The organism is Arthrobacter sp. 10T419 (assembly GCF_056394105.1).
The window spans coordinates 459,596-574,049 of sequence record NZ_JBFTHF010000002.1 but is presented as its reverse complement, the minus strand read 5'-3'; the positions used below and the strand labels follow the sequence as shown (position 1 = coordinate 574,049).

Annotated in this window: 101 protein-coding genes, 2 tRNA genes and 1 pseudogene (2 of these 104 cut by a window edge); 53 read left to right on the top strand and 51 right to left on the bottom strand. The window is 67.5% G+C overall.

Annotated features, from left to right (window positions below; all coding sequences use genetic code 11):
• On the top strand, positions 1-727 hold the 3' portion of the coding sequence (locus AC1DBD_RS06235; protein ID WP_476908824.1) for a M20/M25/M40 family metallo-hydrolase. 578 nt of this gene lie to the left of the window's left edge; only the last 727 of its 1,305 coding nucleotides appear in the window; its start codon lies beyond the left edge, outside the window; its stop codon occupies positions 725-727.
• A 31-nt stretch (positions 728-758) separates the two neighbouring features.
• Entirely contained in the window at positions 759-1,919 is a 1,161-nt protein-coding gene (locus tag AC1DBD_RS06230) for an acyl-CoA dehydrogenase family protein (RefSeq protein ID WP_476981644.1), read from the top strand.
• A gap of 17 nt (positions 1,920-1,936) precedes the next feature.
• On the opposite strand, the gene AC1DBD_RS06225 is transcribed toward AC1DBD_RS06230, so the two are convergent.
• Positions 1,937-2,170 carry a DUF5703 family protein gene (locus AC1DBD_RS06225; protein ID WP_175323664.1) on the bottom strand — a complete coding sequence of 78 codons (234 nt, stop codon included), beginning with the start codon at positions 2,168-2,170 and terminating at the stop codon, positions 1,937-1,939.
• A gap of 39 nt (positions 2,171-2,209) precedes the next feature.
• Here AC1DBD_RS06225 and AC1DBD_RS06220 point away from each other — a divergent pair, with 39 nt between their 5' ends.
• The 3 genes from AC1DBD_RS06220 to AC1DBD_RS06210 all read left to right on the top strand — a co-directional run bounded on the left by AC1DBD_RS06220 (position 2,210) and on the right by AC1DBD_RS06210 (position 8,214).
• Positions 2,210-2,479: a hypothetical protein gene (locus tag AC1DBD_RS06220; protein WP_175323663.1), complete on the top strand. Its 270-nt coding sequence runs from the start codon at positions 2,210-2,212 to the stop codon at positions 2,477-2,479.
• Between the two features lie 215 nt (positions 2,480-2,694).
• Complete coding sequence (locus AC1DBD_RS06215; RefSeq protein WP_476925712.1) at positions 2,695-5,319, top strand: bifunctional lysylphosphatidylglycerol flippase/synthetase MprF; 2,625 nt, start codon at positions 2,695-2,697, stop codon at positions 5,317-5,319.
• A gap of 555 nt (positions 5,320-5,874) precedes the next feature.
• Positions 5,875-8,214 (top strand): bifunctional lysylphosphatidylglycerol flippase/synthetase MprF, encoded by a 2,340-nt coding sequence (locus AC1DBD_RS06210; protein WP_476981643.1) that lies wholly within the window; start codon positions 5,875-5,877, stop codon positions 8,212-8,214.
• A gap of 26 nt (positions 8,215-8,240) precedes the next feature.
• Here AC1DBD_RS06210 and AC1DBD_RS06205 read toward each other — a convergent pair whose 3' ends face one another.
• Positions 8,241-9,566: an alpha/beta hydrolase gene (locus AC1DBD_RS06205; protein ID WP_476981642.1), complete on the bottom strand. Its 1,326-nt coding sequence runs from the start codon at positions 9,564-9,566 to the stop codon at positions 8,241-8,243.
• Between the two features lie 62 nt (positions 9,567-9,628).
• Positions 9,629-10,564 carry an aldo/keto reductase gene (locus AC1DBD_RS06200; RefSeq protein WP_476916740.1) on the bottom strand — a complete coding sequence of 312 codons (936 nt, stop codon included), beginning with the start codon at positions 10,562-10,564 and terminating at the stop codon, positions 9,629-9,631.
• Positions 10,565-10,615: 51 nt separating this feature from the next.
• On the opposite strand from AC1DBD_RS06200, the gene AC1DBD_RS06195 reads away from it, so the two are divergent.
• Both AC1DBD_RS06195 and mshC read left to right on the top strand, forming a co-directional pair.
• On the top strand, positions 10,616-11,449 hold the full coding sequence (locus AC1DBD_RS06195) for an undecaprenyl-diphosphate phosphatase (RefSeq protein ID WP_441417797.1): 834 nt from the start codon (positions 10,616-10,618) through the stop codon (positions 11,447-11,449).
• Between the two features lie 15 nt (positions 11,450-11,464).
• The gene (gene mshC / locus AC1DBD_RS06190) at positions 11,465-12,748 is read left to right on the top strand and encodes a cysteine--1-D-myo-inosityl 2-amino-2-deoxy-alpha-D-glucopyranoside ligase (protein WP_476981641.1); all 1,284 of its coding nucleotides are present in this window, start codon (positions 11,465-11,467) and stop codon (positions 12,746-12,748) included.
• A 114-nt stretch (positions 12,749-12,862) separates the two neighbouring features.
• Here mshC and AC1DBD_RS06185 read toward each other — a convergent pair whose 3' ends face one another.
• Positions 12,863-13,768 (bottom strand): PAC2 family protein, encoded by a 906-nt coding sequence (locus tag AC1DBD_RS06185; RefSeq protein ID WP_175323659.1) that lies wholly within the window; start codon positions 13,766-13,768, stop codon positions 12,863-12,865.
• 121 nt (positions 13,769-13,889) lie between these two features.
• Here AC1DBD_RS06185 and AC1DBD_RS06180 point away from each other — a divergent pair, with 121 nt between their 5' ends.
• From AC1DBD_RS06180 to AC1DBD_RS06095, 18 genes are all read left to right on the top strand, one after another.
• Complete coding sequence (locus AC1DBD_RS06180; protein WP_476925707.1) at positions 13,890-14,669, top strand: HAD family hydrolase; 780 nt, start codon at positions 13,890-13,892, stop codon at positions 14,667-14,669.
• Positions 14,662-15,882, top strand: a complete 1,221-nt coding sequence (locus AC1DBD_RS06175; protein ID WP_476916742.1) for a site-2 protease family protein — start codon at positions 14,662-14,664, stop codon at positions 15,880-15,882. The genes AC1DBD_RS06180 and AC1DBD_RS06175 overlap by 8 nt, the downstream gene beginning before the upstream one ends.
• 99 nt (positions 15,883-15,981) lie before the next feature.
• Positions 15,982-17,097 (top strand): tRNA (adenine-N1)-methyltransferase, encoded by a 1,116-nt coding sequence (locus AC1DBD_RS06170; protein WP_476925706.1) that lies wholly within the window; start codon positions 15,982-15,984, stop codon positions 17,095-17,097.
• An 81-nt stretch (positions 17,098-17,178) separates the two neighbouring features.
• Positions 17,179-18,993, top strand: a complete 1,815-nt coding sequence (gene arc / locus AC1DBD_RS06165) for a proteasome ATPase (RefSeq protein ID WP_441417886.1) — start codon at positions 17,179-17,181, stop codon at positions 18,991-18,993.
• Between the two features lie 47 nt (positions 18,994-19,040).
• Positions 19,041-20,651, top strand: coding sequence for a depupylase/deamidase Dop (gene dop / locus AC1DBD_RS06160; RefSeq protein ID WP_476908852.1), 1,611 nt, complete (start codon positions 19,041-19,043; stop codon positions 20,649-20,651).
• A 111-nt stretch (positions 20,652-20,762) separates the two neighbouring features.
• Positions 20,763-20,963, top strand: a complete 201-nt coding sequence (locus AC1DBD_RS06155) for a ubiquitin-like protein Pup (protein WP_146337557.1) — start codon at positions 20,763-20,765, stop codon at positions 20,961-20,963.
• Between the two features lie 110 nt (positions 20,964-21,073).
• Entirely contained in the window at positions 21,074-21,901 is an 828-nt protein-coding gene (gene prcB / locus AC1DBD_RS06150; RefSeq protein WP_441417792.1) for a proteasome subunit beta, read from the top strand.
• Position 21,902: 1 nt separating this feature from the next.
• The gene (prcA, locus tag AC1DBD_RS06145) at positions 21,903-22,610 is read left to right on the top strand and encodes a proteasome subunit alpha (RefSeq protein WP_476981640.1); all 708 of its coding nucleotides are present in this window, start codon (positions 21,903-21,905) and stop codon (positions 22,608-22,610) included.
• 1 nt (position 22,611) lies between these two features.
• Positions 22,612-23,976 carry a Pup--protein ligase gene (gene pafA / locus AC1DBD_RS06140; RefSeq protein ID WP_441417791.1) on the top strand — a complete coding sequence of 455 codons (1,365 nt, stop codon included), beginning with the start codon at positions 22,612-22,614 and terminating at the stop codon, positions 23,974-23,976.
• Positions 23,977-24,088: 112 nt separating this feature from the next.
• Positions 24,089-25,024 (top strand): FKBP-type peptidyl-prolyl cis-trans isomerase, encoded by a 936-nt coding sequence (locus tag AC1DBD_RS06135; protein WP_476908819.1) that lies wholly within the window; start codon positions 24,089-24,091, stop codon positions 25,022-25,024.
• A gap of 39 nt (positions 25,025-25,063) precedes the next feature.
• Positions 25,064-25,459, top strand: coding sequence for an FKBP-type peptidyl-prolyl cis-trans isomerase (locus tag AC1DBD_RS06130; RefSeq protein ID WP_441417789.1), 396 nt, complete (start codon positions 25,064-25,066; stop codon positions 25,457-25,459).
• 217 nt (positions 25,460-25,676) lie between these two features.
• The gene (locus AC1DBD_RS06125; RefSeq protein WP_476981639.1) at positions 25,677-27,704 is read left to right on the top strand and encodes a helix-turn-helix transcriptional regulator; all 2,028 of its coding nucleotides are present in this window, start codon (positions 25,677-25,679) and stop codon (positions 27,702-27,704) included.
• A 5-nt stretch (positions 27,705-27,709) separates the two neighbouring features.
• A complete protein-coding gene (locus tag AC1DBD_RS06120; RefSeq protein WP_476981638.1) occupies positions 27,710-28,108 on the top strand; it encodes a hypothetical protein in 399 nt (132 codons plus the stop codon).
• 35 nt (positions 28,109-28,143) lie between these two features.
• Positions 28,144-28,413 carry a Sec-independent protein translocase subunit TatA gene (tatA, locus tag AC1DBD_RS06115; RefSeq protein ID WP_441417786.1) on the top strand — a complete coding sequence of 90 codons (270 nt, stop codon included), beginning with the start codon at positions 28,144-28,146 and terminating at the stop codon, positions 28,411-28,413.
• A gap of 48 nt (positions 28,414-28,461) precedes the next feature.
• The gene (tatC, locus tag AC1DBD_RS06110; protein ID WP_441417884.1) at positions 28,462-29,256 is read left to right on the top strand and encodes a twin-arginine translocase subunit TatC; all 795 of its coding nucleotides are present in this window, start codon (positions 28,462-28,464) and stop codon (positions 29,254-29,256) included.
• A 24-nt stretch (positions 29,257-29,280) separates the two neighbouring features.
• Entirely contained in the window at positions 29,281-32,181 is a 2,901-nt protein-coding gene (locus tag AC1DBD_RS06105) for a DEAD/DEAH box helicase (RefSeq protein ID WP_441417785.1), read from the top strand.
• Between the two features lie 97 nt (positions 32,182-32,278).
• A complete protein-coding gene (locus tag AC1DBD_RS06100) occupies positions 32,279-33,952 on the top strand; it encodes an amidohydrolase (RefSeq protein WP_476981637.1) in 1,674 nt (557 codons plus the stop codon).
• Between the two features lie 179 nt (positions 33,953-34,131).
• Entirely contained in the window at positions 34,132-34,869 is a 738-nt protein-coding gene (locus AC1DBD_RS06095) for a polyprenol monophosphomannose synthase (protein ID WP_441417783.1), read from the top strand.
• A gap of 74 nt (positions 34,870-34,943) precedes the next feature.
• On the opposite strand, the gene AC1DBD_RS06090 is transcribed toward AC1DBD_RS06095, so the two are convergent.
• The 4 genes from AC1DBD_RS06090 to AC1DBD_RS06075 form a co-directional block, all read right to left on the bottom strand.
• A complete protein-coding gene (locus AC1DBD_RS06090; protein ID WP_026266329.1) occupies positions 34,944-35,291 on the bottom strand; it encodes an RNA polymerase-binding protein RbpA in 348 nt (115 codons plus the stop codon).
• A gap of 332 nt (positions 35,292-35,623) precedes the next feature.
• Positions 35,624-36,595, bottom strand: coding sequence for an SPFH domain-containing protein (locus AC1DBD_RS06085; RefSeq protein WP_441417782.1), 972 nt, complete (start codon positions 36,593-36,595; stop codon positions 35,624-35,626).
• Positions 36,596-36,719: 124 nt separating this feature from the next.
• Positions 36,720-37,205: an NfeD family protein gene (locus AC1DBD_RS06080; RefSeq protein WP_441417883.1), complete on the bottom strand. Its 486-nt coding sequence runs from the start codon at positions 37,203-37,205 to the stop codon at positions 36,720-36,722.
• 125 nt (positions 37,206-37,330) lie between these two features.
• Positions 37,331-38,200: a methyltransferase domain-containing protein gene (locus AC1DBD_RS06075; protein WP_476981636.1), complete on the bottom strand. Its 870-nt coding sequence runs from the start codon at positions 38,198-38,200 to the stop codon at positions 37,331-37,333.
• 110 nt (positions 38,201-38,310) lie between these two features.
• Here AC1DBD_RS06075 and AC1DBD_RS06070 point away from each other — a divergent pair, with 110 nt between their 5' ends.
• Positions 38,311-40,392, top strand: coding sequence for a S9 family peptidase (locus AC1DBD_RS06070; protein WP_476981635.1), 2,082 nt, complete (start codon positions 38,311-38,313; stop codon positions 40,390-40,392).
• On the opposite strand, the gene AC1DBD_RS06065 is transcribed toward AC1DBD_RS06070, so the two are convergent.
• A complete protein-coding gene (locus AC1DBD_RS06065) occupies positions 40,389-41,084 on the bottom strand; it encodes a peptide deformylase (RefSeq protein WP_476981634.1) in 696 nt (231 codons plus the stop codon). The two genes, AC1DBD_RS06070 and AC1DBD_RS06065, sit on opposite strands and share 4 nt — an antisense overlap.
• Positions 41,085-41,093: 9 nt before the next feature.
• The gene (locus tag AC1DBD_RS06060; protein ID WP_476981633.1) at positions 41,094-42,014 is read right to left on the bottom strand and encodes a hypothetical protein; all 921 of its coding nucleotides are present in this window, start codon (positions 42,012-42,014) and stop codon (positions 41,094-41,096) included.
• Between the two features lie 66 nt (positions 42,015-42,080).
• On the opposite strand from AC1DBD_RS06060, the gene AC1DBD_RS06055 reads away from it, so the two are divergent.
• The gene (locus AC1DBD_RS06055) at positions 42,081-42,482 is read left to right on the top strand and encodes a nuclear transport factor 2 family protein (RefSeq protein WP_476981632.1); all 402 of its coding nucleotides are present in this window, start codon (positions 42,081-42,083) and stop codon (positions 42,480-42,482) included.
• A 15-nt stretch (positions 42,483-42,497) separates the two neighbouring features.
• Here AC1DBD_RS06055 and AC1DBD_RS06050 read toward each other — a convergent pair whose 3' ends face one another.
• From AC1DBD_RS06050 to AC1DBD_RS06040, 3 genes are read right to left on the bottom strand one after another with little or no spacing between them, the layout of a single operon-like run.
• A complete protein-coding gene (locus tag AC1DBD_RS06050) occupies positions 42,498-43,649 on the bottom strand; it encodes an FAD-dependent oxidoreductase (RefSeq protein ID WP_476981631.1) in 1,152 nt (383 codons plus the stop codon).
• On the bottom strand, positions 43,646-44,362 hold the full coding sequence (locus AC1DBD_RS06045; RefSeq protein ID WP_441417775.1) for a class I SAM-dependent methyltransferase: 717 nt from the start codon (positions 44,360-44,362) through the stop codon (positions 43,646-43,648). Before AC1DBD_RS06045 ends, AC1DBD_RS06050 begins: the two co-directional genes overlap by 4 nt.
• An 11-nt stretch (positions 44,363-44,373) precedes the next feature.
• Positions 44,374-45,624 carry a type III polyketide synthase gene (locus AC1DBD_RS06040; protein ID WP_441417774.1) on the bottom strand — a complete coding sequence of 417 codons (1,251 nt, stop codon included), beginning with the start codon at positions 45,622-45,624 and terminating at the stop codon, positions 44,374-44,376.
• Positions 45,625-45,785: 161 nt separating this feature from the next.
• Between AC1DBD_RS06040 and AC1DBD_RS06035 the strand changes: the two genes are divergently transcribed.
• Together AC1DBD_RS06035 and AC1DBD_RS06030 are read left to right on the top strand one after the other, a co-directional pair.
• Positions 45,786-48,194 carry an ATP-binding cassette domain-containing protein gene (locus tag AC1DBD_RS06035; RefSeq protein ID WP_441417773.1) on the top strand — a complete coding sequence of 803 codons (2,409 nt, stop codon included), beginning with the start codon at positions 45,786-45,788 and terminating at the stop codon, positions 48,192-48,194.
• An 850-nt stretch (positions 48,195-49,044) separates the two neighbouring features.
• On the top strand, positions 49,045-49,503 hold the full coding sequence (locus tag AC1DBD_RS06030) for a T6SS immunity protein Tdi1 domain-containing protein (protein WP_476981630.1): 459 nt from the start codon (positions 49,045-49,047) through the stop codon (positions 49,501-49,503).
• A gap of 6 nt (positions 49,504-49,509) precedes the next feature.
• Here AC1DBD_RS06030 and AC1DBD_RS06025 read toward each other — a convergent pair whose 3' ends face one another.
• The 6 genes from AC1DBD_RS06025 to AC1DBD_RS06000 all read right to left on the bottom strand — a co-directional run bounded on the left by AC1DBD_RS06025 (position 49,510) and on the right by AC1DBD_RS06000 (position 54,642).
• The gene (locus AC1DBD_RS06025; protein WP_476981629.1) at positions 49,510-50,520 is read right to left on the bottom strand and encodes a hypothetical protein; all 1,011 of its coding nucleotides are present in this window, start codon (positions 50,518-50,520) and stop codon (positions 49,510-49,512) included.
• Between the two features lie 43 nt (positions 50,521-50,563).
• Positions 50,564-50,977, bottom strand: a complete 414-nt coding sequence (locus tag AC1DBD_RS06020) for a hypothetical protein (protein ID WP_476981628.1) — start codon at positions 50,975-50,977, stop codon at positions 50,564-50,566.
• 616 nt (positions 50,978-51,593) lie between these two features.
• The gene (locus tag AC1DBD_RS06015) at positions 51,594-52,439 is read right to left on the bottom strand and encodes a methyltransferase family protein (protein ID WP_476981627.1); all 846 of its coding nucleotides are present in this window, start codon (positions 52,437-52,439) and stop codon (positions 51,594-51,596) included.
• A 190-nt stretch (positions 52,440-52,629) separates the two neighbouring features.
• On the bottom strand, positions 52,630-52,917 hold the full coding sequence (locus AC1DBD_RS06010) for a hypothetical protein (RefSeq protein WP_441417771.1): 288 nt from the start codon (positions 52,915-52,917) through the stop codon (positions 52,630-52,632).
• A 608-nt stretch (positions 52,918-53,525) separates the two neighbouring features.
• The gene (locus AC1DBD_RS06005) at positions 53,526-54,068 is read right to left on the bottom strand and encodes a GNAT family N-acetyltransferase (protein WP_476981626.1); all 543 of its coding nucleotides are present in this window, start codon (positions 54,066-54,068) and stop codon (positions 53,526-53,528) included.
• A gap of 22 nt (positions 54,069-54,090) precedes the next feature.
• Positions 54,091-54,642 carry a cysteine hydrolase family protein gene (locus AC1DBD_RS06000; RefSeq protein ID WP_476892503.1) on the bottom strand — a complete coding sequence of 184 codons (552 nt, stop codon included), beginning with the start codon at positions 54,640-54,642 and terminating at the stop codon, positions 54,091-54,093.
• 89 nt (positions 54,643-54,731) lie between these two features.
• On the opposite strand from AC1DBD_RS06000, the gene AC1DBD_RS05995 reads away from it, so the two are divergent.
• Entirely contained in the window at positions 54,732-55,148 is a 417-nt protein-coding gene (locus AC1DBD_RS05995; protein ID WP_476981625.1) for a DUF3054 domain-containing protein, read from the top strand.
• Between the two features lie 87 nt (positions 55,149-55,235).
• Positions 55,236-55,517, top strand: coding sequence for an Lrp/AsnC family transcriptional regulator (locus AC1DBD_RS05990; protein ID WP_146337532.1), 282 nt, complete (start codon positions 55,236-55,238; stop codon positions 55,515-55,517).
• Positions 55,518-55,557: 40 nt separating this feature from the next.
• Here the strand turns inward: AC1DBD_RS05990 and trpD are convergent, their stop codons facing one another.
• A complete protein-coding gene (gene trpD, locus AC1DBD_RS05985; protein WP_476892501.1) occupies positions 55,558-56,616 on the bottom strand; it encodes an anthranilate phosphoribosyltransferase in 1,059 nt (352 codons plus the stop codon).
• Between the two features lie 112 nt (positions 56,617-56,728).
• Between trpD and ctaE the strand changes: the two genes are divergently transcribed.
• The 4 genes from ctaE to qcrB all read left to right on the top strand — a co-directional run bounded on the left by ctaE (position 56,729) and on the right by qcrB (position 61,107).
• Positions 56,729-57,403, top strand: a complete 675-nt coding sequence (gene ctaE, locus AC1DBD_RS05980) for an aa3-type cytochrome oxidase subunit III (RefSeq protein ID WP_217500973.1) — start codon at positions 56,729-56,731, stop codon at positions 57,401-57,403.
• 86 nt (positions 57,404-57,489) lie between these two features.
• Positions 57,490-58,278 (top strand): cytochrome bc1 complex diheme cytochrome c subunit, encoded by a 789-nt coding sequence (gene qcrC, locus AC1DBD_RS05975; protein ID WP_138769290.1) that lies wholly within the window; start codon positions 57,490-57,492, stop codon positions 58,276-58,278.
• Between the two features lie 101 nt (positions 58,279-58,379).
• A complete protein-coding gene (gene qcrA, locus AC1DBD_RS05970) occupies positions 58,380-59,450 on the top strand; it encodes a cytochrome bc1 complex Rieske iron-sulfur subunit (RefSeq protein ID WP_441417765.1) in 1,071 nt (356 codons plus the stop codon).
• A complete protein-coding gene (qcrB, locus tag AC1DBD_RS05965; RefSeq protein ID WP_441417764.1) occupies positions 59,428-61,107 on the top strand; it encodes a cytochrome bc1 complex cytochrome b subunit in 1,680 nt (559 codons plus the stop codon). Before qcrA ends, qcrB begins: the two co-directional genes overlap by 23 nt.
• A 79-nt stretch (positions 61,108-61,186) precedes the next feature.
• On the opposite strand, the gene AC1DBD_RS05960 is transcribed toward qcrB, so the two are convergent.
• Positions 61,187-61,954 (bottom strand): GntR family transcriptional regulator, encoded by a 768-nt coding sequence (locus tag AC1DBD_RS05960; protein ID WP_441417882.1) that lies wholly within the window; start codon positions 61,952-61,954, stop codon positions 61,187-61,189.
• Between the two features lie 230 nt (positions 61,955-62,184).
• Between AC1DBD_RS05960 and AC1DBD_RS05955 the strand changes: the two genes are divergently transcribed.
• The gene (locus tag AC1DBD_RS05955) at positions 62,185-62,475 is read left to right on the top strand and encodes an HPr family phosphocarrier protein (RefSeq protein WP_441417763.1); all 291 of its coding nucleotides are present in this window, start codon (positions 62,185-62,187) and stop codon (positions 62,473-62,475) included.
• Positions 62,476-62,565: 90 nt separating this feature from the next.
• Here AC1DBD_RS05955 and AC1DBD_RS05950 read toward each other — a convergent pair whose 3' ends face one another.
• From AC1DBD_RS05950 to AC1DBD_RS05935, 4 genes are all read right to left on the bottom strand, one after another.
• Positions 62,566-62,967 carry a cytochrome c oxidase subunit 4 gene (locus AC1DBD_RS05950; RefSeq protein WP_441417762.1) on the bottom strand — a complete coding sequence of 134 codons (402 nt, stop codon included), beginning with the start codon at positions 62,965-62,967 and terminating at the stop codon, positions 62,566-62,568.
• Positions 62,964-64,688: an aa3-type cytochrome oxidase subunit I gene (gene ctaD / locus AC1DBD_RS05945; RefSeq protein WP_441417761.1), complete on the bottom strand. Its 1,725-nt coding sequence runs from the start codon at positions 64,686-64,688 to the stop codon at positions 62,964-62,966. Before ctaD ends, AC1DBD_RS05950 begins: the two co-directional genes overlap by 4 nt.
• Positions 64,689-64,700: 12 nt before the next feature.
• Positions 64,701-65,573, bottom strand: coding sequence for an aa3-type cytochrome oxidase subunit II (gene ctaC / locus AC1DBD_RS05940; RefSeq protein WP_476892498.1), 873 nt, complete (start codon positions 65,571-65,573; stop codon positions 64,701-64,703).
• Between the two features lie 205 nt (positions 65,574-65,778).
• Positions 65,779-66,168: a HesB/IscA family protein gene (locus tag AC1DBD_RS05935; protein ID WP_138769282.1), complete on the bottom strand. Its 390-nt coding sequence runs from the start codon at positions 66,166-66,168 to the stop codon at positions 65,779-65,781.
• Between the two features lie 139 nt (positions 66,169-66,307).
• Here AC1DBD_RS05935 and AC1DBD_RS05930 point away from each other — a divergent pair, with 139 nt between their 5' ends.
• A complete protein-coding gene (locus tag AC1DBD_RS05930) occupies positions 66,308-66,562 on the top strand; it encodes a hypothetical protein (protein ID WP_476892497.1) in 255 nt (84 codons plus the stop codon).
• On the opposite strand, the gene AC1DBD_RS05925 is transcribed toward AC1DBD_RS05930, so the two are convergent.
• Positions 66,544-66,623: transfer RNA gene (locus AC1DBD_RS05925), tRNA-OTHER, on the bottom strand. The two genes, AC1DBD_RS05930 and AC1DBD_RS05925, sit on opposite strands and share 19 nt — an antisense overlap.
• A 140-nt stretch (positions 66,624-66,763) precedes the next feature.
• Positions 66,764-67,108, bottom strand: a pseudogene (locus tag AC1DBD_RS05920) (peptidase dimerization domain-containing protein); the annotation flags it as partial.
• Positions 67,109-67,348: 240 nt separating this feature from the next.
• On the opposite strand from AC1DBD_RS05920, the gene AC1DBD_RS05915 reads away from it, so the two are divergent.
• Positions 67,349-67,768 (top strand): hypothetical protein, encoded by a 420-nt coding sequence (locus AC1DBD_RS05915; RefSeq protein ID WP_476981624.1) that lies wholly within the window; start codon positions 67,349-67,351, stop codon positions 67,766-67,768.
• Positions 67,769-67,988: 220 nt separating this feature from the next.
• Complete coding sequence (locus AC1DBD_RS05910; protein WP_476981623.1) at positions 67,989-68,588, top strand: DUF3043 domain-containing protein; 600 nt, start codon at positions 67,989-67,991, stop codon at positions 68,586-68,588.
• A 111-nt stretch (positions 68,589-68,699) separates the two neighbouring features.
• On the opposite strand, the gene AC1DBD_RS05905 is transcribed toward AC1DBD_RS05910, so the two are convergent.
• Positions 68,700-69,773: a quinone-dependent dihydroorotate dehydrogenase gene (locus AC1DBD_RS05905; protein WP_441417757.1), complete on the bottom strand. Its 1,074-nt coding sequence runs from the start codon at positions 69,771-69,773 to the stop codon at positions 68,700-68,702.
• A 78-nt stretch (positions 69,774-69,851) separates the two neighbouring features.
• Here AC1DBD_RS05905 and AC1DBD_RS05900 point away from each other — a divergent pair, with 78 nt between their 5' ends.
• Genes AC1DBD_RS05900 through AC1DBD_RS05890 form a run of 3 tightly spaced genes read left to right on the top strand, consistent with a single transcriptional unit; the run spans position 69,852 to position 73,576 of the window.
• Positions 69,852-71,546 carry an FAD-binding dehydrogenase gene (locus tag AC1DBD_RS05900; RefSeq protein WP_476981622.1) on the top strand — a complete coding sequence of 565 codons (1,695 nt, stop codon included), beginning with the start codon at positions 69,852-69,854 and terminating at the stop codon, positions 71,544-71,546.
• Between the two features lie 21 nt (positions 71,547-71,567).
• Positions 71,568-72,554, top strand: a complete 987-nt coding sequence (locus tag AC1DBD_RS05895; protein ID WP_476981621.1) for an alpha/beta hydrolase — start codon at positions 71,568-71,570, stop codon at positions 72,552-72,554.
• A 59-nt stretch (positions 72,555-72,613) separates the two neighbouring features.
• Positions 72,614-73,576, top strand: a complete 963-nt coding sequence (locus tag AC1DBD_RS05890) for an alpha/beta hydrolase (protein WP_476981620.1) — start codon at positions 72,614-72,616, stop codon at positions 73,574-73,576.
• A gap of 85 nt (positions 73,577-73,661) precedes the next feature.
• On the opposite strand, the gene AC1DBD_RS05885 is transcribed toward AC1DBD_RS05890, so the two are convergent.
• From AC1DBD_RS05885 to leuA, 3 genes are all read right to left on the bottom strand, one after another.
• Complete coding sequence (locus AC1DBD_RS05885; RefSeq protein WP_476981619.1) at positions 73,662-74,507, bottom strand: isoprenyl transferase; 846 nt, start codon at positions 74,505-74,507, stop codon at positions 73,662-73,664.
• 2 nt (positions 74,508-74,509) lie between these two features.
• Positions 74,510-75,265 carry a DNA repair protein RecO gene (gene recO / locus AC1DBD_RS05880; protein ID WP_441417752.1) on the bottom strand — a complete coding sequence of 252 codons (756 nt, stop codon included), beginning with the start codon at positions 75,263-75,265 and terminating at the stop codon, positions 74,510-74,512.
• Positions 75,266-75,362: 97 nt separating this feature from the next.
• Entirely contained in the window at positions 75,363-77,102 is a 1,740-nt protein-coding gene (gene leuA, locus AC1DBD_RS05875) for a 2-isopropylmalate synthase (RefSeq protein ID WP_476981618.1), read from the bottom strand.
• A 252-nt stretch (positions 77,103-77,354) separates the two neighbouring features.
• On the opposite strand from leuA, the gene AC1DBD_RS05870 reads away from it, so the two are divergent.
• Positions 77,355-79,307 (top strand): M13 family metallopeptidase, encoded by a 1,953-nt coding sequence (locus tag AC1DBD_RS05870; protein WP_476981617.1) that lies wholly within the window; start codon positions 77,355-77,357, stop codon positions 79,305-79,307.
• A gap of 111 nt (positions 79,308-79,418) precedes the next feature.
• Here the strand turns inward: AC1DBD_RS05870 and AC1DBD_RS05865 are convergent, their stop codons facing one another.
• The 5 genes from AC1DBD_RS05865 to AC1DBD_RS05845 all read right to left on the bottom strand — a co-directional run bounded on the left by AC1DBD_RS05865 (position 79,419) and on the right by AC1DBD_RS05845 (position 84,978).
• A complete protein-coding gene (locus AC1DBD_RS05865) occupies positions 79,419-81,005 on the bottom strand; it encodes an LCP family protein (RefSeq protein ID WP_476981616.1) in 1,587 nt (528 codons plus the stop codon).
• 143 nt (positions 81,006-81,148) lie between these two features.
• On the bottom strand, positions 81,149-82,108 hold the full coding sequence (gene era / locus AC1DBD_RS05860) for a GTPase Era (RefSeq protein ID WP_175321064.1): 960 nt from the start codon (positions 82,106-82,108) through the stop codon (positions 81,149-81,151).
• Positions 82,092-83,423: a hemolysin family protein gene (locus tag AC1DBD_RS05855; RefSeq protein ID WP_476981615.1), complete on the bottom strand. Its 1,332-nt coding sequence runs from the start codon at positions 83,421-83,423 to the stop codon at positions 82,092-82,094. The genes era and AC1DBD_RS05855 overlap by 17 nt, the downstream gene beginning before the upstream one ends.
• Positions 83,420-83,893 (bottom strand): rRNA maturation RNase YbeY, encoded by a 474-nt coding sequence (gene ybeY / locus AC1DBD_RS05850; RefSeq protein WP_175321062.1) that lies wholly within the window; start codon positions 83,891-83,893, stop codon positions 83,420-83,422. Before ybeY ends, AC1DBD_RS05855 begins: the two co-directional genes overlap by 4 nt.
• Positions 83,890-84,978 carry a PhoH family protein gene (locus AC1DBD_RS05845; RefSeq protein WP_476892487.1) on the bottom strand — a complete coding sequence of 363 codons (1,089 nt, stop codon included), beginning with the start codon at positions 84,976-84,978 and terminating at the stop codon, positions 83,890-83,892. The genes ybeY and AC1DBD_RS05845 overlap by 4 nt, the downstream gene beginning before the upstream one ends.
• A gap of 317 nt (positions 84,979-85,295) precedes the next feature.
• Here AC1DBD_RS05845 and AC1DBD_RS05840 point away from each other — a divergent pair, with 317 nt between their 5' ends.
• Entirely contained in the window at positions 85,296-86,231 is a 936-nt protein-coding gene (locus tag AC1DBD_RS05840) for a GerMN domain-containing protein (protein ID WP_476981614.1), read from the top strand.
• 74 nt (positions 86,232-86,305) lie between these two features.
• On the opposite strand, the gene AC1DBD_RS05835 is transcribed toward AC1DBD_RS05840, so the two are convergent.
• The 3 genes from AC1DBD_RS05835 to hrcA form a co-directional block, all read right to left on the bottom strand.
• Positions 86,306-87,076, bottom strand: a complete 771-nt coding sequence (locus AC1DBD_RS05835) for a 16S rRNA (uracil(1498)-N(3))-methyltransferase (protein ID WP_476892485.1) — start codon at positions 87,074-87,076, stop codon at positions 86,306-86,308.
• A 2-nt stretch (positions 87,077-87,078) separates the two neighbouring features.
• Positions 87,079-88,206 carry a molecular chaperone DnaJ gene (gene dnaJ / locus AC1DBD_RS05830; RefSeq protein WP_441417743.1) on the bottom strand — a complete coding sequence of 376 codons (1,128 nt, stop codon included), beginning with the start codon at positions 88,204-88,206 and terminating at the stop codon, positions 87,079-87,081.
• 80 nt (positions 88,207-88,286) lie between these two features.
• Positions 88,287-89,300 (bottom strand): heat-inducible transcriptional repressor HrcA, encoded by a 1,014-nt coding sequence (gene hrcA, locus AC1DBD_RS05825; protein ID WP_476892484.1) that lies wholly within the window; start codon positions 89,298-89,300, stop codon positions 88,287-88,289.
• A gap of 232 nt (positions 89,301-89,532) precedes the next feature.
• Between hrcA and AC1DBD_RS05820 the strand changes: the two genes are divergently transcribed.
• Complete coding sequence (locus tag AC1DBD_RS05820) at positions 89,533-90,387, top strand: DUF3097 domain-containing protein (protein ID WP_441417741.1); 855 nt, start codon at positions 89,533-89,535, stop codon at positions 90,385-90,387.
• A 122-nt stretch (positions 90,388-90,509) separates the two neighbouring features.
• Positions 90,510-90,929, top strand: coding sequence for a DUF4870 domain-containing protein (locus AC1DBD_RS05815; RefSeq protein ID WP_441417740.1), 420 nt, complete (start codon positions 90,510-90,512; stop codon positions 90,927-90,929).
• Between the two features lie 67 nt (positions 90,930-90,996).
• On the opposite strand, the gene hemW is transcribed toward AC1DBD_RS05815, so the two are convergent.
• A complete protein-coding gene (gene hemW, locus AC1DBD_RS05810; RefSeq protein ID WP_476925687.1) occupies positions 90,997-92,235 on the bottom strand; it encodes a radical SAM family heme chaperone HemW in 1,239 nt (412 codons plus the stop codon).
• 2 nt (positions 92,236-92,237) lie between these two features.
• Positions 92,238-94,091: a translation elongation factor 4 gene (gene lepA, locus AC1DBD_RS05805; protein ID WP_476908796.1), complete on the bottom strand. Its 1,854-nt coding sequence runs from the start codon at positions 94,089-94,091 to the stop codon at positions 92,238-92,240.
• Between the two features lie 245 nt (positions 94,092-94,336).
• Here lepA and AC1DBD_RS05800 point away from each other — a divergent pair, with 245 nt between their 5' ends.
• Both AC1DBD_RS05800 and rpsT read left to right on the top strand, forming a co-directional pair.
• Complete coding sequence (locus AC1DBD_RS05800; protein WP_476981613.1) at positions 94,337-94,888, top strand: type II toxin-antitoxin system PemK/MazF family toxin; 552 nt, start codon at positions 94,337-94,339, stop codon at positions 94,886-94,888.
• A gap of 221 nt (positions 94,889-95,109) precedes the next feature.
• Complete coding sequence (rpsT, locus tag AC1DBD_RS05795) at positions 95,110-95,370, top strand: 30S ribosomal protein S20 (RefSeq protein WP_056739236.1); 261 nt, start codon at positions 95,110-95,112, stop codon at positions 95,368-95,370.
• Between the two features lie 177 nt (positions 95,371-95,547).
• Here the strand turns inward: rpsT and holA are convergent, their stop codons facing one another.
• Together holA and AC1DBD_RS05785 are read right to left on the bottom strand one after the other, a co-directional pair.
• Positions 95,548-96,561 (bottom strand): DNA polymerase III subunit delta, encoded by a 1,014-nt coding sequence (gene holA, locus AC1DBD_RS05790; protein WP_175321051.1) that lies wholly within the window; start codon positions 96,559-96,561, stop codon positions 95,548-95,550.
• Positions 96,495-97,853: a ComEC/Rec2 family competence protein gene (locus AC1DBD_RS05785; protein ID WP_476981612.1), complete on the bottom strand. Its 1,359-nt coding sequence runs from the start codon at positions 97,851-97,853 to the stop codon at positions 96,495-96,497. Before AC1DBD_RS05785 ends, holA begins: the two co-directional genes overlap by 67 nt.
• On the opposite strand from AC1DBD_RS05785, the gene AC1DBD_RS05780 reads away from it, so the two are divergent.
• A tRNA-Val gene (locus AC1DBD_RS05780) sits at positions 97,838-97,939 on the top strand. The genes AC1DBD_RS05785 and AC1DBD_RS05780 overlap by 16 nt on opposite strands.
• Positions 97,940-98,514: 575 nt before the next feature.
• On the opposite strand, the gene AC1DBD_RS05775 is transcribed toward AC1DBD_RS05780, so the two are convergent.
• From AC1DBD_RS05775 to AC1DBD_RS05750, 6 genes are all read right to left on the bottom strand, one after another.
• Positions 98,515-99,381 carry a ComEA family DNA-binding protein gene (locus AC1DBD_RS05775; RefSeq protein ID WP_441417734.1) on the bottom strand — a complete coding sequence of 289 codons (867 nt, stop codon included), beginning with the start codon at positions 99,379-99,381 and terminating at the stop codon, positions 98,515-98,517.
• A 106-nt stretch (positions 99,382-99,487) separates the two neighbouring features.
• The gene (locus tag AC1DBD_RS05770; RefSeq protein ID WP_441417733.1) at positions 99,488-100,531 is read right to left on the bottom strand and encodes a DegV family protein; all 1,044 of its coding nucleotides are present in this window, start codon (positions 100,529-100,531) and stop codon (positions 99,488-99,490) included.
• A 71-nt stretch (positions 100,532-100,602) separates the two neighbouring features.
• Positions 100,603-103,131 carry a leucine--tRNA ligase gene (leuS, locus tag AC1DBD_RS05765; protein WP_476981611.1) on the bottom strand — a complete coding sequence of 843 codons (2,529 nt, stop codon included), beginning with the start codon at positions 103,129-103,131 and terminating at the stop codon, positions 100,603-100,605.
• 352 nt (positions 103,132-103,483) lie between these two features.
• Positions 103,484-104,998, bottom strand: coding sequence for a glycerol kinase GlpK (glpK, locus tag AC1DBD_RS05760; RefSeq protein WP_476916765.1), 1,515 nt, complete (start codon positions 104,996-104,998; stop codon positions 103,484-103,486).
• 81 nt (positions 104,999-105,079) lie between these two features.
• Positions 105,080-105,829 (bottom strand): MIP/aquaporin family protein, encoded by a 750-nt coding sequence (locus tag AC1DBD_RS05755; RefSeq protein ID WP_441417730.1) that lies wholly within the window; start codon positions 105,827-105,829, stop codon positions 105,080-105,082.
• Positions 105,830-105,987: 158 nt separating this feature from the next.
• Entirely contained in the window at positions 105,988-107,802 is a 1,815-nt protein-coding gene (locus AC1DBD_RS05750; RefSeq protein ID WP_476981610.1) for a glycerol-3-phosphate dehydrogenase/oxidase, read from the bottom strand.
• 125 nt (positions 107,803-107,927) lie between these two features.
• Here AC1DBD_RS05750 and AC1DBD_RS05745 point away from each other — a divergent pair, with 125 nt between their 5' ends.
• From AC1DBD_RS05745 to AC1DBD_RS05730, 4 genes are read left to right on the top strand one after another with little or no spacing between them, the layout of a single operon-like run.
• Positions 107,928-108,890: a sugar-binding transcriptional regulator gene (locus tag AC1DBD_RS05745; protein ID WP_441417728.1), complete on the top strand. Its 963-nt coding sequence runs from the start codon at positions 107,928-107,930 to the stop codon at positions 108,888-108,890.
• Between the two features lie 48 nt (positions 108,891-108,938).
• Entirely contained in the window at positions 108,939-109,808 is an 870-nt protein-coding gene (locus AC1DBD_RS05740; protein WP_441417727.1) for an aldo/keto reductase, read from the top strand.
• 11 nt (positions 109,809-109,819) lie between these two features.
• Positions 109,820-110,749: an alpha/beta fold hydrolase gene (locus tag AC1DBD_RS05735; protein ID WP_476892480.1), complete on the top strand. Its 930-nt coding sequence runs from the start codon at positions 109,820-109,822 to the stop codon at positions 110,747-110,749.
• Positions 110,746-111,831 carry a glycosyltransferase family 4 protein gene (locus AC1DBD_RS05730; RefSeq protein WP_476916768.1) on the top strand — a complete coding sequence of 362 codons (1,086 nt, stop codon included), beginning with the start codon at positions 110,746-110,748 and terminating at the stop codon, positions 111,829-111,831. Before AC1DBD_RS05735 ends, AC1DBD_RS05730 begins: the two co-directional genes overlap by 4 nt.
• Positions 111,832-111,930: 99 nt before the next feature.
• Here AC1DBD_RS05730 and AC1DBD_RS05725 read toward each other — a convergent pair whose 3' ends face one another.
• On the bottom strand, positions 111,931-114,084 hold the full coding sequence (locus tag AC1DBD_RS05725) for a primosomal protein N' (protein WP_476981609.1): 2,154 nt from the start codon (positions 114,082-114,084) through the stop codon (positions 111,931-111,933).
• A gap of 192 nt (positions 114,085-114,276) precedes the next feature.
• Positions 114,277-114,454: the 3' portion of a methionine adenosyltransferase gene (gene metK, locus AC1DBD_RS05720; RefSeq protein WP_441417723.1), read on the bottom strand. Its footprint extends 1,058 nt past the window's final position; the window shows 178 of its 1,236 coding nt (coding positions 1,059-1,236); its start codon lies beyond the right edge, outside the window; its stop codon occupies positions 114,277-114,279.

Sequence of the window (114,454 nt, the reverse complement as noted above, 5' to 3'; positions counted from 1 at the left end):
GACCGCGGAGAAGGGCCTCTCCTGGCTGCGGCTGGTGGCCCACGGCCGCGCCGGCCACGGCTCCCAGATCAACACCGACAACGCGGTGACCCGGCTCGCCAGCGCCGTTTCACGGATCGGCGAGTACCGGTGGCCGGTGGAGCTGACACCCACCACCCGGCAGTTCCTCGACGGTGTGACGGAACTCACCGGCGTCGAATTCGACCCCCACGACCCGGACAAGATCCTCAAGGAGCTCGGCACCGTTGCCCGCTTTGTCGGCGCCACCCTGCAGAACACCACCAACCCCACCCTGCTCAAGGGCGGCTACAAGCACAATGTCATCCCTGAATCGGCCGAAGCCCTGGTGGACTGCCGAACGCTGCCCGGCCAGCAGGAACAGGTCCTCGAGATCGTCCGCGAACTGGCGGGCACCGGCGTGGACGTCAGCTACGTCCACCAGGACGTCTCGCTCGAAGTCCCGTTCGCCGGCAACCTGGTGGACTCTATGATCGACGCGCTGCACTCCGAGGACCCCGGCGCGAAGGTCCTGCCGTACACGCTCTCCGGCGGCACTGACAACAAGGCCCTGAGCCGGCTCGGCATCACCGGGTACGGCTTCGCGCCGCTTATGCTCCCGGACGAGCTGGACTTTACCGGCATGTTCCACGGAGTGGACGAGCGGGTTCCGGCCGACTCGCTGAAGTTCGGCTCCCGCGTGCTGAACACCCTCCTGAGCAACTACTGAGAGGCACCTCAAAGGAATGGCCCACACAGACATGACGCCCGAAGACATCCTCCCCGACGCCCTGCTGGAGCGGATCCGCGCCCGCGCGGCCGGCTATGACCGGGACAACGCGTTCTTCACTGAGGACCTCCGCGAGCTTGCGGACGTCGGCTACCTGAAGATCTTCGTCCCCGTGTCCGACGGCGGCCTGGGCCTGGGGCTCGCCGGGGCAGCACAGCTGCAGCGGCGGCTGGCCACTGCCGCCCCGGCCACCGCGCTGGCGATTAATATGCACTTGGTGTGGACCGGCGTCGCGTACGTCCTGGCCGCACGGGGCGACTCCTCGATGGACTTCGTCCTGCAGGAGGCGGCGGAGGGCGAGATCTTCGCGTTCGGCAATTCCGAAGCGGGCAACGATTCCGTGCTCTTCGACTCGAGGACCGAGGCGACGCCGCTGCCGGACGGAAGCTACGGCTTTACCGGGCGGAAGATCTTCACCAGCCTCTCTCCGGCTTGGACCCGGCTGGGGATTTTCGGCAAGGACGCTGCGGCGCGCGGCGGCGAGGGCGAACTGGTGCACGGCTTCATTGACCGTGAGACCCCGGGCTACCAAATCCTGCCCGACTGGGACACCCTGGGAATGCGGGCCAGCCAGTCCAACACCACGGTGCTGGAGGGCGCCGTGGTGCCGCCGGAGCGGGTCTTCCGCAAGCTCCCCGTAGGCCCGAACGCAGATCCGCTGATCTTCGCCATTTTCGCCTGCTTCGAGACCCTCCTGGCGGCGGTCTATACGGGGATCGGGGAGCGGGCGCTGCAACTCGGCGTCGAGGCGGTCAAGCGCCGCACCTCATTCAAGAACGGGGGCCGCAGCTACGCCCAGGATCCCGACATCCGTTGGAAGGTCGCGGAAGCGGCGATGGCGATGGACGCGCTCTACCCGCAACTCGCCACCGTGGCGTCCGACGTCGATGCCCTCGCGGACCACGGCCACCAGTGGTTCCCGAAGCTCGTCGGGGTTAAGGTGCGCGCCACCGAGACCGCGCGCACCGTCGTGGATCTGGCGATCAGGGTTTCCGGCGGCTCGAGCTATTTCCGTGGTTCCGAGCTTGAACGGCTCTACCGGGACGTGCTGGCCGGAATGTTCCATCCGTCCGACGACGAGTCCGCGCACAATACCGTGGCCAACGCCTGGCTTGGCCCGCTGGAGCCCTAGACGATCGCCAGCGCGGCCTACACGGTCCGCTGTACCTGGATGACCTTCCGGCGGAGCCAGAAGCGGCGTCCGCCGCCGACATAGAGGACGCTGCGCTCGAGTTCCCATTTGCCGTACTCGGAGTGTGCGGCGAGGATACGGCGGGCCTCGGGCAGCGAATCCTCAGGGCTGACCGTCAGCACGAGGTACTCGTACTGACGTGCGTAGTCCCGCTCCCGACGGACCGAGCTGCTCAGAAAATGTTCCTTCATTGCTCTCCATTTTCGTCTTTTTCGGGCTAACGTGAAGTCATGAGCATCGATCCGCGTGTCGCGCTTCAGTCCCTAACCGCCGCCCTCGAAGAACACCTGGCCGCTGCCGCGGCGCGGCGGGGAGACGGGGATCCCGCGGTCGAAGCGGCCTTCTTCGCCGTCGCCGATGCTTTTGAAGTCTACGACGACTCCCTCTATGAAGCGTATGGCGAAGTGACGCCCCTTGAGGTCATCGACGAAGAAGATGACGAGGACGAAAGCGAAGACGTCGACGACGAGGAAGACCTCGAACTCCTGCAGGACAACTAGCAGCCAAGCCACGTTCGGAACGACGCCGGCACTCCCTCCCGCTCCCTGGCGGCCGCGCGGAGCCATAGCATCCCTAGAGCTGCAATTCCCGGGATCTCCCCAGCTTGCGGGCGTACTCTGTGGACAGTCCTACGGGACGCTGTTCGAGTCCGCAAAGGCTCGGAACGCCCTAAGACGTTCTATGTCCCGGGTTGGCCCGATGTCGGAGGTTGTTGTTGCCTGCACCACGGCGCAGCGTCGGCCTGTCGGAGGCCGGCGTTGACGAAGTCCCCTCGGCCGACCGCGCTGCCGCAGACGCCCCGGCCCGTTCCCCTGCGCGCTGGTCGACCGTCTGGCGGAGCCTCCCGGGCCGGTTGCTAAGGCGGCTCGGCCGGAGCATCATCAGGATCCCCTTGGCGCTGGCCATGGCTGTGCTGTTGTGGACGGTCGGACTTGTCACAGGCTCGGTGTCGTCAGGGCCACCGGCGCCGCTGGGCGCGGCCGTCTCGGCAGGTCCGGACCAGCTGATGGGCGGCCAGTGGTTGTCCATGTTCACCTCCGTGTTCTTCCCCGGCCCTTTTGCTTCCTACGTATTGGCGACCGCCGTCGTCCTGGGGTGCGTCGGTCTGGCCGAAGTAACGATTGGCGTTGGCCGGACCGCCGTGGCGTTCGTCGTCGGGCACCTCGGCGCACTGCTGTTGTACTTTGCGGTGGTCGAACTCGGAACGGCCATGGGCAGCGAATGGCTGTCCACGCTCCGCCATCCGGGCCCAATGGGGCCGTTTGCCGGGTCGCTGGCCGCCGTCCTGGCGGCGAGTCCGCGGATCAGCGCCCTCTGGCGCCGGAGGATCCGATCCGTCAGCATCGCCGTAACCGTAATGCTCCTGCTATATATCGGGCATCCGCAAAACCTGGACAGCGTGCTCGGTGTGGCATGCGGACTCGGGATCGGCGCCCTGATTGGCGGCCGGCACGGCTCCGCCCACTACATCCGCTCCACGAGCCGCGAAGTCAGGGCACTGCTGTCAATGGTCGTCGCGGTCTTCGCGGCCGGCCCGGTCCTTGCCAGCCTGGCGAAGGCACCCTCGGGGCCGCTCGCTGTGCTCAGGAACCTGATTGTCAACCCGATCCCCACCATCAACGATCTCCAGGCGAGCTGCTCGGCCGCCGTCGACCTTTCCTGCCTCCAGATCATCCACAGCCCCGGGTTGCGCGGCCCTGGCGGTGAGGCCCTGTCCCTGGTGCCCCTCGTGCTGCTGCTGGTGTGCGCGGAAGGGCTGCGCCGGGGAAACCGGGCTGCCCTCTGGGTGGCAATTTCCGTCCATCTGGTGATCGGCGTCCTTTCGGCCATCTACCTGCAGCTCTTCGCCCAGTTCGGGACATCCGTGCGGAGCGGGTCGCGGGTGCTCTCGGTGGACTCGGGGATCGCGGAGGTCCTCCCGGTTGTGCTGGTGCCTCTGCTCATAGCCGCCGCGCTGTTTGCGGCGCGGCGGCACTTCAACGTCGACGCCGATCCGGTTCTGGGGCGTCGGTCACTTATCCTGCTGGCCGGCGTCTTCGCGGTTTTCGTCACGGGCTATGTGGTGGCATGGTTTGCCGAGGATAACTACCACCACCGGGCCGGCCTGCTGGCCCTTCTGGCCACCCTGCCGAGGATGTTCCTTCCCTACCCTTTTTCCTTCCGGTATTCCGTGTCGGTGTACCCGCACGGCGTATGGTCGCCGCTGATCTTCAGCTACGGCGGCGCCGTGTTCTGGCTCGTCTGCCTGATGAGCATCCTCGCCATGTTCGTCAGCCGCAAGCTCCGGGACCTCCGCGCAGACAGCGGGATCTCGCTGGCCCGACGGCTGGTGCGCCAGGGCGGGGGATCACTGTCCTGGATGGCACTCTGGCCCAACAACCGGTACTGGTTCAACGAGGCGGAGACCGTCGGTGTCGCCTACCAGCTCCACTACAACGTGGCCTTGACGGTGGGCGGACCATTCGGCGCGTCCGCCGACTTCGAGAGGGCCGTTGAGGGATTCACCGCCTTCTGCGCCGAGCAGTCGCTTTCACCGTGCTGGTATTCCGTCACTGATGAACACTGGAACCTGCTGCGCGGGCTCGGATTCAGCCGCGTGCGGGTGGCCGAGGAGACCCTGCTGCCGCTGGGCAACATTGAGTTCAAGGGCAAGGAATGGCAGGGGGTCCGCACCGCCCTCAACAAAGCCCGGAGGCTCTCCGTCGAGGCCCGGTGGAGTACCTACGGCGAGCTGTCCGGACCACTGCGGACTCAGGTCCACGAAATCTCGGAAGAGTGGGTTTCCGAGAAGACGTTGCCGGAAATGGGATTCACGCTGGGCGGCGTTGAGGAACTCAAGGACGAAAACGTGTTGCTGTGCCTGGCCGTGGATGACGCCGGCAAGGTCCACGGCGTCACCAGCTGGCTTCCGGTGTTCACAGCCGGCGTCGTCACCGGCCGGACGCTCGATTTCATGCGGCGGAGTCCGGACGGCTTCAAGGGCGTGATGGAATTCCTGATTGCCTCGGCCGTACTGCATTTTGACGGAACGATGGAGGAAATTTCCCTGTCCGGGTCGCCTCTGGCGCCGGTACCACGTGGTGATCCGGCGCGCGAGCCGTCCGACGGCGCCGCGGTCGGCCGCTTCCTGGACTGGCTGGGCGGGGCCCTGGAACCGGCGTACGGTTTCCGGTCGCTCGCTGCCTTCAAACAGCGCTTCCACCCGCGGCACCGCACGCTGTACATGATGTATCACGACCCCCTGGCGTTGCCGGTAATTGGACGCGCGCTGACCGAGGCCTACATGCCCACCATGTCCATCCGGCACACGGCCAGGCTGCTGCGGGGCGTCATCGGATGAGCGCCGCGGCCGAAGCAGCCGCCGGAGCGTAGCATCCACGTAGCACCTGAGTGGCGCCCTGTACATCCGCCCCAAAAAAGCGAGTATTGCCTACTCCCGAAGTGCCGCCCGAAGGGGAATATGCTTCAGGCGTGCCGTAGCCGTGCCGCTGAGCCGGGCTACGCTGCCGCACTGGAAGTGACGGGTGACATGAAGCCTACGAGCAGCACACCGGTCCGCCCCGACGGACGTGTGAAGCGGCAGGCAGGAGCACATCGGGCCCAGCCGCTGCCGCGGTACGGCTTGCGTCGAATACCGCTGACCTGGCTGCTTATCGTTCTCTTGTGGTCCGCCGGAGCCGCCACGGGATCCCTGGTTTCCGGCCCCCCGCAGGCCCTCGGTCCGTTCGTTGCCATCGGCCCCGACACCCTGACACGGGGTGAATGGGGACCCGCTCTTGCCAGCCTGCTGTTTCCCGGCGGCGTTGCGTCCTATGTCCTGGCCACTGTGGTGCTTCTCCTGTGTGTCGGGTTTGCCGAAACCACGCTGGGAAGCGGCCGGGCTTTGGCCGCCGTAATGGCCGGCCACCTTGCAGCCGTCTTCCTGTTCGTAGGGAGTGTGGCGGCCGGCGACGAGCTCGGCAGCAGCTGGCTGAGCTCCATGCAGCACCCGGCCCTGGCGGGTCCGTTCGCCGGCTCCCTGGCTGCCGTAATGGCTGCGAGTCCCGGAATCAGTCCCTTGTGGCGTCGCCGCCTGCGGTCACTCGGCCTTGCCGTGACCATCATGCTCCTGCTGTACGTAGGTCACCCCCAGAACGTGCTCGCATTTTTGGGGGTGCTCAGCGGCCTGGCAAGCGGCTGGGCCGCTGCCACAGCCAGGTCCAGGGCCGCCGCCAAGGCCACCACCCGACGTGCCGCGAACGGCGCCGCTTCGCGCGCGAACGTTGTATACCCGCCGGGCGCGGTGTGGACCGGCCGCGACGTTCGCTCGACGCTGGCCATGACCGTGGCAGTATTCGCCGCCGGCCCGGTGCTGGCCGGGCTGTCCCAGGCGCCTATCGGCCCCCTTGCCGCTCTCCGGAACCTGATTGTCAATCCGGTGCCCACCCTGGGCGAGCTCCAGAGCGACTGCGCCGCAGCCGTGAATGCGGGCTGCTCCCAGATCATGCACAGTCCCGGCTTGCACGGCCCCGGCGGCGCCGCCCTCTCCGTGGTTCCCTTGCTCCTGCTGCTGGCATGTGCGGAGGGGCTGCGCCGGGGGAGCCGGGTAGCGTTGTGGATAGCCACGGTTGCCCATCTCGCCGTCGGCGTGCTCTCTGCTATCTACCTACAGCTATTTGCCCACTTTGGCGTCTACGTCAGGAACGGGAGCCGCAGGATTCCTGTCGACTCGGGCATCGTGGAGATCCTGCCGGTGGTACTGGTGCCACTGCTGATCGCCACCGCGCTGTTTTTCAACCGGCGCCATTTTCCCGTGGACACGGATCCCGCGCTCGGACGCCGCGCACTGGTCTTGGTGCCCGGCATCTTTGCCGCATTTGTCGCCCTCTACGTCCTCGCGTGGTTCGCAGAGGGAAACAACCGGCACCGCGCCGGTCTCCTGTCGTTGGGAACAACCCTGCCTCGGATGTTCCTGCCGTATCCCTTTTCCTTCAAGTATTCCGTCTCGGTGCACCCTCGCGGCTATTGGTCGTCGTTGATTTTCAGTTACGGCGGAGCAGCTTTTTGGCTGATCTGCCTGGTCGCCGTCCTGGTCATCTTTACCAAGCGGCGTCTCTGGGACCACCGGGTAGACGATAACCGCTCCCTGGCCCGGCGCCTGGTGTTCCAGGGCGGCGGCTCGCTGTCCTGGATGGCGTTGTGGCCCAACAACAGCTACTGGTTTAACCGTGCGGGAACGGTGGGAATCGCCTACCAACTGCATCACGGCATCGCCCTGACGGCAGGAGGTCCGTTCGGGAGGGAGTGCGACTTCGCCGACGCCGTCCGCGAATTCACGGGGTACTGTGCCGAGCAGTCCCTGACGCCGTGTTGGTACTCCGTCGCCGACGCCCACTGGGCAGAACTCAGGTCGCTGGGCTTCAGGGGCATGGAGGTAGCCCAGGAGACAGTGCTTCCCTTGACTGGAATCGATTTCCACGGCAAGGAGTGGCAAAGCGTCCGCACCGCCATGAATAAAGCCCGAAGGCTCGGAATTACTGCCCACTGGGGCGTCTACAGCGGGCTCCCTGACGGACTGCGGAGCCAGGTCCACGATATTTCGGAGCGGTGGGCCTGCTCCCGGGCACTCCCGGAAATGGGTTTCACCCTCGGGGGTGTGGAGCAACTCAAGGACGACCATGTGCTGCTCTGCCTCGCCGTAGATCCTGAGGGCGCGGTCCTCGGTGTCACCAGCTGGCTGCCGGTCTTCCGCAACGGGGAAGTGGTCAGCCGCACCCTTGATTTCATGAGGCGCCGCGAGGACTGTTTTAACGGTGTCATGGAGTTCCTGATCGCATCGGCGGTGCTCCACTTTAAGGACAGCATGGCCGAGATTTCGTTGTCCGGTTCACCCTTAGTTCCCGCGACGGCGCTGGTGCCCCGCCAGGCGGAAGTCTTTCCCTCTGCGGGGGCCGGGCTGCCCGGCAAAGGCGCCACAGTGGCGGACGACGGCGGGACGGCGGGCCGCGTCCTGCGCTGGCTCGGCGACGTGCTTGAGCCGGTCTACGGATTCCGGTCCTTGGCGGCCTTCAAGCAACGCTTCCAGCCCCAGCACCGGACCCTCTTCATCCTGTACCAGGATCCGTTGGCGCTGCCGCTGATCGGCCGCGCCCTTGCCGAGGCGTACCTGCCTAACTGGTCTGTGCGCCATACGGCGCGGCTGATCCGTGATGTCACCACCGGCCCTCAGCCTGCGAGCAGGCCCGGCCGCCGGTAGCCGAATCCCGCCGCCCTGCAGACGGCTCAGCCCGTAACCCCAAGGCGGCCCATCAGCCAGTCCATGTTGTTCTCCACCCCGTACTTCCAGGCCGTCCAGGCGTGTCCGCCGGGCGCCTCCTGGAACTGGACATTGATGCCGGCTTTCTTCATCGCCTGGTAGACCTGGACTCCCTGGGCCCGGAAGAACGGATCGCCAGCGCCGACGGTGACGATGCCGGCGGTGTCCGGGTACTTGCGTGTCTTGATGACGTCGAGCGCGTTCTGCTTCTTGAACTCGGCTGCGCTGCCGCCGAAGTACTGCTGCAGGAGCACTTGGTGGCCCTGCCGAATCGTCGGCTGGTTCTCACCCGAGCTGTCGATGAACGTGGGATAGACCTCTGGGTAGTTCATGGCCAGCTGCATGGCGCAGGTCCCGCCGTAGGAGAACCCTCCGATGGCCCACTGGCGGCTGGAGTGCTTGCCGGCCCCAAAAGTGGCCTTGACCCAGTTCGGTACGTCCTCGCTCAGGTACCGTCCGGCCTGGCCCTGTTTGGTGTTCATACACAGCGGCGGGTAGTTGGCCCACTTTGCCCCGGCGTCGGGAAGCACGATGATCGGCGCCAGCCCCTTGTGTTCGGATGCGTACTCGTCCATGAACTCGGCAATCCTGCCGTTCCGAAGCCAATCCACCGGTTCGCCCGGGACCCCGTGGATCAGAACCAGCACCGGGAGATCCGCCCGCGGTGCGGCGAGATACGCCGGGGGAAGGTATACAAAGGCCGTTGAGGACACCTCGTGGGAGATCGGAGCCGGGATGAAGGCCCGGACGACTGTTCCCTGATCCGGCATATTCTCCGGCGGCGTCCAGTCGGCCAGCGTGGTGGGCGGCTCGCTCGGCTTGACGTCCGGCACCGGGTCTCCTCGTTCCTGGCTCTTGAACTGATCCAGGGTTTCCATCTTCACGCCGGTGTCTCCGAAGACCGATCCCAGGGTGGGGTAGTACTCGAAGTTCTGGTTGATCAGCGATCCCGACGCCAGGACAACGACCAGCGCCGCCGGCAACACGGCAATGCGCGCCGGCAGCCGACGGAGGTCCCGGATCTTGGGCACCACAAGGAGCAAGGCGAGGATACCGAGGCCCGCGTAGGCATAGACACGCTTAGGCAGCGGGGACCCCCACAAGTTCCACACCGGCTCGCACAACACCCAAATAATGGCGCTCAGGAGGCCGGCGGCCAGTACTGCGGCCGGCACCCAGCGGGACAGATGGCGCCGCCGACCCCAAATAAGCCAGATGAGGGCCGCGGCGGCCAGAATGTAGAGAACCACGGGCACGACGCCAGTAGTAATAGCGAGGTTCTGCAGGTTCATGGCCTAAGACTAAAGCTCAAAACAGGGAATCCGCCCGGAAACAACCGAAAAGCTACCCCGGATCAGGCCGGGCTGGAGACATCCTCCAACGCTGCGGCAATCTCCGGCGGCAACGGCGTCAGCACCGCATCCATGATCTCCTTCAACTGGACCGGCGTCCGGGCACCCACCAACGCGGTGGCCACGCCGTGCTGGGAGAGCAACCAGCTCAGGGACACGTCCAGCGCGGTCCGGCCCAGACCCTTGGCCGCCATCGCCACGGCCTCTACGACGCTGGAGGCGGTCCCTTCAAGGTAGGGCTCCACGTAGCCGGCCAGCTTGTGGTGTGCGGCCCGCGAATCGGAGGGAATATGACCGCGGTACTTGCCGGTCAGCACCCCGCGCCCCAGCGCGCCCCACGCCATCAGGCCGAGCCCGGCGTCTTCGATTGCCGGGATCAGCTCGGCTTCGGGCTTTCGCTGCAGCAGCGAGTACTCGGCCTGGCAGGCAACCAGCGGGAAGTCAGCCACCGCGGCGGCCTTGGCGGTCTGCCAGCCGTTGAAGTTGGAGACACCGGCGTAGCGTGCCCGGCCGGAGCGGACTGCGAATTCCAAGGCGGAAAGGGTCTCCTCCAGCGGAACGTTCGGATCCCAGGCCTGGGCGAACCAGATATCCACATAGTCGGTGCCGAGTCGGGCCAGGCTCGCGTCAAGGCCGGACAGCATGCCGTTGCGGGAGGTGTCCACGCTGCGCCGGCCGCCCGAGGTCGTCAACCCGGCTTTGGTGGAGATCACCACTTCGGAGCGGGCCACGACGTCGCCCAGCATGCCGCCCAGCAGGACCTCGGCCGCGCCGCCGGCGTAGGACGCGGCCGTGTCGATCAGCGTGCCGCCGCCGTCGACGAAAGCACGAAGCAGACCGGCGGCATCCTGTTCATCGGTCTCACCGGCCCACGACATGGTGCCAAGGGAAAGGGACGAGACACGCAACCCACTGTTGCCGACATAACGCTGCTGCATGCCTGCAAGCTTACGATGCTTCGGAACCTCCATAACGTAGGGTCTATAAACGTGAACTGGTTAGAAGCGGCCTTTCTGGGCCTTGTGCAGGGACTGACAGAATTCCTCCCGATTTCCTCGAGCGCCCATCTGCGGATCGTGGGGGCGTTCCTGCCCAACGCCGCGGACCCTGGCGCGGCTTTCACCGCCATCACCCAGCTGGGTACCGAGACGGCGGTGATCGTCTACTTCTGGCGGGACATTGTGCGGATCGTCAAGGCCTGGTTCGGCTCGCTGACTGGCAAGGTCTCACGGCAGGATCCGGACGCACGGATGGGCTGGCTCGTGATTCTGGGCAGCCTGCCGATCATCGTCCTTGGCTTGCTCTTCCAGGACCAGATCGAATCGGTGCTCCGCAGCCTGTGGATCGTCGCCACCACCCTGATCGTCTTCGGCATGATCCTCGCCGTGGCGGACGCCGTCGGCCGCCAGGAACGTGACCTCACCAAGCTCAGCTACAAGCACGGCATTTTCTACGGCCTCGCTCAGGCGATGGCTCTGATCCCCGGGGTGTCACGCTCCGGCGGCACGATCACGGCCGGCCTGCTCATGGGGTACACCCGTGAGGCCGCCGCCCGCTACTCCTTCCTGCTCGCAATCCCCGCCGTCTTCGGCAGCGGCCTGTACCAGCTCTACAAGGTGGTCTCGAAGGACGGCATCACCGGCCCTTACGGCCTGCCCGAAACCGCCCTCGCCACCGCGATCGCCTTCGTGGTGGGCTACGTGATCATCGGCTGGTTCCTCAGGTACGTCTCCACCCGCAGCTACCGGCTCTTCGTCTGGTACCGCATTTTGCTGGGCCTCGCGCTGTACCTGTTGCTCGGTTTCAATGTCATCAGCGCCTAGCACTAGGCTTGGGGTGTGAAATCCTGGATCTCCCGCCCTGTTCCCCAGCTGCCGGGCAGCATGCCCGCGCTGCGTCTTTTCGATACCGCCAAGGGCGGCCTCGCCACCCTTGAAGCGACGGGGGAGCAGTCCATGTACGTCTGCGGGATCACCCCGTATGACGCCACCCACATGGGCCACGCGGCGAGTTATGTGGCCTTTGACCTGCTCAACCGGGCGTGGCGCGACGGCCGCCAGCAGGTCGCCTATGTCCAGAACGTGACCGACGTCGACGACCCCTTGCTGGAGCGCGCGACTGCCACCGGGGTGGACTGGCGGGAACTCGCCGCCAGCCAGATTGAGCTGTTCCAGACCGACATGGAAGCCCTGAACGTGCTGGCGCCGGATAACTACGTGGGCGCCGTGGAGGCCATCCCGCTGATCGTCCCGGCTATCGAGTCGCTCGTGCAGCGCGGCCTGGCCTACCGGGTGTCCGGCACCCCCGGCGAGCCCGACGGAGATGTCTACTACGACGTCGAGGCGGCCGGAAAGCACTCGGCCGAAGCGCAGGACGCGTGGACGCTGGGATCCATCTCGGGCCTGTCCGATGCCGAGATGCTTGAACTCTTCGCCGAGCGCGGCGGCGACCCCGGCCGGGCCGGGAAACGCCAGGCGCTTGATCCGCTGCTCTGGCGCGTGGCCCGTGACGGCGAACCCAGCTGGCCCGGCGGCGATCTGGGGGAGGGGCGCCCCGGCTGGCACATCGAATGTACCGTCATTGCGCAGAAATACCTGCCCGCTCCGTTCACCGTGCAGGGCGGCGGGTCCGACCTGGTCTTCCCGCACCACGAAATGGGAGCCGGCCATGCCTACTCCCTGACCGGGGTGCCGCTGGCCAAGCACTTCGCGCACGCCGGCATGGTGGGACTCGACGGCGAAAAGATGAGCAAGTCCAAGGGCAACCTCGTACTCGTCTCCAAGCTGCGCGCCGCCGGCGAAGACCCTGCCGCCATCCGGCTGGCAATCCTGGCCCACCACTACCGCAGCGACTGGTCCTGGACGGATGAGGGCTTTACCGAGGCCAAGGACCGGCTCCGGACCTGGCGTGCCGCCGTCGAACTCGCACCGGCGGGTTCTGCCGGGCCGCTCATCGCAGAGATGCGGGCCGCGCTCTCTGACGACCTCAACGCCCCGCGCGCCCTCGAGGCCGTGGACGCATGGGCGTCTGCAGCGCTGGCAGCCGGAGCGGGTACTGGTTCCGCGGCTGACGCTGCACTGGTGGGCGACGCCGTCGACGCGCTGCTCGGCGTCGAACTCTAGACCTCACGAACCGCCAAAAGGCCGGCGACGCAAAAAAGCGCTGGCGACACCCGGATTCCGGTGTCGCCAGCGCTTTTGCGTAGCGCCGGGAAGCAAGCGCGTCGGCCCCGAGGTCTAGGGCTTGTCCTTGCCGCGGCGCTTGAGGTAGCGCTCGAATTCCCGCGCGATGGACTCGCCGCTGGCCTCGGGTAGGTCTGCGGTGTCTTTCGCCTCCTCCAGCTGGCGGACGTAGGCGGCGATCTCCGGATCCTCTGTTGCGAGTTCGTCCACGCCGCGTTCCCACGCGTCCGAGTCCTCCACCAGCTCCTGCGTGTCGAGTGGGACCTGCAGCAGTTCCTCGATCCGGTGCAGCAGCGCCAGCTGGGCCTTCGGTGAGGGCGCCTGCGCCACGTAGTGCGGCACGGCCGCCCAGAGCGAGACGGTGGGAAGCCCGGCCAGCAGTGCCACCTCGGCGAGCACCCCGACGATCCCTACCGGACCCTCGTACTGGGATGCCTCAAGGTCCATCCGTTCCCGCAGTGCCGCGTCGTCGGTTGAGGCGCTGACCGGGATGGGGCGGCTGTGCGGCACGTCCGCGAGCAGCGCCCCGACCAGGATGACGTAGTCCACCTTCAGCGCCTCGGCGTGCACCAACAGCTCTGCCGTGTAAGCGCGCCATTTGTAAGACGGCTCGGTGCCCTGGACAAAGATGACGTCCACGTTGGAGTCCGGGACGCTGGCTTTGAAGATCCGGGTGGCAGGCCACTTGATTTTCCGTTCGCCGGACGCCGTGCGCCGGATGGTGGGGCGGGTGAACTGGAAGTCGTAGTACTCGTCGGCATCAATCGAGCCCACCTTCTTGCCGCCCCAGAGCTTGTTGAGGTAGCGCAGCGCATCGCTCGCCGCTTCACCGGCATCGTTCCAGCCTTCGAAGGCTGCAAGCATCACGGTGACACGCTGGCCCTCGGGCACGGGCTGCAGCAGCCGCTCCGGCTCGGGCGTGACGCCCGTTTCCGTGGTGTCTGGCTCGAAGCTATTCATGTGTTCACCCTACGTCCAAGTCGCAGGCGCGCGCATGGAGGAAAACGCCCCGGGTGCCCTGAAATTCGCCATCGGCGTAGCCTTGGGCGCCCCACACGGCCTGCACCGTAGACTGGAGGGCATGCGATCCCCAGCCTCCCAGCCCCTGCTCAAAGCCGCTTTATGGGACATGGACGGCACGATCGTGGACACCGAACGGTACTGGATTGAAGCCGAACACGCCCTGGTAGCCGCCCACGGCGGACAGTGGTCGCACGAGAAGGCCATGCAGCTCGTAGGCCAGTCGCTGGTCTATTCGGCCGGCATCCTGCAGGAAGCCGGCGTGGCGCTGGAAGTGCGCGAAATCATCGACACCCTCACCGGGCATGTCGTCAGCCTGGTCCGGGAGTCTGTGCCGTGGCGCCCCGGCGCACGCGAACTGCTGGAGGAACTGCACACGGCGGGCGTCCGCTGCGCCCTCGTGACCATGTCCGAGGCGCCCCTGGCCCGCGAAATCGTGGCCAGCCTGCCCAAACCCTATTTCGAGTTCCTGGTCACCGGGGACACCGTCACGCAGGGCAAGCCGCATCCCGAGGCGTACCTGAAAGCCGTGGAACTCCTGCAGCAGCACGACCCCGAGCTGGACCACCGTCACTGCGTGGCCCTTGAAGACTCGGGGCCGGGGGTCGCGGCGGCCGTGGCTTCCGGCGTCGTCACGGTGGCGATTCCGCACATCGTCCCGCTCCCGCACGATCCGCGGCGCGCGACCTGGGACACCCTGGCCGGACGCACGGTCGCCGACCTGGAGGAGCTGCTCGGCCTCCGGCACGAATTTACCGGAGCCGGTCTGCGGCTGTCCGCTGGCGAACTGGAGAACTCCGGGCTGGAAAGCGCGGCAAGCGGAGGCCGTCGCCTTGACTGAGCCGTCGCCGCAGAAGCCGCCGGAGACCGGGGACCGCCCCTTTTCGCTCCGTGGCGGAATCCCGCTGGGCCGGATCGCCGGCATTCCCTTGGTGCTTGCCTACTCTTGGTTCGCCATCGCCGCTTTCACCGTGATCGCCTACGGACCCGTGCTCGAGCACAACGACCCCCGCCTTGGCATCACCGCCTATCTCGTGGCGTTCGCCTACTCAGTGCTGTTGCTGATCTCGGTGCTCGTCCACGAACTGGCCCATGCGCTCACCGCCCGGCTCTACCACTGGCCCACCCGCAAGATCGTCCTCAACCTCTGGGGCGGCCACACCCAGTTCGAAGAGTTCACCGCCTCGCCGGGCAGATCCGTGCTGGTCGCCCTGGCCGGACCAGCCGCGAACCTGGTGCTCGCCGCCGGCGGCTGGCTGTTGCTCTCCGGCGGGCAGCTGGACGGCGTCGCGGACACCCTGGCGAACATCTTTGTCTGGGCCAACCTGCTGATCGGCATCTTCAATGTGCTGCCCGGCCTGCCGCTGGACGGGGGCCGGCTGGTGGAATCCGCGGTCTGGAAGGTCACCGGCAGCCACGAGAAGGGCACCATTGCGGCCGGCTGGGCCGGCCGCATCATCGTGATCGCACTGGCAGTCTGGTTTGTTGCACTCCCGCTCCTAAGCGGCAACCGCCCGGATACCTCCCTCATGCTCATCACCCTGCTGGTTGGCAGCTTCCTCTGGATGGGTGCCACCGCCTCCATCCAGCAAGCCCGGTACCGGAGCCGGCTGCACCTGGTGGACGCCGCGGCCCTCGCCGAGCCGGCGCTCGGGCTGCCCGACACCGCCACCGTCCTGGACGTGCTGCGGCACTCGCCGCAGGGTGTCCCCGCCGTCGTGCTCTTCGGCCAGGACGCGCGCCCGTCGGCCGTCGTCGACGAAACGGCAGCAGCGGCCGTTCCGCCCGCGCTGGCCGCCACGACCCCGGCAACCGCCGCCGCCTATCCGCTCGCCGCGGGTGCGTACGTCAAGGAAACCGACCGGGGAGCCGAACTGCTGGCATACCTTGCCCAGATCGAAGGTTCGGACTATGCGGTGGTCAACGACGCCGGCACCGTCACCGGACTGTTGCGCCAGCTGACCGTGCTCAACGCCCTGACCGGGAAGCAGCCGAGCGGCACCCCCGGCTCACAGACCGGGGGCGAAGGCCGGAATCAGGACCAGACCCGGTAGAGTTACCTGCCGGTCGTGAATTCTCCGGCCCACGAACACGGGCCGGTGCCCGCCGCCCATCCGCGGCCACCGCAGCTTTACAGGAGCGAGGAACATCTCATGAGCAGCGACACTGCCGCCAACGCCACCCCCAGCGGGGACAGCACAGCCGCCGACAGCATTTCGGCGCCAGCCGCCGAAACTGCCAATGTAACAGCCACCGAAACAGCACCCGGCACTGCGCCGGTCGGCGCCAACCGGCGCCGCGGTCCGTTCCGCGAGGGCGAGCGGGTGCAGCTCACGGACGAACGCGGCCGGATGAACACCATCAGCCTCGAGGCCGGCGGGGCCTTCCACACGCACCGCGGCTTCCTCAACCACGACGAGATCATCGGCAAGCCGGACGGCTCGGTCGTGGTGAACAACGTCGGCCAGCAGTACCAGACCTTGCGCCCGCTGCTCTCGGACTTCGTGCTCTCGATGCCGCGCGGCGCGGCCGTGGTGTATCCCAAGGACGCCGGCCAGATCGTCACCATGGCCGACATTTTCCCGGGCGCACGCGTGGTTGAGGCCGGCGTCGGCTCCGGCGCACTGTCCATCTCGCTGCTGCGCGCGGTGGGGGACAACGGCTACCTGCACTCCTTCGAACGCCGTGCGGAATTCGCCGACATCGCCCGCGGCAACGTCGAAACGATCTTCGGCGGCCCGCACCCGGCGTGGCAGATCACCCTGGGCGACTTCCAGGAGGAAGTTGTGCGGACCGAGGCGCCGGGATCCGTGGACCGGGTGGTCCTGGATATGCTGGCGCCCTGGGAATGCCTCGACGCCGTGGCCACCGTGCTGGCTCCCGGCGGCGTGTGGATCAACTATGTCGCGACTGTTACGCAGCTGTCACGGACCGCCGAGGCCATCCGCGCCGACGGCCGCTTCACCGAGCCGGATGCCTGGGAATCCATGGTCCGCGGCTGGCACCTCGAGGGCCTCGCCGTGCGCCCGGACCACCGGATGGTAGCCCACACCGGCTTCCTGCTGGTCACCCGCCGGCTGGCCGACGGCGTCACCGGCATCTCCGTGAAGCGCCGGCCGTCCAAGACCGAGTTCGACGCCGAGGATGTCAACGCCTGGACCCCCGGGGCAGTCGGCGAACGCGCGGTCTCGGACAAGAAGCTGCGCCGGGCCGCCCGCGACGCGATCGCCGGAACTAACGTCAAGGACACCCCCGAGGTTACGAACTAGTCCGTATTTCGGAAGTCTTCAGCAGCACCCGCCGAGTTGGGGCTATGGTCTTAATAGAAGTACGGAAGGGGCTGATGCATGATGGAGACTCCCAACAACGACCACGGCCGGACGCCGGCGGAGGACGAGGCCCAGGCGGCTGCCGCTGCCGGAGGGACTGAACCGGCGGGGGCATCCGACGTCGACCGGTATGCAGCCAATGAGCTATCGGTTGCCGAACGCCAGGTCAATATCCTGCGGGACAAGCTCCGCCACATCGACCGCCAGCTCGCGGCCGCCACGCAGAACAACTCCAAGCTCGTGGGCATGCTGGAAACGGCCAAGGCCGAGATCCTGCGGTTGAAGAACGCCCTGGACCAGGAGGGCCAGCCGCCCTACAGCTTCGGCACCGTCCTGCAGCTAAACCCGAAGCGACGCCCCGAACCCGGCAGCAGCGGGCAGGCCGACACGGAGGAGTCCGTGGACATCTTCAACGCCGGCCGCAAGATGCGGGTGGGCATCAGCCCGCTTGTGAACATCAACCAACTCGCCGTCGGGCAGGAAGTCCTGCTCAACGAGGCGCTGCTGGTGGTAGCCGGGCTTGGCTACGAGCGGGCCGGAGACCTGGTCACGCTCAAGGAACTGCTGGGATCGGACCGCGCCCTCGTTGTGGGCCGCGCGGACGAGGAACGGGTCATCCGGCTCTCCGGCGCCCTGCTGGCGCAGAAGCTCCGGGTCGGCGACGCCCTCTCGATCGACAGCCGCACCGGCTACGCCCTGGAGAAGATTCCCCGTTCCGAAGTGGAAAACCTCGTCCTCGAAGAAGTCCCGGACATCACCTACCAGGACATCGGCGGACTGGGCCCGCAGATCGAACAGATCCGCGACGCCGTCGAACTGCCGTTCCTGCACCCGGACCTGTACCGAGAGCACGGGCTCAAGGCGCCCAAGGGCATCCTGCTCTACGGGCCGCCGGGCTGCGGCAAGACCCTCATCGCCAAGGCCGTGGCCAACTCGCTGGCCGCCCGGGCCGCCGAACGCGCCGGCAAGACGGACATGAAGAGCTACTTCCTGAACATCAAGGGACCGGAGCTGCTGGACAAGTACGTCGGTGAGACCGAACGGCACATCCGGCTGATCTTCGCCCGGGCCCGCGAGAAGGCCTCCGAGGGCAGCCCCGTGGTGGTGTTCTTCGACGAGATGGATTCGCTGTTCCGCACCCGTGGCACCGGCATCTCCTCGGACGTCGAGACGACCATCGTGCCGCAGCTGCTCAGCGAGATCGACGGCGTGGAGCGGCTGGACAACGTGATCGTGATCGGCGCCTCCAACCGCGAGGACATGATCGATCCGGCGATCCTGCGCCCGGGCAGGCTGGACGTGAAGGTCAAGATCCAGCGTCCCGATGCCGAGGCCGCCGCGGACATCTTCAACAAATACATCACCACGGACCTGCCCTTCCACGAGCAGGACCTCGCCGAGCACAACGGCGACGTGCAGGCGACGGTGGATGCCATGATCCAGCGCACGGTAGAGGCCATGTACTCCACCGAGAAGTCCAACGAGTACCTCGAGGTGACCTACGCCAACGGGGACACCGAAATGCTGTACTTCAAGGACTTCAACTCCGGCGCCGTGGTGCAGAACGTCGTGGACCGCGCCAAGAAGTCCGCGATCAAGGACCTGCTCACCTCCGGGCAGAAGGGCCTGCGCATCGACCACCTGCTCCGCGCCGTCATTGATGAGTTCCGCGAGCATGAGGACATGCCCAACACCACCAACCCGGACGACTGGGCCAGGATTTCCGGCAAGAAGGGCGAACGCATCACATACATCCGCACCATCGTCCAAGGCAAGGCCGGCCAGGAACCCGGCAAATCCATCGAGACGATGCCGAGCACGGGCCAATACCTGTGACCGCCGGACCTTCAGCGGTTTCAGGGGGGCTGCCCGCCGGCGGCGCCATGCGGGTGATGGGCTCCGAGACCGAATACGGTATCCACGCGCCCTCCGCCCCGGGGGCCAACGCCACTATGATGTCCGCCCGGGTCATCCAGGCCTACGCCCAGGTGACCCGGCAACGCGCAGCCGGCGGCGCCGAAACCCGCTGGGACTACACCGACGAAGAGCCGCTGCACGACGCCCGGGGCTGGACCCTGGAGCGCAGCGAGGCGGAACCGGAACAACTCACCGACCGGCCACCGGCCCTGGACGCGGAGGCGATCGCGCTTGCCTACGGCCGCGCGGAACTGGACCACGACGGCGAGGACGAGTCAGGTTCGCTGCTCATGAACATGGTGCTGGGCAACGGCGCGCGGCTCTACGTGGACCACGCCCACCCGGAATACTCGAGCCCGGAAGTCACCAACCCGCGCGACGCCGTCACCTGGGACGCCGCCGGGGACCTCGTGGCTCTGGCCGCGGTCCGCCGGCTGGCCGCGGACCCGGAACTGCCGCCGATCAACCTGTACAAGAACAACACGGACAACAAATCCGTATCGTACGGCTCGCACGAAAACTACCTGATGCCCCGCTCGGTCCCGTTCGGCGAAATAGCCCGGGGGCTGACACCGTTCTTTGTCACCCGGCAGATCATGTGCGGCGCCGGCCGCGTCGGCCTGGGCCAGGACAGCTCCCGGCCCGGCTACCAAATCAGCCAGCGGGCGGACTTTTTCGAGACCGAGGTCGGCCTCGAAACCACCATCCGGCGACCCATCATCAACACCCGGGATGAACCGCACGCGACCGCGGACAAATACCGCCGGCTGCACGTCATCATCGGCGATGCGAACCTCAGCCAGGGAGCCAACTTCCTGAAGTTCGGCAGCACCGCCATGGTCCTGAGCCTCATCGAGGCCGGCCTGGCGCCCCGCATCGAGGTCCACGAACCGGTGGCGGCCCTGCAGGCCGTCAGCCACGACACCTCCCTGACCGCGACCCTGCGCCTACTCGACGGACGCCGCGTCACTGCCCTGGACCTGCAGTGGATGTACTTCGAGGCTGCCGCCAAGCTCGCCCAGGATACCGGTGTGGCGGACGCCGTCGACGGCGACGGCCACACCCACGCCGTGCTCGAGCGCTGGTCGGCGACCCTTACCGCACTGGACAGCGACCGGGCCGCCGCCGCGTCGACAGTCGAATGGCTGGCCAAGCTCTCGCTGCTGGAGGGCTACCGCCAGCGCGACGGGCTGGAATGGTCGGACGCCCGGCTGGGGCTCGTGGACCTACAGTGGGCGGACATCCGCCCCGAGAAGGGGCTCTACCACCGGCTGCTGGCCCGCGACCGGATGCAGCGGATCGTCGACGACGAAGCAATCGCCCGTGCGGTGACGGAGCCGCCGTCGGACACCCGGGCTTTCTTCCGCGGCCGCTGCGTCAGCCGCTTCGGCACCGACCTGGTTGGCGCCAGCTGGGACTCGGTGATCTTCGACCTGCCGGGGCGCGGCAAGCTGCAGCGGGTCCCCACCCGCGAACCGCTGCGCGGCACGGAGGCCCTGACCGGAGGACTCTTCGCCCGGCACCGCGAGGCCGCGCCGTTCCTTGCGGAGTTGCTCGGGTTGCCCCCGGGTTCGTAGGCCCAAAGACCCCCCGCAGGGGACCAGGGCGTGGCAAGATTGCTTACAGGATGTCCTGTGCAGGATGGGGCAGCCGGTGGGATTAAACAGTGGGATCAGAAGGAGAAAACGATGGCAGGCCAGGAGCAGCAGCAGCCGCAGTCCCGCGACACTGAGGTCGAGGAGGACATCCCCGCACCTCCCGCGGCACCGGAGGCCCAGGCCTCTGCCGCGACCCAGGGCGTGGACGATCTGCTCGATGAGATCGACGGCGTGCTGGAGTCAAACGCCGAGGAGTTCGTCAGGGCCTTCGTCCAGAAGGGCGGCCAGTAGCCCCCCGGCCGCCGGCTGGTCGCGGACACTACTGGAGGAGAACCGGAACTGAGGAGACACAGGGCTGAGGGCCGGAAGTCGTTGATCCACTACGTTGAGGGAGTGCACCAGTGCAGGAAACATCAGCCAACCAGGTAGCAGCGAACGCGACGTCCTCATTCACGGAGCACCTGCAGCGTTCACGGCCCGAACTGCTGCCCTACAACGCCCTCCAACACGGCTTACCAGCTGGGCCTGCAACCGCGCCGCTCCAGACCCCGCACGCTACCACGATCGTGGCCCTGACCTACGCCGGGGGAGTGCTGATGGCCGGTGACCGCCGCGCGACGATGGGCAACGTGATCGCCAGCCGGCACATCGAGAAGGTGTTCCCCGCGGACCAGTATTCCGTGCTCGGCATCGCCGGCACTGCCGGCATCGCGCTCGATATCACCCGGCTGTTCCAGGTAGAGCTGGAACATTACGAAAAAATCGAAGGAACGCAGCTGAGCCTGGACGGCAAGGCCAACCGGCTCGGTGCCATGATCCGCGGAAACCTTCCCATGGCGATGCAGGGCCTCGCCGTGGTCCCGCTGTTTGCCGGCTTCGACCGGCCCGCCGGCGTCGGCCGCCTGTTCTCCTACGACGTCACCGGCGGCCGCTACGAGGAGCAGGAGCACCACACCGTCGGTTCGGGCTCCATGTTCGCCCGCGGCGCGCTGAAGAAGCTCTGGCGGCCCAACCTCTCCGAAGCCGACGCCGTCCAGGTGGCGGTCGAAGCCCTGTACGACGCGGCCGACGACGACTCCGCCACGGGCGGTCCGGACCCCGTCCGGCAACTCTGGCCCGTGGTCTACACCGTCAGCCGCTCCGGTGCAGTGCGCGTCCCGGAGCGCGAACTTGCGGCGGTGGCCGGCGCCATCATCGAGTCACGGGCCGTAGCCCAGCGGGAGGCCTGAGATGACCCAGCAGTTCTATGTCTCGCCCGAACAGCTGATGAAGGACCGGGCGGACTTCGCCCGGAAAGGCATCGCGCGGGGACGTTCTGTGGTGGTCATCAGTTGCCGGGACGGGATCGCGCTGGTCGCGGAAAACCCCTCGCCGTCGCTGCACAAGATCGGCGAAATCTACGACAAGATCGCCTTCGCCGCCGTCGGCAAGTACAACGAGTTCGAAAGCCTGCGCCAGGCCGGGGTGCGCTACGCGGACGTCCGCGGCTACTCCTACGACCGCGAGGACGTCACGGCCCGGGGCCTGGCGAGCGTCTATGCGCAAAGCCTCGGCGCCGTCTTCACCGCCGAGCAGAAGCCCTTTGAAGTGGAACTGGCCGTGACGGAGGTCGGGGACAGCCAGGACCAGGACCACCTCTACCGGCTGACCTTCGACGGGTCCATCGCCGACGAACAGGGATTCATCGTGATGGGCGGCCAGGCCGACAAGGTGTCCGAAGCCGTTGCGGCCGGCTGGCGCAGCGAACTCGACTTCGCCGGCGCCATCCGGCTGGCCCTGGCCGGACTGGTAGCGGACAAGGAAACCGACGCACTGCCGGCGTCGGCCGTGGAGGTGGCCGTGCTGGACCGCGGCTCCGAGAGCAGCCGCGGCACCCGCCGCGCCTTCCGCCGCCTCGACGACGCCGACGTCGTGGCACTGCTGGCTGAGGAGAACTGAAATGGACAAGCGCATCTTCGGTATCGAAACCGAATTCGGAATTTCCTATTCGAGCCCGGAGTCCCGCCCGCTCGCGCCGGAGGAAGTGGCCCGGTACCTCTTCCGCAAGGTGGTCAGCTGGGGGAGGTCCTCCAATGTGTTCCTCACCAACGGCTCACGGCTCTACCTCGACGTCGGTTCGCACCCTGAGTACGCGACCGCCGAGTGCGACGACCTGGCCCAGCTCATCGCCCATGACCGGGCGGGCGAGCTGATCCTGGACGACCTCGTGGACGAGGCGCAGGAGCGCCTTGCGGCCGAAGGGTTCAACGGCACCGTGTACCTGTTCAAAAACAACACCGACTCGGCGGGCAACTCCTACGGCAGCCACGAGAATTACCTGATTCCCCGCCGCGGGGAGTTTTCCCGGCTGGCGGAAATCCTGATCCCGTTCCTCGTGACCCGCCAGTTGATCGCCGGCGCGGGAAAGATCCTGAAGACCCCGCACGGCGCCACCTACGCCTTCTCCCAGCGCGCGGACCACATCTGGGAGGGGGTCTCCTCCGCCACGACCCGGTCCCGGCCGATCATCAACACCCGCGACGAGCCGCACGCCGACGCCGAGTTCTACCGGCGGCTACATGTGATCGTCGGGGACTCGAACATGTCCGAGACCACGGCCCTGCTCAAAGTCGGCACCGTGGACCTGATCCTGCGGATGATCGAGGCCGGCGTGATCATGCGCGACATGCGGATGGAAAACCCGATCCGCAGCATCCGGGAGATCTCCCACGACCTCAGCGGCCGCGCGGTGGTACGCCTCGCTAACGGCCGGCAGCTCACGGCCCTTGAGATCCAGCGCGAGTACCTGAACAAAGTGACCGAATTCGTGGCGGACCGCGGCGCCCACAACCCGCACGTCCCGCTCATCCTGGACCTCTGGGAACGGACCCTTGACGCGATCGAAAGCGGAAACACGAGCACGATCGACACCGAAGTTGACTGGGCCATCAAGAAGAAGCTGATGGACAACTACCGCGAGCGGCACGGCCTGGAACTCGACGCGCCGCGGATCGCCCAACTGGACCTCACCTACCACGACATTTCACGCAGCCGCGGTCTCTTCTACCTGCTCCAGGCCCGCGGCGCGGCACGGCGGGTCGTCGACGACACCGCAGTGAAGGATGCCGTCGACGCGCCGCCGCAGACCACCCGGGCCAAACTGCGCGGCGACTTCGTCCGCCGGGCGCAGGAACTGGGCCGTGACTACACGGTGGACTGGGTCCATTTGAAGCTGAACGACCGCGCCCACCAGACCATTTTGTGCAAGGATCCCTTCCGCAGCGTGGACGACCGGGTGGACGCCCTGCTGGACTCTATGGGCTGATACCCAGCTTTCCGCGTTATTCTGGGGAAGGTGCCGTTTCACGGCCACCGCATGCTTTGCCGCTGGCAACCGTCCGGCGAAGCGTCCATCCTGCCCCGACGAAAGTTCTTACGTGCGCCGACTATTAGCAATTCTCCTCCCCGGACTGCTGCTGCTCACCGCTTGTGGTGGCGGCCAGCCTGCCGCCCCGGAGCCCACCAGCCAGTCCGCCGGCGAGACCGCGAAGCTGGACTCCCTGAAACTGACCGAGAACGGCGACAAGAAGGCCCCCGGCGTCGAGTTCACCAAGCCGCTTGAGGTCAAGGACCCGACCATCAAGGTGGTCAAGGACGGCGACGGCGAACGCGTCAAGGCCAACCAGGTCGCGGACATTTCCATCGTCGCCTTCAACGGCAAGGACGGCTCCACCCTTGAGGACACCTTCCCGAAGGACCCCGAGAAGCTCGAGCTGAACGATGAACTCAAGGCCGGCAGCGCGGTCATCTACAACGCCTTCGTCGGCGCCAAGGTCGGCTCCCATCTGGCCCTGGCCGTGCCGGGCAAGGCAGCCAGCGCCGAAGGCGGCGCGGCCCAGCCGTCGCAGCTGCTGGTCATCAAAATCCTCGCCGCGAAGGACGCTCCCAAGGTCCTGGACAAGCCCGAGGGCGACGCCGTGACCCCGCCGGCCGGCCTGCCCACCGTGAAGGAAAACGACAAGGGCGTTCCGGAGATCTCGGTCAAGGGCGTGGCCGCTCCCAAGGCCCTCATTTCCCAGGACCTGATCAAGGGCAAGGGCCAGGCGGTCAAGGAATCCGACACCGTCACCGTCAACTACGTTGGCGTGGCGCTGGCCTCGGGCAAGGTCTTCGACTCCAGCTTCACCAGCGGTAAGAAGGCCACGTTCCCGCTCAATGGCGTCATCAAGGGCTGGACGCAGGGCCTCGCCGGCAAGACCGTCGGCTCCCGCGTCCTCCTGGTCATCCCGAAGGCCCTCGCCTACGGCGACAAGGGCCAGGGCGACGCCAAGGGCGACCTCGTCTTCGTCGTTGACATCCTCGGCGTCAAGTAAACAACCCCGCTTAAGCAAGCCACCCAAGAAGGAGCAACCATGTCATTTGGACAGCGCAACATCGACCGCCAGAAGCCGGAAATTGACTTCCCGGAGGGCGACGTACCCACCGAGCTCGTCATCACCGACCTGATCGAGGGTGACGGTGCCGAGGCCAAGGCCGGCGACACCGTCTCCACCCACTACGTCGGCGTGGCCTGGTCCACCGGCGAAGAGTTCGACGCCTCCTGGGGCCGGGGCGCACCCCTGGACTTCCGGGTCGGCGTCGGCCAGGTCATCCAGGGCTGGGACCAGGGCCTGCTGGGCATGAAGGTCGGCGGCCGCCGCCGGCTCGAAATCCCCTCCGAAATGGCTTACGGCGCCCGCGGCGCCGGCGGAGCGATCGGCCCCAACGAGGCCCTGATCTTCGTCGTCGACCTCGTCGCCGTCCGCTAATCCCCACCGGCTCCCTGCCCTCGCAAGCTCGGGCCGGGGCCCTCGCCGGCGTGGGCCCACCCACCGGCTCCCTGCCCTCGCAAGCTCGGGCCGGGGCCCTCGCCGGCGTGGGCCCACCCACCGGCTCCCGCGAAAGCGCGGTAACAATCAGAAAGTTCTTCCGGTTGTTGCCGCGCTTTCGCGGTTTTCGGGGCGGACACTTTAGTACCCTTGCGGAGTGTCCGCCTCACGTACTGAACGCCTCCTGAACCTGCTCATCGCCCTGCTCAACACCCAATACGGGCTGCGCCGCAGCGAGCTGCGCGAGAAGGTCTATCACGACACCACCAGCTCCGAGGCGGCCTTCGGCCGGATGTTCGAACGGGACAAAGGCGAGCTGCGCCAGTTCGGCTTCGACGTCGAGACCGTGACGGACAAGGGCTGGGGCTCCGATGACCCGGCGACCACGCGGTACCGGATCGGCAAGGAATCCAACCGGCTGCCGGACGTCAGCCTGACCCCCGCAGAGTGCACCGTGCTGATCCTCGCCGCGCAGCTCTGGGAACAGGCTGCCCTGGGCTCCGCCGCGCGCGACGCCGTGCGCAAACTGCAGGCCGCCGGCGGCCTGCCGGACGCCGAACTTCCCCCGGGGGTCCAGCCCCGCATCCGCCCTGCCGGACAGGCGTTCGAGGACCTCGTCGCCGCCGTCCACACCCAGCACCCCGTGAGCTTCAACTACCTCGCCGGCAGCACCGGACAGGAGGAGACCCGCACCGTCGAGCCCTGGGGCCTCGGCAGCCGCTTCGGGCAGTGGTACCTCGTTGGCCACGACCGCGCCCGCGGGGACAAACGGTTCTACCGGCTGTCGCGGTTCACCTCCGCCGTCACCGTGCTGGACCAGGAGTCCTTCACCCCGCCGTCGTCCTTCAACGTCCGCCAACAACTTGCCGCGCTGCCCGAACTGCCCGTGCGGCACGCCCTCGTCGACGTCGCCGACGGCGCGCTGCTGGGGCTTCGCAAGCATGCCGGACCCGCCGCCGGCACCGAGGGTGACATCACCGATGCCGTCGCGGCAGCGCCTCGCCCCGGTTTCGACCGCCTCAAGGTGCCATACCGGGACATTGAGACGCTCGCCGAGGAACTCGCCTCCTACGGCCCGAAGGCCGTCGTCGTCGCGCCGCCCGAGCTGCAGACCGCCGTGCGCCGGCGACTGGCGGCAGCCGCAGCCTTCGCTGCGGCGCCGGTCCCGCCGATCGAATTCCCGCGTTTGGCTCCGGCGAAACGGAGCCGGAAGCGCACGTCCGAGGACCAGCTCAAGCGGATGCTGCAGCTGGTCCCTTTCCTGGTACACAACCAGGGCCTGCACATCAGCGAAGTGGCCGACCGGTTCGGCATCACCCGCAAGGAACTCGAGGACGACCTGCGGATCCTGATCTGCTCCGGCCTGCCCGAGGGCTACCCGGACGATCTGTTGGACATCCAGTGGGACGACGACCACGTCTACATCATCGAGGACCTCGACCTTAAGCGGCCGGTGCGTTTCACCGTGGACGAGGCCTGCGCGCTGCTCACCGGCCTCGAAGCGCTCAACGGCCTGCCCGGACTCGCCGAGGGCGGCACCCTGGAGTCCGTGACGCTCAAGCTCATGGCCGCGGCCGGCGAGGAGGGGCTGAAGGCGGCGGCCGTGTCCGGTCCCGAGGTGGCGCCGGAGGATTCCGGCACCCTCGAAACGGCACGCAACGCCATCCGCACCGGCGCGCAGTTGCGGCTGAGCTATCTCTCCCCGCAACGCGATGCCGTCACCGAACGCGACATCGACCCGCAGCGGCTCTACTCAATGGACAGCACCTGGTACCTCGAGGCGTACTGCCATTCCGCGCAGGGCCTGCGGAACTTCCGGCTGGACCGGATCCAAAGCCTGGAACCCAACGGACGCCCGGTGTCCTCGGCCGCCAACCCGGCAGGCGGGTTCCCGGTCAAGCTGTTCACGCCCAACGACGATGACGCCGTGGTGGTGGTCGAGCTGACCAGGCAGGGCGCCGGGCTCGCGGATGACTACTACGCCGAACGGACCGCCGCGCTTCCGGACGGCCACGTCCTGGCCGAAATCCGCTTCGGCAGTGCCGGTTGGCTGCCGATGTTCGTGGCCCAGCACGGCGGCGCCGTCCGCATCCTGCAGCCTCCTGCGCTGGCCGCGGCCGCCCGGGAATGGCTCGACGCCGCCCTCGCCCGATACGAAGACCACCCCGCACGCCAGCTAGACTGATCAGCATGCCTTGGTGGTCCTGGATCGTAATTTGGATAGCGCTCGTCGCGCTGTCGCTGCTGTTCTTTGGCGTACTCGGCGTCCGGCTCTTCCGGCAGTTCATGGCCACGGTCAAGGAACTCGGTGAGGCGGGGGAGCGCTTCTCCACGTTCGCTTCCTCCCCGCTTACCTCCGGTTCAGCCGCTGTTCATGTGGGTGCCGTAGGCTCGGACGGCGACGACGCGGGGGACGGAGCCGGCCTGTACGCGGGGCCCGGGGCAGCCGTTTTTGCCCCGCCCGCGTTGATGCGACATGATTACCATGCATCCAAAATCGCGCGTCAGGAAGCCCGGCGGTTGCGCCGGACCCGGCGCAAAGCGGAGCGAGGCCAGCCCCAGGCGCTGCGCGACATCGATCTGCGTTAGACATAGGATGTACTCAAACGAAAGGACCACCCAGCATGAGGCTTGAAGGCTGGCATCTCATCATCATCATCGTCCTGGCCCTGGTGCTTTTCGCTGCACCGAAGTTGCCGGGGATGGCCCGCAGCCTGGGCCAGTCGATGCGGATTTTCAAATCCGAGGTCCGCGAAATGAAGAAGGACGGCACGCCGGAGGCCAAGGCTGACTCCGACGCCGTCGAGGGCAAAGTCGTGAACCACCCCCGGTCCGCCGGCACCGAGAGCCGCCCGGGCGAGGGAACCGACGTTCCGCCGCCGAACCGCGCCTAGAACCACATGGCAGTAACCATGAGCCGCCGATCGAACCCCGAGGGCCGGATGGCCCTCCTCGATCACCTCAAAGAGCTGCGGAACCGGCTCTTTAAGTCGGCGATCGCTGTCGTCCTCGGGACCGTCGTCGGATTCCTCGTCTACCAGCCGATGCTGGCGGCGCTGATCAAGCCGATCCGCGACCTGAACGAACATGAGGGCCGGCAGGCGTCGCTGAACTTCGACGGCGTGGCGAGCTCCTTTGACCTGATGATCCAGGTGTCCGTGTTCCTGGGCCTGATCGTCGCCAGCCCGGTCTGGCTCTACCAGCTCTGGGCGTTCATTGTCCCCGGGCTGCACAAGAAGGAACGGCGCCTGGCGCTCTCCTTCGTCGCCGCCGCCGTGCCGCTCTTCGTCGGCGGCGTCCTGCTCGCCTGGCTGGTGCTCCCCAACGCGGTGCGGGTGCTGACCGACTTCACCCCCTCCGGCGGCTCCAACTTCATCAGCGCCCAGGTCTACCTGTCCTTCGTGCTGCGCCTGTTGCTCGCCTTCGGCATTGCCTTCCTGCTGCCGGTGGTGCTGTTCGGGCTCAACCTGGCCGGGCTGATCAAAGGCCAGCAGCTGCTCAAGAGCTGGCGGATCACCGTGTTCTTGGTCTGCCTCTTCGCTGCCATGGCCGCCCCCGGCGCCGACGCGATGAGCATGTTCTACCTTGCCGTGCCCATGCTAGTGCTGTTCTTCACCGCCATCGGGCTGTGCCTGCTCAACGACCGCCGGCGGGAGAAGCGGGCGGCCAAGGTGGCCGCCGAGACCGAAGCCACCGCGGACCAGGCGACTCCCAGCTCCGAGCTGGAGAATCTCTAGCCGTCCGCCCACTAGGCTGGAAGCATGTCCTCACTACCCGGGCCGGAGTCGCCGTCCGAGCGTTACCGTGCCAGCGCCGAGCGGGCCGCAGAAGCCAAGACCTATCTGGGCGGTTTCACCCGTTCGCTCGCGTTCGACCTCGATCCCTTCCAGCGCGAGGCGTGCCTGTCCCTGCAAGCGGGCCGGGGCGTGCTGGTGGCCGCCCCGACCGGGGCCGGAAAGACGATTGTCGGGGAGTTCGCCATCTACCTGGCGCTCCAGCGCGGCCTGAAAGCCTTCTACACGACGCCGATCAAGGCGCTGAGCAACCAGAAGTACACCGAGCTGGCCGAGAAGTACGGCGCGGCGCAGGTGGGCCTGCTGACCGGTGACACCAGCATCAACGGCGAAGCCCCGGTAGTGGTGATGACCACCGAGGTGCTCCGCAACATGCTCTATGCCGGCTCGGAGACCCTGGATGACCTCGGCTTCGTGGTGATGGACGAGGTGCACTACCTCGCCGACCGGTTCCGCGGCGCCGTCTGGGAGGAAGTCATCATCCACCTGCCCAGCGAGGTGCAGGTGGCCTCGCTCAGCGCCACGGTCTCCAACGCCGAGGAGTTCGGCGCCTGGCTGGACACCGTCCGCGGCCAGACAGACGTGATCGTCTCCGAGCACCGTCCCGTACCGCTGTGGCAGCACGTCATGGTGGGACGCAAGATCGTGGACCTGTTCGCCGGCGACACCAGCTTCGACGAAATTGCGCCCGCCGGTGAGGACAATGTGGCCGCTACCGCGGATACCGCAGGCTCCAGCGCCGCGATCACCGAACGCGCCGGCTACGAGGTCAACCCGGAACTGCTGTCGATGGCCCGGGCCGAGAGCCAGATGAACTTCCGCGGCCGCTTCGGGCACGGCGGCCGCAACCAGCGCCGCCAGCAGCGCGGCCAGCGGGAGGCGGCCCCGCAGGGCGGCCCGCGCAGCCCGGTCCGGAAGGCCAGCCGCCCGCAGGTCATCGCCAGCCTGGACCGGATGGACCTCCTGCCGGCCATCACCTTCATCTTCTCGCGCGCCGGCTGCGATGCCGCCGTGGCGCAGTGCGTCTCCGCCGGGCTCTGGCTGACCACCGAGAAGGAACAGCTCATCATCGCCCAGCGGGTCGACGAAGCGGCCCAGGACATCCCCTCCGACGATCTGGACGTCCTAGGCTTCTGGAGCTGGCGGGACGGGCTGCTGCGAGGCCTGGCCGCGCACCATGCCGGCATGTTGCCGACCTTCAAGGAGGTCGTCGAGAAGCTGTTCGTGGACGGACTGGTCAAGGCGGTGTTCGCTACCGAGACCCTCGCGCTGGGCGTCAACATGCCCGCGCGCTGCGTGGTGCTGGAGAAGCTGGACAAGTTCAACGGCGAAGCGCACGTGAACATCACGGCGGGGGAGTACACCCAGCTGACCGGCCGGGCGGGCCGCCGCGGGATCGACGTCGAGGGGCACGCCGTCGTGCTCTGGCAGCCGGGCACCGATCCGGCAGCCGTCGCGGGTCTCGCCTCCCGCCGGACCTACCCGCTGAACTCCAGCTTCCGTCCCACCTACAACATGTCCATTAACCTCGTGGCCCAGTTCGGCCGGCCGCGCGCCCGCGAAATCCTTGAGTCCTCCTTCGCCCAGTTCCAAGCGGACCGCTCCGTGGTCGGACTGGCCAAGCAGGTCCGCAGCCGGGAGGAATCCCTGGCCGGGTTCAGCAAGGCAATGAGCTGCCATCTGGGCGACTTCACCGAGTACTCCAGACTGCGCCGGGCCCTGTCGGACGCCGAAAACGCAGCTTCCAAAGGCACGTCGCGGGCCCGGAAGTCGCTCACCGAAGACTCCCTGAGCCGGCTGCTGCCCGGCGACGTCGTCGATGTGCCGTCCGGCCGGGCCCCCGGCCTCGCCGTCGTGCTCAGCTCGGACCACCACTCCCGCGAGCCGCGGCCGGCGGTAATGACCCTGGACAACCAGCTTCGCCGGATCGGCCTTCACGATGTGGAGGGACCGCTGGCCCCGATCACGCGGGTCAGGATCCCCAAGTCCTTCAACGCCAAAGTGCCGAAATCGCGGCGCGACCTGGCCTCATCGGTCCGCAACGCCATCCGGGAGAGCCGCCCGCCGGCACCGCCGAACCGGAACGAGGACTTCGGCCGTGCCGCCGCCCTGCCGAACATGGAGAAGAAGATCGCGGAACTGCGCCGCGAGCTCCGGGCCCACCCCTGCCACGGCTGCAGCGAACGGGAGGACCACGCCCGCTGGTCCGAGCGCTGGTGGAAGCTCCGGCAGGAAACCGACGGCCTGATCCGCCAAATCCAGGGACGCACCAACACCATCGCCAAGACCTTCGACCGGGTCTGCGGAGTCCTCTCCGGCTACGGCTACCTGGAAACCTCCGACTCGGGCACGCTTTCCATCAGCCCGGACGGGCAGCGGCTGCGCCGGATCTACGGGGAAAAGGACCTGCTGATCTCCCAGTCGCTGCGGATGGGCGCCTTCAGCGACCTCGACGCCGCGGAAATCGCGGCACTGGCCAGCGTTCTGGTCTACCAGGCCAAGCGCGAGGACCGCGGTCTGCGGCCCAAGATGCCCAGCGTCTCGCTGGAGTCCGCCGTCGACACCGTGGTGCGGGAGTGGTCCGCCCTGGAGGACGTGGAGGAGGCCAACAAGCTGCCACTGACGGGGGAGCCCGAGCTCGGCCTGGTCTGGCCGATCTTCAAGTGGGCCAAGGGCCGGCACCTCCAGGAGGTGCTCAGCGGCACGGACCTCGCCGCCGGCGACTTCGTCCGCTGGGTCAAACAGGTCATCGACCTGCTGGACCAGCTCGCCAAGATTCCCGGACTGGACCCGCGCGTCGCACGGCTGTGCGGCGACGCGATCACCCTGGTCAAACGCGGCGTCGTCGCTTACTCGGCCGTCGTGTGACCGGCCCCTAGCGGCCCTCCGCCCCTGCCTTTCCGCCACCATGCCCCGATGCCGCAGGCCCGGCACACCGGCCCCCAGCTACAAGGAGTTCCACACCATGACCGCTTCACCGTCCGAGGCTTCCAAGGAACAGCGCAAGGTGACGCTGTACCGCAACGGTTCCGTCTACACCGCGGCGGATCCCTTCGCTACGGCCATGCTGGTCGACGGTGACACCGTGGCCTGGGTCGGCTCTGAACAGGCCGCCACGTCCATCGCGGACTCCTCCATGGAGGTCATCGACCTGCAGGGCGCGCTCCTTGCCCCCGGCTTCGTGGACTCCCACGTGCACCTGACAGAGACCGGCATCGCCCTGGACTCGCTCCAGCTCGGCGGGGTCCGCTCCGGAGCCGAACTGCTCGACGCCGTCGCCGGCGCCGCCGTCTCCGCTTCCGGCGCGGGCGGCACGGTGCTGGGGCACGGCTGGGACGAAACGCTCTGGGCCGACCCGGTCCTGCCCAGCCGCGAAGAACTGGACCGCGCCGCCGGCGGCCGGCCGGTATACCTGTCGCGGGTGGACGTGCACTCGGCCCTTGTCTCCGCTTCCCTGGCCGCCGCGTCCGGCCTTGAGAGCCTCGACGGCTACGCCGCCGACGGGCAGGTCAAACGGGCCGCCCACACCGCCGCGCGGCGCGCAGCCCGGAACCTGCCCGCCGGTGCCCTGCGCCGCTACCAGGAGGCCGCGCTGGCCGAGGCGGCCGCCAACGGCTATGTCGCTCTCGCCGAAATGGCGGCACCGCACATCGGCAGCATCGAGGACCTGCAGCTCGCGGCCGGCTGGAACGCCGCCGACCGGCCAGGACACGCCGTTCCGGAGATCCTGCCCTATTGGGGCCAGCTTGCCGGTTCCGCCGAACAGGCCCGGTCCATCCTGGACAGCCTTGGCGTTTCTGTCCTGGGCCTGGCCGGCGACCTGAACATGGACGGTTCCATCGGTTCACGGACCGCCGCGCTCCGCGGCGACTACAGCGACGCGCCGGGGGAGCGGGGCACCCGCTACCTCTCGGTCGATGAGGCCGCCGCGCACCTCGCGGCCTGCTCGGTGCTCGGGATCCAGGCAGGCTTCCATGTGATCGGCGACGCCGGACTCGACGCCGCGCTGGACGCCCTGGACCAGGCCGCCGCCGAAGTCGGGGAACAGCGCGTCCGTGCCGCCGGCCACCGCCTGGAGCACGTCGAAATCGCCGACGCGGACGCCATCCAACGGCTGGCCAAGTACTCGGTGACCGTCAGTGCGCAGCCCGTCTTCGATGCCCTCTGGGGCGGCGGGGAGAGCCTCTATGCCCAGCGGCTTGGCGCCCGCCACGCCGCCATGAACCCCTTTGGCTCGTTCTACTCCGCCGGCGTGCCGGTGTGCTTCGGCAGCGACAGCCCGGTCACGCCGCTGCGGCCCTGGTCCAGCGTCCGCGCCTGCCTCGAACACCACAACGCCGATGAGCGCATTTCTGCCCGCGCAGCCTTCCTCGGCCACACCCGGGCCGGCTGGCGGGCGGCCCGGTACCGGAACCCAATGGCGGGCCAGCTTGTCCCCGGCGCTCCGGCGAGTTTCGCGGTCTGGGAAGTCGAAGAACTCATGGTGCAGGTGGCCGACGGCCGGGTCCAGTCCTGGAGCACGGACCCGCGCGCCCGGACACCGTTGCTCCCGGCACTGGACACCGGCACCGACCCGGTCTGCTTGCAGACCGTTCGGGACGGCGTCGAACTCTTCTCCAACGGCTCACTCGGACGCTAAGCGCCCTGCCGGGCCGGACCACGCCGGCATGCCCGGGCGGTCCGCGCCGGACCACGCCTGCCGGGCCGGCCGCCCGGCCTCGGCGTGCTGACTGACTATAATGGGGAGCTGTGCCTGTCGTCGGCTAACTGCCGACAGTCCCGGCCCTCCGACCGCTCCCTCCAAGGAAAGGCCCCGCTGTGCGTGTCCTCACGATCATCCCGACCTACAACGAGCTGGAATCGTTGCCCAAGACCCTCGGGCGTCTCCGCACCGCTGTGCCGGCCTCCGACGTCCTGGTGGTTGACGACAACAGCCCCGACGGCACGGGCCAGCTGGCGGATCGAATCGCGGCTGAGGATGGCCAGGTCCACGTCCTGCACCGGGAGGGCAAGGCCGGACTCGGCGCGGCATACATCGCCGGCTTCAAGTGGGGCCTCGACGCCGGCTACGACATCCTTGTCGAGATGGACGCCGACGGTTCGCACAAGCCGGAGCAGCTGCCCCAGCTGATAGAAGCAGTCGAGCAGGGTGCAGACCTGGCCATGGGTTCCCGCTGGGTCCCGGGCGGCAGCGTCGTGAACTGGCCGCTGTACCGGCAGGCCATCTCCCGCGTTGGCAGCACCTACGCCCGCATCATGCTGGGCGTCAAGATCAAGGACGTCACCGGCGGCTTCCGTGCCTTCCGCCGGAGCACGCTGGAGAAGCTCAACCTCGACTCCGTGGACTCGGTGGGCTACGGCTTCCAGGTGGACCTCGCCTGGCGTGTGGCCAAGCTGGGCCTGAACATCGTGGAGCGTCCCATCACCTTCGTCGAGCGCGAACTGGGCGCGTCGAAGATGAGCGGCAACATCGTGGTCGAAGCCATGATCAACGTCACCAAGTGGGGCCTCACCGCCCGCTGGAACACCCTAAGCCGCAAGCTCGGCCGCAAATAGACTCAGACGCGCAAAAGGCCGGGCCGGCACCTCAACGAGGTGCCGGCCCGGCCTTTTGTGCGTGGGCGCGGTTGCTAGGCCGAGCGGCGTTCGCCGCGGCGTTCGCGCAGGATGGTGAGCCGGTCTTCCAGGATCTGCTCCAGCTCGGGCAGGGAGCGGCGTTCCAGCAGCATGTCCCAGTGCGTGCGGACGGCCTTCTCGTTGCTGTTCACGGGGCGTTCGCCGTCGACCAGCAGGGCCTCCTTGCCGGTCTTAGAAACCCAAACCGGGGGGATCTCCGCTTCGGAGGAGAAGGTCACGAACACCTGCTCGCCGTCCTCGCAGCGGTACTCGACCCGCTGGCGCGGAGCCGGTTCGACGCCGGATTCGGTCTCCATGCTCTGTGCGCCAAGGCGCATACCCCGCAGGCTGCGATCGCTCATCTTTTCTCCCTTATGATCGGTTCGCAGGGCCGGGCCCTGCGCTAGCCGGGGGCCACTGGGACCTCGCCGGACTACTTGTTGCGTGGCGTTCCCCACTGCAGGAATCGTCAGTAGATATAACGCCGCGCGAAGCGTGATTGTTCCGGCAAGCTGAACCGTCCGGACAAATACTCAAGTATACGCGGGAGCGGCACCTCAGGTAAAGCCGCTCCCGCGTCGGGGTGAAGCGACCGAGAGCAGCTGCGGGAAAAGTGGCAGGGACAAGCGGCAGGAAAAAGGGAGACACCCGCCCGAGCGGGTGCCTCCCTGTAACTACGGTTGAACCGCCCCTACTAGGCCTCCGGCGCGGAACCCGCGGCCGTCGTCGGCTCCGTCGACGTTGCGGCAGAGGCAGCCGCGGTCCCGAACGGCCCGTCCGAGCGCGGGTCGGGGTTGGTGCCGCCAAGGGCGCTGCCGATCCCCTTGAGCGCCTCGCCCACCTCGCTGGGGATGATCCACAGCTTGTTGGAACTTCCCTCGGCGAGCTTCGGCAGCGTCTGCAGGTACTGGTAGGCCAGGAGCTTCTGGTCCGGGTTGCCCTTGTGGATGGCGTCGAAGACCTTCTGGATGGCCTGCGCCTCGCCGTCGGCCCGCAGAATGGCTGCCTGGGCATCGCCTTCCGCCTTCAGGATCGAGGACTGGCGCTGGCCCTCGGCGGTAAGAATGGCGGACTGCTTGGTGCCTTCGGCCGTCAGGATGGCGGCACGGCGGTCCCGCTCGGCGCGCATCTGCTTCTCCATCGAGTCCTGGATGGAGTGGGGCGGATCAATCGCCTTGAGCTCCACCCGGGAGACCCGGATGCCCCAGCGTCCGGTCGCTTCGTCCAGGACGCCGCGCAACTGGCCGTTGATCTGGTCGCGCGAGGTCAGCGCCTCTTCAAGGTTCAGCCCGCCGACCACGTTGCGCAGTGTGGTGGTGGTGAGCTGCTCGACGGCCTGGATGTAGTTGGCAATCTCGTAGGTAGCGGCCCGCGCGTCGGTCACTTGGAAGTAGACGACGGTGTCGATGGACACCACGAGGTTGTCCTCGGTGATCACCGGCTGCGGCGGGAAGGACACCACCTGTTCGCGCAGGTCGAGGAGGGGCAGGAGCCGGTCAACGAAGGGAATCAGGATGGTGAGGCCCGGGTTCAACGTCCGCTGGTACTTGCCCAGGCGTTCCACGACGCCGGCGCGCGCTTGCGGGACAATCCGCACCGAGCGCACCAGCACGATTATTACGAACGCAACAAGTACCAGCAGCACTATTGCGACTGCGATATCCATACATCACCTTTTCCCCAGTTATGTGGTTTTGCTGTGCGCGGCAGTCCGGCTGCCGCTGATCCTGCGGCCGGTGGCGGCAACAGGAAGATTGTGCCTCGAGAGGCGGCTCGGAACGGTCGCAGCCTTACAGCGCCTCCGGTTCCGGCGACGGGTTCGGTTGCGGCTCAGGCTGCGGGTCGACGACGGCGGTGGCACCGTCAATGGACCTGACGACGGCGTGCTGCCCGGGAGTCAGCACGCCGGACTCCGAGCGGGCGCTCCAGATGTCGCCGCCGATCTTGACCAGGCCGCCGTTGGCGCTCACGGGTTCCATGACGAGCGCGGATTCGCCGATCAGGCGTTCGACGTTGCTCCGCTGGTCGGCCGGGCTGCTGCGAAGGTGCTTGAGCGCCACCGGCCGCACGAAGCCGATCATGAGCAGCGAGACGACGCTGAAGACAACGATCTGGAGCCAGAAGTCCGCGCCGGCGAAGGCGGCGACCAGCCCGGCCAGGGCACCGCCGCCGAGCATGATGAAGAACAGATCGAGGGTGAGCATCTCCACCACGGCAAACACCAGGAAGACCGTGAGCCACAACGCCCACCAGTTTTCGGCCAGCCAGTCGAACATCATTCCCCCTTAGCCACGCAGCCGGGCCTGCAGGCACAGGCCCTCCCTAACGTGGTTCCATCCTAAGCCGGACGGCAAGGACGCGGGCAGGGTGCCAGGATCAGCCCGGGAACGTGGCCAAGTCGTTATCGTTCAGCGGCCTGTTGCGGAGACTGCAACGGTTCGAAAACACCGATCCGGAAGCGGGCGGACACTGCTGTGCGGGCCGGCAGTCCTGCCACCCTGGCGGCCAGGGAGGCAGGGTCCAGGTGGTGCCCGGCGGGCCCCATCAGGGCGAGGTTGGCGACGTCGGCGGGCGCCAGGCGCAGGTCCAGGTCCAGGTCCCGCCCTTCGTGCGCGTGGAAGTGCCCGGCGAGTGTCGCCGCGAGGCGCTCCTCCTTGGCCGGCTCGATTCCCAGCATGCCGGTCTGTCCGGCGATCTCGGCCAGGTGCCCGGGCCGGGGGGTCACCACGATCAGTCGGCCGCCGGGCCGGAGCACCCGGGCAAACTCAGCCGCGTTGCGCGGCGCGAAGACCACGGTGACGACGTCGACGGCGTCGTCCGCCACAGGGAGCGGCTGCCACACGTCGCCGACGAGGTTGACCGCCTCCGGGTTCAGCCGGGCCGCCCGGCGAAGCGCGAATTTTGAGATGTCGATGCCGATGGCCGCAGCCGCCACACGGTCCAGCAGGGCGCGAAGGTAGTGCCCGGTGCCGGTGCCGGAGTCCAGCACCGCGGATCCGGTTTCGGCGAGGAACGGGGCGGCAAGTCCGGCGACCGTCTCGGCCAGGGGACGGTAGTGGCCGGCGGACAGGAAGTCGAAGCGGGCCGCGACCATCGCCGCGGAGTCCGCTTCGAAGACGGTGCCCTTGCCCGTCAGGAAGTTGAAGTATCCCTGCTTGGCGGCGTCGAAGCTGTGCCCGGCGGCGCATATCAGGGAGCGCCCACCGCTGCCTGCCGTGAACGGCCCCCGGCACACGGGGCACACGAGGGCGGCGAGGGAAGCGGCGGGCATAAAGTCAATCGTAGGGCCGGCACGCTCCGGCGGCCGCCCTGAACTCCCGGCGGCGCCGCGCGGATGTGAGGTATTTCACCTCACGGACGCCAGCGGTTAGGCTCGCACTCGTGAAATCCGAACATCTTCCCCTGCTCAAGTCCGTTTCGGCTCCCGCGGTGCACCCTGACGGCTCCCGTGCCGTCGTGGCCGTGGTTCGCCCCGATTTCGACGCCGACGCCTACGTGGGCCAGTTGTGGAACGTGCCGGTGGATCCGGCACTGCGACCGCGCCGGCTGACCCGCGGCTTCCGTGACACGGCACCGGATTTTTCCCCGGACGGGCAGGTGCTGGGGTTCCTCCGCGCCGAAGCCGGCGGCAAACCGCAGCTGCACGTGGTCGAGGCCTCGGGCGGCGAGCCCGTGGTGCTGACGGATGCGCCGCTGGGCGTCAGCGCCTTCACCTGGTCCCCGGATTCGCGCAGCATCGTTTTCAGCGCCAGGACGCCCGAGGACGGCCGCTACGGCACGGTCGACGGTGTCTCGGCCGGCGGCGAGGATGCCCGGCTGATCACGGACTACCAGTACCGGATGAATGGCGTCGGCTACACGGCGGATAAACCCCTGCAGCTCTTCGTCATCCCGGTCCCGGACCTGGACGAGGAACCGAGGGTGGCCCCGGCCGGCCGGGCACTCAGGGCCGCCAAGGCCGCAGAAGAAGGCACGGCTGCCGCGGGCCTGCCGGAGGCGCGTCAGCTCACCACAGCCGCGACGGACCACAACGGTGCCACCTTCAGCACCGACGGCGAAGCCGTGTACTTCACCGCCGCCCTGCACGATGGCAGCGACGAGGACCTGGTGAGCGGCATTTACCGGATTCCGGCTGATCCCCAAGCCGGGGGAGAGGGCCCCGAGTCCGTGCCCCTGGGCGACACCGGACGGCTGTCCGTCACCGCCGTCCGGCAAAGCCGGGACGGCCGGTGGCTGTACTTCTCGGCGCAGGACCTCGGCGCCGAGGGCAAGGACTTCGTGGCCCGCAACACGGCGCTCTACGTCCTGCCAGCCGGCGGCGGGGACGCTGTCCTGCTCAGCGATCCGGAGACCACGGATCTGAGCGGCGGCGGGATTGAGCTGCGCGGCGCAGACGGTGCCCTGGTCCTGAATAACGCACGGGGCACCGTACAACTATTGGAGTTCGGCCCCACCGGGAAACGCGGCGTTCTGCTCGATGGCGAGCGCGTGGTTAGCGGCGCGGCCGACGGCGGGGGAACACTGATCCTGAGCTTCGCCGACGCGGAAACTGCCGGAGACGTGGCGGTCCTCGAGGGAAGCGACCGGCTCCGCGTCGTGAGCGACTTCTCGGCGCCGCTGCGTGACGAAGCCGGGATCATCGCCCCGCAGGAACTCACCTTCGCGTCAGGGGACGGCTACCCGGTGCACGGCTGGCTGGTCCGGCCGGCGGGCGGCGGTCCGCACCCGGTGCTGCTCAACATCCACGGCGGCCCGTTCGCGCAGTTCACCGGGGCGCTGTTCGATGAGGCCCAGGTCTACGCGGCGGCCGGGTATGCCGTCCTGATGTGCAATCCGCGCGGCTCGGCCGGCTACGGCCAGGCCCACGGACGCTCGATCAAGGAGCGCATGGGCACCGTCGACATGCAGGACGTCCTTGCCTTCCTGGACGGGGCGCTGCAGAAGTTCGAGGAACTCGACGCCGCGGCCCTCGGCATCATGGGCGGATCCTACGGCGGCTACCTGACGGCCTGGACCATCAGCCACGACCACCGCTTCAAGGCCTCCATTGTGGAGCGCGGCTTCCTCGATCCCGTGAGCTTCACCGGATCCTCGGACATCGGCTGGTTCTTCGGCGGCGAGTACACCGGCCGCACCGCGGAGCAGATGGCGGCGCAAAGCCCGATGGCCCGGGTGGAGCAGGTGCGCACTCCCACCCTGGTCATCCACAGCGAGGAGGACCTGCGCTGCCCGGTGGAACAGGGCCAGCGCTACTTCACTGCCCTCAAGCAGCAGGGCGTGGAGGCTGCCTTCCTGGTCTTCCCGGGCGAGAACCACGAACTGTCCCGGTCCGGAACGCCGCATCACCGCCGGCAGCGCTTCGAGCAGATCCTGCAGTGGTGGTCACGGCACCTTCCGACGGCGGCCAATCCGGCGCCGGCGCGCGGCGCAGCAAACAACGCGGCAGGAAGCTCGGCAAACTAACCGGCCGGCTCGTCCGGCAGGAACCCCAGTTCCTGCCGGGCGTGTTCGATGTCCGGCTGGGCCCAGCGGGCGGCGTATTCGGCGTTGCTGCTCAGGGAGCGCAGCTCGGCCCGGTCCAGGTAGATGATCCCGTGCAGGTGGTCGGTCTCGTGCTGGACAATGCGGGCCTGCCACCCGGTGAAGTCCCGCTGTTGCGCTGTGCCGTCCACCGCGGTGAAGTCCAACCGCACCGATTCAGGCCGCAGCACCGCCGCCTGCAGGCCGTTGAGGGACAGGCAGCCCTCGTAGAAGGCCTTCTTGGCCGAGCCCAGCGGCACGTATCTCGGGTTGAGCATGGCAAAGAACGGCAGGGGCTCCCGCCCCCGGGCCGCGGCTACCTCCGGGTCGACGTCGAACCGGTCCTCCAGGACGGCTATCTGCAGGGGGATTCCCAGCTGCGGTGCGGCGAGCCCGACGCCCGGTGCTTTGTGCATGACCCTGCGCATCAGATCGATCAGCCGGCTGAGTTCGGCGTCGTCCAGCTGGCCGGTGAAGGGCACCGCCTGCTGCCGGAGCACCGGGTGGCCCACCTGGACGATGGGCGGAAGCACGCCTGCGTTCAGGATCTCCTCAACAGCCTCCTGGATGCTCTCGGTGCTGATCTCGGCGGTGGGGGCGATGGTGTTTGCGTCGTTCGTCGTGTCTGAAGACATGGGAACAGACTACTGGCGACCGCACGCTGAGGTGACGAAATCGTAAATGCGTCCCCGCAGTTGTGACCCGGCGTCGATCTTCAGGGTTCCCCGACGGCCGCCGACGGTGACCTGCACCGGAATCAGCGTCCCCACCTTGTCCTCCGCCACGGCGTGCGGGTCGCACCGGGCCGGGCGGATGCCGAGCCGCACTTCGTGCACCGGCCCGGCCGCATCCACCCGGAGGCCGCTGGGCCAGGGCGCACTCGTGTCTTCCTCCAGCAAGGTGGTCCCGCCGATGCTGTCGATCGTAAGGGTCCCGCCGCCACCGGCTGCCGCCGGGTTTCGCGGGGTGATGACCAGGTGCAGGACGGCAGCTCGGGCATCTGCGGACACCTCGAGGCTGGGGCTGAGCCGGAAGCCGGCCACCGCGGCGGCGGCCTGGGCAACGCACATTTCGGCGTTGTTCCGAGGCAGGACTCCGAAAGGATCGGCCGCTGTTGCGGTGAGCGTCTTTTCCGGTATTCCGGCGGCGGCCGCCACCCGGACCTCGACGACTGCGCCCGGCTCTGCAGGTTTTGAACCGGACGGCGCGGCCTGGCTGGATCGCGGCGCAGGATCGGGGCAGGCGGCGGCCGGCAACCGGGCCGGCAGGCTCTTTGTCTGGCCGGGCGGCAGCTCCGTCCCCGCTGCCGCCGAGGTCCAGTGGATTCCGTCAGCAAAAAGCGGACTCCGCAGACCGGCTGCGAGCACGGTGACCGCCTCGCCGGTGGTGTTGGTCAGCTGGATCTCTACGATCCGCTTGCTGTAGTTGTCGCGGAACTGGCTGATCTCCGCGGTCAGCGCTCCGCTTCCGGTTGCTGCCGGGCCCGTGCCCGGACTGCACGATGCCGCCGCCAGGACGACCAGCACTGCGGCGGACCACCGGAGCGTCGGGGGAAGGCTACCCATGCGGTCAGTCTAGGCCGCGGCACCGCAGCCGGCACGCCTGGGGCGCAGTTCGGCTAGTCTCGGTCCATGACACCGATACCCCTGGACTGCGTGCTCGGCCTGCTCCGGGCCATCGAAGCCGGCGGCGGCGCGGAGGCGCTCGGCCCCTTCCTGGCCGAAGACTACGTCCTGACCGAGGCACCCCACCTGCTCGCTCCCGGGGGGTCCACCCGCAACCGGGACCAGGTCCTCGACGGTGCCGAGCGCAGCGGCGAAATCGTTTCCGGGCAGCGCTTCGAAGTCCAGCGCAGCACGTGCGAGGGAGGCCGGGTGGTCCTGGAGGCCGAGTGGTCCGCGACGGTGCTGATGGATCTACCGCATTGGGACAAGGGCGACGAAATCCGGGCCCGGACCGCCTCGGTGTTCGAGGTGCGCGACGGCCGGATCATCAGCCAGCACAGCTACGACTGCTACTACACGCCGCACTGAGGGCTCCCGCCCCGGCTACTGCATGGTGAACCGGCGGGCCACGAAGCTGTTGACGGCCGGGACGGCCGCCGCGGCGGCCAAGACACTGTTGCGTGCGGTCAGCGGGCCTTCGCGGAGCGGCCGGCCCAGCGCCATGTTGATCTCCGACTGCCGCGCCGCTCTGGCGGCCTGGCGCATCCGCTGCCGTTCGAACGCCGGCAGGCCGTTGCGGTTGCCAGCCATGAGCTCCGGCACGAGGGGTGCCAGCGCCAGGGCGTCGAGCCAGCCCAGGCTCATGCCCTGACCTCCAATCGGGCTGATCTCGTGTGCCGCGTCCCCGATCAGAATGCAGCGGTCAACCACCAGTCGGCGGGCCAGCCGGGAACGCACGCCGAAGCCGCTGAGCATGCTGTTGCTGCCGGGGTCGACGTCGACGCCGGTCCGTCGCCGGACCTCCCGTGCCAGCCAAACGGCGTCGGCCGAGCTCCCCGCCGGAGCCCCGGCCGGACCGAGGCGAACCACCCAGCGGCGCAGCTTCCCCGGCAGCGGGAACGACTCGACGATCCCGCCGCTGGCCAGGAACAGCGCCGCATCCGGACCAAGTCCGGTGCCGTCGGCGAAGTCGCCCATGAGGTAGCGGTCCGGGTAGTCCCGGCGCCGCAGGGGCACGCAGAGCGCAGCCCGGGCCGCGGAGCGGACCCCGTCCGCGGCGATCACGAGGGGAGCCGCGAAGCTCACCGACCGTCCGCCCAGGCAGGCCTGCACCGTGACCTGCCGGCCGTCGTCGTGCAGCCCCTCCACCCGCACGCCCCGGCGCAGCGCGTCCGGGTCGAGCTCCTGCAGCCGCCCCTCCAGCACCGCCTCGGTGCGACCCTGCGGCAGGGAGAGCACGAACGGGAACAGCTCGGACACCCGGGCGAAGGACATTTCGGCCAGCATGGTGCCGCGGTTGAGGGCAATGCCGCGCCGGATCTGGACGCCCCGCCGGATGAGCTCCTGATCCACGCCGACGTGCCGCAGGGCATCGAGTGCCGGCGGATGGATGCCAATGGCCCGCGAGTGCGGTTCCGGCCCGGTCCGCTGTTCGAGCACCGCGACCCGCAGCCCCCGCTGCAGCAGCAAAGCAGCCATGAACAGCCCCACCGGACCGCCGCCGATGATCACGACGTCCGTCGCGGCGTCGGTCATGGTCCCGCCCCGGCACTCCGCCCCCGCGCCCTGTCCAGGATCAGCAGGTTGCGGAACGGGGCGCGGGCCACCACGGCCCAGCCCGGGGGAGCCGCAGCGCGCAGTTCCGCCGAGGTGTAGCTGCGCCGGATCGACGTCAGGCCGTCCTGCCGGATGTAGGAGCCCCGGAACGGCAAGGCGCCCGCATAGAACAGCGAATAGGCGGCCGGGCTGCGGCGGAGGTCGTTGTGGATCACCGTCCCGGCACTCAGTGCGGCCGATTCGGCAAGGAAGCCAGCCAGCGCGCCGGCGTCCAGGTGGTGCAGCACATGGTTGGAGACGACGACGTCGTAGCGCTCACCTTCGCCGAGCAGTTCCGCCGCTGTCTGCCGCCGGAACGTCACGCCGCCCCGGGTGCGCCGGGCGGCCGCAAACGCAGCGGCCCGTGGGTCCGGATCGATCGCAGTGATCTCCAGTCGCAGCCCGTCCCGGGCCGCCCAGCGGGACAACAGCACCGGGACGTCGCCGCCGCCGCAACCGATGTCCAGCAACGTGGTGGCCGACTCCGCGGAGAGCAGCGGCTTGATCTGCTGCCGGTAGATGCCCCTCCAGCCGGACACAGCGCGGTTCACCAGGGCGAACTGGGCGTAGGTCCGTTCCAGCCTGGCAGGATCGCAGTCGGGCCGGTCCATCTCCTCAACGGCATCCAGGGCACGCGTGCGCAGCAGCACCATGGCGCCGGTGCTCAGGCCAGGGCCGATGCCGGCCGGGGCACGCCGGGGCGCTGCAGGTCGGCCTCACCGCTGGCCGCCCGTGGTGCCGTGATCTTGGTGAAGAGCGCGGTCTCCACCGTCAGGCCCGGGCCGAATGCCATCGAGCAGATGCGTTCCCCGCCCTCGTCGTCGGCTGCCAGCGCACCGCCGGTGTCGGCGCCGTCGGTGCCAGCGCCGGGCGCGGGAAGGTCGAGGATGTGCCGGATCACGAAGAGCACGGTGGCGCTGCTCATGTTGCCGTAGTTCCGCAGCGTTTCGCGCGCCGGGATCAGCTGTTCGTCGCTGAGCTCCAGCCTGGACTGCACCTTGTCCAGGATGCTGCGGCCGCCGGGATGGATGGCCCAGTGCCGGATGTCGCGGTAGGGGAGTCCGAGGAGCGAGGCATCCCGGGACAGGAGCGGTTCGAGGGCGCCGATGATGTGGTCGTCGATGATGTGCGGGACGTAGGTGCCGAGGACCATTTCGAAGCCTTCGTCGCCGATGTTCCACGCCATCGCTTCCTCGCCCACCGGGGTCAGGACCGTTTCGAAGTGGTCCAGGGTCAGCAGGGCCGGCTGGTCCGGGATGTCGCGGGCACTGATGATGGCGGCCGCCGCGCCGTCGGCAAACAGCGCGGATCCCATAATCGTGTCCGGGTCGTTGGAGGTCCGGACGTGGAGGGAACAAAGTTCGGCGCAGACCACCAGCACCACGGCCTCCGGGTCCGCGTCGCAAAACGATTTGGCCGCGCGCAGTGCCGGGAAGGCGGCGTAGCAGCCCATGAAGCCGAGGTGGTAGCGCTGGACCGAGGGGTTCAGCCCGAGCGCACGGACAATCTTGTAGTCGGGGCCGGGGTTGAAGAAGCCGGTGCAGGACACTGTGACGAGGTGGGTGATCTCGCGGGCTTCGATGCCCTGGCAGGCCGCCAGCGCCTTGTCCGCCGCCTCGATGAAGAGCTTGCTGGCTTCGGCCGCGAAGATGTCGTTCCTGACTTTGGTGCTGGGGCTCAGCAGCAGGCCGGTGGCGGGGTCGAAGAACTGCGGATTCTCCGACCGGCTGCCGGTGGTGAGCTCCCCGACGGCGGTGTAGCGGGTGTCGATGGCGGCGGAGTCGAAGCAGGTGCTCACCAGCCGGGAGCCGAGCCGGCTGAGCCCCGGCTGGGCGGCAAACACGTCGCGGGCCTCGGACTGAATCAATACGGTGGGCGGGACAGCAGTTTCCAGGGACCTCAGGTAGACCGTCATGGTTCATTCTCAGTGAGGGCGGCGGATAAGACAATGCATGCCGGGGGCGTGCGGCCAGCGCGGCGGAGGATAACCCCATCGTCTGTTCTAAGCTGTTCACATCGAGCGAGGCGACGCCGTCGGATGCGCGGGGGCGGCCAGGCCGAACAGAGGGAGACACGATGAGCATGGCGACCAACACGAACGCGGACACGGAGACGGACCCGCGGCTGGCGCCGCACGTCGCCGACACCCACGACCTCATCCGTGTGCAGGGCGCCCGGGAGAACAACCTCAAGGACATCAGCGTTGAAATTCCGAAGCGCCGGTTGACCGTGTTCACCGGTGTTTCCGGCTCGGGTAAGAGCTCGCTGGTGTTCGCCACGATCGCCGCCGAGTCGCAACGGATGATCAACGAAACGTACAGCGCCTTTGTGCAGGGCTTCATGCCCAACCTGGCGCGGCCCGACGTCGACCTGATGGAGGGGCTGACGACGGCGATTATCGTCGACCAGGAACGGATGGGCGCGAACCCGCGCTCCACCGTCGGCACCGCCACCGACGCCAACGCCATGCTCCGCATCCTCTTCAGCCGGCTCGGGACACCGCACGTGGGGCCTCCCACGGCGTTCTCCTTCAACGTCCCGACGAGGAAGGCCAGCGGGGTGATGAGCACCGAAAAAGCCGGGGGGAGGGTTGAGAAGAGTGTGGTGCACGGCGCCGTCTACCTGGGCGGCATGTGCCCGCGGTGCGAGGGGATGGGCTCGGTCTCCGACTTCGACCTCACGGCGCTCTATGACGAGACCAAGTCGCTGGCCGAGGGCGCGCTGACGATCCCCGGGTACAGCATGGACGGCTGGTACGGCCGCATCTTCAGCGGCGCCGGTTTCGACATGGACAAGCCGATCGCGAAATACACCAAGAAGGAAATGAACGACCTGCTCTACAAGGAGCCGACCAAGATCAAGGTCGAGGGCATCAACCTCACCTATGAGGGCCTGATCCCGAAGATCCAAAAATCGATGCTTTCCAAGGATGTCGAGGCGATGCAGCCGCACGTCCGGGCCTTCGTCGAGCGTGCCATTACCTTCCAGGCCTGCCCGGAGTGCAACGGCACCCGGCTCAGCAAGGAGGCACGGTCCTCGAAGATCCGGGGGAAGAACATCGCCGAATTGTGCGAGATGCAGATCAGTGACCTGGCCGTGTGGGTCCGCGAGCTCGACGAGCCCTCGGTCGAGCCGCTCCTTAAGGGCCTGCGGCACCTGCTCGATTCGTTTGCGGAAATCGGGCTGGGCTACCTTTCGCTGGATCGGCCGGCGGGGACTTTGTCCGGGGGAGAGGCCCAGCGGACCAAGATGATCCGGCACCTGGGGTCCTCGCTGACCGACATCACGTACGTCTTCGACGAGCCGACGATCGGCCTGCACCCGCATGACATCGAGCGGATGAACCAGCTACTGCTGCAGCTCCGTGACAAGGGCAACACCGTGCTCGTCGTCGAGCACAAGCCGGAGACGATCGCGATCGCCGACCACGTCGTTGACCTCGGTCCCGGGGCGGGCACCGGGGGCGGCAGTGTCTGCTTCGAAGGAAGTGTGGAGGGCCTGCGGCGCAGTGACACCATCACCGGCCACCACCTCGACGACCGGGCGACGGTCAAGGATGCGGCGCGTACTCCGTCAGGCTCGCTTGAGGTGCGCGGCGCGTCGACGAACAACCTCCGGGACGTCGACGTCGACCTCCCGCTCGGGGTGCTTTGCGTGCTCACGGGGGTCGCCGGATCCGGCAAAAGCTCGCTGATCCAGGGCTCGGTGGCCGGCCGGGACGGCGTGGTGCTGATCGACCAGAGCGCCATCAAGGGTTCACGGCGCAGCAACCCTGCGACGTACACGGGCCTGCTTGAACCGATCCGCAAGGCGTTCGCAAAGGCCAACGGCGTGAAGCCGGCGCTGTTCAGCTCCAACTCCGAAGGCGCCTGCCCCACCTGCAACGGCGCGGGCGTGATCTTCACGGAGCTTGGCGTTATGGCCACTGTCGAGTCCACCTGCGAGGACTGCGAGGGCCGCAGGTTCCTGGCATCAGTGCTGGAATACAAGCTGGCCGGCCGCAACATCGCTGAAGTCCTGGCGATGTCGATGACCGAGGCGGAGCTGTTCTTTGGCGACGGCGAGGCCCGCACGCCGGCGGCGCACAAGATCCTCGACCGGCTCGTGGACGTCGGACTCGGCTACCTCAGCCTCGGCCAGCCGCTCACCACCCTGTCCGGCGGCGAACGGCAGCGGCTCAAGCTGGCCACCCAGATGGCGGAGAAGGGGGACGTCTACGTCCTCGACGAACCGACAACGGGCCTGCACCTGGCCGACGTCGCGAACCTGCTCGGGCTGCTGGACCGGCTGGTCGATTCCGGCAAGTCGGTGATCGTCATCGAGCACCACCAGGCGGTCATGGCACACGCCGACTGGATCATCGACCTGGGCCCCGGCGCCGGACACGACGGCGGCCGGATCGTCTTCGAGGGCACGCCCGCCGAGCTGGTTGCCGCGAAGTCCACGTTGACCGGGGAACATCTGGCGGCCTACGTCGGAGAGTGAGCGCGGGCTCTGCCTGGGTCATTTAAGCGCGGCATGGATACTCGATGAGATCCGGATCTTACCTATATGTGAAAATCAAACATTGCAGAGGGTTTTCGATTTCTTTATGTCGGGTTTATGCTAATGCATTAGCAATTGATAATTTATCAAATAGTCCGGGGGAGTAGCCCCCTGAAGTCACTCCAGCCTGTTTGCCGGCACGTTCTTCTGACATGGATGTCTCCGCGGCCGGCACCCTGCTTTCACCTGGCTTCCCGGCGCTCCCTGGCTTTCAACTAGTCCGGTGTCCGGCTGAGGGCTGTGGCGAACTGCCGCCCAAGCCGCGTGGCCGGACAGCGCAATTTCCGCATTATGGCGAAATTGTTGTTCTGATATCCGCTAATTGCTCGGGATCTTCCTGGCACGTCAGGTGGCGACGTTGTCCGCCGAATTGACACGAGGTCGGCTAATAAAGTGACCATGGACAAGAAATGCAAATTTGCAACCAACCAGCGCAGAGGCAGCAAATTCGCAGCCTGTGGCACTGGCTTCGCGCATCGGCGCTGGAATGTCTCCGGCGGCTCCAAGGTCGCACCGCGCAGCGGCATCCCGGCTGCTTCCTCCCGGCGGAAATGTCCCGGCTGCTTCATCCCGGCGCAGCCGGTGCACCAGGCGACGGACAGCAACCGCGGTCGGCACTATGGAAGCCCACTTCCGGCCCTTACCGAACTGGCATGCGCGGGTATTCATGGGCCGGGCGTAGTGGACGCGCCAGACTTCAATGCGTGGGATGTTGGGCAAGTCCGTTAAGTTCTGCTGAGGTCGGCCTGTCATTGAGATTGTGCCGTGCCCGCTCCGGTAGGGTCTGCGTATGGAGCCCATTAGACGCTTTTCAACCGAGAACTACGCGGCAGCGCTTGAGTCGTGGTCGTTTCTTGAACTTTCCGACAAGCGGCCGTTGTTCACTTCACCCTTTGGCGATGTGTTCTTTGAAAGTCAGGACGGCTTCTGGTTTTTGGACCTGCTTGCTGGTGAGTTAAGCCGTCGCTGGGAGACTGAAGGTGACTTCAGTAATTCTTTGAATTCCCGAGAAGGCCAGGATGAGTACCTCATGATCGGGTTGGCCAGCGAAGCTGAAAGAGCCGGCCTTCGACCTAGTGAAGCTGAGGTTTACAGCTTCCGAGTTCCTCCGGCACTCGGCGGTGCGGTGGATCTGGAAAATGTCGAGCTGAGCGACTTTGTCGTGGCCATCAATATTGCAGGGCAGATCCATCAGCAGATCAAGGATCTCCCACCCGGAACGGCGATTAGTGGCGTGTCTCTGAATTGATCGTTCTTATCTTCCTGTAGGAGCGTGCCGAACGGCCGCCATGTACTGGGCATACGCAGCGGATGAATCTACTGCATGGCGTTCGATGGTGGTAGGGGAGTAGCCGAGGGTTTCGGCGATGATGGCCACGGGTGCGAGTTTGGTGAGTTCGTGGAGAGTTCCGAGCCGCGCGGCCCGTGTACTGAATAATCTGCTGAGCCGGGATGTGAGGTGTCCGGGGTGGATGTGACGCCCGGGAGCGGCGCCCCGGAATACCCACCGGCTATTGGGGTGTGCGGCGGTCAGGTCGTGGCCAGGGTTCGTGGCGAGTTCGCGCCATGGCTCGGCCAGCGGATCCGGTAATGCGATCCGGGTGGTCCCGAGTTGGATGGTGACCAGTTCTTCGGTAATGGTCAGGTCGTCCCAGGTCAGCCGTGCGATGTTTTCAGCCTGTTGTCCAAAGACGAGAATAAGGATCGCGGCGGCCCTGTCACGTGTCTCTAGTCCGTCTTCATGGATGACTCGCTTGAGTGCTTCATCCTGTCCGGGCTTGGCAAGTCTCGGACTGGTGCCGCGGCGGTGCGGAACGATGGCGAGCCCGGAAGGGGCGGCTTTGGTCTTGATTGCCCATTTGAGGAAGCGCTCCGCGATGCGCCGGGTTGTGGGTCCTTCGGCTTGCCAAACGTCGAGGTGGGATTGCTGCAGCTCGGGCAGTTTGAGGTCGTGTCCGGTCAGCCAGTTCAGCAGGTCGATGGCCACGGTGACTTCCTGCTTGGCGCGTAGGAAGGTGCCACGGGTGACTTCGTCCATGTGGTTCATCCGTCGCTGGTGGTGCCAGCGGATGCAGCGGCGGACCACGTCAAGATGCTGAGGATCTTTCACGCGGTCGACGGCTTCTACGGCCCAGCTGTCGTAGCGGATCCGAAGTTCGTCGCTCCAGTAAAGCCCCGCTGACCTGAGAAAACGTCGGATCCATTGACGGGCGGGAGTTCTCGCAGCTACTTCTACTCCCGCACTTTTAACGCCGATAATCAACATTATGTCAAGTAAACGGAAAGTTGCCAGGAGGGGCTTCGCCTGGTTACGGGGTGAGACGCCATGGGTCCCAAGGCCGCTCAGGTGGATTTCGCACGACAACCCATAGCGGCCACGCCATAACGGCCAGAACGCCGAATGCCTCCCAGCCGAAGCCTGCATGCGACATGACGTTTATCAGCACGCCGATTAGAAGTATCAATACCCACCAGGACGTATAGAAGGCGCCGCGCGCCCTCCGTTTCCACCAGGAAAAACTGCCGCTGACATCGGACGGCGCCCGTTCATCTTTGGATACGAATTGGCCCACCAGGAGGCCCACGGCCATGGAGGTCACAACGACTTCGGGAACGAGACCAAGGGCAAACGCTCCAGCGGCGACCACCACGGCCACCCAGACTAGAACCCGCAGGCCGCGGCGAACGAACGGGCCGGGACTTCCCTCCCCCTGGATCGTCATGAATGAATAGTACCGACGACGGCCGAATGGCAGTTCCCACGAAGCCAGCTCAGTACGAACCACCTTTGATGTTTGCGGCGCCGCTCGCCACACAAGACCTTCGTGAAGGAAAGCATGCCGCTAAGGGGTTCGGTCCTGCGGCCCTCTCCCCTGCCAGATAACCGGCAGGCCAACAACCAACCCGATTACTGTGGCGGGCACCGCAATGACTCCAGCAAGATGAGGCAGCAAGCCGTCCGGTGCCGCGAGATTGGTCCAGCCAACCAGCAGTGCCGTGGCGCCGACGGCGAGCGTCCCTGGCCAGCCAAAACCCCGAAACCGTGCCCAGCCCCCCGCCGCAGCGGACGCAACAGCGCCCAGGAAGATCAGCGTATGGCCGGACCTTTCGCGTTCAAAACCATCGGAATATCCGAAGAGGAAAGCGGTGAGCCAGAGTCCCCATGCTGTTAGGCCAACGGAGACCAGGACTCCTAGAGCCCACATGCCAGTTTCCAAGCGGCGCCGGCGGAGGGAAATCATGGGCACAGCCTACGCCGGGTCCCAGTAGCCCTCGCCCCCCGGCGCCGGGTTCGGGCCGACAGCTACGGCGTGCCCGGCTGGGTGCGTCTCGCCGTCGTCATGTGCGGGATCCAGCAGCGGACCGTGTCGCAATACTGCTGAAATTCATCCACACGAGCGAGCCGGCGACTGCGTAGGCAATAACCAGCCACGACTGCATCATCACGCCTACCGCGGCGCCCTGGACAATCCCTGCGACCGCCATCGGATTGCGGATCCAGCGATACGGGCCCACGATAACCAGCCGGTTGGGCATCGCCGATGGCAGCGGCGTGCCGTGCCCCAACGTGGACATGACGATGGCCGACCAGATGCCAAGAGCGCTAGCAAGTAGCAGGACCATGGCGCCGGCTGGATTTGCAACCGGCGGAAATGGAAGGGCCACCGCCCACCGTTGTTCGAGGAACGCGAGGGCAAAAGGAACGACGGCCAGGAAGAAGCCCCAAAATATGACGATCTGCCCGAATGTTGCGGCGACATGGCTTACTGCTGCCGGGCGGCGGGCGGCCGGGCGGAATGCGAAGGGCCCGCGGATGATCCATGCGGTCGGTATGCGCCCCAGAAGCACCGCGCAAAGCGCGATCACTGAACCAGCGAAGGCCGCACCCATGGTCACCACACCCCAGCCGGCCTCGGCCGTTATGGTGGCATATGCCGCCAGCACGAAGGCGACCAGTCCGGTCCAGCTGACACTCACCACTGCGGCGGCCCGGATACCAAAAGCGGCGAGGGCTGAAGCCACGACAAATAGGGGAATGTCGAAGACCGCGACGGCGGCGGCATCAAGATTGCCGAGGGTCGCCAGGCGGATGGCCGGGGACACCAGAACCGCAATCCACCAGGACGCACCGGCGAAAGCCTGGAAGGCGAAATACGTCCGCCCCCACCAAACGAGACGCGTCACAGAACTAACCCCAGCACTGGTCCCCTTGTCCTCATGCGGTTCGAATTCATTCAACGTCTGACCGTCGACCCGGCGCGCCGGGGTTTCGTCGAGAACGATGGTGGGAAAAGCCTACCCATGGAACGCTGCAGCGTCCGGGATGCGGACTGCCCGCCGGTCCCCCAACCGGCGGGCCGCCCCAGCGCGGGAGCTAGTGGTAGTTCAGGCTGACCAGCAGCGCTTTGAGTTGTGCATATTGTTCCGTGGCCATCCACGCCTTAGCCGCTCCCCGGTTCTTGAATGCGGGGTCGTCGAAGAGCACACGGGTGACCAAGCCGCCGTTGTCAGTCGACACAACGTTGCACCAGGAGGGCACCCCGTCGCCCTGCTTCAGCGACCGAGGATCGACCAGGCCCATGAAGTAGGCGTCGCCGGCACCGGCACCATAAGATTCAACGGAGAACCCGAAGACCGGGCCGGAACCATTCGGTGCCGCCATGCCCGCGACCTCCGCCTGATCCAACACCCGTCGCGACACCGGGCCCCCGGCACAGCCCACGGGAACGCCGTTGGCCATGAGAAGCAGATCGTTGCCGGCGCCGTCCGAAACAAGAGCTTCGACACCGGGAGGCCCCGCCGGAGGAAGCGCTGTCCGCACCGTCCACGACCCCGGGTAGTCGAAGGAGATATGCCCGTCAGGGAAGGTGAACGTCTTGAGGCTGCTGGGCGCGGGCTTTGCCGCCGGCGCGTGAGTCGGTGCGGCCCCGCCCGCTCTGGTGGGCGAAGCGGCAGGCGAGGTCGCAGAGTTTGCGGTCCCCGGAGTGGACAGCGGCGAAGCGGCCAGCACCGTAGAGGAAGTGGTGGCGTCTGTCACTGCCACGTTCGGCGCGGCTGCGGGAGCAGCCCCTGGCTGTGGCCCACAGCCGGCCAGGACGAGGCTGGCGGCAAGACCGGCCATTGTTACTGCGGTGATGTACCCGGCACGATTGGATTTCATTTTTGTTACCCCCAATATCTGTGAAGGCGGGCTAATCGTCCCGCTAGATATAAGGTTTCCCGGGCGTGGCCAGAAATTACGGAGCCGCCAAAAATCTCTAAAGCCAGGCCTCAGGGCAGTGCCGGCGCGCCCTGCTCGTCTGTCTCGACCCAGTAGCGCCGCTTGCCGTTGCGGGTGTCTTCGTAGACGCCGCCGTTGCGTTCGATGGTCGCCCTGGATCCGGCGTTGTCCTCGTCGCAAGTGATCAGGACCCGGGAAATTCCGAGTTCCTTCGCCACCGGCAGGGCGTCGGCCAGTGCCTTGGCTGCGTGACCGCGGCGCCGTGCGGACGGCCTGACGCTGTAGCCGATGTGGCCGCCCTCGTTGAGGAGGAAACTGTTCAGCTCATGCCTAATGGCCAGCGAGCCCAGGAAGGTGTCGCCGTCCACAATCCACAGGTAGGTGCACGGGACGTATCCGGGCTTCCGGGGGGTCTCCGGTAACGCATCGTTGACGAGCGCACCGACGAAGCGGCGGAAGGTGGCGGTGTCCTTGAGATCATCCAGCGGCCAGCCCTCGGCGCCGCCGCCGTCCCTGTGGGCACCGTCGAACTCTGCTGATCCCTCCAGCCAGGAGGAGTGGTAACGGATGTCTGGAACAATGAGGCGGGCCATCAGACGATCCTATGCCCCGGGATCAGTCGAACATCACTGTATTGGTCGCCACGACGCCCGCCGCACGCCCCGGCGCCGACTGGTTTTGCCAGTAGAGGTTTGTGTGGGCGATCACCAGCTCCGGCGGCGGTGCGCCCCAAGCCGAAAGATCCTCTGTGGTGTGCGCGTCACCCACCAGGGTCACGTCGTAGCCACGCACAAACGCCCCGTGGATGGTGGATCGGATGCACTCGTCCGTTTGCGCTCCCGCAACGAGGATTCGCCCGACGCCGGCAGCGGCGAGCACATCTTCAAGGTCCGTAGCCTCGAAGGAATCACCGTAGGACTTGTGCACCAGCGGTTCGTGCTCCGCCCGGGACAGCTCAGGAACATACTGCCAGGCCTCGCTCCCCCGCTCCAGCTGCGCATCCGAATGCTGGACCCAGATGATCGGGACGGCGGCTGCACGAGCCTTGTCGACGAGTTCGGCGATGTTCGCAACGACGGAATCGCGCTCGTGGGCGCCTTCCACCACCCCGTTCTGCACATCGATCACCATCAAGGCCGTGTTGGGCCGATCCGACAGCGTTGTCATGATCATCTCCTTGCTCGCAGCTGTGGTTCCTCAGGTCATCATGCTAGGCCGCGACGGCGTCCCGCAATGGCCGCAGCTAGGCTGGAGGTATGCCAGCCAACACTCCCCCAGTCGCCCAACCGCCGTCGACCGCACGAGGCGCCCTGCTGGCCGCCGCCGGCGACGCGGTCCTGATTCTGCTCTTCGCCGCGATCGGACGCGACGCCCATCAACGTGGCGAGATCATCACCGGGATCCTGGCGACGGCCTGGCCGTTCCTCGCCGGCGCCGCCGTGGCATGGCTCGCCCTGCGCCTGTGGCGGGGTCCCCTGGCGCTCTGGCCGGCCGGCGTCGCGGTCTGGCTCGGCACGGTGGCGGTCGGCATGCTGCTCCGGGCCCTCACCGGGCAGGTTGTGGTTCTGCCGTTCCTGATCGTGGCGCTGCTCAGCCTGGCCGTTTTCCTGCTCGGCTACCGCCTTTTGTTCGCGGCCACACGGCGTCTCCGGGCAGGGCGCCGGCGGAGCTGATGCACTAGGCTTGCAAGCAGATGGCACGGCCTCAATGGGGCCAATCAACAAGCCAGCAACGGCGCACCAGATCCGAAAGGCCCCCACGTGATCACCGCTTTCGTCCTGATCAAGACAGACGCTTCCGCCATCCCGGAGACGGCTGAAAAAATCTCCGCGATTCCCGGCATCAGCGAGGTCTATTCCGTGACCGGCGAATGGGACCTGATCGCAATCGCACGCGTCGCCAAGCACGAGGAGCTCGCCGACGTCATCGCGGACAAGCTCTCCAAGGTCCCGGCCGTGGTGCACACCACCACGCACATCGCCTTCCGCGCCTACTCGCAGCACGACCTCGACGCGGCGTTCGCCTTGGGCTTCGAACAGTAGCCGGCCCAGCGGGCACGGAGCGCCGCCAGCCGGAGGGAAATTAGTCGCGGGAGAGTGCGACCCAGCGGTCCAGCACCGCGGCTGCCGCGCCCGAATCGACGGACTCCTCGGCCCGCTTCATCGCAGCTGCCATCCGTTCGGTCAGCGGACCCGAGGCGTCCAGGTCGAACGACACCAGACCGGCAGCGGCGTTCAGCAGCGTGGCATCCCGTGCCGGGCCAGGCTTTCCGGCAAGCACCGAGCGGACGACGGCGGCGTTGGCGGCAGCGTCGCCGCCGCGCAGTTCCTCGACAGTCGCCTGGCGGATACCAAGATCGCGGGGGTCGAATTCCTGCTCAATAACCTTGCCGTCGCGGATTTCCCAGATCCGCGACGGACCCGTGGTGGTCAGCTCGTCCAGCCCGTCGTTGCCGCGGAACACCAGGCCTCGGCTGCCGCGCTTGGCAAGCACGCCGGCCACCAGCGGCGCCATCCGTTCATTAGCGACGCCGACGGCGGACGCCTGGACGTGCGCCGGGTTGGTCATCGGTCCCAGGAAGTTGAAGGCCGTGGGGACACCCAGCTCGCGGCGCGCGACGGCGGCATACCGCATTGAGGGGTGGAAGACCTGCGCAAAGCAAAAGGTGATTCCAGCCTCTTCGGCGTTCCGGGCTACCCGCGGGATGGGAAGGTCCAGCCGGACACCCAGCGCCTCCAGCACGTCGGCGGAGCCCGAGCTCGACGACGCCGCCCGGCCACCGTGCTTGACCACCTTGGCGCCCGCTCCGGCCGAGACGAGAGCGGCCATGGTGGAGATGTTGACAGTATTCAGTTGGTCTCCGCCGGTGCCGACGATGTCCAGCTTTTGACCCGCGATCTCGATCGGGTTGGCGGAGTCGATCATCGCCTCGACGAGGCCCGTGAGTTCTTCCACCGTCTCACCCTTGGCGCGCAGCGCCACCAGGAAGCCGGCCACCTGGGCCGGCGTAGCTTCGCCGGACATGATGGAGTTCATCGCCCACTCAGTATCGCCGGCGCTGAGGTTCGTGCCGAGGATGAGGGCGCCAATGAGGCGCGGCCAAGTCTTGCCTACAGCCTGTGCAGATGCCTGAGAAGTCACGTTCTGATGCTATCGAGCCGGGGGCTGCAATGCCCAATGCGAAGGGGTCCCGGAACTTTTCCCCGCGATTTCGCGTCTTTGTAGAAAAAGTCCCCCCAAAACGCGGGTTGCGTTGGGCAGGACGGACTTTTACAGACATAATGTCTATGTGACATCTGCGACCCATGCCCCCAGTACCCCGGCGCACCCGACGCTGAATCGCCCGAACATGGTTTCCGTTGGAACCGTCGTCTGGCTGTCCAGTGAGTTGATGTTCTTCGCCGGTCTCTTTGCCATGTACTTCACACTCCGTTCGACTTCCGGACAGATGTGGGCCGAAGAGACAGCCAAGCTCAACTTCCCCTTTGCGCTCGTAAACACGATCGTCCTCGTGGCCAGTTCCTTTACTTGCCAGATGGGCGTCTTCGCCGCCGAACGGCTCCAGCCGCGCAGGCTCGGCGGGCCCCTGAGCTTCACCCGCTGGGGAATGAACGAGTGGTTCACACTCACATTCATCATGGGTGCGTTCTTCGTGGCCGGCCAGGCGACCGAGTACGCCATGCTCGTCTCCGAGCACGTCTCGCTCTCTTCCAACGCCTACGGTTCCGCGTTCTACATGACCACCGGCTTCCACGGCCTGCACGTCATCGGCGGCCTGATTGCCTTCCTGCTCATCATCGGACGCTCCTTCGCAGCGAAGAAGTTCGGACACTTTGAGGCAACCTCCGCGATCGTCACCTCGTACTACTGGCACTTCGTCGACGTCGTATGGATTGGCCTCTTCCTGGTCATCTACGTCCTCAAGTAGCCCCACTTGTCTCTCTTTCTACAAGAGATAGAATTTCAAGAAGCGGCTCCCGGAGCCAACGCAGGATCGAATAAAGGAACCACCACGTGAAGGCACTCTCGCAGAAGCGACGTCACCCACTGGCAGCAGTTGCACTGTTGCTGATGGGCCTCCTCATCACTGGTGGGCTGTACGCCGTCGCCACCACCGTCAACCAGGCCAAGGCCGACACCACGAGCTTCAGTGCAAGCGACGCAGAAGAGGGCGGCAAGCTGTTCGCCGCCAACTGCGCCACCTGCCACGGCATGGGTGCCAGTGGCTCGCAGGCCGGACCGTCGCTCGTCGGCGTCGGCGCCGCCGCCGTTGACTTCCAGGTTGGCACCGGCCGTATGCCCATGCAGATGAACGGCCCGCAGGCTTACAAGAAGCCCGCCCAGTTCAACGAGGAGCAGACCCACCAGCTCGCGGCTTACGTCGCTTCGCTCGGCCCCGGCCCGTCCATCCCCGAGGCAGGTGTTCTCGATGAGAAGGGCGACGCCGCCAAGGGTGGCGAGCTGTTCCGCACCAACTGCGCCATGTGCCACAACGCTGCTGCAGCCGGCGGCGCGCTGACCCGGGGCAAGTTCGCCCCGGCTCTCGCTGACGTCTCCGGCAAGCACATCTACGAAGCCATGGTCACCGGCCCGCAGAACATGCCGGTCTTCTCCGACGCCAACGTCTCCCCCGAAGGCAAGCGTGACATCATCACCTTCCTGAAGCAGATCGAAGCCAACGGCTCCCCCGGCGGCAACGACCTGGGCGCCCTGGGTCCCGTCTCCGAAGGCCTGTTTGTTTGGATTGCCGGCCTGGGCGTCATCATCGCCTTCACCATCTGGCTGACTTCGCGGACGTCCTAGACGGACCGCGGCACCTGTAAGAATTTTCTGCTGATCCGTCAGCAGTTTGAATTGAAAACTAACTCGACACTGGTCGAGACGAGAGAAGGATGAGGCGAATTATGGGCAACCATAGTGACGGCAGTCCGAACCACTCGGGCACCGTAGCTACGGCTGGTCAGAATGAGGTGGAGAAGTTCCAGGATCCTGGAATTCCTCCGCATCGTTTGCGCCTGGCTGACACGGACCCGAGGGCCGCCAAGCGAGCGGAACGGCAGGTGGCCATTCTGTTCGGCGCCTCGGTCGTTGGCACCCTGATATTCCTGGTGGCGTACTTCGCCATCGATCTTGGAAATGACTCCTCGATCGCCACTATCCGGCTGCAGAACATGCTGTTGGGTATCGGCACCGCCTTTGCCATGCTGGGTATCGGCACCGGCATCGTGCACTGGGCCAAGGCCCTTATGCCGGACCACGAAGTGTCGGAAGAGCGCCACGCCATCCGCACCGAAGAGGACCGCCTGGCCGCTGTCCGGATTGTCGACGACATCGTCGAGGAAACCGGCATCAAGCGCCGCCCGCTGATCCGCAACACCCTGCTTGGGGCCGTCGCCCTGGCGCCGCTGCCGGCCCTGGCCGTCTTCGGCGACCTCGGTCCCCGCCCGGACAACAAGCTGGCGCACACCATGTGGGCCCCGGTTGGCGGCAAGACCAAGCGTCTCACCCGCGACCCCGATGGCACCCCCATCAAGGCCTCGGACGTCACCATCGGCTCGGCTTTCCACGTCATCCCGGAAGGGCTCAACGAGCTCGAAGAAGGCAAGTTGAACGAGAAGGCGAAGTCCGTCGTCCTGCTCATGCGCCTTAACCCCGAGTCCCTCAAGCCCTCCCCGGGCCGCGAGGACTGGAGCTACAACGGAATCGTTGCCTACTCCAAGATCTGCACCCACGTTGGTTGCCCTGTTGCCCTCTACGAGCAGCAGACCCACCACCTGCTGTGCCCGTGCCACCAGTCAACCTTCGACCTGACCCAGGAATGCAAGGTTATCTTCGGCCCGGCCAGCCGGCCGCTCCCGCAGCTGCCCATCGCCGTAGACGACGAGGGCTACCTTTACGCTACGAGCGACTTCCATGAACCCGTTGGACCTAGCTATTGGGAGCGTGCTGAGCATGAGCGCAACATCAACCCCTAACGCCTCCCCCTTCGTCGCCAAGACCAAGGGCGGCCGCATTACCGATTTTGTTGACCAGCGCGTGGGCGGTTCCGGAATGCTCCGGGAATTCGGCCGCAAGGTCTTCCCGGACCACTGGTCCTTCATGTTCGGCGAAGTGGCCCTGTACTCTTTCGTCATTCTGCTGCTCTCCGGCACCTTCCTGACCTTCTTCTTCGACCCGTCGATGGCGGAAACCCACTACCAGGGTTCCTATCTGCCGTTGAAGAACGTCGAAATGTCGGTGGCCTACAGCTCGTCCCTGAACATCTCCTTCGATGTCCGCGGCGGCCTGTTCATGCGCCAGGTCCACCACTGGTCCGCGCTGCTCTTCGTAGCCTCGGTTTCGGTGCACATGCTTCGGGTCTTCTTCACCGGCGCCTTCCGCAAGCCGCGCGAAATGAACTGGGTGGTGGGCAGCGTGCTGCTCATCCTCGCCATGGCCGCCGGCTTCACCGGCTACTCCCTCCCCGATGACCTGCTCTCCGGCAACGGCCTGCGCATCATCGACGGCGTCATCAAGTCCATCCCGGTGATCGGCACCTACATCTCGTTCTTCCTCTTCGGCGGCGAATTCCCGGGCACGGCTATTATCGGGCGCCTGTACATGCTCCACATCCTGCTGGTTCCCGCGCTCATCCTGCTGATGATCGTCGTGCACCTCTTTATGGTGGTCGTGCACAAGCACACCCAGTACCCCGGCCCGGGCCGCAACGACGGCAACGTCGTCGGCTACCCCCTCGGCCCGGTTTATGCGGCGAAGGCCGGCGGCTTCTTCTTCATCGTGTTCGGCGTCATCGCGCTGATGGCCGGTTTCTTCACCATCAACCCGATCTGGAACTACGGCCCGTACGACCCCTCCCCCGTCTCGGCCGGCACCCAGCCTGACTGGTACATCGGCTTCGTTGACGGCGCCCTGCGCCTGATGCCGGGCACCTTCGGGAACTGGCACGTCGAGCAGGTCTGGTTCGGCCACGTCTTCACGTTCAACGTGCTGCTGCCGGCGCTGGTCCCTGCGGGCATCCTGTTCACCGTGATGTTCACCTACCCGTGGATCGAACGCTGGATCACCAAGGACGACCGCGAGCACCACGTCCTGGACCGTCCCCGGAACGCGCCGACCCGCACCGCCATCGGCATGGCCGGCTTCGTCTGGTACTGCGTGATGTGGGCTGCTGCTGGTTCCGACCTCATCGCCACCCACTTCCACGTGGCCTTGAACGACGTCACCTACTGGCTGCGCGCCCTGTTCTTCATTGGCCCGGTACTCGCCTTCATCATCACGAAGCGCGTCGCCCTGGCCCTGCAGCGCAAGGACCGCGAAATCGCCCTCCACGGCCGCGAGACAGGCCGCATCGTGCGGCTGCCGCACGGTGAGTTCATCGAGGTCCACGCCCCGCTGAACGAATACAAGCGCTACAAGCTGGTCGGCTTCGAATCCCCGTCGCCGCTTCCGGCCGAGCCGAACAGCCACGGCGTCGTGGACCGCAAGGAAAAGCGTCGCGCGATGCTTTCCAAGTGGTTCTTCGAGGACCGGGTCGCTCCGGCAACCCCGGCCGAACTCGCGGCGGCCCACGGCCACCACGGCGAGCACGAGTCGATCGAACCGGCTGCGGAGCAGAAGAGCCTCAGCCACTAAGACACGGCATTAGTCCACAGAAAGGCCCGGTCCACCAGGACCGGGCCTTTCTGCGTTTCCAAGGACTCCGCGCTGGTTGTCAGGGGCGGTAGCCGGAGGCGTAGTTCCGTGTGGGACGGACGCCGGGGCGCTGCAGCGGCACCCAGAGCTTGTAGCGGTCCGCCCGGTAGTAGGAGACCGAGTAGTCGACCATGGCCCGGGCCACGAAGGCGTGGCGCTGGATCTTCAGCAGCGGTGAGCCGACCTCCACGTTGAGCAGGCGCGCCGTGGACGGAGACGCAGCCGTCGCCTCGATCATGTCCTCGCCCCACTCCATCACCAAGCCGTACCGCTCGCTCAGGACGTTGTAGAGCGACGTCGGCGGCTCGCCGTCGAGCAGTCCGGGCACGCGGTGCGCGGGGATGAAGTTCTCGTCCACGCTCATTGGCTCACTGTCCGCCAGCAGGAGTCGCCGGAACCGCACCAGGGGTGTTCCCTCCTCGAGCTGCAGTTCGCGGGCCAGAAAGGCGCTGGCGTTGATCTGTTCAAAGCTGAGCACCTTGGCGGCCGGGACCATGCCGCGTCGCTGCATCTCCTCGCTATACGAGGTCAGTTTGACCTGGAGGTCCAGCTTGGGCTTGCGGACGAAGGTGCCGAGGCCCACCACGCGCTCGATCACTTCTTCGCCCACGAGCGCGTCGATGGCCTGGCGCACGGTCATCCTGGCCAGCCCGAAGCGTTCGGAGAGGTCCCGTTCGGAGGGAAGCGCCGAACCCGGCGGGCAGGAGCTGGCAATGTGGGCGCGAAGGATTTCGCGGAGCTGGACGTAGATGGGGGTGCCGCTGGTCCGGTCAATGTCACCGGCCATCCGGGCCGCGTTAGAGCCCACGGAGGCGCCTGCTGCAATCGTTCATCCCTTAAGCCTAAGGTACTTTCCCAGCAGGTCTAGACCACTCAGGTCTGCCCGGTTCGCCCGGGACTTCTCCCCCGGCTACGCTGGATATGCGCCCCGCCGGCCTGTCGTATCCGGACCAGTTGGCCGGGGGCCCCCAGCACCGGGCCGGCACCGCCCGGCGCGTCACGATTGAAGGAGTTCCATTGCCAGCACGCAAGGCGGTCGTCCAGGCCTCGATCGGACTGCACGCCCGCCCCGCGGCCGCGTTTGTCCGGGCCGTGACGCAGACCGGATTCGCCGTCACGATCAGCAAGGACGGCAGGCCGGGCGTGGATGCACGGTCCCTGCTGGAGGTCATGACCGAGGACTTCGCCTGCGGTTGCGAAGTGGAGCTGGCGGTACGGCCGGAGACGGTCCCCGACAATGCAAGTCTCGCCGACGCTGAGCGCGCCCTCACCGAGCTCTGCGCCCTGCTCGAGTCCCAGTCCGGCTGACCGGCCGCCACGCCCGCTGGGCACAGGCAAACGACGGCGGGCCCCCACCACAAGGTGGGGGCCCGCCGTCGTTGCTGTCAGTGTCCGGCGCTAGTGCGCGTGGTCACCGCGGCTGTACTCATAGACCCAGCCCACGAGCGCCACCACGGCGAGGCCGCCGGCGATGAACGTGATCCAGAAGCCCACGGCCAGGCCGAGGAAACCGCCCGCGCATGCCAGGCCGAGAACCAGAGGCCACCAGCTCCAGGGGCTGAAGTGGCCCTGCTCGCCCGCGCCCTCGTGGATCTCAGCGTCGCTGCGGTCCTCGGGGCGCATGCCGACCCGACGGCCGGTGAAGCCCAGGTAGGCGCCGATCATACCGGCCAGGCCTGCAACCAGCAGGACACCCAGGATGCCGACCCATTCGGACCAGTGCGTCATGAAGCCGTAGACGATGGCAACTGGGACGAAGAAGAAGACTCCCAGTCCAAAAATCCTTGATTCGATTTTCACTGGGCCTGATCCTTCTGGTCGGCGTTACCGAGCGTCGCTGCTGCCGGAGCAGGCGAGTCGACGGTGTAGTACTGGGAGAGCTCGGGGTGGTGCAGGTCCAGGGCAGGACGCTCCGAGCGGATCCGCGGCAGCGAGGTGAAGTTGTGACGCGGCGGCGGGCAGGACGTCGCCCATTCGAGCGAGGCGCCGAAGCCCCAGGGGTCATCGACCGTGACCTTCTCGTTGCTGCGCCAGGTGATGTAGACGTTCCAGAAGAACGGAATCAGCGAGGCGCCGAGGAGGAAGGACGAGTAGGTGGAGAACTGGTTCATCCAGGTGAAGTTGTCCTGCGGCATGTAGTCCGCGTAGCGGCGGGGCATGCCCTCGACGCCGAGCCAGTGCTGGATGAGGAAGGTGCCGTGGAAGCCCAGGAAGAGCATCCAGAAGTGGATCTTGCCGAGACGCTCGTTGAGCATCTTGCCGGTCCACTTCGGCCACCAGAAGTAGAAGCCTGCGAACATCGCGAACACCACGGTGCCGAAGACCACGTAGTGGAAGTGCGCCACGACGAAGTAGGAGTCGGAGACGTGGAAGTCCAGCGGCGGTGAGGCCAGGATGATTCCGGTCAGGCCGCCGAAGAGGAAGGTGGCCAGGAAGCCGATGCTCCACAGCATGGGGGTTTCGAAGGTGATGGAACCCCGCCACATGGTGCCGATCCAGTTGAAGAACTTCACGCCGGTGGGAACCGCGATCAGCATCGTCATGAAGGAGAAGAACGGCAGCAGGACCGAGCCGGTGACGTACATGTGGTGCGCCCACACGGTCACGGACAGTGCGGCAATCGAGATCGTCGCATAGACGAGGCCCTTGTAGCCGAAGATCGGCTTGCGGCTAAAGACCGGGAAGATCTCGGAGACGATGCCGAAGAACGGCAGCGCGATGATGTACACCTCGGGGTGGCCGAAGAACCAGAACAGGTGCTGCCAGAGGACGGCGCCGCCGTTCTCCGGGTCGAAGATGTGGGCGCCGAAGCGGCGGTCCGCGCCGAGGGCGAAGAGGGCGGCGGCCAGCGGCGGGAACGCCATGAGCACCAGAATCGCCGTGACCAGAACGTTCCAGGTGAAGATCGGCATCCGCCACATCGTCATGCCCGGGGCGCGCATGCAGATGATGGTGGTGATGAAGTTGACCGCGCCGAGGATGGTGCCGAAGCCGGAGAGCGCCAGGCCAAAGACCCAGAGGTCACCGCCCACGCCGGGGCTGAAGGTCGTGTTGGACAGCGGCGCGTAGGCGAACCAGCCGAACGACGCCGCACCCTGCGGGGTGATGAAGCCGGACACGGCGATCGTGGAGCCGAACAGGAAGAACCAGAAGGCCAGCGCGTTCAGCCGCGGGAAGGCGACGTCGGGGGCACCGATCTGCAGCGGCATGATCACGTTGGCGAAGCCGGCGAACAGCGGCGTCGCGAACATCAGCAGCATGACGGTGCCGTGCATGGTGAAGAGCTGGTTGTACTGCTCTTTGGTCTGCAGGATCTGCATGCCGGGCTCGAAAAGCTCCGCACGGATCAGCAGCGCCATAACGCCGCCGAAGCAGAAGAACACGAAGGACGAGATCAGGTACATGTACCCGATGGTCTTGTGGTCGGTGGAGGTGATCCAGTTGACGACGATGCGCCCCTTGGATTTGGGTACTACGGGAGCCTCAAGGATCCCTGAGGGCTGAGAGTAGGTCGTTGCCACTTCGCGCTCCCCTTACTTGTTCTCGGTCGGGGCCGGGTTGCGGTCGTACTCTTCGCCGAGCAGTCCGGTGTTGCCGTCCTGGCGGAGCTGGTCCAGGTGGGCCTTGAACTCCGAATCGGAGACAACCTTCACGCGGAACAGCATTTCGGAGTGGTACTCACCACAGAGTTCGGCACATTTGCCGTCGTAGGTTCCCTCTTTGGTGGGGGTGAACCGGATGTAGTTGGTCTTGCCCGGGATCATGTCGCGCTTCTGCAGGAAGGCGGGAACCCAGAAGGAGTGGATGACGTCGCGGGCGTTCAGCTCGAGGTCAACCGACTTGTTGACCGGCAGGTAAAGCGTAGGCAGCTTTTCCTTGTCCACGTTGTTGCCGGTGAGGTGCGCCTGGACGCCGGCCTCGTGGACGTCGTCGGTAACGACGTCGCCCTTCTTGTAGTTGAAGTCCCAGGCCCACTGCTTGGCGCGGACGTCGACGACGACGTCGGCCGGCTGGTCACGGTTGTCGATCGCTTGCTGGTCGCGGTCGGTGAAGTAGAAGAACACCAGGACCATAAACAGCGGAATCGTCAGGTAGAAGACCTCGAGGGGCAGGTTGAAGCTGTTCTGGCGCGGGAAACCCACCGTGCCCTTCCGCCGCCGGTACGCGACGATGACCCAAATCATCAAGCCCCAGGTGATGATGCCGACGACCAGCGCGGCAATCCATGAGTTGACCCAGAGGTCCATGATGCGGTCAGTGTGGTTGGTGGTGCCACGCTCAGTGGGCAGCCACCCTTTCTGTACCTCTGGTGAACATCCAGTCAAAGCCAACGCGCCGGCTAGTGCCAAGCCAGTGATCGTAGTGATCTGTTTGCGTCGGCTGCCGGTTCGGTTCTGCGAACTCACAGACGGCCCTTCCTACTTGTTGCTGTCGCCCGGCCGCCGTCGGCGTTCCGGGCACACTAAAAGTTTTACTACTCGGTGTAGAGCTTACCGCTCCCCGCGAGTTTTCGCCCACATGTCCGCGCCGTGCCTCGATGGAGTTTTTGGCGGTTCCGGCGGCCATCCCCTGGACGGCACTAAGGCCGGGCGGATTGCCCGGCCTTAGGCCTTAGTGGAAGGAGTCCCCGCAAGCGCAGGATCCGCCCGCATTCGGGTTGTCAATGGTGAAGCCCTGCTTCGAGATGGTGTCCTCGAAGTCGATGCTCGCGCCGCTGAGGTAAGGGACGCTCATCTTGTCCACAACGACCTCGACGCCGTCGTAGTCGCGGACGGCGTCACCCTCGAGGAGCCGCTCATCGAAGTACAGCTGGTAGATCAGCCCGGAACAACCGCCCGGCTGCACGGCAACGCGGAGCCGAAGATCAGTGCGGCCTTCCTGTTCCAGCAGGCTGCGGACCTTCCCGGCGGCCACATCGGTCAGCTGGACCTCGTGGCTGGCCAGTTCCTGGTCCGCCTGGACGGTGGTGTCGGCGCTGTTTTCATTGGTTGTAGTGCTCATGGCCTACCTTCTTACGACGGTCGTGGCGGCTCCGCCTGCGCGGTGCCCGCCCCTACTTAAACGGTATGGGCTATAGCTACATGCTACGTCGATCAGACGTGTAGCTCTAACTCCTGACGTAACCGTCAACGCCGGCTGGATGTTCCCCGGAAATGCCCACCCGGCAGAGCCGGAGATCCAGCCGGCGACCCAGCCGCAGGCGTTCCGCTTAGGCCAGGCCTTCCGCGTTCAACCGGGCCAGCAGGAACGCCTCGGCCACGATTGCGTTGCGGAAGTCGTCGAGGTGGAGCGACTCGTTGGCGCTGTGCGCCCGCGAATCGGGATCCTCAACGCCGGTGACCAGGATCTGCACGTCCGGGTACAGCTCGGTCAGGTCGGCGATGAACGGGATTGAACCGCCGATCCCGGTCTCGACAGCCGGCACGCCCCACGCCTCACCCAGCGCCCACATCGCCATGGTGGCGGCGGTGGAGGACGTGTCCGTAAGGAAGGCGTTGCCGCTCTCCCCCGGGGTGAACACCACCTCGGCGCCGAACGGCGCGTGGGATTCAACGTGCCGGCGGACCGCTTCCATGGCCTCGGCCGGGTCCTGGCCGGGGGCCAGCCGCAGGCTGAACTTGGCGCGGGCCCGCGGCAGCAGGGTGTTGGAGGCAACGTCCACGGCTGGGGCGTCGAAACCGATGATGGACAGCGCGGGCTTGGTCCACATGCGCGAGGCGATGCTCCCGGTGCCGGCGAGCTTGACGCCGTCGAGCACGGAAGCATCCTTGCGGTACTCCTCCTCGGTGAGGTCCACTTCGGCGTCGTCGCGGCTGACAAGGCCCTCGATCGCCACGCTGCCTTCGTCGTCGTGCAGGGTGGCAATCAGCCGCGCCAGCAGCGTCGGGGCGTCAAGGACCGGGCCGCCGAACATCCCGGAGTGGACCGCGTGGTCCAGCACCTTGACCTCGATGGTGCCGTCCACCAGGCCGCGCAGGCTGGTGGTGAGGGCCGGGATGCCGACCTTCCAGTTGGACGAGTCGGCGACGACGATCACGTCGGAGCGCAGCAGTTCCTGGTGGGTTTCGAGGAACAAACGGAAGGTGGGTGAGCCTGCTTCTTCCTCACCTTCGAAGAAGAAGGTCACGCCCAGGCCCAGCTCCTCCCCCAGCACCCGGGTCACCGCGGAGTAGGCGGCGACGTGGGCCAGGATCCCTGCCTTGTCATCCGCGGCACCGCGGCCGTAGAGGCGGCCGTCGCGTTCGACGGCGGTGAACGGCTCGGTCTCCCAGAGCGCGAGGTCGCCGGTCGGCTGGACGTCGTGGTGGGCGTAGAGCAGGATGGTGGGCTTGCCGGCTGCGGCGGGCCGGCGTGCGACGACGGCCGGCCCGCCCGGGGTGCCATCCTCCTTGTCGCAGCGCAGGATCCGGACGTCCTCGAAGCCGCTGCCGCGGACCAGTTCGGCGACGGCGTCGGCGCTGGCATTCAGCGGAGCAGGATCGAAGCTGGGCCAGGCGATGCCCGGGATCGCCACGAGCGCCTTCAACTGCTCGACGGTGGCGTCAAAGGACTCGGTAACGGCCTGACGGAGGGCGGCGGCATCGATGGAGCCGACGGCTGAGGGCTGCGGGGTCCCCGCGGGTGATGAAGTCATGGCCAAAACACTACCCGTGTCCGGCATCACGACAAATGCGCCACGGCGCTCCCACGGCGGCTCTGCGGCGGCCCGGGAGACGTTTCCCCCGGCGCTGATACCGGCGCGATTTACGGCTGGGATCACCGCCGCCCCGGCCCGGTGTGGGCTGGGTCTCGGGCGAGCCGCCGCAGGGTATTCTGTAGGGGTGTTTGGACGTAAAAAGGAAGCGCCCCTGGCGCAGGACGTAGTTGACCAGCAGGTGGCCGAGGCAGCAGCCCGGGACGCCGCCATCGGCAAGGGCGCACCCACGCCCAAGCGGAGCGCCCAGGTGGCTGCCCGCAAGCGCCCCTTGGTTCCGGAGGACCGCAAGGCCTCCCGGGCGGCCGAGCGCACGGCGATCGCGGACCAGCGCCTCAAGATGCGCCAGGCCATGGATACCGGTGACGAGAAGTTCCTGCCGCTGCGTGACAAGGGCCCGCAGAAGCGCTTCGCCCGCGACTACGTGGACGCCCGTTTCAGCCTTGGCGAATACCTGATGTTCGGCGCCCTGGTCTTCGTGATCATCTCCCTGCTGGTCCCGGCGAGCAGCGAACAGATGATCTACGTCCTCGGCGGTTTCTGGGTCATGTTCCTTGCCGTCTTCGTGGACGTCTTCATCCTGTCCCGGAAGCTCAAGAAGCGTCTGGCCGAGAAGTTCGGCGAGGTGGAGCGGGGCACCGTCTGGTACGGCTCCATGCGATCCCTGCAGTTCCGCCGCCTCCGCCTTCCCAAGCCCCTGGTCAAGCGCGGCGACTTCCCCGCCTGAATCCGGCCATCGAAAAGCCCCCGGCAGTTGGACTGCCGGGGGCTTTCGCGTTTCCGGAATCCGCGCGGGCGTGCTGGGTGGGAGCCCGCCCTGGCGGCGGGAGACCGCCGGTTAGCGGCGGGCCGGCCGCTTCGCCAGCTCGCGGTTGATCTTCGCCGCCCAGAAGGGACCTTCGTATAGGAACGCAGTGTAGCCCTGCACCAGGGTGGCGCCGGCCTCAAGCCGGTCCCGGACGTCCTGTGCGGTCTCGACCCCGCCGACCGAAACCAGCGTGATGGCCCCGCCGGTCGCGGCCTTGAGCCGGGCCAGGACTTCCAGTGATCGCTTCCGGAGCGGGGCACCGGAGAGGCCCCCGGCGCCGCACGCCTCAATCTGTTCCGGGCTGGAGACCAGTCCGGCGCGGGCGATGGTGGTGTTGGTGGCGATGATGCCGTCCAGCTTCAGGTCCAGCGCCAGCCTGGCGACGTCGTCGATGTCCTCGTCGCTGAGATCCGGGGCGATCTTCACCAGCAGAGGCACGTGCCGGCCGGCGGCGTTGTCCGCGGCCTCCCCCACCGCGGCCAGCAGCGGGCGCAGGGTGCTGACATCCTGCAGCAACCGCAGGCCCGGGGTGTTCGGGGAACTGACGTTGACCACCAGGTAGTCGGCGGCCGGGGCCAGGCTGCGGGCACTGATCAGGTAGTCCTCCACGGCATCCTCAAGCTCCACCACCTTGCTCTTGCCGATATTCACACCGATCACCGGGCGGACCCCGGGATAGCGGCGCTGCAGGGCAGCCCGGGCGGAACGGAGCCTGGGCGCCACGGCCGCGGCACCGTCGTTGTTGAAGCCCATCCGGTTGATCACGGCGCGGTCCTCGATCAGGCGGAACAGCCGCGGCGCCGGGTTGCCCGGCTGGGCCTGCCCGGTGATGGTGCCCACTTCGATGTGCCCGAAGCCAAGGTCGGTCAGCGCTTCGATCCCGTGGCCCTCCTTGTCGAAACCCGCGGCCAGCCCAAAGGGCGAGGGGAAGGTCAAGCCGAATGCCTCGGTCCGCAGCGCTGCGGACGGCGCCGTGAACCGTTGCAGCACGCGGCCGGCGCCGCAGCGGTTGGCCAGCCGGATGCCTAGGAAACCGATCTTGTGGGCGCGCTCGGCGTCCATCCAGGAGAAGGCGAGCCGGAAGAAGGTGGGATATACGCGCATACCCCTAGTTTTCCGGTTCCGGCCGCGCAAACCAAAATGCCGGGCAAACCGTACCCCCGCGGGCGCTAGCATGAAGCCATGACCAGCGAGGGTGCAGTCCACAGCAGCGTGCCGGCGACGCCCGGCACCCGGATCGAGGCCGACGTCGTCGTTGTCGGGGCAGGCCTCGCCGGCCTGGTGGCCGCGGCGGAAGCGTACGCCGCTGGCCGCCGGGTGGCTGTCCTGGACCAGGAGCCGGAGGCTTCGGCCGGCGGGCAGGCGCACTGGTCCTTTGGCGGCCTGTTCCTGGTCAACACCCCGGAGCAGCGCCGGCTGGGCGTCCGGGACAGTGCCGAGCTGGCCCTCGCCGACTGGCTGTCTTCCGCCGCCTTCGACCGCCCCGAAGACGCCCTCGCCCGGGAGTGGGCCGAGGCCTACGTGAACTTCGCGGCGGGTGAGAAGCGCGCCTGGCTCGCCTCGCTCGGCGTCCGGCTCTTTCCGCTCGTGCAGTGGGCCGAGCGCGGCGGCTACGGCCCGGACGGCCACGGCAACACGGTGCCGCGCTTCCACGTCGCCTGGGGCACCGGCCCGGCACTGGTCGCGCCCTTCCTCGCCAAACTCCGCGAGGGCGTGGCTGCAGGGCGCGTCTCCTTCCACTTCCGGCACCGCGCCACCGAGTTGACGACGACGGCGGGCCGGCTCAGCGGCGTGCACGGCGAGATCCTGGAGGCCAGCAGCGCTGCGCGGGGCGAGCAGTCCTCCCGCATCGCCGCCGGCGCGTTCGAGGCCTCCGCCGGAACCGTCATCGTCACCAGCGGCGGCATCGGCGGCAACCACGGCGCGGTCCGGCGGCAGTGGCCCGGCGGCGGCGCCCCGGCGTCCATGCTGAGCGGCGTGCCGGCCTCGGCGGACGGCGACTTCCTGGTCGCTGTGGACCGTGCCGGCGGCCGGCTGATCAACGGCGACCGGATGTGGCACTACCCGGAAGGCATCCAGAACCACAGCCCGGTCTGGCCGCAGCACGGCATCCGGATCCTGCCCGGGCCCTCGGCGCTCTGGCTCGACGCCACCGGCAAGATGCTCCCGGCACCGCTGTTCCCCGGCTTCGACTCGCTCGGCGCGCTGCGGCACATCCTCGGAACCGGGCACACCCACTCGTGGTTCGTGTTGAACAAGACCATCGCGCTGAAGGAGTTCGCGCTCTCCGGCTCCGAGCAGAACCCGGACCTGACCGGGAAGGACGTGCGCCTGCTCGCGGCGCGGCTGAAACCGTCCGCGGACAGTCCGCTGCAGCGGTTCCTGGACCGGGGCGTGGATTTCCTGCAGGCAGGCACTCCGACGGAGCTTGCCGCGAAAATGAACGGGCTCACCGGGACTCCGTTCATCGACGCCGCCGGGCTGGACCGGCTGGTCCGGTCCCGGGACCGGCAGTTCGGGAGCGGGCTGGGCAAGGACCCGCAGCTTGCCGCGATCCGCGCTGCCCGCCGCTTCACCACCGACAGGATCATGCGGGTGGCCCCTCCGCACCGGATGCTGGACCCCCGGCACGGGCCCCTGCTGGCGGTGCGCCTCTCCGTCCTGACCCGCAAAAGCCTCGGCGGGATCCAGACCGACCTGCAATCCCGGGTCCTGGACGCCGCCGGCCGGCCGGTCGCCGGACTCTACGCGGCCGGCGAGGCGGCTGGCTTCGGCGGTGGCGGCATCCACGGGTACCGCGCCCTGGAAGGCACCTTCCTGGGCGGGTGCCTGTTCTCTGGCCGCGCGGCAGGCCGCGCCGCGGCCTCGGCCCTGTAGCCGGCAGAGCGGGAGGATCCGATGGACTGGCAGACCGACATCCTGGGTGAGGACTTCGCGGCGTGCGCTTTCAAGGCGGCCGGCCCGGACGGGGTCGAACGCACGGCCACCCTGGTCCGGCACATCCCTTCGACCGGAGCCGGCAAGGCTCCCCGGCGGGCCGTCCTCTTCCTGCACGGCTGGAGCGACTACTTCTTCAACGAGGAGCTCGCCGAGTTCTGGACCGGCCACGGCTTCGGGTTCTTCGCACTGGACATGCACAACCACGGCCGAAGCCTGCAGCACGGTGCGCACGGCGGCTACGTCGCCGACCTTGCCGACTACGACGCCGAGATCACGGCGGCGATCGGCATCATCGAATCCCTGGCCCCCACGGGGTCCCCTCCCCCGCGGGTCACCTTGATGGGACACTCCACCGGCGGGCTCATCGCGGCGCTCTGGGTGAGCCGGCATCCGGGCCGCGCCGCCCAACTGGTCCTCGACAGCCCGTGGCTGGAAATGCATGGCAGCCCGGCGGTCCGCCGCGCCGCGCGGACCATGCTGGAGCCGCTGGCCCGGTTCCGGCCCGAATCCGTGATCCGGCTTCCCGAGCGCGCCTTCTACTGGCGCAGCATCAGCAGCGCCGCAGAGGGCGAATGGGTGCTGGATGACAACTACCGCCCGCCCCGGGCCTTTCCGGTGCGGGCGGGCTGGCTCAGCGCCGTGCTGGCCGGCCAGTCCCAGGTGGCCCGGGGGCTGAACATCGACGTTCCCATCCTCGTGATGATCTCCGGGGCCAGCGCCAACGGAATGTTCTGGAAGGAGTCCATGCGGCGCACCGACGCCGTCCTGGATGTCAACACCATTGCCCTGCGCGCCCTGAGCCTGGGCCGCACCGTGACCCTGGAACGTATCGACGGTGCCCTGCACGACGTCTTCCTCTCGGCGCCGCGGGTCCGCGCGGACGCGTATGCGCGGCTCGCCCGCTGGATCCGCGCCTACGTGCTGGACGACGGCGGCCCCGCGTGAGGGGTCCAGCGCAGCCACCGCGGTGGCGCCGGGATGTACTGGGACACCACTTCGAGTCCTTGGAGCTGGAACTGCCGCCGGACGATGAAGGACCCGTCGTCGCCACCCTCGTTCGCCATGCCAGCAACGGCGGTGCAGCGGCTGGCCCGCCGGACGCCCCCGGGACCCGGGCGCCGGAGAAAGTGGTCCTCTACCTGCACGGCTGGGCCGACTACTTCCTGCAGGCGGAACTCGCTGAGCAAATCGTGGCTGCTGGGTTCCACTTCTACGCCCTGGACCTGCGGAAGTTCGGGCGCAGCCTGCGCAGCTGGCAGACCCCCGGCTACACCACCGACCTGGCGGTCTATGACGAGGACCTCGCCGCTGCGCTTGCCACCGTCACCGCCGATGTGTCCACCCGGACCGGCAGCGCCGGGCGGCCGACGGTCCACCTGCTCGCGCATTCCCTCGGCGGCCTCGTCGCGGCACTGTGGGCTGACCGGAATCCGGGAGTACTGGGCACCCTGGTCCTGAACGCGCCATGGCTGGAACTGCAGGGCAGCAGCCTGATCCGGAACATCGCCATGCAGTTGGTGGAACCACTGGCGCGCACCGACCCGCGGCGGCCGTTGCTGCTGCCGAGCATGCCCGGCTACTGGGACAGCGTCAGCGGCTCAGCGCACGGCGAATGGGACGTGGATCCCGAGTGGCGGCCACGGGCGTCCTTCCCGATCCGTCCGGGTTGGACGAAGGCTGTCCTCGCCGGCCATGCGGCCGTGCAGCGGCGGCTGGACATCACCTCGCCGGTATTGGTGATGCTTTCCGGGCGCACCCACATCCAGGCCGAATGGAGCGACGTGCTGATGGACGTCGACGCCGTGATCGACGTCGAGGAAACTGCCCGCCGGGCGCTGGGGCTGGGCCGCAGGGCTGCCGTCTTCCGTTACCCGGGCGCCATCCACGACGTCTTTCTCTCCCGCCGCACGGTGCGGCAGGAGGCCTACGACGACCTCCTGCTCTGGCTGAGCCTCTACCCAGGCTGACTGCGCTGGAACGGGCCAGCGTGGCAGGCGACGTGGCAGGCGGCGTGGCAGGCGGCGTGGCCGGCCGCCGCGCCGGCTACCGGGGTCAGGCTGGGGTGACGGGGGCGGCGGCGTCCACCGCGCCGCCGTAGCGGCGGTCCCGCTGCGCGTAAATCTCCACGGCGTCCCAGAGGGTGCGGCGGTCCACATCCGGCCACAGCGTGTCCAGGAAGACGAATTCGGCGTAGGCCGACTGCCAGAGCATGAAGTTGGAGAGCCGCTGCTCACCCGAGCTGCGCAGGAACAGGTCGACGTCCGGCAGGTCCGGTTCGTCCAGATACTTTTGGATGGTCCGTTCGGTGATAGCGCCTGGCCTGAGCCGGCCTGCGGCCACCTCCTCGGCGATGGCTGAGACTGCGTCGGTGATCTCCGCCCGGCCGCCGTAGTTAACACACATGTTCAAAGTGCAGGTGCTGTTGCCGCGGGTGAACTCCTCGGCCTCTTCTAGCTCCCGGATCACCGAGCCCCAGAGTTTGGGCCGCCGGCCGGACCAGCGGATCCTCACGCCCCACTCATCCAGCTGGTTGCGCTGCCGTCGCAGCACATCCTTGTTAAATCCCATCAGGAAGCGGACTTCCTCGGGTGAACGGCGCCAGTTTTCGGTGGAGAATGCGTAGACGCTGACGTGCTCAATGCCCAGTTCGATTGCCCCGGCCACGACGTCCAGCAGGGCCGGTTCCCCCGCCTTGTGGCCTTCGATCCGGGGCAGTCCACGCTGGTTCGCCCAGCGGCCGTTTCCGTCCATCACGATCGCGACGTGCCGGGGAATGAACTCGGCAGGGATGGCGGGCGGCACGGCACCGGAGGGATGCGGGTAGGGCGCCACCACTTCGGAGCTGCGCTGTCGGACGGGGTTCTTCTTGCTGCCTGGAGTTTTCTTGCCTAGGGCCACGGTTAGGTTCGCTCCACATGTTTGAGGGATTTCAGGACACGTTCCAAATGCCACTGCAGGTAGCTCGCCACCAGGCCGGCGGCCTCCCGGCGGTGGATGGTTGCGGACGCATCCGCGGCCGTCCAGTTCCCGGTCAGCAGCGCACCCAGCAGCAGCACCGTCTCCGTGGCCGGCGCGGGTGAACCCGGCGGCCGGCACTCCCCGCAGACCATGCCGCCCAGCGGGGCGGAGAACGCGGTGTGCGGGCCCGGAGCGCCGCAGCGGGCGCATTCGGTGAAGCTGGGTGCCCAACCGCCGGTGGAGAGGGCGCGGAGCAGGTAGGAGTCCAGGATGAGTTCCGGGGCATGGTCGCCGCGGCTCAAGGAAGCCAGCGCCCCGACCAGCAGGTTGTACTGGGCGGTTCCCGCTTCGCCGTCGACGTCGGTGAGCTTTTCCGCGGTTTCGGTCATCGCGGCGGCGACGGTGTAGCGGCCGTAGTCGGCCGCGATACTGGAGCCGTAGGCGCCCTTGGCGACGGCCTGCGTAACCACGTCCAGGGTGCGGCCGGAGATGAGCTGGAGGTCCGCGACCATGAACGGCTCCAGCCTGGCGCCGAATCGGCTGCTGGTGCGGCGCACGCCCTTGGCGACCGCGCGGACCTGCCCGTGGTGCTTGGTCAGCAGGGTGATGATGCGGTCCGCCTCGCCGAGCTTATGGGTGCGCAGGACCACGGCGTCGTCGCGGTACGCGCGGGCAGCAAAGGAGGAAGGTTGGGCCACAGTTAATCTTCGCACTGACTTTCGGGAATCTCTGCCATTGGGAAAACAGCACTGCGCCGCCGGAGACTCCGACGGCGCAGTGCTGTTCCCGAATGGCCTAGGCGCGGGCGTCCCGGATGGCGCGGTTGACGGCGGAGATGACGGCCTTGAGCGAGGCCATCGACGTGTTGGCGTCGATGCCGACGCCCCACAGCACCCGCTCCCCCACGGCGCATTCAACGTAGGCCGCGGCCTGGGCGCTGCCGCCCTCGGACAGGGCGTGCTCGCTGTAGTCCAGCACGCGGACGTCAACGCCGTCCTCGCGCAGGATGCTCAGCAGGGCCGCGATCGGTCCGTTGCCCACCCCGGTGCGCCGGAGCTGCTTGCCGTCCACCTTGAGAGCGGCGGTCAGCGTCATGGTGCCGTCCTCGTCGGACTCGGTGCTGACCGCGCCGAGCGCATAGCGGCCCCACTGGGCTTCGGCCGCGGCGGAAGGCAGGTATTCGTCCTGGAAAAGCTGCCACAGCTGGGCGCCGCTGACTTCGCCGCCCACCGTGTCGGTTCGGCGCTGGATGACACCGGAGAACTCGATCTGCGCGCGGCGCGGCAGGTCCAGGTTGTGCTCGTTCTTGAGCAGGTAAGCCACGCCGCCCTTGCCGGACTGCGAGTTGACCCGGATTACGGCCTCGTAGCTGCGGCCGAGGTCCTTCGGATCGACCGGCAGGTAGGGCACCTGCCAGGCGTAGTCCGCGACGTCCTTGCCGGCGGCGGCGGCGTCCTTCTCCAGGGCTTCCAGGCCCTTCTTGATGGCATCCTGGTGCGAGCCGGAGAAGGCTGTGAAAACCAGGTTACCGCCGTAGGGTGAACGCTCCGCGACGGGCAACTGGTTGCAGTACTCCACCGTTCGGCGGACGTCGTCGATGTCGGAGAAGTCGATCATCGGGTCGATGCCCTGGACGAACATGTTCAGGCCCAGCGTGACCAGGTCGACGTTGCCGGTACGTTCGCCGTTGCCGAACAGGCAGCCCTCGATCCGGTCGGCACCGGCCAGGTAGCCCAGCTCGGCCGCCGCGACGCCGGTACCGCGGTCGTTGTGCGGGTGCAGGGAGAGGATGATTCCTTCGCGCGGGTGCAGGTGCCGGCTCATCCATTCGATCGAATCGGCGTACACATTGGGGGTTGCCATTTCCACCGTGGCCGGCAGGTTAATGATCACCTGGCGGTCGGCGGATGCTTCGAAAACGTCGGCGACGGCGTTGCAGACGCGCACGGCGTAGGCGAGCTCGGTGCCCGTGAAGGACTCCGGGGAGTACTCGTAGGTGATGTGGGTGTCCTCGAGGGTTTCCTCGTACTTCTTGCACAGACGGGCACCCTGCAGGGCGATGTCGAGGATTCCGTCCTCGTCCTGGTTGAACACGACGCGGCGCTGCAGGACCGAAGTCGAATTGTAGAGGTGCACGATGGCCTGCTTGGCGCCGACCAGGGACTCGTAGGTCCGCTCGATCAGATGCTCGCGGGCCTGGGTCAGGACCTGGATCGTAACGTCGTCCGGGATGTGGTTGCCCTCGATCAGCTGGCGGACGAAGTCGAAGTCCGTCTGCGAGGCCGAAGGGAAGCCGACTTCGATCTCCTTGTAGCCCATCCGGACCAGCAGATCGAACATCTTCATCTTGCGGGCCGGGCTCATCGGGTCGATCAGGGCCTGGTTGCCATCACGCAGGTCGACCGCGCACCAGCGCGGGGCCTTGGTGATGACCTTGTCGGGCCAGGTGCGGTCCGGCAGTTCGACCGTGATCAGGTCCTGGAAGGGGACGTAGCGGTGGACCGGCATTCCTGAGGGCTGCTGTGCGTTTCGCATTACTATCGGGGCCTTTTCTGTGGTTCTTGGTGAAAGGGTGGCCGGGCAACACAAACTCCGCAGCGAGGTTTGGCCTTGCGCTAGATCGCGTCTGAGGCCCCGCCGCGGCAGCTAAGAAGGAGCAGTTCTGCGCGCACGTTTTCACAGTAACACGGGTGCGTAAGATGAAGGAGCCATACCTCCGTAACGTCCACCATGCAGACGCTGTGCCGGTCCCAGGCCCGGTTCAGCCTCCCACTCGAAGGAGCATCAGTGCCGCTTTCCGGGATCGACAAGACCACCATCGACGACGGCGTCCGCCCCCAGGACGACCTGTACCGGCATTTCAATGGCGGCTGGCTGAAGAAAACCGCCATTCCGGACGACCGGCCCCTGGAGGGAACGTTCACGGCGCTGCGCGACGGCTCGGAGCTGGCGGTCAAGGAGATCATCCTGGAGGCGGCCGGCCGCGGCGAGGCAGCCACCGGTATCGAACGCAAGATCGGCGACCTGTACAACAGCTTCATGGACGAGGCCGCCGCGGAGGCCAAAGGCGCGGAGCCGATCCGGGAGCGGCTGGCCGAGGTTTTCGCCACCGGCTCGGTGGCCGAACTGGTCCAGCTGTCCGGACGGCTCTTCCGCGCGGACGTCTCCGGACTGTTCTACATTTACCCGGCACCGGACGCGGGCAACCCGGACCGGATCCTGCTCTACACCGGCCAGGGCGGCCTGGGCCTGCCGGATGAGTCCTACTACCGCGAAGAGAAGTTCGCGCCGATGGTCCAGGCCTACCGTGAACATGTCCGCACCATGTTCGGGCTGGCCGGCGTAGCGGACGCGGAGGCAGCCGCGGCCCGGGTGGTGGACCTGGAGACGTCCCTCGCGTCCCATCACTGGGACAAGGTCACGCTGCGCAATCCGCAGAAGACGTACAACTTGAAATCAGCCGAGGAGGTCTCGCAGCTGTTCCCGCTGCTGTCCGCCTGGTTCGATGCCGCCGCCATCGTGCCGGAGAAGCGCTCCGAACTCGTCGTCAGCACGCCGGACTTCTTCGCGGGCGCCGCGGAACTGCTCCAGGCGGTGCCACTGGCCACCTGGCAGGAATGGCTGGCCATGCGGGTGGTCAGCGCGGCGGCGCCGTATCTGTCCGCCGCGTTCGTGGACGCGAACTTCGCCTTTTACGGCACCACGCTCAGCGGCACGCCCCGCAACCGGGACCGCTGGAAGCGAGGCGTCGCCGTCGTCGAGGCCGCCCTGGGTGAGGCCGTCGGGCAGATCTACGTCGCCCGGCACTTCCCGGAAAGCCACAAGGCGCACATGCGTTCGCTGGTCGGCAACCTGATCGAGGCGTACCGCGAATCCATCACCGGCCTGGCGTGGATGGGCGAAGAGACCAAGCTGGAGGCGCTGAAGAAGCTGGATTCCTTCCGGGCCAAGATCGGCTACCCGGACAAATGGATCGACTACTCCGCCGTCGTGATCGACGAGGCGGACCTGCTGGGGAACGTGGAGCGCGCCCACAGCGCCGACGTCGACCGGCACCTGGACGAGGTGGGCAAGCCCGTGGACCGGGAGAAGTGGCTCATGACGCCGCAGACCGTGAACGCCTACTACCATCCGTTGCTGAACGAGATCGTGTTCCCGGCAGCCATCCTGCAGCCGCCGTTCTTCACCGCCGACGCCGACGACGCCGTGAATTACGGCGGCATCGGGGCCGTGATCGGCCACGAGATCGGCCACGGCTTCGATGACCAGGGCTCCCAGTACGACGGCAGCGGCCTGCTCCGGAACTGGTGGACCGAGGCCGACCGGACGGCCTTCGAGGCGCTGACCTCCAGGCTGGTGGCCCAGTTCGATGCCCTCTCCCCCGCGGAAGCCGAAGGCCACCACGTCAACGGCAGGCTGACGCTGGGCGAAAACATCGGCGATCTTGGCGGCCTGACCATCGCCTACAAGGCGTACCTGATCAGCCTCGGCGGCCAGGAGGCGCCGGTCCTGGACGGGCTGACCGGAGCCCAGCGCTTCTTCGCTTCCTGGGCGGCCAGCTGGCGGCAGGTGATCCGGAGCGAGGAAGCCATCCGGCGGCTCGCCACGGATCCGCACTCCCCCAACGAATTCCGCACCAACAACATCGCCCAGAACCTTGACGCCTTCCATGCGGCCTTCGAAACCGGCGAGCAGGACGGCATGTGGCTGGCGCCGGAGGAACGCGTCAGCATCTGGTAGCCAGCCTTCGGCGGCAACTGAGCCAACAGGGGCGGGCCGGGTGAAATCATCACCCGGCCCGCCCCTGTTAACTTCGTTCGGCCGGCCCCCAGTTCGTGCCCCGTCCTCGTCCTAGGGGACAATCAGCTCCGGGTTCGCCTGCTGGCAGACGGTGTCACCGGCGGTCTGGTTGACGATGTCCGGCGGCAGCGATACCGGTGCATCCGCCTGCTTGGTGCCGCTCTTGTAATCGCTGCCCACATAGACCTGGACGCCGGTGACACCGGCCGCCGGGAGCACCTGCTTCGCCCGGATGCCCAGCAGTTTGGCGACGTCGGCTGCAACGTCGGCGAAATCTGCTCCGTAGTAGACGGCGGTGGCCGCCACTGACTGGGCGTCGAACTGGCTTGTCTGGGTGAAGCCGCCGGCCTTGAGGGCGGCCGCGAGTTCCTGGCCCCGAGCCGGGTTACCGGAACCGTTGGCCACGGCAATGGGCTGCAGCGTCTTGTCGTAGGCCGGGGCGGCCGGGGCCTTGCTGGCCGTCGGCGTGGCACTTGCCGACGCGCTGGCGGAAGCATCGGGGGTGGCCGCAGGCTTGGCCGTCGGGTCGGTCAGGTCGATGTCCTTGCGCATCGCCGCAAACAGCTCGGAGGCTGCGGGTTCCGCCAGTTGGAGGCGGTTCGAGTCGGACACCGCCGGCTCGGTCGGGGCGGCAACGAAAGCCACCTTGCCGACGTCGATGTTCTTCAGCCGGTTCCCCACCGTCAACAGCGTCGGTACGGAGGCCAGGCCGTCGTCGATGGTCAGGTTCTTGGTAATGGCGTCCGCAATGCCGAGCATCCGGGCCGGGTTGGTCAGGGTCCCGTCGTCCTTGATCTTGCGGACCAGCGAGGACAAGAAGCCCTGCTGCGCCTTGATCCGGCCGAGGTCACTGCCGTCGCCGAAGGCATGGCGGGTACGAACGAACGAGAGAGCCTGCTCGCCCTTGACCTTGGACGTGCCCTTGGGAAGCCGGAGCCCGGAGTCCGGGTCGAAGACCGCGTCGCTGATGCAGACATCCACACCGCCGACGGCGTTGGAGAGTTCCTTGACGGCATTGAAGTCCGCCATCATGAAGTGGTCGATCTCCAGGCCGGTGAGCTTGTTGACGGTGTCCACGGCACAGCCGATGCCCGCTTCGGACATCGCCGAATTGATCATGACGCCTGTCTGGGCGGGATACTGCTTGTTGGACTTCGGGTCCTTGCACTTAGGGGTGTCCACCAGCAGGTCGCGCGGGAAACTAATGACGCTGACGCGCTTGTTGTCCGCCGAGATGTCCATCAGCATCATGACATCCGAGTGGCCGTAGCCGGAGGAATCGTCCTTGGAGCCGTACTGCGAGTTCTTGCCGTCGCGGGTGTCCGTGCCCAGGATCAGGATCTGCATTCGCCCGGTGGCATCGTCGGGCGCGCCCTCCGTCCGGCTGTTGCCGGCGCCGAGGGCCTGCGTGCTGATGTTGCCCTGCAACCGGATGAGCCAGTAAGCCCCGAACGCAATGACCCCCACGAGCAGCACGGAGACAACGATCGTGGTGGCCTTCAGCCAGCCGGGGATATGCCGGGCGGCGCCAAGATGGCGCGCCGGGCCGACGGAAGGATCTTCCGCGTGCCGAGCAGCCGCATGGGACCGAACCGGGGGGCCGGTTCCGTCTGCACGGTTATCACGGGGTAGAACCACGGGTGGAGCCTTCCTTTGCGAACGGGAGTTTCCCTATTTTAGTGGCCGAAACTGGGAAAATCCCGATGGGCATGCCCGAGCGGGGCCGCGGCGTTGTTGCGCGGTCCGTCCCGGCGGGTAACCGCCGCCGGTTCAGTCCAGGCCTAGAAGCCCAGCTTCACCAGCTGCTTTGGATCCCGCTGCCAGTCCTTCGCGACCTTGACGTGCAGGTCCAGGTAGATGCGGGCGCCGAGGAGCGCCTCGATGGCCTTGCGGGCCGTGGTGCCGACGTCGCGGAGCCGCGCTCCGCCCTTGCCGATGATGATTGCCTTTTGCGACGGCCGTTCGACATAGAGATTAACCCGGACATCCAGGAACGGGCGGTCCTCGGGCCGGCCCTCGCGAGGAACAATCTCATCGACCACAACCGCCAGGGAGTGCGGAAGTTCGTCGCGGACGCCTTCCAGGGCTGCCTCGCGGATGAGTTCGGCGATCATCACCGCTTCCGGCTCGTCCGTCAGGTGTCCGTCCGGGTAAAGCGGCGGCGACGGCGGCATGTGGCCGATCAGCACGTCGGCGACGGTGCCGACCTGGAAGCCGTCCGTCGCGGAGACGGGAACGATATCCTTCCAGCCGTCCTCCCCCAGCACCTCGCGGCCCAGGGCGGCGACGGCGAGCAACTGCTCGGTCAGTGCCTGGCGGTCCACCGTGTCGGCTTTCGTCACGATCGCAATGACCGGCTTGTTGCCGATGGCGGCAAGCTGTGCGGCGATGAACTTGTCGCCGGGGCCGATCTTCTCGTTGGCGGGCAGGCAGAAGCCGATCGCGTCGACCTCGGCGAGGGTGTCCGCGACCAGTTCGTTGAGCCGCTTGCCCAGCAGGGTCCGCGGGCGGTGCAGGCCCGGGGTGTCGACCATGATCAGCTGCGCGTCGTCGCGGTGCACAATGCCGCGGATGGTGTGCCGGGTGGTCTGCGGCTTCGCCGAGGTGATGGCGACCTTCTGGCCCACCAGGGCGTTGGTTAGGGTGGATTTCCCCGCGTTCGGCCGTCCCACCAGCACCGCGAACCCGGCCCGGTAACCGCCGAAAGGCGCTTCGCCGTCGGACTTATTCTGCTTGCTCACGTGGAACTCCCTGTTGCGTTGGTTCAGCCTCGTCGAGAAGATCTTCAAGGTCAGTTTCTTCCTTTGGCACCGCGGCCGCAATGATGTGGCTGACGCGGTTCCGGCGGCCTTCCAGCCTGTCGGCCCGGAGGGTGACGCCGTCGACGCTGACGGTGCTTCCGACGATCGGCACCCGGCCGAGCGCCTTGGCGAGCAGGCCGCCGACGGTGTCCACCTCATCGTCGTCGAGCTCCAGGTCGAAGAGCTCGCCGAGGTCGTCGATGCTCATCCGGGCGCTGACCCGGTAGCTGCCGTCGCCCAATTCGACCGCTTCCGCGGCCTCGGTGTCGTATTCGTCCACGATCTCGCCGACGATTTCCTCGATCAGGTCCTCGAGCGTGACCAGCCCGGCGGTGCCGCCGTACTCATCGATCACGATCGCCACGTGCGTCGATTCCTTCTGCAGCTCGCGGAGCAGCTCGCTGACCGGTTTGGAGTCCGGCACGTAGCGGACCTCGCGGGCCAGTTCGTCGACGACCGGGGGTTCCTCGCCGGGGGCCAGGTTGTGGACGACGGCGGCGACGTCCTTGAGGTAAACGATGCCGAGGATCTGGTCCGTGTTCTCCCCGATGACGGGGATCCGCGAGTACCCGGAGCGGAGGAACAGCGACATGGCCCGGTGCAGGCTGGAGCCGGAGTCGATGCAGAGAATGTCGGTCCGGGGCACCATCACGGAGCGGACCAGGGTGTCGCCGAAATCGAAGACGGACTGGATCAGCTCGGCCTCGTTGTCCTCGATCACGTCGGATTCGCTGGCGCGTTCAACGAGTTCGCGGAACTCCTCTTCGCTGAAAAAGGCCTCGTTGTCCGCAGGCGCCCCCGGTGCGACGGCGCTGCCCAGGGTGACCAGCCAGCCCGGGATCGGACCAAGTACCCAGCAGAGCCAGCGGATCAGCGGGGCGGAGAAACGGACCATGCCGGCGGAGTGCACCCGGCCCAGCTGGCGCGGGGACACGCCGACGATCACGAAGCCCACGAGGGCCATGATGCCGGTCGCGGCGAGCCCGGCGAGCCAGACATTGCCGAGCAGGCTGTTCAACAGCACGGTCACGGCCACCGCGGAGGCCATCTCGAACCAGACCCGCCAGAACCGCAGCGCGCGCATGTGCGCCACCGGCTGGGCCATGATCCGTTTCAGCGCCGTGCCGCGACTCTGCAGGATCGCGTGTTCGGCGTCGTGGCGGGGAAGGTAATTAAAGGCGGCCTCTGCCGCGGTCAACACAGCCGCAAAGCTGAGGAAGACCAGCGCCATGCCGGCCAGGATCAGTGGGGTCACTGAATCGTCTCTGCCGGGGCGTCCTTGCCGGTGAAGCCGGAGAGCAGCTCGCGCTGCAGCCCGAACATCTCTTCCTTCTCTTCCGGCTCCGCGTGGTCGAAGCCCAGCAGGTGCAGGATGCCGTGGGTGGTCAGCAGCAACATCTCGTCCTGGGTGGAGTGGCCGGCGTTCTTAGCCTGCACCTCCGCCACCTGGGGGCAGATCGCGATGTCGCCGAGCATGCCCTGCGGTGTGGGCTTGTCCGGCGTGCCGGGAGTGAGTTCATCCATCGGCACGGACAGCACATCGGTGGACCCGGGCTCGTCCATCAGTTCGATGTGCAGCTTCTCCATGGCGGGCTCGTCGACCAGCAGGATGGACAGCTCCGCCTGCGGGTGGATGAAGAGCCGTTCAAAGACGAACCGGGCCAGCGCCACCAGCTCGGCTTCGTCCACCGTGACGCCGGATTCGTTGTTGACCTCGATGCTCATGCGTGTTCTCCCCGGTTCTCCCGGGCGACGGAATGCTTGACTCGGTTCCTTTGTGTCTCGTCCCAGACGCTGTACGCGTTGACGATGTCGCCCACCAGCCGGTGCCGGACGACGTCGGATGCGTCCAGGACCGAGAAATTGACGTCCTCGATCCCCTGCAGGATGTCTTCGACGATCCGCAGCCCGGAACGGGTGCCGAACGGCAGGTCCACCTGGGTGACGTCGCCGGTGACGACCATTTTGGAGCCGAAGCCCAGCCGGGTGAGGAACATCTTCATCTGCTCGGGGGTGGTGTTCTGGGCCTCGTCCAGGATGATGAACGCGTCGTTGAGCGTGCGTCCGCGCATGTAGGCCAGCGGCGCCACCTCGATGGTGCCGGCGGCCATCAGCCGCGGGATCGACTCGGGGTCCATCATGTCGTGCAGGGCGTCGTAGAGCGGACGCAGGTAGGGATCGATCTTGTCACTGAGCGTGCCGGGCAGGAAGCCGAGCCGCTCCCCCGCTTCGACGGCCGGGCGGGTCAGGATGATCCGGCTGACTTCCTTCTGCTGCAGCGCCTGGACCGCCTTGGCCATGGCCAGGTAGGTCTTGCCGGTGCCGGCCGGGCCGATCCCGAAGATCACCGTGTTCGCGTCAATGGCATCCACATAGTTCTTCTGGTTCAAGGTCTTGGGCCGGATGGTCTTGCCGCGGCTGGAGAGGATGTTGTGGGTGAGCACGTCCACCGGGTTCTGCAGTGACTGGGTGCGCAACAGCGACACGAGCTGCTGCAGGACAACCGGCGTAATCACCGTGCCGCGCGCCACCAGGCCGCGCACCTCGTTGAGCAGCCGCATGATCCTGGGCACGTCGGCGGCAGGGCCGCTGATGGAGAGCTCGTTCCCGCGGACATGGAAGTCGACGCTGGGGAACTGGGTTTCGATAAAGCGCAGGGCTTCGTCATGGCTCCCCAGGGATTGCACCATCTGGTCGGAATTGTCGAACAGGACCACCTCCGTCCGCAGACCTGGGAGGGAGTGGGGAAATTCCCCTGCGGTGCGCTCGTTCGCGCTGATCCGGGCCTTGCCGTTGGCTGCTTCAGTCATGGTGTTGGCCCGTGGGCCTCTGGTCCCCTCCAGTTCGGAAATGGTCTCGCCGCCTCGGCGCCGGCCGACGGCGTTCCGGGCCGTCCGCGCCGGGTTTCAGCGGGTCCTTCCATCTTACGCCAGCGCGGCCCGGTGCCGGAGCGGAGGGCATTAGGTATCAACTTCATATCGTCCTCATATCGTTCCCGTTGCAGTTCGCCGGACAGCGCGGAATCCCCACTGGAGCGCAGGCGCCTTGTGCAATGCTGGATTCGGCCCTGCCGGGCCCGCGGAGCGAGCAACACAGCGAAGGGACAGGGGCAATCAGCCAGCGTGGAGTGAACAAGACAGCAGCAGGGCGGCGTACGCGCCGCGGCTTGCTGCACCTTGTGCTGCCCGCTGCCCTGGCGCTGTCCGGCTGCGTGGCCACGCCCCAGCCGGGCATCACGAACTCCGACACGCCCTCCCACACGGTCCCCGGCCCGGCCGCCGGCGTCGCCACCACCAGCGCACCGCTGGAATCCACCCAGGCCTCCAACAAGGCTCCGGTCTACTGGATCGGGCGCAGCAACAACAACGTCTTCCTGTACCGCGAGTTCCGGGACGTGTCCGAAGAGGACAATCCGATCACCAGGGCGCTGCGGGTGATGATGTCGCAGAAGCCGCTGGACCCTGATTTCTTCACCCCGTGGCAGAACCCCAGGCTCCTCGCCACCTCGATTTCCGGAAAGAACGTGATCACGGTGGACGTGTCCGCCGATGCGTTCAACAGCAACGTCGACGCCGACATGGCCGAACGCGCGATCCAGCAGCTCGTCTACACGGCCACGGCCGCCGGTGCCAGCGCCGGGCTGACCGATACCGGGCAGCAGATCCAGGTCGTCATCCTCGTCGACGGGCACACCGACTACGTCGCCTTCAACCGGGTCCGGCTCGGTTCACCGACCTCGCGCAGCGCCGGAATGGTGGCGCCCGTGTGGATCATCGATCCGCAGGAGGGCACCGAGGTGGCGGACGGCGCGGTCAAGATTTCCGGCCGGAGCACGGTCCCGGGCGGAAAGCTGCGCTGGGAGATCCTGCGGGTCGACGGCGCCAGCAAGACGCCCTATCTGGACGGCAACATCACGGCCTCCGCCGATGCCTCGAAGCCCGGCCTGTTCAACCTCTCGTTGAACCTCGGTCCCGGTGAGTATGAGGTCCGCGTGTCGCAGGTCGATCCCAGCAGCAAGGTCCAGGACCTGAACGTAGATACCCGCGGGTTCACTGTCCGCTAAGGCATTCCGCTAAGGCAGGCACCCGGCGGACCCGCACGGGCGCGGCGCCTGGCCTGTCCTACTACTGCTTGCCCCTACCAACGTCCCAGGACGTCGCTGGCCAGCACCGTGGCGGCGGGGCCGGCGGTGGAAGAACGCAGCACGTGGTGGCCCAGCAGGGCGGTGACGGCTCCCGCATCGCACAGCCGGGTGACCTCGCGGGGGCTGATGCCGCCCTCGGGGCCCACGATCAGGAGCACCTCGCGGGCCACACCGCCGTCGCCGGCCTGCTGGTGCCAGGCCTCCAGCACCTGCCGCAGGGGCCGAACCGCGTCCTCGTGCAGGATCACGGCCAGGTCCGCGGCGGCTACGGCCGCCTGCAGGCCGTTGCCGTCCACCGCGGCGCGGACCTCCGGAATCCAGGCGCGGCGTGCCTGCTTCGCGGCTGCCGTCACCACGGACTGCCATTTGGCGTGCGCCTTCGCCGCGCGTTCGGGTTTCCAGCGGACGATCGAGCGTTCGGCCTGCCAGGGCACGACGGCGTCAATCCCCAATTCGGTCGCGGTCTCAGCCGCCAGCTCGTCGCGGTCGCCCTTGGCCAGGGCCTGCACCAGCACCAGCCGAACGTCAGGCCTTGGCTCGGTCACGACCTCGCCGCACTCCACCGTCAGCTCCTGCGGCGCGGCGGCCGTCACGGTGCCGGTGATCCGCTTGCCGGCGCCGTCGGCGATGTCCACCGGCTCCCCCACGGCCAGGCGCTTGACCGTCACCGCGTGGCGCGCCTCGGCGCCTTCGAGGACGAACGTCGCGCCGGGGACCAGCTGGTCCAGGGTGCCTGCGGGGGTGAAGAAGACCGGGTTGCTCACCGCTACAGGTTACCGAGCCGGTCCCGCAGCTTCGCGAAGACACCGCCGCTGGCGGCAAGCTTCCCTTCGGTGAACTGCTCGCCGCGGAGTTTGGCGAGCTGGCGCAGCAGGTCTTCCTGGGCGGCGTCGAGCTTCGCGGGGGTATCCACCTGCAGGTGGACCTTGAGGTCTCCGCGGCCGTAGCCGCGCAGGTGCGTGACGCCCAGGCCACGCAGCGTGATGACCTCGCCGGACTGGGTGCCGGCCTTGACGTCGATTTCCTGTTGACCGTCAAAGGTCTCAAGGGTCAGCTCTGTGCCGAGCGCGGCCGCCGTCATCGGGATGTTCAGGCTAGCGTGCAGGTCGTCGCCTTCGCGCACGTAGGTGGGGTCGTTGTTGACCCGGATCTCGACGTACAGGTCACCGGACGGGCCGCCGGCAGGACCGGCCTCACCCTGGCCGGAGAGCTGGATGCGGGTGCCGGTAGCGACGCCGGCGGGAACCTTGACGGTAAGCGAGCGGCGGCTGCGGATGCGGCCCTGGCCGGCGCATTCGTTGCAGGGATCCTTGATGACCGTGCCGAAGCCCTCGCAGCTGCCGCAGGGGGCAGTGGTCATGACCTGGCCGAGGATGGAACGCACGGCGCGCTGGACCTGGCCGCTGCCGCCGCAAATGTCGCAGCGCTCGGGGTGGCTGCCTTCGCGGCAGCAGGAACCCTCACAGGTGGGACAGGTGACGGCGGTGTCCACTTCGAGCTTCTTGTTGACCCCGAAGACGGCGTCGCGCAGGTCGATCCGGACGCTGATCAGGGCGTCCTGGCCGCGCCGCACCCGGGATGCGGGGCCACCCTGGCCGCCGGCGCCGCCGAAGAAGGTTTCGAAGATGTCCTGGAAGGCGAAGCCCTGGCCGGCGTAGCCGCCGCCGAAGCCGTTGTCGTTCCCGTTCTCGTTGCCCGTCGTGTCGTAGACCCGGCGCTTTTGCGGGTCGGAAAGCACCTCGTAGGCATGGGTGACCGCCTTGAAGCGCTCGGAAGCGTCATCACCGGGGTTCACATCCGGGTGCAGGGTCCGCGCAAGCTTGCGGTAGGCCTTCTTGATCTCTTCCCCCGTGGCTTCACGGGAGACTCCAAGAACGTCATAGTGGCTGCTCAAAGTCTGTATCTCTTCCTTTTTGTACTGCCAGTGGGGCACTGCCTGTAGTTGGCAAGAAGTCCGGTTCCGGATCCGGCCCGTCAGGGCCCGAGGATCCGCGAAAGGTAGCGGGCCACCGCACGGACGGCGGCCATGGTGGTGGGGTAGTCCATCCGGGTGGGGCCAAGGACTCCGACCTTGGCCGTGGCGTCCGGGCCGTAGCCGGTGGCCACCACGGACGCTTCGGACAGGCCGTCGTAAGGGTTCTCCCGGCCGATGCTTACCGTGACGCCGCGCGGGTCCTCCGCCATGTCGCTGAGCAGGCGCAGCATCACCACCTGCTCTTCAAGCGCTTCGAGCACGGGTCCGATGCTCAGCGGGAAATCCACATTGGACCTGGCCAGGTTGGCGGTCCCGGCCATGACCATCCGTTCCTCGCGGCTGCTCGCGGCAAGCGATTCAAGCCCGCGGGCCAGGGCCTGGGCGGGTCCCCGCCGCACCGGCGGACAGCTGTCCACCACGGCCTGCAGCGACTGGGGCAGCAAGCTCAACGGGGTGCCGGAGAGCCTGGCCAGGAACAGGGTGCGGAGTTCGGCGAGGGCGTCGTCGCCGAAGTCCTGGCCGACGTCGATCACCCGCTGTTCCACCTTGCCCGTATCCGCGATCAGGACCGTGAGTACCTTGCGCGGCGCCAGGAGCACGAATTCGATGTGCCGGACGCGGGCCCGGCTCAACAGCGGGTACTGCACGACGGCGACCTGGTTCGTCAGCTGCGATAGCAGCCGCACCGTCCGGTCCAGCACGTCGTCGAGGTCATCGGACCCCTCGAGCAGCGCCTGGATGGCGCGGCGCTCCGCCGGAGAGAGGGGTTTGACGGCCGAAATCTGGTCCACGAACAGGCGGTAGCCCTTGTCCGTGGGAATCCGGCCGGCGCTGGTATGCGGCGCCGTGATCAGGCCCTCGTCTTCCAGGGCGGCCATGTCATTGCGGATCGTGGCGCTGGACACGCCCAGATGGTGCCGTTCCACCAGGGCCTTGGATCCAACCGGCTCGCGGGAATGGACGTAGTCCTCCACGATGGCGCGCAGCACTTCGAGTTTGCGTGGCTCGCTCACTCTCCACCTCCAATCGACCCGTATCGGTTCGCCGGTGCCGCCGCGCGTGCAGGAACACCCGGCGTTAGCACTCGACATGCCTAAGTGCTAACCAGTCTAATATGAGTCGCGCCGTTGTTAGCATTGGATTCGCTGCGGGCGTGAGCCCCGGGACTGGTGTTTCCGGGCACACCACAGGCCGCGCCGCCGTTCTGTCCCCCGTAATTCCCGAGTGCAAAGCAGTGTGTAGCAGATGTCGTACCAGAATTGGGGCCCGCAGGATCTCTCCGCGCCCGCCAAGGCCCAGCTGCCCGAGATCCCGGTGGAGCGCGGCATGGTGCTGGAGGACGTGCAGTCCGGCTGGGTGGGCGCCGTCACCCGGGTGGAGAAGTCCGGCGGCATGCACGTCGTGGCCCTCGAGGACCGGCGCGGCAAGTCCCGATCCTTCCGCCTCGGCTTCGGCTTCCTGCTCGAGGGCCAGCCCATCCGGCTGATGCCGCCCGCCCCGCGGGTTCCCGCGGCGGGTGCCGGAGTCGGCGCGCGCACCGCCTCCGGTTCGGTCCGGGTGGAGGGACAGCGTGCCCAGGTCGCGAAGGCCAGCCGGATCTGGGTGGAAGGCAAGCACGACGCCGAACTCGTCGAGAAAGTCTGGGGTGACGACCTCCGCGTCGAGGGCATCGTGGTCGAGCCGCTGCACGGCATCGACGACCTCGCTGCCGCCGTGAAGGAGTTCCGGCCCGGCCCCGGCCGTCGCCTCGGCGTCCTGGTGGACCACCTTGTTCCAGACTCAAAGGAGTCGCGAATCGCCGACGCGGTGATGGCCTCCCCGGGCGCGGCCGGCAACGTGCTGATCGTCGGGCACCCGTACGTCGACGTCTGGCAGGCCATCCGCCCTGCCGTCCTGGGCATTGAGCGGTGGCCGGTGATTCCGCGCGGGGTGGACTGGAAGACCGGCATCCTGACGGCCTTCGGCTGGCCGCACAGCACCAAGGAGGACATCGGCCTGGGCTGGCAGAAACTCCTCGGCGCTGTCCGCAGCTACGCGGACCTGGAGCCCTCCCTGCTGGGCCGGGTCGAAGAGGTCATCGACTTCCTCACGGTGCCGTAGCCGCCTCCCCATGCTTTGGTTCGCGGTCCGAGCAAGTATTCTTGGTAGGGCGGCCGCTGCATTTTGTTGCGGCCGCGGCTCGTACAGGTACCTACGCTCCACCGCAATCCAAAGGACGAAACGTGGCAGAAGACGCACGCGAACACACGGATCACCAGGCCGGCCATGGCCAGTCGCAGTACCATGGCGTTCCCGCAAATGCTCTGCCGTTGACGGCAAGCGAGGACCGGCAATGGGCCACCCTGGCGCACTTTGGCGGCATCCTGGGTTGCATTCCCGCGCTGCTGATCTACCTGATCTTCAAGGACCGCGGCCCGTTCACGGCGCAGGAGTCGAAGGAGGCGCTGAACTTTACGCTTCCGCCTACCATCGCTGCGGTGGTAGCCAATCTGCTGGTCTTCGTCCCGGTGGTGGGCAACCTGTTCGCAGTCCTGGCGACCGCCATCTGGATTGCCCTCGCCTGCTTCTCGGTGGCCGCCGGCATCCACGTCAACCGCGGCCAGCCGCACCGCTACGAATACAACCTCCGCTGGATCAAGTAGCGCGAACGGACATTTCCGTCCCGCGCCCAACGCGATCGGACACTTCCGGCCCGCATGGGCTGACTACCTAGTCCGGCAGGATCCGGCGGACCACGGCGTCGGCTAGGAGCCGGCCCTTGAGCGTGAGCACCAGCCGGCCCTTGAACGCTTCCGCAGGCTCAACGAGCCCGTCGGCGATCAGTCCGGCGACCGCGTGCCGTCCGGTATCCCCCAGCCCGCCAAGACTCGGGATTTCCAGGCCGGTGACCAGCCTGGCTTCGAGCATGACGCGCTCCACGTTGCGGGTCTCGGCGTCGAGGGTCTCCCGCCCGGCCGCGGGCGAGACGCCTGCCGCCAGCCGACCGGCGTAGGCCGTGGGGTGCTTGACGTTCCACCAGCGGACCCCGCCGACGTGCGAATGCGCTCCGGGGCCGATGCCCCACCAGTCATCCCCGCGCCAGTAGGCCAGGTTATGGCGACAGGCCTGGTCCGGCGTGCGCGCCCAGTTGCTTACTTCATACCAGCCCAGCCCGGCCGCGGAGATCAGTTCATCGGCCAGTTCGTATTTGGCGGCATGGTCGTCGTCGTCGATCCCCGGAACCTCGCCGCGCCGGATCTGGGCGGCGAGCTTCGTGCCCTCCTCGACGATCAGCGCGTAGGCGCTGATGTGGTCCGGGCCGTAGGACAGTGCGGTCTCCAGCGAGTAGCGCCAGTCCTCCAGCGACTCCCCCGGGGTGCCGTAGATCAGGTCCAGGCTGACCGCGAGGCCCGCCTCACGCGCCCACTGGACCACCTGCGGCACACGGCTGGGCGTGTGGGTGCGGTCGAGGACCTTGAGCACGTGGGGCACCGCGGACTGCATGCCGAAGGAGACCCGGGTGAAGCCGGCGTCGGCGAGCAATTGCAGGGATTCGGGCGTGACCGAATCCGGGTTGGCTTCCGTGGTGACCTCGGCGCCGGGCTCGAGGCCCCAGGTGTCGATCGCGGCGGCCAGGATGCGGGCCAGGTCCCCGGCCGGGAGCAGCGTGGGGGTGCCGCCGCCGAAGAACACCGTGCTGAGCCGGCGCTCCGGGAGGCCGGAGGCTTTCAATGCCCGCCCGGCGAAGTCCACTTCCGCGACGGCGGTGTCCGCGTAGGCGTCCTGCGAGGCGCCGCCGCCGAGTTCCGTGGCGGTGTACGTGTTGAAGTCGCAGTAGCCGCAGCGCACGGCGCAGAACGGAATGTGGACGTAGAGCCCGAAGGCCCGGTCCGCGGCGCCCTCCAGCGCCTGGCCGGGCAGCAGCCCGTCCGACGGCGCGGGGTCACCGAGGGGAAGCGCACTTGGCATGGCTACTTCTTGGCCTTGTCCTTGGACTCGTCCGTGGTGAGTGCGGCGATGAAGGCCTCCTGCGGGACCTCGACGCGGCCCACCATCTTCATGCGCTTCTTGCCTTCCTTCTGCTTCTCCAGCAGCTTGCGCTTTCGGGTGATGTCGCCGCCGTAGCACTTGGCCAGGACGTCCTTGCGGATGGCCCGGATGCTTTCGCGGGCGATGATCCGGGAGCCGATGGCAGCCTGGATCGGCACCTCGAACTGCTGCCGCGGGATGAGTTCGCGCAGCTTGCCGGTCATCATTACACCGTAGGCATAGGCCTTGTCGCGGTGGGTGATGGCGCTGAAGGCGTCGACCTGTTCGCCCTGGAGCATGATGTCCACCTTGACCAGATCGGCGACCTGGTCGCCGTCGGCCTTCCAGTCCAGCGAGCCGTAGCCGCGGGTCTTGGACTTCAGGATGTCGAAGAAGTCGAAGACGATTTCGGCCAGCGGCAGGCGGTAGCGGATCTCCACCCGGTCCTCGGAGAGGTAGTCCATGCCGCCCATGACGCCGCGGCGGCTCTGGCACAGCTCCATAATGGCGCCGACGAACTCGTTGGGCGCCAGAATCGTGGCGGAGACCATCGGCTCGCGGACCTCGGAGACCTTACCGGTGGGGTATTCGCTGGGGTTGGTCACGTGGACGACCTTCTTGTCCTCCAGCGTCACCTCGTACTCCACGTTCGGGGCGGTGGAGATCAGGTCCAGCTTGTACTCCCGTTCGAGCCGCTCGCGGGTGATTTCCAGGTGCAGCAGGCCCAGGAAGCCGACGCGGAAGCCGAAGCCCAGCGCGGCGGACGTCTCCGGCTCGTAGACCAGGGCGGCGTCGTTGAGCATCAGCTTCTCCAGCGCGTCACGGAGCACCGGGTAGTCGGTGCCGTCCAGCGGATAGAGGCCGGAGAACACCATCGGCTTGGCGTCGGCGTAGCCGGGCAGGGAGTCGGTGGCGGGCTTAGCCAGGTTGGTCACGGTGTCGCCGACCTTGGACTGGCGGACGTCCTTCACGCCGGTGATCAGGTAGCCGACCTCGCCGACGCCCAGGCCCTTGGACGGGGTGGGCTCCGGGGAGCTCACGCCGATTTCGAGCAGTTCGTGGGTGGCGCGGGTGGACATCATCTGGATGCGCTCACGCGGGTGCAGCATGCCGTCCACCACGCGGACGTACGTGACGACGCCGCGGTAGGTGTCGTAGACGGAGTCGAAGATCATTGCCCGGGCGGGGGCGTTCGGGTCGCCCACCGGGGCGGGGAGATCGCGGACGATCTTGTCCAGCAGGACTTCGACGCCGGCGCCGGTCTTGCCGGAGACGCGCAGCACCTCGTCCGGGTCGCCGCCGATCAGGTTGGCCAGCTCCTCGGCGTACTTCTCCGGCTGCGCCGCGGGCAGGTCGATCTTGTTCAGGACCGGGATGATCGTGAGGTTGTTCTCCATCGCCAGGTAGAGGTTGGCGAGGGTCTGCGCCTCAATGCCCTGGGCGGCGTCCACGAGCAGCACGGCGCCCTCGCAGGCGGCGAGTGACCGGGAGACTTCATAGGTGAAGTCGACGTGGCCGGGAGTGTCGATCATGTTCAGCGCGTAGCTGGTGCCGTCCAGCTCCCAGGGCATCCGGACGGCCTGGGACTTAATGGTGATGCCGCGTTCGCGCTCGATGTCCATCCGGTCCAGGTACTGGGCCTTCATGTCGCGGGACTGGACGACTCCGGTGTACTGGAGCATCCGGTCGGCCAGCGTGGACTTGCCGTGGTCAATATGCGCAATGATGCAGAAGTTCCGGATGAGGGCCGGATCTGTTGCGGCAGGCACCGGGGCGGTGCGGGCCATGGGAGACACGCAGGGTCCTTACTGTTGGCAATACTTGGGGGCTGTACTGGCGGGCTGCACAGCTGGGCTGTTCTACGGGCGGGCGCAGCCGGTGTTCTACGTTGCTTGTTCCACCTGCTGCGGCACGCCGCATTTCTCGTTCCTATAGTCTCCCACGTCCCGGACCGTGGCACTGCATTAGCGCCGGCGCTCACTGCCCGTCGTCGCCGCTCCGTCAACGTACGCCGGTGCACGGCGGCCGGTAGGGTTTCCCCATGGCCTTGAATCTTCGCTCCCTCGGCAACGCCGTCCGCGGCGCTCTGCGCTTCCTCGACCGGCTCGGCGGCGGCGCTCCTCCCGCGACACGCCGTCCTGCCGGCAAGGCTCCCGCCCGGCAGCCGCCCCGCGCATCCGGCGGACTGACCGGGACCTACCCGGGCGACTTCCAGGGCAAAGCCAAAGTGCAGTACAGCCCCGCCGCGAACGGCCGGGCCGAGCCCGGTGAGATCGTCTGGACCTGGGTCCCGTTCGAAGAGGACCACTCCCGGGGCAAGGACCGGCCGGTGCTGCTCGTGGGAAGCAAGGGCCGCTTCCTGCTTGGCCTGATGCTCACCAGCAAGGACCACGACGGCGACGCGCGCCGCTCGGACGACTACGTCGACATCGGCACCGGGCCCTGGGACCGGCAGTCGCGCCCGAGCGAAGCCAGGCTGGACCGCATCCTGCAAATCAACCCCCAGGACGTGCGCCGCGAGGGCGCCATCCTGGACGCCGGACGGTTCCGGGACATTTCCTCGGCGCTGCGCAGGCGGCACGGCTGGTCCTGAAGTCCGGGTTCTTCGGCGACGCCGCGCGGGGAACTCCGACCCGCGGGTCGCACCGGGAATCGCCACCGGGTTCGCGTCTCTGCTATTATTGACAGCTGTGTGTCCGTGCAGGTCGACGGCCACAGATGGTTGGTCGCCATAGGTATCCCCACGCCGCTCAGTCAATGGCCAATCTGAAAGCCCTCTAGACCATTTTCCGCATTGAAAAAGAGAGTTCACACGTGGCTAATATCAAGTCCCAGAAGAAGCGCATCCTGACCAACGAAAAGGCTCGCCTGCGCAACAACGCAGTCAAGTCCGAGCTGAAGACGGCCATCCGCGCCGTCAACACCGCCGTTGAGTCCACCGACAAGGATGCCGCTGCTGCTGCACTGGTTACTGCCAGCCGGAAGCTCGACAAGGCTGTCAGCAAGGGTGTTCTTCACAAGAACAACGCTGCAAACCGCAAGTCCGCGATCTCCAAGAAGGTCAACGCACTCTAAGGTTTTCCAGTTCAACTGAACTGATGATTGTGGCCGGCACCCCAGGGTGCCGGCCACAGCCAGTTAAAGCGCCGGACCGGACACGGCAACGTGACCCGGGCAAGCCGCGAACGCGACCCGGGCAAGCCGCGGCCCGGGACGTGCGGTCGGGCACCGGCCGTGCGCGGGCCGTGGTCGTCAGCGGCGGACCGCGCCCGCAATCACCGTGACGGCATGTTCTACGGCGTAGACCGGGTCGCGGGAGAGTCCCTTGACCTGCGCGTCGGCTTCGGCCGTGACCTGGATGGACCTAACCAGGCCTTCCGGAGTCCAGCGCCGCACATCGCGCTGCGCCTGCTCCACGAGCCACGGCTGCATGCCCAGCTGCTTGGCGATCTGGGCGGAAGACCCCTGTGCCCCGGCCACCTTGGCCAGGGACCGCAGCTTGGAGGCCAGCGCAGCGACGATCGGCACCGGGTCGGCACCGGTATCCAGTGCGTGGCGGAGCGTGGAGAGGGCCAGCGGCGCATTCCCGGCCATGGCGGCATCCGCGACCTTGAATGCCGTGGCCTCCACCCTGCCGCCGTAGTAGCGGTCAACCATGTCCGAATCCACGCCGGTGGTGGCGTCGGCGATCAGCTGGCTGCAGGCGGCCGCGAGTTCGGCCAGGTTGGCCCCGACCGCGTTGACCAGGGCGTGCACGGCGTCCGGCTCGATCCGCCGGGAGGCAGCCTTGAACTCTGTGGTGACAAAAGCCACCTTGTCCGCGTCCTTCTTCAACGGTTGGCAGTCGACCACGGGCCAACCGCCCGCCTTGATCGCGTCCAGGAGCTTCTTGCCGCGCACTCCCCCGCCGTGACGGAGCACCAGGACGGCGTCGGGTTCGGGCTGGGCCAGGTACTTCAGGGCGTCGGCGAGGAAGGCGTCATTCATCGCTTCCAGGCCCTCCACCTCGATCAGCTTCTGCTCGCCGAAAAGGGACGGGCTGACGTTCATGGCCAGCGTGCCCGGTTCGTAGCTGCCGGCGTTGAGGCGGGTGACCTCGACGTCGGGGGCCGCGGCACGGACCTGGGAGCGGATCCGGTCCATGGCCCGGGAACCCAGGTAGTCCTCCGGTCCGCCGACCAGCACCACCGCCGCGGGCGTCACATCGCGCCAGGTGGCGGTCTTCGTCGCCGTGGTCCTGGTGCGTTGGGTCTGGGCAGCAGCCACTCGTGGTTCCTCCGGGAAGTTGGTTTGCAGACTCTAAGCCTGCCACGGCGTGGGCGGTCCACCAAGCCGCGGCCGACGGACCCCGGCAGGGCGCGGACGGTGCCCGGCGGCCGCTCATGACGGCGCAGAGTCCGCGTGAGGCACAGCGTGGTCCGGTCATGTATTTTCAGGACCAGGCGTACCGCAGCGGCAGGGTGGGTGGCGAGCCAGAAGCCCGTCAGTGTCAGCCCCGAGAGCGCCGCCATCGTGGACGAGCCGAGGGCGCCCTCCGGCCAGGGCAACGCGGTCCCCGGAAGCGCCGCGAAGCAGCGGGCGATGCCGGCCACACCCGCTGCGAAGGTGCCGGCAACGGCGATGAGCATAGCCGACAACGCGGGGGCGAGGGGCACGATTGGCACTGCTGCCGTGCCGAAGACCGTAACCGGCGGCACCAGCACGGCAGCTGCCAGATTCGCGGGCAGCGCGTAGCTGGAGAACTGCGGCTGGAGCAGCACGATCACCGGGCTGCAGAACAACTGGGCGGACAACGGAACAGCGAGTCCGGCAGCCAACCAGTGGGGCACGACGGTGGCCAGCCAGCCCATGAGGGGCCTGCCCACCAAGACGATGCCAAGCGTGGCCAAAACGGAGAGCACAAAGCCGAAGTCGGTAGCCAGGGCCGGATTCGCCAGCAGCAAGCCGGCCGCGGCCACGCACAGCAGGCTGAGGCCGCGGGCGGCACGGCCAAACCCTAGCGCCCACAGCCCGATCGACCCCATCAGGGCGGCCCGGAGCACGCTGGCATCGGGCCCGACCATCAGCACAAACAGCCCCAGCCCGGCCACGGCGATTCCGGAAGCCGCCGGGCGCGGAAGCCGCAGGCTACGGGCCGTCAGCAGCAGGACCCCGAGGACCAGGCTGCAGTTGGCTCCGCTCACCGCGGTCAGGTGGGTCATTCCGACGGTTTTCATGGCCGCAGCGAGTTCGGGGTCCAGCTCACCGGTGTCGCCGGTCACCATCCCTGGCAGGAGTCCGCGCGCGTCGCCAGGCAGCCCCGCGGCGGCGACGCTGAAACCGCGCCGCAGGCCTGCCGGGAGGTGCACCCAGCTGGAGGCGGTCCGCACACGGTGCGGCGCAGAGGAGGCAGAGAGGATGCCGGCTTCGGCCTCACCTGCTCCGGCCTGCCTGAGCTTGCCTGTGGCCCGGAAACGCTGCCCCGGAGCTGAGTGTCCCCACTCCTCCCCGCCGAGGGCAAGCAGCTTCACGGAGGCTTCCACGCGTCGGCCGTCGAAGACCAGGACGAGCAGGGTCACTGGCACGGCCCACCGGTCTGACAAACCGGAGCGGCCCGGGGCGGAAAGCCGCCTTGGCATGCCGGCAACTTCGATCTCGGCCACCACCGACGCGCCGGCGGCGACGGCCTCTGCGACAGCACCGTCGTTCCGCTGCGCCGATGCCACCGCCGAATGCGCCCCGGCGGCGCACGAGAGAAGCGAAGCTACCGCCAAGGTGGCCCGGAAGCTTCGGGGTCCAGGTCTCCGGCGATGCGCACCGGGACCCAGCAACAGGGCAGCCGCGGCGGCCGCCAACCCGGCGCAGAGCCCGGCAAGCGGGGCTGGTTCCAGCCATCCGCCAGCCAGAGCAATGCCCCAAACCAGCAGCGCGGCGGGCACCAGGCGGAGGTCGATCCGGCGTCGTCGTCCCGGCACGCCGTGCGGCACGGGCATGACCCCGGCCCGGCGTCTGCGCAGTGCCTCAAGGACATGGCGCCCCAGGCCGGCCAAGGCGATCCGCGCGGCTCCCCCTGCGCGGAACGAGCTGTCCGGCGCCGCGGGCACGCCCGGTGCCTGTCTCTTTTGCGTCGTTGCAGGATCCAGCGGATCCCGGCTGCAGGCCATGGCATCGGCGGCATCGGCGGCATCGGCGGCGGCGGCGCGGAAAGCCTGCCAACGGGGCCGCTGTTCCCCGGCCACGTCAGACCCGCACCAGCGGCAACAGGGCTTCGAGCAGCTTGGGACCAACACCCTCCACAGCGTCGAGTTCTTCGACGCTGCCGAAACTGCCGTGCTGCTTGCGCCAGTCGACGATGCGCTGGGCCAAGACCGGACCGACGCGCGGCAGCGTCGCCAACTCTTCGACGCCGGCGGTGTTCAGGTTGATTTTCCCCGCTGGCGCTCCGGCGCCGCCGGAGGTCCCGGTGCCGTCGGGACCGGGAGAGGGGCCGGGAAGTTCAACCGGGTCCGGGCTGCCGCGCTCCGGGACGAGGACTTTCTGACCGTCTTCGAGAACGGCGGCCAGGTTGAGCCGGTCAAGGTCGGCTGCGCGGGTGTTTCCGCCCGCGGCTTTGATCGCCTCGTGGATCCGGCTTCCGCGCGGCAGCACCACCACCCCGGCCTTCGCCACGGCACCGGCAACGTGGACGACAATGGTGCCGGCCGCCGTCGCGCCGGGCATCTCCGCGGCAGCCGGGTCCGCCCTCGACGGCGCCCCGCCGGGACCGCCGTCATCGGCTACGGCCGGTCCGGACCCGTCCGCCGCTTCCGAACCGGGTGGCTCGCCCAGCGACTGGACCCGTGGCGCTCCGTCGGCTGCCTGCCACCAGAACCAGCCGGCCAGCAGCACAGAGATCACGGCGAGCATGGCTGCGGCACTCCGACCGCTGCGCCACCTGAACACCGCGGGCACTGGGGACTCCGCAGCATCGGCCCCGTCAGGAGAGGCCCGGTCCGCCGCCGCCGGGTCCGGGGCTCCGTCAGCCGGGGCTCCCGGGGCCGGCACATCGCCGAGCAGCCCCTCCTCCGGCGCAGGGCCGAGGCTGGCGGCCCAGCGGTGCCGTGCCACGCCGGTTCCTGAGTGGGGTCCGCTGCGGGCTCCGGCCCCCGGGTATCGGCGCGACATGAAGCCAGCCTAGGGATGGGACCGGACCTGCCGACAGGCGCGGCAACGGCTATGTGGAAAGCGCCCCGGCAGCCCCCGGTGTGGAGCCAGACCCCGGTGTGGGGCCGCTCCCGGGAAGCGGGGTGCTGCTCTCCCCCACAATGACGGCCAGCACGCCCAGTCCGGCATGGGCCGCCAGCACGGCCGGCAGCGAACTGATCTGGGCGGGCGGGCAGTCAGGCAACCGCTGTGCCAGCCGCGATGCCAGCTGCTCGGCCTCGGCGCGGTTGCCGAAGTGGTGCACGGCGATCCTGGCCTCACCGCTGGGGCGGGACAGCGCATCAGCGGCGGCGATTTCCTCCAGCCGGCCGATGGCGCGGGGCGCAGAACGGACCTTTTCCAGCGGGACGACCTTGCCGCCGTCGACCGCCAGGATCGGTTTGATCGAAAACATGGTGCCCCAGAGGGAGGCGGCTGCGCCGATCCGGCCACCGCGGCGCAGCTGCTCCAGGCTCGGCACATAGAAGTAGACCTTGGTCCGGGCCAGCCGTTCTTCGGCGAAGGCCCTGACCTCGTCCGCGCCCCGGCCGTCAGCAGCCGCGACGACGGCGCTTTGCACGCCCATGCCCTGCGCCATCCCGACCGTGCGCGAATCCACGACCACCACCGGGATTCCCACTTTCGCGGCTGCGAGCCTGGCGGAGTCGGCGGTGCCGGAGAGCTCCCCCGAAATGTGCAGCGAGACTACGGATTCGAAGCCGCGTGCCGCCGCCGCGAGGTAGGCCTGTTCGAACTGGCCGGGTGAGGGCCTGGAGGTCCGGACCGGCAAGCCGCTGGCCAGTGCCACCGCGATGGTCTCGGCGATGTCGTCCTCGCCCTCGCCGTAGATCTCGGCGCCCACCATGACCGGCATCGGTACCACGGTCAGGCGGCCGTCGGCGGTGAAGTCCCGCACCCATTCTGCCGGCAGCGCGGCGGCGGAGTCAGTGACCACCGCAGTCCGCGCCGCCATGGCGCGCACTGGTTCGGGCACCGCCCCGGGGCGGGCAGCCTGGCGGAGCCTGACGAGGCGCTCGCGCAGCCACGGCCAGCCCGGGGGCTCACGGTCCGGCACGAAGCACCTCCTGAAAAGAGTTCCGGCCGCCGGCTTCTGCCGGCGGCCGGTTCACGAACGGCCTTGCCCGGCTAGGCCGGGACGATGTTGACCAGTTTAGGCGCCCGCACAATGACCGTGCGGATCCCCCTGCCGTCCAGCGCGCGCTGGACGTTTTCCGAGGCCAGCGCCAGTTCGCGCAGTTCGTCCTCGGAGATGCCCGGGGAAACCTCGAGGCGGTCCCGCACCTTGCCCTGGACCTGGACGACGGCGGTCACCGTATCCTGCACCAGCAGCGTCTCGTCGTGCGTGGGCCAGCCGGCGTTGGCTACCGATGCCGGGTGTCCCAGTACGTTCCACAGGTCCTCGGCGGTGTAGGGCGCGAAGAGGCTCAGGATCACGGCTACAGCCTCCACGGCCTCGCGGACGGCCGGGTCCGCGCCGCCGGCGCCGGCATCAATGGTCTTACGGGTCGCGTTGACCAGTTCCATCAGCTTGGCCACCACCACGTTGAACTTGTTGTGGTCCAGCAGCGCCTGCGCGTCGGCGATGGTGCGGTGGGTGACGGTGCGCAGGGCGCGGTCCCCGGCGGCGAAGTCGACGCCGGGCTCGCTGCTGACGTCCTGGCCGAGCCGCCAGGCGCGGGCCAGGAACTTAGCGGAGCCCGACGGCGAGACATCCGCCCAGTCGACGTCGTCCTCCGGCGGGGAGGCGAAGATCATGGTGAGCCGCACGGCGTCGACGCCGAACTTGTCCAGCTGCTCGCCCAGGTCCACGCCGTTGCCGAGGGACTTGCTCATGGCCTTGCCGCCGTTGAGCACCTGGCCCTGGTTCAGCAGCGCCTTGAACGGTTCGTCGGCCTCGATCAGGCCCAGGTCGTGGATGACCTTGGTGAAGAAGCGGGCGTACAGCAGGTGCAGGATGGCGTGCTCCACCCCGCCGACGTACTGGCCCACGGGCATCCAGTCGTTGATCTTGGCGGGATCGAACGGGCCCTCGGTGTAGTCGGGCGAGACGAAGCGCAGGAAGTACCAGGAGGAGTCCACGAAGGTGTCCATGGTGTCCGTGTCGCGCTTGGCCGGGCCGTGGCAGCTGGGGCACTCGACGTTGACCCAGGCTTCGGCGGCGGCCAGCGGGGAGGTGCCCTTTGGCGACAGATCCTCGCCGCGCAGGTCCTCCGGCAGGGTCACCGGCAGCTGGTCGTCCGGGACCGGGACCTCGCCGCAGGCCGGGCAGTGGATGATCGGAATCGGGGTGCCCCAGAACCGCTGGCGGCTCAGCAGCCAGTCACGCAGGCGGAAGTTCACGAACTTCTCCCCGGTGCCCAGCTGCTCCAGGATCGCGATGGCGGCCGGGATGGCCTCGGCCTTGGGCAGCCCGTCCAGGGCGCCGGAGTTGATCAAGGTGCCCTCGCCGGTCGTCGCCGTGCCGGACACGGCGGGGTCTTCCTCGCCGGTGTCCAGGACCGCCCGGACGGGCAGGTCGAAGGTCTTGGCGAAGTCCAGGTCGCGCTGGTCGTGGGCCGGGACGGCCATGATGGCGCCGGTGCCGTAGTCGGCCAGCACGTAGTCGGCCGCCCAGACGGGCAGCTTCTCCCCGTTCAGCGGGTTAATGGCGTAGCGGCCAGTGAAGACGCCGGTCTTTTCCCGTTCGGTGGACTGGCGCTCAATCTCCGACAGCGCCTTGACCTGTTCCCGGTAGGCGTCCAGGGCCGCGGCGTGTTCCTCGGTGACCAGTTCGGCGGCCAGCGGGGCGTCGGCGGCGACCACGAAGAAGGTCGCGCCGTACAGGGTGTCCGGGCGGGTGGTGAAGACCGTGACGTCCTTGGCGGGCTTGCCGCCGTCGGCCTCGACGACGAAGTTGACGTGCGCGCCCTCGGAACGGCCAATCCAGTTCTTCTGCATGGCCAGGACCCGCTCGGGCCAGTGCCCGCGCAGTTCGTCCATGTCATCGAGCAGCCGGTCGGCGTAGTCGGTGATCTTGAAGTACCACTGGTTCAGGGACTTCTTCGTCACAGCGGTGCCGCACCGTTCGCAGGCGCCGTTGACGACCTGCTCGTTGGCCAGCACGGTCTGGTCCTTGGGGCACCAGTTAACCGGAGAGTTCTTGCGGTAGGCCAGCCCGCGCTCGTAAAAGCGCTTGAACAGCCACTGGGTCCAGCGGTAGTACCCCGGATCCGAGGTGTGCAGCCGGCGGGACCAGTCAGCGGAGATGGCGTAACGCTTGAATGACGCCGCCTGGGTGTCGATGTTGGCGTACGTCCACTCGCTGGGGTGCGCGTTCCGCTTGATGGCGGCGTTCTCCGCCGGCAGTCCGAAGGAGTCCCAGCCGATCGGGTGCAGCACGTCGTAGCCCTGCTGGCGCAGGTAGCGGGCGACGACGTCGCCCATCGCGAACGCTTCGGCGTGGCCCATGTGCAGGTCACCGGACGGGTACGGGAACATGTCCAGCACGTAGCGGCGTTCCTTCGAGCCGTCATCCAGGGGCGTGAAGACCTTGAGGTCCTCCCAGACCTGCGGCCACTTGGCCTCCATGGCGGCGAAGCTGTAGGCGCCCTCTTCGGGGCCTTCACTCGCGACGGCTGCTGCTGTTCCGGTCTCTGTCTCCGGCTGAACGCTCACTGCTGGCCTCTTCTGTTCTTTCGATCTTGTCGGATCAGGACTGTCCCGCCTGATCCCTTGGTCCCCTGCTGCGGGCCGGTACATATCCCGGACACACAAAAGCCCCTCGACACGGAGGGGCTGCCGCTCGGCAATCCGGGTTTTCGCCGGGATGCCGGGCGGCTAACTAAGCAGGAGGATCGCACGCATATGACTACTTTAGCGCACGGCTTGCCAGCGCTACGTAAGTCGCCGCGAGCGGCTGAATCGGCCAGCCCGGAAATGCCGAACTGTTGAGGGGGCCCGGGAGCGGCTTCGGGCGTCCGCGAAGCGGGCGGGGCCCCCTCAACAGTGAAGGCATCGGCTCGTCGGCCTACTTCACGTCCTCGTCGACCCAGTCCATGGACTTGGTGACGGCCTTCTTCCAGAGACGCATCTGGCGCTCGCGCTCCGCCTGGTCCATCTTCGGTTCCCAGCGCTTGTCCTCGGACCAGTTGGCCGAGCACTCGCCCAGATCCTTCCAGAAGCCGACGGCGAGGCCGGCCGCGTAGGCGGCGCCGAGCGAGGTGGTCTCGACGACCTTCGGCCGGATCACCGGCACGCCCAGGATGTCGGCCTGGAACTGCATCAGCGCGTCGTTGGCGACCATGCCGCCGTCGACCTTGAGTTCCGTGAGCGGAACCCCCGAGTCGGCGTTGACGGCGTCGAGCACCTCGCGGGTCTGGAACGCGGTGGCCTCCAGCGCTGCGCGGGCGATGTGGTTCTTGTTCACGAACCGGGTCAGGCCGACGATCGCGCCGCGGGCGTCGGAGCGCCAGTACGGTGCGAACAGGCCGGAGAAGGCCGGAACGATGTACACGCCGCCGTTGTCCTCCACCGAAGCGGCCAGGGTCTCGACTTCCGGGGCGCTGCTGATCATGCCCAGGTTGTCGCGCAGCCACTGGATCAGCGAACCGGTGACAGCGATCGAACCCTCCAGGGCGTAGTGCGGCTTGGCGTCGCCAAGCTTGTAGCCGACCGTGGTCAGCAGCCCGTTCTTGGAGTGGACGATTTCCTCGCCGGTGTTGAAGATGAGGAAGCAGCCCGTGCCGTAGGTGTTCTTTGCCTCGCCGGCGTCGAACGCGGCCTGGCCGAAGGTTGCCGCCTGCTGGTCGCCGAGGATGCCGGCGACCGGAACTTCGCGCAGCAGCTGGGAGGTGTGGACGGTGCCGTACACCTCTGAGGACGACTTGATGGCGGGCATCATGGAGGCCGGGACACCGAAGGCGTCCAGGATTTCCTGGTCCCACGACAGCGTGTCGAGGTCCATGAACATGGTCCGGGACGCGTTGGTCACGTCGGTGACGTGTACGCCGCCGTCGGTTCCGCCGGTGAGGTTCCACAGCACCCAGCTGTCGGTGTTGCCGAAGACGAGGTCGCCGGCTTCTGCCTTGGCCCGGGCGCCCTCGACGTTGTCCAGGATCCACTTGATCTTCGTGCCGGAGAAGTAGGTCGCCAGCGGCAGGCCCACCTTCTGCTTAAAGCGTTCCGGGCCGCCGTCCTTGGCCAGCTCGTCGACGATCGACTGGGTGCGGGTATCCTGCCAGACGATCGCGTTGTACACGGCTTTGCCGGTGGTCTTGTCCCAGACCACCGCGGTTTCGCGCTGGTTGGTGATGCCGACGGCGGCAATGTCGTGGCGGGTCAGGTTGGCCTTGGACAGTGCGGAGGCGATGACCTCGCGGGTATTGTTCCAGATCTCGGCGGGGTCGTGCTCCACCCACCCTGCCTGCGGGAAGATCTGCTCGTGTTCCATCTGGCCGGAGGAAACGATGTTGCCGCTGTGATCGAACACGATGGCGCGGGTGCTCGTGGTTCCCTGGTCAATGGCGATTACATACTGGTTCATGCTGACGTCCTTGTCTTTTGGGCCTGGCGGTTGAATTGATGCGATTCGAGCGGGTTTGGTTCAGGGTCCTCTGCGGCAGAATCAGGCGGCGGCGGTGGCGATGATCGGCACCACGGCTGCAACGACGCCGGCGAGTCCGCCGCCGATCAGCGGCCCGACGACCGGGATCCACGAGTAGCTCCAGTCCGAAGAACCCTTGCCCTTGATGGGCAGCAGGGCGTGGGCGATGCGCGGGCCGAGGTCACGGGCGGGGTTGATGGCGTAACCGGTGGGGCCGCCGAGGGAAACACCGATGCCGACAACCAGCAGGGCCACGGCCAGCGGGCCAAGTCCCGACGGGGTCCCGCCGAAGGTCAGGATGACGAAGACGAGGACGAAGGTGCCGATGATCTCCGTGATCAGGTTCCACGGGGTGGAGCGGATGGCGGGTCCGGTGGAGAAAACACCCAGCTTGCTGGCGGGCTCGGGTTCGACATCAAAGTGCTGCTTGTGGGCCAGCCACATCACGACGGCACCCAGGAAGGCGCCCAGCAGTTCCCCGCCGAAGTAGGTCAGGGTGGAGCCGAAATCGACCGCGACACCCGGGGCGTACTCCTTCTTGCCGTTAAGCAACAGGCCGAAGGTGACGGCCGGGTTCAGGTGCGCCCCGGACTTGGCCGCAACAAAGACACCGGCGAAGACGGCAATGCCCCATCCCCAGGTGACCATCAGGAACCCGCCGTTGTTGCCCTTCGTGCCTTTGAGCGCGACGTTGGCCACAACGCCGCAACCCAGCAGGGTCAGCATTGCGGTGCCGAATACTTCGGACAGGAAAACTATTCCAAGAGACATCTTTGACTCCTCTATTTTCTGTTGTCAGCCCTTCGCGAGTTTGAAGGGCCGTTGGGCCGGCAGCGGTTTCGCGCTGCCGGCCGGCCACTGCGGGTTCCCCTGGGAGAAATCCCGCAGCCCTTGTGTCCGGAGGCTCCAGCCTCCGGACACTCAAGTTGTCAGGCGACCAGGCTGTGTACCTGGACGCCGTGGAACCGCTGGAGCACCTCCTGGGCGTGGTCGATCTCGGCGGTCCGCGTCGCCGCGTCCCAGCCCAGCGGTCCGGAAAGGATCTCGGCGACCTCGTTCAGCAGCTCCCCCGTCACGAGCCCGCGGAACGCGAGTGAGGTGCGGCGGATCAGCACGTCCACCAGGTGTCCGATCTGCTCGTTGGCCGCCATGAACTCCAGTTCCCGGACGCTCAGTTCCCGGGTGGAGTGCAGCAGCCGGTCGGTCCCGGCGTCGAGGTAGGCCATGACGTCCACCGCGCGGGTGCCGTAGCGGGTGAGCAGGCCAGCGGTCCGGTCCGCGTCGCGGCCGGCCCCCATGTGGGCCTTGATCCAGCGTTGGACGCCGTCCTCGGTGTCGGGGAAACCTGCCCCGCCGCCGATGGCAAGTTTGGCGGTCGAGACTTTCCGTTCCATGCCGAGTTCGGCGAGGACGTCGTTGCTGAGGTGTTCGGCGAGGGCTCGGAACGTGGTCCACTTGCCGCCCACCAGGCTGAGCACGACGGCGCCGCCGTCGGCCAGCTGCCCGGCGCCCCTGGCGGGGCCGCGGCGCTCGATCCGGTAGTCGCGGCTGACGAAGCCCGGCTGCGTGGCGTCGTGCCGGGGCAGCGGACGGACGCCGGAGAAGGTGTAGACGATCTGTTCCCGGTCCACGGCCACGTCCGGGAAGACGTGCCCGATGAGGTCGAAGAAGTAGTCGATCTCGGCCTCGGTGCAGACGGCGTCCTCGGCCATGTCAGCGTCGATGTCGGTGGTGCCGACCAGCACGCGGTCGCCCATCGGGTAGATCAGCACGATCCGGCCGTCGGTGTGTTCGAAGAAGATCTCCCGGCCCTGGCAGGCCTCAAGCAGCCCGGGGTGGTCCAGCACGATGTGGGAGCCCTTGGTGCCGCCCATAAAGGCGGACGCCGCGCCCATGGCGCGGTTGGTCAGGTCCACCCAGGCGCCGGTGGTGTTGACAATCACGTCGGCGCTGAAATCGAAGACGTCCCCGGTCAGTTCGTCCCGGAGCTGGACGGTTCCGCCCTTCGCTCCGGGGGTTGCCGTGCCGTTGCCGGAACCGGCTGCGCCGCCCATGGAGACCAGGGAGAGGTAGTTGCTGGCCCGGGCCCCGTTGCCGGCCGCCTCGCCGGCCTTCTCGCCGTCCTGGAGCACGTCCAGGGTGAGGCGCTCCGGGTTGTGCACGGAGGCGTCGAAGTAGGTCGCGGCGTACTTGATGCCGGGGTGCAGCCTGGGCAGCTCGGCCAGGGCGCGCTTGCGGCCGCGGAACTGGTGGCGCGGCACGGTGCCGCCGTCGCGGGAGAAGGAGTCGTACATGCTCAGGCCCAGCTTGATCAGGAAGGCACCGCGCTCGGTGTGCTTCCCCTGCTTGTGGGTCAGGAACCGCAACGGCGCGGCCAGGATGCCCGAAAAGGTGCTGAAGATCGGGATGGTGGTCTGCAGCGGCTTCACGTAGTGCGGCGCGATCCGGAGGAGCCGGTTGCGTTCCACCACGGACTCCTGGACGAGGCGGAACTCGCCGTTTTCCAGGTACCGGATACCGCCGTGAATCATGTGCGAGGAGGCGCCGCTGGCTCCCTGGCAGAAGTCGCCCCGTTCGACGAGGGCAACGTCAACGCCCTGCAGGGCAAGGTCACGGAAGGTTCCGACCCCGTTGATGCCGCCGCCGATGATGAGCACCTGCGCGTGCGGCCGGTTCCGCAACTGCTGCACGGACGTGCGCTGTGTGCTCGACGCCGGATTGCCGGATGAAACCTTGTTTCCCAAAACTGCTCCTTGGGGATCGGTGCTCTGCGGCGCGCCCACCGGGCACGTCGCCGTTCAACACTATTCTTTGGACTAATGGAAAATGGAGTCAAGCACTATGCACAAACGTGCAGATTGGAAATGGAATGTCGCCAACTCGCCAGTCCGACGCCCTCCGGGCCGCCCAGTTGTATTACCTCCAGGACCTGACGATGGACGCCATCGCCCGTGAGCTCCGAACGTCCCGCTCGACCGTCTCGCGGCTGCTGTCGGCGGCCCGGGAATCGGGCCTCGTGCAGATCCAGATCCGCAGCCCGTTGGACACCGGACCCGAGCTCGCCAGCATGATCCGCGCCGAATACAAGGTCGATGTGCACGTCGTGCCGGTGGTGGACACGCTCAACGAGGCGGAAACGCTGGACCGCGTGGCGATGCAGGCCGCGCGCACCATCGGCCCGCTCGTGGACTCGAACGCGATCATCGGGGTGGCGTGGGGTTCCACGCTGAGCGCCGTGAGCCGGCACCTGACCCGGAAGATCACCCATGACAGCATCATCGTGCAGCTTAATGGAGCCGGAAACATGCAGACCACGGGCATCACTTACGCCTCGGACATCATGCGGCGCTTCGGCAGCGCTTACGGGGCGCGGGTGGAACAGTTCCCGGTGCCGGCGTTCTTCGACCACGCCGCGACCAAGAAGGCCATGTGGAATGAACGGAGTGTTCAACGCATCCTGCAGCTGCAGTCCCGGATGAGCATCGCCATTTTCGGGGTGGGATCGGTCGACGCCGACTACCCCAGCCACGTGTACGCCGGCGGCTACCTGGACGAGGACGACCTGAGCGTGCTGGCGGAGTCCGACGTCGTGGGCGACGTCGCCACTGTTTTCTTCCGCGCGGACGGCTCCTCGGACGGCATTACCCTCAACGAACGCTCCACCGGGCCGGACCTGGCCCAGCTCCGGCAGGTCCGCCGCCGGATCTGCGTGGTCTCCGGCGCGTCCAAGATCAACGGGTTGCGCGGGGCGCTCGCTGCCGGCCTGGCCACGGACCTGATCCTGGATGAGGCCAGCGCCCGGCGGCTGGTCAGCGCCGAGGGCCTGTCCTGAGGGCCGGTCACCCGCGGCCGGGTGCCCGGAATGGGTAGAGTCGTTGCTATGAGAATCTCCCCCCGGCTGACCTTGAACAACGGCGTGATGATGGACCGCCTCGGGTTCGGGCTTTACAAGGTGCCCCCCGCGGACGCCGCCGGGCTCGTGACCATGGCGTTGGAGGCCGGTTACCGTCATTTCGACACTGCGGCGATGTACGGGAACGAGACGGGCGTCGGGAAAGCGATCGGCGCCCTGTCCGCCTTCGACGGCTCCGCCGGCGGCTCCGGCGAGCTGCACTCCCCGCTCGCCCGGGAGGACATTTTCGTGACTACCAAGCTCTGGAATGACGACCAGGGCTACGACGCGACCCTGCGTGCCTTCGACACCTCGATCGCCAAGCTGGGCCTCGAATATGTGGACCTCTACCTGATCCACTGGCCGTGCGCCCGGCGCGGGCTCTTCACGGAGAGCTACCGCGCGCTCGAATCGCTCTACCGCGAGGGAAAGGTCCGCGCCATCGGGGTGTCCAACTTCCAGCCCGCACATCTGGAGCGGCTGCTCCAGACCGCCGAAGTGGTGCCCGCGGTCAACCAGATTGAACTGCATCCCTGGCTGCAACAAGCCGAGCTGAGATCCCTGCACGCGTCGCTGGGCATCACCACCGAGGCGTGGAGCCCGCTGGGCCGCGGCCAGGTGATGGAGGACCCGGTGGTGCTGGAGCTCGCCGCGGCACACCGGCGGACCGCGGCCCAGGTCATCCTGCGCTGGCACCTGGAACTGGGTAACGTCGTCATCCCCAAGGCCAGCTCCTACGCCCGGATCCGCGAGAACCACGACATCTTCGGTTTCAGCCTCAGCACCACGGACCTGGACGCCCTGGCCGGCCTGGACCGGGGATTCCGCACCGGTTCGAACCCCGACGACGTCAACTAGGACCCGAACGAATGGAACACGTGGCCACCGAGCCTTCCCCCCTGCCTCCCCTGCTCAGCGCCGAACTGGAAACGCGCAGCAGCGCCTCCGCGGTGGACCTCAACGGTACCCGGGTCGCCTACTGGAGCTACGAACCGGTCCGGGAGACCGCCGACACCCGGACCATCCTTGTGATCCACGGCTTCCGCGGCGATCACCATGGCCTGCTCCGGGTGGTCGACCAGCTCCCCGAAATGCGCCTCATCATGCCGGACCTCCCGGGGTTCGGCGCCTCCGCCGCGTTCCGGACCGGCGGGCACAGCGTTAGCGGCTACGGCCGGTTCATCGCCGACTTCATGGCCGCCCTCGGGCTGGGCAAGGACACGGTGCTGCTGGGCCACTCCTTCGGTTCGATCATCGCCAGCCACTTCGTGGCGGACCATCCCGGCGCGGTCGCCGAACTGATCCTGATCAACCCCATCGCCGCACCCGCTCTGGAGGGGCCCAAAGGGCTCATGACCAAGGCCGCGGTGCTGTACTACGAGGCGGCGGCCCGGCTCCCCCGCGGACTCGGGAACGCGCTGTTGCGCAACCAGCTGATCGTCCGGGTGATGAGCGAGACCATGGCCAAGACCCAGGACAAGGCGCTGCGGAGGTTCGTCCACGCCCAGCACAGCGCGTACTTCTCCGCCTTCGCCGACCGCGACAGCCTGCTCGAAGCCTTCAAGGCCTCGGTCAGCAGCAACGTCGCGGAGGTGGCCCCACGGCTGGCCCTTCCGGTTTTGCTCGTGGCGGGCGAAAGAGACGAAATCGCCACCCTGCCCGACCAGCACAAGCTGCTCCCGCTGCTGCCGAACGCCAGCCTCGAAGTCATTCCCGGCGTCGGGCACCTCATCCACTACGAAACCCCGGAACCCGCCGCGGGCTTCATCCGACGCTTCCTGAAGGAACACGCCGCGTGAAAATCCTTATTGACGCCCGCTTCACCAGGCTCGACCACCACGATGGCATCAGCCGTTACGGCGCCAGCCTCATTGCCGCGACCGCCAAGGTCGCGGACGTCTCCATGCTGATCAGCGATACGCGACAGCTGGCCTTGCTCCCGGACGTCCCCTACACCCTGATCAACAGCCCGCTCTCGCCCGCGGAGCTATTCGTTGCGGCCAAGGTCAACCCACTGGGGGCCGACGTGGTGGTGTGCCCGATGCAGACCATGGGCAGCTGGGGCCGGAAGTACGCCCTGGTCCTGACCCTGCACGACCTGATCTACTACGAGCACCCGGCACCTCCCGGCTTCCTCCCGGCCCCGGTCCGGGTCCTCTGGCGGCTCTATCACAAGGCGTTCTGGCCCCAACGGGTCCTGCTGAACCGGGCCGACGTCGTCGCGACCATCAGCTCCACCACCGAGGCCCTGATGGCGAAGTACCGCCTGACGAAGCGACCGGTCCGGATCGTCGGCAACGCCCCGCAGCCCGGGCTGACTCCTCGGGACCCCGGCGCCGGCGCCGACAAGACGCTGCTTTACATGGGGTCTTTCATGCCTTACAAGAATGTCGAAACCATGGTCAAGGGCATGGCCCAGCTGCCGGAGATAACCTTGCACCTGCTGAGCCGGATCACGCCCGAACGCAGGGCGGAGCTGGAGGCGCTGGCCCCGGCGGGCGCCAACATCGTGTTCCACAACGGCGTCACCGATGCCGAGTACGAGGCGCTGCTGGCCCGCACCACGGCCTTGGTCAGCCTCTCCAAGGCCGAGGGCTACGGCTTGCCGCTCGTGGAAGCGATGTCACACGGCACTCCGGTCATCGCCAGCGACATTCCGATCTTCCGCGAGGTGGGCGGGGACGCGGTCAGCTACGTCGACCCCGACTCCCCGTCCGCGTTTGCCGCCGCGGTCCGCGAGCTCGAGGAGCCCGAGCTCTGGAAGCAGCGCTCCAGCAGTGCGGTGCAGCGCGCGGCCGAGTTCAGCTGGGACGCCTCCGCACAGCGCCTGCTGGCCGCCGCCGAAGAGGCCGTGGCCCTGCGCCGGCGCAAGCGACGCTAACCTCGGCCGTTTCGATGGTTCCGTGCCAATTCGACGCGGGCGGACGTCGAGTGCGCAGGGAACCGTCGAAGCGGCGCCCGTACGCCGGCGCAAGCACCGTTAGAGAACGTCGACGCCGTCGAGCCGCAGCTGCACCGGATCGTCGGTGCGCTTGGCGGCGGCTGCGGCCTTGACCGCACGCATGGCCTTTGTGGCCTCGGTGGCTTCGGCGTACGGGATGAACAGCAGCGTCCGCACGTCCTCCCCACCGCGCCGCTCCATACCGGCAGCCGTTGGCGTGGCTACGAATCCGCCGGCGCCCGGCAGCGGCGCCGGACCGGCCTGCCGGAGCACAATGCCCTTTTTGGCCAGCGCCCGTTCGACGGCCTCGGTGAAGTGCCCGACGGCGGTCCGGCCGCCGGTGACGGACGCGATCCGGACCGCTGGCGGCAGCGACAGCTCCTGCCGCAGGGCGAGCTCGCGTCCGGCGTAGCCGGCGGGGTCCCAACGCAGGAGTGCCCCGACTCCCGCCGTGTCCTCGGCGGTGATGACCACAAGGCCGCCCTCGGACGCGGAACGGACCAGGGCCGCGGCGTTGAACCAGCGCCGCACGGCGTCCTCGCCCGCCCGGAGGTTCTCGCGCCGCAGCAGCGAGTCGCCGTCGAGCAGCAGCGCGGCCGCATACCCGCCCGCCGCGACCGGTTCGGCGCCGACCGTCGCGACCACGAGGGCCTTTGAGTCCGGGACGGTGGCCAGCACGCGGTCGCCGGAGGAAGTGACGACGGGTTTGCCCGGAAACGCCCGGCCCAGTTCCTCGGCCGTCCGAAGTGCCCCGGTGGCGCCCCGCCGGAGCCGGACCCCGTCGCAGTGCACGCAGTGCCAGTCCGGGGCCGCCGCGGAGCACCACCGGCACACCGGCACCGCGGCGCTGCCGCCGGGCCCGGCGATGGCCAGCGGTCCGTTGCAGGCGGTGCAGCGCGCGGCTTCGCGGCAGCGTTCGCAGGCCAGAGACGGCGCGTACCCTGCGCGGGCAACCTGAACGAGGACGGGACCGCGTTCCAGGCCTTCCTTTGCGGCGCGCCATGCGGCGCCCGGCAACCGCGCGATCCGCGCCAGCGGGTCGCGCTCCTGTTCGAAACTGTCCGCGGTGTTCTGGACGCGCGGGACGGTGCGGCGCATCACGGAGCGCCCCGCCTCGATCGGGCGGGCCCAGCCGGATTCCACCAGCCGCTGCGTCTCCGTGCTGCGGGCGTGCCCGGCGAGCAGGCAGGCGGCGCCTTCATGCGCGGCCCGGAGCAGCAGGACTTCACGGGCGTGGGCGTAGGGGGAACGCTGCTCGATGTGCAGGTCGTCGCCGTCGTCCCAGCACACCACCAGGCCCAGGTTCCGCACCGGGGCGTAGGCGGCGGAGCGGGTGCCGACGGCGACCCCTGCGGCGCCGCTGAGGACCCGCAGGAAGCTGCGGTACCGCGGTGTCTGGCCGTCGTCGGCCGTGAGCCGGGCGACGTCGCCGGCCGGCAGTTGTTCCAGCAGGGCCGCCTCCACCCGGTCCAGGTCGCGGTAGTCCGGCACCACGACGACGGCGCCCCGGCCGGAGCGGCGGACGGCGGCAACAGCCTCGGCAACCATCCGGGGCCAGCCGCCCGGACCAAACCCCTGCAGGGCGCTCAGCACGGCACGCGGCGACTCCCCCGCCCCCAGGTGCTGGAGGAATGCCGGGCCGTTGTGATATTCCGCCCAGCCGGACGGAGGGGCAGCAGGCGGCTCTGCCCGGGCGTCGTCGCCGGCGGTGAAGAGTGCCGGGTCGAGCAGGCCTCCCGGTGCGTAGTCTTTTTCCATTTTGGCCATCCGGGGCGGGATGGCGACGCGCAGGACGTCGCTGACAGTTCCGGCGTAGCGCGCCGCCACCCTCCCGGCCAGTTCGGACACGGCGGGGGTGAGCACGGGAACCGGGGACACGACCTTGAATAGCGGCACCAGCGGGTGGCCGGCGTCGGACGCCGCCGTGCGTTCGAGCAGGTATCCGCCAAGCTCCTGGCCGCTGAATTTCACCTTGACCCGCACGCCCGGCCGGGCCGCGGCGTCGAGGTCCGCCGGCACGCTGTAGTCGAACGGGCGGTCCAGGTGCGGGAGGGAGGATTCCAGCAGCACCCGGGCCACCGGCAGTTCCGCGGCAAGGGCGGGCCCGGCGGCTGCCGCGGAGGCCGGTAAGCCGTGCAGCAGCGAGAGCTGAAGCGGTTCCTCCGGCGTGGCGGCGCGGCGATCTGGAGTCATGGTGCCTGCCTCCCTTCGGCGCTGGAATCGGTCAAGTAAAGAGCCTGGAAACTTCGACGATCAGGCTAACGATCAACATTAAAGCTGTAGCCAGGCCGCCGTTCGGCGGCCTGGCTACAGCACATCACAGAGCTGTGACATTGAAGAGCTGTGACATTCAAGAGCTCTGCCATCCAGCGGTTCGGCCGGTTGCTAGGCGTTGAAGAAGGCCTTCAGCTCGTCGACCCGGTCCAGGCGCTCCCAGGTGAAGTCGGGCTCCTCGCGTCCGAAGTGGCCGTGCGCGGCCGTCTTCGCGTAGATCGGACGCTTGAGGTCGAGCGCGTCGATGATGGCGCGGGGGCGGAGGTCGAAAATCTCGGCAATCGCGGCG

What these genes read in the sequence shown, in the direction of transcription:
- AC1DBD_RS06040 (WP_441417774.1), bottom strand. Translation starts at nt 45,624, where the DNA reads ATGACGGTCTACCTGAGGTCCCTGGAAACTGCTGTCCCGCCCACCGTA.
- arc (WP_441417886.1), top strand. Translation starts at nt 17,179, where the DNA reads ATGGAGACTCCCAACAACGACCACGGCCGGACGCCGGCGGAGGACGAG.
- AC1DBD_RS06200 (WP_476916740.1), bottom strand. Translation starts at nt 10,564, where the DNA reads ATGCAGCAGCGTTATGTCGGCAACAGTGGGTTGCGTGTCTCGTCCCTT.
- AC1DBD_RS06180 (WP_476925707.1), top strand. Translation starts at nt 13,890, where the DNA reads ATGCGATCCCCAGCCTCCCAGCCCCTGCTCAAAGCCGCTTTATGGGAC.
- glpK (WP_476916765.1), bottom strand. Translation starts at nt 104,998, where the DNA reads ATGAACCAGTATGTAATCGCCATTGACCAGGGAACCACGAGCACCCGC.
- AC1DBD_RS06060 (WP_476981633.1), bottom strand. Translation starts at nt 42,014, where the DNA reads ATGGGTAGCCTTCCCCCGACGCTCCGGTGGTCCGCCGCAGTGCTGGTC.
- AC1DBD_RS05960 (WP_441417882.1), bottom strand. Translation starts at nt 61,954, where the DNA reads ATGGCCGGTGACATTGACCGGACCAGCGGCACCCCCATCTACGTCCAG.
- ybeY (WP_175321062.1), bottom strand. Translation starts at nt 83,893, where the DNA reads ATGAGCATCGAGGTCAACAACGAATCCGGCGTCACGGTGGACGAAGCC.
- AC1DBD_RS06205 (WP_476981642.1), bottom strand. Translation starts at nt 9,566, where the DNA reads ATGAACCTGCAGAACCTCGCTATTACTACTGGCGTCGTGCCCGTGGTT.
- AC1DBD_RS06055 (WP_476981632.1), top strand. Translation starts at nt 42,081, where the DNA reads ATGACACCGATACCCCTGGACTGCGTGCTCGGCCTGCTCCGGGCCATC.
- AC1DBD_RS05935 (WP_138769282.1), bottom strand. Translation starts at nt 66,168, where the DNA reads ATGAGCACTACAACCAATGAAAACAGCGCCGACACCACCGTCCAGGCG.
- AC1DBD_RS06230 (WP_476981644.1), top strand. Translation starts at nt 759, where the DNA reads ATGACGCCCGAAGACATCCTCCCCGACGCCCTGCTGGAGCGGATCCGC.
- tatA (WP_441417786.1), top strand. Translation starts at nt 28,144, where the DNA reads ATGAGGCTTGAAGGCTGGCATCTCATCATCATCATCGTCCTGGCCCTG.
- AC1DBD_RS06155 (WP_146337557.1), top strand. Translation starts at nt 20,763, where the DNA reads ATGGCAGGCCAGGAGCAGCAGCAGCCGCAGTCCCGCGACACTGAGGTC.
- AC1DBD_RS06130 (WP_441417789.1), top strand. Translation starts at nt 25,064, where the DNA reads ATGTCATTTGGACAGCGCAACATCGACCGCCAGAAGCCGGAAATTGAC.
- AC1DBD_RS06075 (WP_476981636.1), bottom strand. Translation starts at nt 38,200, where the DNA reads ATGCCCGCCGCTTCCCTCGCCGCCCTCGTGTGCCCCGTGTGCCGGGGG.
- AC1DBD_RS06080 (WP_441417883.1), bottom strand. Translation starts at nt 37,205, where the DNA reads ATGTTCGACTGGCTGGCCGAAAACTGGTGGGCGTTGTGGCTCACGGTC.
- AC1DBD_RS06005 (WP_476981626.1), bottom strand. Translation starts at nt 54,068, where the DNA reads ATGGCCCGCCTCATTGTTCCAGACATCCGTTACCACTCCTCCTGGCTG.
- qcrB (WP_441417764.1), top strand. Translation starts at nt 59,428, where the DNA reads ATGAGCGCAACATCAACCCCTAACGCCTCCCCCTTCGTCGCCAAGACC.
- tatC (WP_441417884.1), top strand. Translation starts at nt 28,462, where the DNA reads ATGGCCCTCCTCGATCACCTCAAAGAGCTGCGGAACCGGCTCTTTAAG.
- AC1DBD_RS05895 (WP_476981621.1), top strand. Translation starts at nt 71,568, where the DNA reads ATGGACTGGCAGACCGACATCCTGGGTGAGGACTTCGCGGCGTGCGCT.
- leuA (WP_476981618.1), bottom strand. Translation starts at nt 77,102, where the DNA reads ATGCGAAACGCACAGCAGCCCTCAGGAATGCCGGTCCACCGCTACGTC.
- AC1DBD_RS06020 (WP_476981628.1), bottom strand. Translation starts at nt 50,977, where the DNA reads ATGACGATCCAGGGGGAGGGAAGTCCCGGCCCGTTCGTTCGCCGCGGC.
- AC1DBD_RS05740 (WP_441417727.1), top strand. Translation starts at nt 108,939, where the DNA reads ATGAGAATCTCCCCCCGGCTGACCTTGAACAACGGCGTGATGATGGAC.
- AC1DBD_RS05820 (WP_441417741.1), top strand. Translation starts at nt 89,533, where the DNA reads ATGTCGTACCAGAATTGGGGCCCGCAGGATCTCTCCGCGCCCGCCAAG.
- AC1DBD_RS05735 (WP_476892480.1), top strand. Translation starts at nt 109,820, where the DNA reads ATGGAACACGTGGCCACCGAGCCTTCCCCCCTGCCTCCCCTGCTCAGC.
- AC1DBD_RS06065 (WP_476981634.1), bottom strand. Translation starts at nt 41,084, where the DNA reads ATGTCTTCAGACACGACGAACGACGCAAACACCATCGCCCCCACCGCC.
- AC1DBD_RS06185 (WP_175323659.1), bottom strand. Translation starts at nt 13,768, where the DNA reads ATGAATAGCTTCGAGCCAGACACCACGGAAACGGGCGTCACGCCCGAG.
- AC1DBD_RS05995 (WP_476981625.1), top strand. Translation starts at nt 54,732, where the DNA reads ATGCCAGCCAACACTCCCCCAGTCGCCCAACCGCCGTCGACCGCACGA.
- pafA (WP_441417791.1), top strand. Translation starts at nt 22,612, where the DNA reads ATGGACAAGCGCATCTTCGGTATCGAAACCGAATTCGGAATTTCCTAT.
- AC1DBD_RS05745 (WP_441417728.1), top strand. Translation starts at nt 107,928, where the DNA reads ATGTCGCCAACTCGCCAGTCCGACGCCCTCCGGGCCGCCCAGTTGTAT.
- AC1DBD_RS06120 (WP_476981638.1), top strand. Translation starts at nt 27,710, where the DNA reads ATGCCTTGGTGGTCCTGGATCGTAATTTGGATAGCGCTCGTCGCGCTG.
- AC1DBD_RS05800 (WP_476981613.1), top strand. Translation starts at nt 94,337, where the DNA reads ATGGCCTTGAATCTTCGCTCCCTCGGCAACGCCGTCCGCGGCGCTCTG.
- AC1DBD_RS05905 (WP_441417757.1), bottom strand. Translation starts at nt 69,773, where the DNA reads ATGCGCGTATATCCCACCTTCTTCCGGCTCGCCTTCTCCTGGATGGAC.
- AC1DBD_RS06220 (WP_175323663.1), top strand. Translation starts at nt 2,210, where the DNA reads ATGAGCATCGATCCGCGTGTCGCGCTTCAGTCCCTAACCGCCGCCCTC.
- AC1DBD_RS05900 (WP_476981622.1), top strand. Translation starts at nt 69,852, where the DNA reads ATGACCAGCGAGGGTGCAGTCCACAGCAGCGTGCCGGCGACGCCCGGC.
- AC1DBD_RS06000 (WP_476892503.1), bottom strand. Translation starts at nt 54,642, where the DNA reads ATGACAACGCTGTCGGATCGGCCCAACACGGCCTTGATGGTGATCGAT.
- AC1DBD_RS06010 (WP_441417771.1), bottom strand. Translation starts at nt 52,917, where the DNA reads ATGGCGGCACCGAATGGTTCCGGCCCGGTCTTCGGGTTCTCCGTTGAA.
- AC1DBD_RS06225 (WP_175323664.1), bottom strand. Translation starts at nt 2,170, where the DNA reads ATGAAGGAACATTTTCTGAGCAGCTCGGTCCGTCGGGAGCGGGACTAC.
- AC1DBD_RS06025 (WP_476981629.1), bottom strand. Translation starts at nt 50,520, where the DNA reads ATGTTGATTATCGGCGTTAAAAGTGCGGGAGTAGAAGTAGCTGCGAGA.
- AC1DBD_RS05930 (WP_476892497.1), top strand. Translation starts at nt 66,308, where the DNA reads ATGTTCCCCGGAAATGCCCACCCGGCAGAGCCGGAGATCCAGCCGGCG.
- AC1DBD_RS05845 (WP_476892487.1), bottom strand. Translation starts at nt 84,978, where the DNA reads ATGACTGAAGCAGCCAACGGCAAGGCCCGGATCAGCGCGAACGAGCGC.
- AC1DBD_RS06100 (WP_476981637.1), top strand. Translation starts at nt 32,279, where the DNA reads ATGACCGCTTCACCGTCCGAGGCTTCCAAGGAACAGCGCAAGGTGACG.
- AC1DBD_RS06030 (WP_476981630.1), top strand. Translation starts at nt 49,045, where the DNA reads ATGGAGCCCATTAGACGCTTTTCAACCGAGAACTACGCGGCAGCGCTT.
- AC1DBD_RS06090 (WP_026266329.1), bottom strand. Translation starts at nt 35,291, where the DNA reads ATGAGCGATCGCAGCCTGCGGGGTATGCGCCTTGGCGCACAGAGCATG.
- hemW (WP_476925687.1), bottom strand. Translation starts at nt 92,235, where the DNA reads ATGCCAAGTGCGCTTCCCCTCGGTGACCCCGCGCCGTCGGACGGGCTG.
- AC1DBD_RS06170 (WP_476925706.1), top strand. Translation starts at nt 15,982, where the DNA reads ATGAGCAGCGACACTGCCGCCAACGCCACCCCCAGCGGGGACAGCACA.
- AC1DBD_RS05755 (WP_441417730.1), bottom strand. Translation starts at nt 105,829, where the DNA reads ATGTCTCTTGGAATAGTTTTCCTGTCCGAAGTATTCGGCACCGCAATG.
- AC1DBD_RS06105 (WP_441417785.1), top strand. Translation starts at nt 29,281, where the DNA reads ATGTCCTCACTACCCGGGCCGGAGTCGCCGTCCGAGCGTTACCGTGCC.
- qcrA (WP_441417765.1), top strand. Translation starts at nt 58,380, where the DNA reads ATGGGCAACCATAGTGACGGCAGTCCGAACCACTCGGGCACCGTAGCT.
- AC1DBD_RS06045 (WP_441417775.1), bottom strand. Translation starts at nt 44,362, where the DNA reads ATGGTGCTGCTGCGCACGCGTGCCCTGGATGCCGTTGAGGAGATGGAC.
- AC1DBD_RS06085 (WP_441417782.1), bottom strand. Translation starts at nt 36,595, where the DNA reads ATGGATATCGCAGTCGCAATAGTGCTGCTGGTACTTGTTGCGTTCGTA.
- AC1DBD_RS06210 (WP_476981643.1), top strand. Translation starts at nt 5,875, where the DNA reads ATGGCCGGCCACCTTGCAGCCGTCTTCCTGTTCGTAGGGAGTGTGGCG.
- AC1DBD_RS06035 (WP_441417773.1), top strand. Translation starts at nt 45,786, where the DNA reads ATGAGCATGGCGACCAACACGAACGCGGACACGGAGACGGACCCGCGG.
- AC1DBD_RS06050 (WP_476981631.1), bottom strand. Translation starts at nt 43,649, where the DNA reads ATGACCGACGCCGCGACGGACGTCGTGATCATCGGCGGCGGTCCGGTG.
- dop (WP_476908852.1), top strand. Translation starts at nt 19,041, where the DNA reads ATGCGGGTGATGGGCTCCGAGACCGAATACGGTATCCACGCGCCCTCC.
- AC1DBD_RS05725 (WP_476981609.1), bottom strand. Translation starts at nt 114,084, where the DNA reads ATGACTCCAGATCGCCGCGCCGCCACGCCGGAGGAACCGCTTCAGCTC.
- prcA (WP_476981640.1), top strand. Translation starts at nt 21,903, where the DNA reads ATGACCCAGCAGTTCTATGTCTCGCCCGAACAGCTGATGAAGGACCGG.